This window comes from Streptomyces sp. NPDC056580, assembly GCF_042793175.1.
Taxonomy (GTDB): Bacteria; Actinomycetota; Actinomycetes; order Streptomycetales; family Streptomycetaceae; genus Streptomyces.
In genome coordinates this window covers 55,283-166,831 of sequence record NZ_JBHTVE010000010.1, presented here as the reverse complement: position 1 = coordinate 166,831, position 111,549 = coordinate 55,283, and the positions used below count along the sequence as shown (strand labels likewise).

Annotated in this window: 110 protein-coding genes and 1 riboswitch (2 of these 111 only partly in view); of the genes, 84 read left to right on the top strand and 26 right to left on the bottom strand. The window is 72.1% G+C overall.

Annotated features, from left to right (window positions below; all coding sequences use genetic code 11):
- The 3 genes from fusA to ACFQ9Z_RS23435 all read left to right on the top strand — a co-directional run.
- Positions 1-959: the 3' portion of an elongation factor G gene (gene fusA / locus ACFQ9Z_RS23445; RefSeq protein ID WP_383022021.1), read on the top strand. 1,168 nt of this gene lie to the left of the window's left edge; the window shows 959 of its 2,127 coding nt (coding positions 1,169-2,127); its start codon lies off the left edge, out of view; its stop codon occupies positions 957-959.
- Between the two features lie 156 nt (positions 960-1,115).
- Complete coding sequence (gene tuf / locus ACFQ9Z_RS23440) at positions 1,116-2,309, top strand: elongation factor Tu (protein WP_143627906.1); 1,194 nt, start codon at positions 1,116-1,118, stop codon at positions 2,307-2,309.
- A gap of 126 nt (positions 2,310-2,435) precedes the next feature.
- Positions 2,436-3,236: a hypothetical protein gene (locus ACFQ9Z_RS23435; protein ID WP_383022016.1), complete on the top strand. Its 801-nt coding sequence runs from the start codon at positions 2,436-2,438 to the stop codon at positions 3,234-3,236.
- A 303-nt stretch (positions 3,237-3,539) separates the two neighbouring features.
- Here the strand turns inward: ACFQ9Z_RS23435 and ACFQ9Z_RS23430 are convergent, their stop codons facing one another.
- Both ACFQ9Z_RS23430 and ACFQ9Z_RS23425 read right to left on the bottom strand, forming a co-directional pair.
- Positions 3,540-4,922 carry a carbohydrate-binding protein gene (locus tag ACFQ9Z_RS23430; protein ID WP_383022013.1) on the bottom strand — a complete coding sequence of 461 codons (1,383 nt, stop codon included), beginning with the start codon at positions 4,920-4,922 and terminating at the stop codon, positions 3,540-3,542.
- 120 nt (positions 4,923-5,042) lie between these two features.
- Positions 5,043-6,005 carry a LysR substrate-binding domain-containing protein gene (locus ACFQ9Z_RS23425; RefSeq protein WP_383022008.1) on the bottom strand — a complete coding sequence of 321 codons (963 nt, stop codon included), beginning with the start codon at positions 6,003-6,005 and terminating at the stop codon, positions 5,043-5,045.
- A 181-nt stretch (positions 6,006-6,186) separates the two neighbouring features.
- On the opposite strand from ACFQ9Z_RS23425, the gene ACFQ9Z_RS23420 reads away from it, so the two are divergent.
- From ACFQ9Z_RS23420 to truA, 35 genes are all read left to right on the top strand, one after another.
- Positions 6,187-7,695, top strand: a complete 1,509-nt coding sequence (locus ACFQ9Z_RS23420; RefSeq protein ID WP_383022005.1) for an AraC family transcriptional regulator — start codon at positions 6,187-6,189, stop codon at positions 7,693-7,695.
- 38 nt (positions 7,696-7,733) lie between these two features.
- A complete protein-coding gene (locus ACFQ9Z_RS23415) occupies positions 7,734-8,588 on the top strand; it encodes a carbohydrate-binding protein (RefSeq protein WP_383022002.1) in 855 nt (284 codons plus the stop codon).
- Between the two features lie 128 nt (positions 8,589-8,716).
- Entirely contained in the window at positions 8,717-9,109 is a 393-nt protein-coding gene (locus ACFQ9Z_RS23410; RefSeq protein ID WP_383021996.1) for a hypothetical protein, read from the top strand.
- Between the two features lie 23 nt (positions 9,110-9,132).
- Complete coding sequence (locus tag ACFQ9Z_RS23405) at positions 9,133-11,166, top strand: hypothetical protein (protein ID WP_383021993.1); 2,034 nt, start codon at positions 9,133-9,135, stop codon at positions 11,164-11,166.
- A gap of 986 nt (positions 11,167-12,152) precedes the next feature.
- Complete coding sequence (gene rpsJ, locus ACFQ9Z_RS23400; RefSeq protein WP_003948644.1) at positions 12,153-12,461, top strand: 30S ribosomal protein S10; 309 nt, start codon at positions 12,153-12,155, stop codon at positions 12,459-12,461.
- Positions 12,462-12,478: 17 nt separating this feature from the next.
- A complete protein-coding gene (gene rplC / locus ACFQ9Z_RS23395) occupies positions 12,479-13,123 on the top strand; it encodes a 50S ribosomal protein L3 (RefSeq protein ID WP_383021989.1) in 645 nt (214 codons plus the stop codon).
- Between the two features lie 8 nt (positions 13,124-13,131).
- Positions 13,132-13,785, top strand: a complete 654-nt coding sequence (gene rplD / locus ACFQ9Z_RS23390) for a 50S ribosomal protein L4 (RefSeq protein ID WP_143627894.1) — start codon at positions 13,132-13,134, stop codon at positions 13,783-13,785.
- A complete protein-coding gene (gene rplW / locus ACFQ9Z_RS23385) occupies positions 13,785-14,204 on the top strand; it encodes a 50S ribosomal protein L23 (RefSeq protein WP_158923768.1) in 420 nt (139 codons plus the stop codon). The genes rplD and rplW overlap by 1 nt, the downstream gene beginning before the upstream one ends.
- A 38-nt stretch (positions 14,205-14,242) precedes the next feature.
- Complete coding sequence (rplB, locus tag ACFQ9Z_RS23380) at positions 14,243-15,079, top strand: 50S ribosomal protein L2 (RefSeq protein WP_031167077.1); 837 nt, start codon at positions 14,243-14,245, stop codon at positions 15,077-15,079.
- 12 nt (positions 15,080-15,091) lie between these two features.
- A complete protein-coding gene (gene rpsS, locus ACFQ9Z_RS23375; protein WP_003992359.1) occupies positions 15,092-15,373 on the top strand; it encodes a 30S ribosomal protein S19 in 282 nt (93 codons plus the stop codon).
- A 44-nt stretch (positions 15,374-15,417) separates the two neighbouring features.
- Positions 15,418-15,765 (top strand): 50S ribosomal protein L22, encoded by a 348-nt coding sequence (rplV, locus tag ACFQ9Z_RS23370; protein WP_003974262.1) that lies wholly within the window; start codon positions 15,418-15,420, stop codon positions 15,763-15,765.
- Positions 15,765-16,586, top strand: a complete 822-nt coding sequence (rpsC, locus tag ACFQ9Z_RS23365; RefSeq protein ID WP_014674374.1) for a 30S ribosomal protein S3 — start codon at positions 15,765-15,767, stop codon at positions 16,584-16,586. The genes rplV and rpsC overlap by 1 nt, the downstream gene beginning before the upstream one ends.
- A 5-nt stretch (positions 16,587-16,591) precedes the next feature.
- Positions 16,592-17,011, top strand: coding sequence for a 50S ribosomal protein L16 (rplP, locus tag ACFQ9Z_RS23360; RefSeq protein WP_143627890.1), 420 nt, complete (start codon positions 16,592-16,594; stop codon positions 17,009-17,011).
- Positions 17,011-17,235: a 50S ribosomal protein L29 gene (rpmC, locus tag ACFQ9Z_RS23355; RefSeq protein ID WP_030174543.1), complete on the top strand. Its 225-nt coding sequence runs from the start codon at positions 17,011-17,013 to the stop codon at positions 17,233-17,235. Before rplP ends, rpmC begins: the two co-directional genes overlap by 1 nt.
- Positions 17,235-17,522 (top strand): 30S ribosomal protein S17, encoded by a 288-nt coding sequence (gene rpsQ / locus ACFQ9Z_RS23350; RefSeq protein ID WP_003992363.1) that lies wholly within the window; start codon positions 17,235-17,237, stop codon positions 17,520-17,522. Before rpmC ends, rpsQ begins: the two co-directional genes overlap by 1 nt.
- Positions 17,523-17,650: 128 nt before the next feature.
- Positions 17,651-18,019 (top strand): 50S ribosomal protein L14, encoded by a 369-nt coding sequence (gene rplN, locus ACFQ9Z_RS23345; RefSeq protein WP_003998823.1) that lies wholly within the window; start codon positions 17,651-17,653, stop codon positions 18,017-18,019.
- A 2-nt stretch (positions 18,020-18,021) separates the two neighbouring features.
- Positions 18,022-18,345 (top strand): 50S ribosomal protein L24, encoded by a 324-nt coding sequence (gene rplX / locus ACFQ9Z_RS23340; protein WP_133043289.1) that lies wholly within the window; start codon positions 18,022-18,024, stop codon positions 18,343-18,345.
- Positions 18,345-18,902: a 50S ribosomal protein L5 gene (gene rplE / locus ACFQ9Z_RS23335; RefSeq protein ID WP_061920719.1), complete on the top strand. Its 558-nt coding sequence runs from the start codon at positions 18,345-18,347 to the stop codon at positions 18,900-18,902. Before rplX ends, rplE begins: the two co-directional genes overlap by 1 nt.
- A gap of 5 nt (positions 18,903-18,907) precedes the next feature.
- Positions 18,908-19,093: a type Z 30S ribosomal protein S14 gene (locus tag ACFQ9Z_RS23330; RefSeq protein ID WP_003948630.1), complete on the top strand. Its 186-nt coding sequence runs from the start codon at positions 18,908-18,910 to the stop codon at positions 19,091-19,093.
- A 212-nt stretch (positions 19,094-19,305) separates the two neighbouring features.
- On the top strand, positions 19,306-19,704 hold the full coding sequence (gene rpsH / locus ACFQ9Z_RS23325) for a 30S ribosomal protein S8 (RefSeq protein WP_007384075.1): 399 nt from the start codon (positions 19,306-19,308) through the stop codon (positions 19,702-19,704).
- Positions 19,705-19,728: 24 nt separating this feature from the next.
- Positions 19,729-20,268, top strand: coding sequence for a 50S ribosomal protein L6 (gene rplF, locus ACFQ9Z_RS23320; protein WP_143627888.1), 540 nt, complete (start codon positions 19,729-19,731; stop codon positions 20,266-20,268).
- 3 nt (positions 20,269-20,271) lie between these two features.
- Positions 20,272-20,655, top strand: coding sequence for a 50S ribosomal protein L18 (gene rplR / locus ACFQ9Z_RS23315; protein ID WP_067299854.1), 384 nt, complete (start codon positions 20,272-20,274; stop codon positions 20,653-20,655).
- A gap of 39 nt (positions 20,656-20,694) precedes the next feature.
- Complete coding sequence (rpsE, locus tag ACFQ9Z_RS23310; protein WP_003992370.1) at positions 20,695-21,300, top strand: 30S ribosomal protein S5; 606 nt, start codon at positions 20,695-20,697, stop codon at positions 21,298-21,300.
- Between the two features lie 2 nt (positions 21,301-21,302).
- Positions 21,303-21,485, top strand: a complete 183-nt coding sequence (gene rpmD / locus ACFQ9Z_RS23305) for a 50S ribosomal protein L30 (RefSeq protein WP_003974250.1) — start codon at positions 21,303-21,305, stop codon at positions 21,483-21,485.
- Positions 21,486-21,487: 2 nt separating this feature from the next.
- Positions 21,488-21,943 carry a 50S ribosomal protein L15 gene (gene rplO / locus ACFQ9Z_RS23300; RefSeq protein WP_094215509.1) on the top strand — a complete coding sequence of 152 codons (456 nt, stop codon included), beginning with the start codon at positions 21,488-21,490 and terminating at the stop codon, positions 21,941-21,943.
- Between the two features lie 233 nt (positions 21,944-22,176).
- On the top strand, positions 22,177-23,490 hold the full coding sequence (gene secY / locus ACFQ9Z_RS23295) for a preprotein translocase subunit SecY (RefSeq protein WP_383021969.1): 1,314 nt from the start codon (positions 22,177-22,179) through the stop codon (positions 23,488-23,490).
- Positions 23,490-24,155 carry an adenylate kinase gene (locus ACFQ9Z_RS23290; RefSeq protein WP_383021966.1) on the top strand — a complete coding sequence of 222 codons (666 nt, stop codon included), beginning with the start codon at positions 23,490-23,492 and terminating at the stop codon, positions 24,153-24,155. The genes secY and ACFQ9Z_RS23290 overlap by 1 nt, the downstream gene beginning before the upstream one ends.
- A 99-nt stretch (positions 24,156-24,254) precedes the next feature.
- The gene (gene map, locus ACFQ9Z_RS23285) at positions 24,255-25,091 is read left to right on the top strand and encodes a type I methionyl aminopeptidase (RefSeq protein WP_383021962.1); all 837 of its coding nucleotides are present in this window, start codon (positions 24,255-24,257) and stop codon (positions 25,089-25,091) included.
- A gap of 163 nt (positions 25,092-25,254) precedes the next feature.
- Complete coding sequence (infA, locus tag ACFQ9Z_RS23280; RefSeq protein WP_003948620.1) at positions 25,255-25,476, top strand: translation initiation factor IF-1; 222 nt, start codon at positions 25,255-25,257, stop codon at positions 25,474-25,476.
- A 58-nt stretch (positions 25,477-25,534) separates the two neighbouring features.
- The gene (rpmJ, locus tag ACFQ9Z_RS23275) at positions 25,535-25,648 is read left to right on the top strand and encodes a 50S ribosomal protein L36 (RefSeq protein ID WP_003998809.1); all 114 of its coding nucleotides are present in this window, start codon (positions 25,535-25,537) and stop codon (positions 25,646-25,648) included.
- Between the two features lie 191 nt (positions 25,649-25,839).
- Positions 25,840-26,220 (top strand): 30S ribosomal protein S13, encoded by a 381-nt coding sequence (rpsM, locus tag ACFQ9Z_RS23270; RefSeq protein WP_383021957.1) that lies wholly within the window; start codon positions 25,840-25,842, stop codon positions 26,218-26,220.
- Positions 26,221-26,290: 70 nt separating this feature from the next.
- Positions 26,291-26,695, top strand: a complete 405-nt coding sequence (gene rpsK / locus ACFQ9Z_RS23265) for a 30S ribosomal protein S11 (protein ID WP_003956432.1) — start codon at positions 26,291-26,293, stop codon at positions 26,693-26,695.
- Between the two features lie 145 nt (positions 26,696-26,840).
- Positions 26,841-27,863: a DNA-directed RNA polymerase subunit alpha gene (locus ACFQ9Z_RS23260; RefSeq protein WP_112465430.1), complete on the top strand. Its 1,023-nt coding sequence runs from the start codon at positions 26,841-26,843 to the stop codon at positions 27,861-27,863.
- A gap of 182 nt (positions 27,864-28,045) precedes the next feature.
- Entirely contained in the window at positions 28,046-28,540 is a 495-nt protein-coding gene (rplQ, locus tag ACFQ9Z_RS23255) for a 50S ribosomal protein L17 (protein WP_383021951.1), read from the top strand.
- Between the two features lie 74 nt (positions 28,541-28,614).
- Positions 28,615-29,469, top strand: a complete 855-nt coding sequence (truA, locus tag ACFQ9Z_RS23250) for a tRNA pseudouridine(38-40) synthase TruA (protein ID WP_383021948.1) — start codon at positions 28,615-28,617, stop codon at positions 29,467-29,469.
- A 1-nt stretch (position 29,470) separates the two neighbouring features.
- Here the strand turns inward: truA and ACFQ9Z_RS23245 are convergent, their stop codons facing one another.
- On the bottom strand, positions 29,471-30,346 hold the full coding sequence (locus tag ACFQ9Z_RS23245) for a hypothetical protein (protein ID WP_383021943.1): 876 nt from the start codon (positions 30,344-30,346) through the stop codon (positions 29,471-29,473).
- Between the two features lie 291 nt (positions 30,347-30,637).
- Here ACFQ9Z_RS23245 and rplM point away from each other — a divergent pair, with 291 nt between their 5' ends.
- The 3 genes from rplM to glmM all read left to right on the top strand — a co-directional run bounded on the left by rplM (position 30,638) and on the right by glmM (position 33,173).
- Positions 30,638-31,081: a 50S ribosomal protein L13 gene (rplM, locus tag ACFQ9Z_RS23240; RefSeq protein ID WP_014674395.1), complete on the top strand. Its 444-nt coding sequence runs from the start codon at positions 30,638-30,640 to the stop codon at positions 31,079-31,081.
- 42 nt (positions 31,082-31,123) lie between these two features.
- Positions 31,124-31,636 (top strand): 30S ribosomal protein S9, encoded by a 513-nt coding sequence (gene rpsI, locus ACFQ9Z_RS23235; RefSeq protein ID WP_004927169.1) that lies wholly within the window; start codon positions 31,124-31,126, stop codon positions 31,634-31,636.
- Positions 31,637-31,814: 178 nt separating this feature from the next.
- Positions 31,815-33,173 carry a phosphoglucosamine mutase gene (gene glmM / locus ACFQ9Z_RS23230; RefSeq protein WP_383021933.1) on the top strand — a complete coding sequence of 453 codons (1,359 nt, stop codon included), beginning with the start codon at positions 31,815-31,817 and terminating at the stop codon, positions 33,171-33,173.
- Here the strand turns inward: glmM and ACFQ9Z_RS23225 are convergent.
- Positions 33,170-34,117, bottom strand: coding sequence for a DUF389 domain-containing protein (locus ACFQ9Z_RS23225; protein WP_383021928.1), 948 nt, complete (start codon positions 34,115-34,117; stop codon positions 33,170-33,172). The two genes, glmM and ACFQ9Z_RS23225, sit on opposite strands and share 4 nt — an antisense overlap.
- Before the next feature lie 37 nt (positions 34,118-34,154).
- A complete protein-coding gene (gene coaA / locus ACFQ9Z_RS23220; RefSeq protein WP_383022406.1) occupies positions 34,155-35,123 on the bottom strand; it encodes a type I pantothenate kinase in 969 nt (322 codons plus the stop codon).
- 189 nt (positions 35,124-35,312) lie between these two features.
- On the opposite strand from coaA, the gene glmS reads away from it, so the two are divergent.
- The 6 genes from glmS to tsaE all read left to right on the top strand — a co-directional run bounded on the left by glmS (position 35,313) and on the right by tsaE (position 42,680).
- The gene (glmS, locus tag ACFQ9Z_RS23215) at positions 35,313-37,160 is read left to right on the top strand and encodes a glutamine--fructose-6-phosphate transaminase (isomerizing) (protein WP_383021925.1); all 1,848 of its coding nucleotides are present in this window, start codon (positions 35,313-35,315) and stop codon (positions 37,158-37,160) included.
- A gap of 41 nt (positions 37,161-37,201) precedes the next feature.
- Positions 37,202-37,573, top strand: coding sequence for a holo-ACP synthase (locus ACFQ9Z_RS23210; protein WP_351672021.1), 372 nt, complete (start codon positions 37,202-37,204; stop codon positions 37,571-37,573).
- A gap of 85 nt (positions 37,574-37,658) precedes the next feature.
- Positions 37,659-39,101, top strand: a complete 1,443-nt coding sequence (locus ACFQ9Z_RS23205; protein ID WP_383021922.1) for an NAD(P)H-hydrate dehydratase — start codon at positions 37,659-37,661, stop codon at positions 39,099-39,101.
- Between the two features lie 519 nt (positions 39,102-39,620).
- The gene (gene alr, locus ACFQ9Z_RS23200; protein WP_383021918.1) at positions 39,621-40,787 is read left to right on the top strand and encodes an alanine racemase; all 1,167 of its coding nucleotides are present in this window, start codon (positions 39,621-39,623) and stop codon (positions 40,785-40,787) included.
- A 143-nt stretch (positions 40,788-40,930) separates the two neighbouring features.
- Positions 40,931-42,202, top strand: coding sequence for an alpha/beta fold hydrolase (locus ACFQ9Z_RS23195; RefSeq protein ID WP_383021915.1), 1,272 nt, complete (start codon positions 40,931-40,933; stop codon positions 42,200-42,202).
- The gene (gene tsaE, locus ACFQ9Z_RS23190) at positions 42,159-42,680 is read left to right on the top strand and encodes a tRNA (adenosine(37)-N6)-threonylcarbamoyltransferase complex ATPase subunit type 1 TsaE (RefSeq protein WP_383021911.1); all 522 of its coding nucleotides are present in this window, start codon (positions 42,159-42,161) and stop codon (positions 42,678-42,680) included. The genes ACFQ9Z_RS23195 and tsaE overlap by 44 nt, the downstream gene beginning before the upstream one ends.
- 427 nt (positions 42,681-43,107) lie before the next feature.
- Here the strand turns inward: tsaE and ACFQ9Z_RS23185 are convergent, their stop codons facing one another.
- The gene (locus ACFQ9Z_RS23185) at positions 43,108-43,662 is read right to left on the bottom strand and encodes a hypothetical protein (protein WP_383021904.1); all 555 of its coding nucleotides are present in this window, start codon (positions 43,660-43,662) and stop codon (positions 43,108-43,110) included.
- A gap of 113 nt (positions 43,663-43,775) precedes the next feature.
- Here ACFQ9Z_RS23185 and tsaB point away from each other — a divergent pair, with 113 nt between their 5' ends.
- Genes tsaB through ACFQ9Z_RS23165 form a run of 4 tightly spaced genes read left to right on the top strand, consistent with a single transcriptional unit; the run spans position 43,776 to position 46,321 of the window.
- Complete coding sequence (gene tsaB / locus ACFQ9Z_RS23180) at positions 43,776-44,432, top strand: tRNA (adenosine(37)-N6)-threonylcarbamoyltransferase complex dimerization subunit type 1 TsaB (protein WP_383021901.1); 657 nt, start codon at positions 43,776-43,778, stop codon at positions 44,430-44,432.
- A 20-nt stretch (positions 44,433-44,452) separates the two neighbouring features.
- Entirely contained in the window at positions 44,453-44,974 is a 522-nt protein-coding gene (gene rimI / locus ACFQ9Z_RS23175) for a ribosomal protein S18-alanine N-acetyltransferase (protein WP_383022404.1), read from the top strand.
- Positions 44,967-46,058 (top strand): tRNA (adenosine(37)-N6)-threonylcarbamoyltransferase complex transferase subunit TsaD, encoded by a 1,092-nt coding sequence (gene tsaD, locus ACFQ9Z_RS23170; RefSeq protein WP_383021898.1) that lies wholly within the window; start codon positions 44,967-44,969, stop codon positions 46,056-46,058. The genes rimI and tsaD overlap by 8 nt, the downstream gene beginning before the upstream one ends.
- On the top strand, positions 46,055-46,321 hold the full coding sequence (locus tag ACFQ9Z_RS23165) for a hypothetical protein (protein ID WP_383021895.1): 267 nt from the start codon (positions 46,055-46,057) through the stop codon (positions 46,319-46,321). The genes tsaD and ACFQ9Z_RS23165 overlap by 4 nt, the downstream gene beginning before the upstream one ends.
- 188 nt (positions 46,322-46,509) lie before the next feature.
- On the opposite strand, the gene ACFQ9Z_RS23160 is transcribed toward ACFQ9Z_RS23165, so the two are convergent.
- Positions 46,510-48,819 (bottom strand): glycoside hydrolase family 3 N-terminal domain-containing protein, encoded by a 2,310-nt coding sequence (locus ACFQ9Z_RS23160; RefSeq protein WP_383021892.1) that lies wholly within the window; start codon positions 48,817-48,819, stop codon positions 46,510-46,512.
- A gap of 185 nt (positions 48,820-49,004) precedes the next feature.
- On the opposite strand from ACFQ9Z_RS23160, the gene ACFQ9Z_RS23155 reads away from it, so the two are divergent.
- The 5 genes from ACFQ9Z_RS23155 to ACFQ9Z_RS23135 all read left to right on the top strand — a co-directional run bounded on the left by ACFQ9Z_RS23155 (position 49,005) and on the right by ACFQ9Z_RS23135 (position 53,867).
- Positions 49,005-50,036: a LacI family DNA-binding transcriptional regulator gene (locus tag ACFQ9Z_RS23155; protein ID WP_383021887.1), complete on the top strand. Its 1,032-nt coding sequence runs from the start codon at positions 49,005-49,007 to the stop codon at positions 50,034-50,036.
- 105 nt (positions 50,037-50,141) lie between these two features.
- Positions 50,142-51,500 carry an endo-1,4-beta-xylanase gene (locus tag ACFQ9Z_RS23150; protein ID WP_383021884.1) on the top strand — a complete coding sequence of 453 codons (1,359 nt, stop codon included), beginning with the start codon at positions 50,142-50,144 and terminating at the stop codon, positions 51,498-51,500.
- Between the two features lie 73 nt (positions 51,501-51,573).
- Positions 51,574-51,981 (top strand): hypothetical protein, encoded by a 408-nt coding sequence (locus tag ACFQ9Z_RS23145; RefSeq protein ID WP_383021881.1) that lies wholly within the window; start codon positions 51,574-51,576, stop codon positions 51,979-51,981.
- Positions 51,982-52,214: 233 nt separating this feature from the next.
- On the top strand, positions 52,215-52,571 hold the full coding sequence (locus tag ACFQ9Z_RS23140) for a YciI family protein (protein ID WP_383021876.1): 357 nt from the start codon (positions 52,215-52,217) through the stop codon (positions 52,569-52,571).
- A 42-nt stretch (positions 52,572-52,613) separates the two neighbouring features.
- Positions 52,614-53,867 (top strand): RNA polymerase sigma factor, encoded by a 1,254-nt coding sequence (locus ACFQ9Z_RS23135; protein ID WP_383021873.1) that lies wholly within the window; start codon positions 52,614-52,616, stop codon positions 53,865-53,867.
- Positions 53,868-53,879: 12 nt separating this feature from the next.
- On the opposite strand, the gene ACFQ9Z_RS23130 is transcribed toward ACFQ9Z_RS23135, so the two are convergent.
- Positions 53,880-55,046, bottom strand: coding sequence for a methyltransferase domain-containing protein (locus ACFQ9Z_RS23130; RefSeq protein WP_383021870.1), 1,167 nt, complete (start codon positions 55,044-55,046; stop codon positions 53,880-53,882).
- A gap of 90 nt (positions 55,047-55,136) precedes the next feature.
- Here ACFQ9Z_RS23130 and ACFQ9Z_RS23125 point away from each other — a divergent pair, with 90 nt between their 5' ends.
- From ACFQ9Z_RS23125 to groL, 4 genes are all read left to right on the top strand, one after another.
- On the top strand, positions 55,137-56,081 hold the full coding sequence (locus ACFQ9Z_RS23125; RefSeq protein WP_383021867.1) for a polysaccharide deacetylase family protein: 945 nt from the start codon (positions 55,137-55,139) through the stop codon (positions 56,079-56,081).
- A complete protein-coding gene (locus ACFQ9Z_RS23120) occupies positions 56,078-56,926 on the top strand; it encodes a polysaccharide deacetylase family protein (RefSeq protein ID WP_383021862.1) in 849 nt (282 codons plus the stop codon). Before ACFQ9Z_RS23125 ends, ACFQ9Z_RS23120 begins: the two co-directional genes overlap by 4 nt.
- Positions 56,927-57,157: 231 nt before the next feature.
- On the top strand, positions 57,158-57,466 hold the full coding sequence (gene groES / locus ACFQ9Z_RS23115) for a co-chaperone GroES (RefSeq protein WP_020132158.1): 309 nt from the start codon (positions 57,158-57,160) through the stop codon (positions 57,464-57,466).
- Between the two features lie 121 nt (positions 57,467-57,587).
- Positions 57,588-59,213 (top strand): chaperonin GroEL, encoded by a 1,626-nt coding sequence (groL, locus tag ACFQ9Z_RS23110; protein WP_383021857.1) that lies wholly within the window; start codon positions 57,588-57,590, stop codon positions 59,211-59,213.
- Between the two features lie 304 nt (positions 59,214-59,517).
- Here the strand turns inward: groL and ACFQ9Z_RS23105 are convergent, their stop codons facing one another.
- The 5 genes from ACFQ9Z_RS23105 to ACFQ9Z_RS23085 form a co-directional block, all read right to left on the bottom strand.
- Positions 59,518-59,718, bottom strand: coding sequence for a hypothetical protein (locus ACFQ9Z_RS23105; RefSeq protein WP_383021854.1), 201 nt, complete (start codon positions 59,716-59,718; stop codon positions 59,518-59,520).
- 25 nt (positions 59,719-59,743) lie between these two features.
- Positions 59,744-60,235 (bottom strand): DUF3293 domain-containing protein, encoded by a 492-nt coding sequence (locus ACFQ9Z_RS23100; protein ID WP_383021850.1) that lies wholly within the window; start codon positions 60,233-60,235, stop codon positions 59,744-59,746.
- Positions 60,236-60,487: 252 nt separating this feature from the next.
- Complete coding sequence (locus tag ACFQ9Z_RS23095) at positions 60,488-61,195, bottom strand: ester cyclase (RefSeq protein WP_383021847.1); 708 nt, start codon at positions 61,193-61,195, stop codon at positions 60,488-60,490.
- Between the two features lie 73 nt (positions 61,196-61,268).
- A complete protein-coding gene (locus ACFQ9Z_RS23090) occupies positions 61,269-62,042 on the bottom strand; it encodes an SDR family NAD(P)-dependent oxidoreductase (RefSeq protein WP_383021842.1) in 774 nt (257 codons plus the stop codon).
- Between the two features lie 52 nt (positions 62,043-62,094).
- The gene (locus ACFQ9Z_RS23085; protein WP_383021838.1) at positions 62,095-62,763 is read right to left on the bottom strand and encodes an MOSC domain-containing protein; all 669 of its coding nucleotides are present in this window, start codon (positions 62,761-62,763) and stop codon (positions 62,095-62,097) included.
- Positions 62,764-62,843: 80 nt separating this feature from the next.
- On the opposite strand from ACFQ9Z_RS23085, the gene ACFQ9Z_RS23080 reads away from it, so the two are divergent.
- Positions 62,844-63,743, top strand: coding sequence for a LysR family transcriptional regulator (locus ACFQ9Z_RS23080; RefSeq protein WP_383021835.1), 900 nt, complete (start codon positions 62,844-62,846; stop codon positions 63,741-63,743).
- 155 nt (positions 63,744-63,898) lie between these two features.
- On the opposite strand, the gene ACFQ9Z_RS23075 is transcribed toward ACFQ9Z_RS23080, so the two are convergent.
- Positions 63,899-64,228: a WhiB family transcriptional regulator gene (locus ACFQ9Z_RS23075; RefSeq protein WP_199211640.1), complete on the bottom strand. Its 330-nt coding sequence runs from the start codon at positions 64,226-64,228 to the stop codon at positions 63,899-63,901.
- A gap of 381 nt (positions 64,229-64,609) precedes the next feature.
- Between ACFQ9Z_RS23075 and ACFQ9Z_RS23070 the strand changes: the two genes are divergently transcribed.
- The 4 genes from ACFQ9Z_RS23070 (at position 64,610) to ACFQ9Z_RS23055 (ending at position 69,243) form a co-directional block, all read left to right on the top strand.
- Positions 64,610-65,221 carry a response regulator transcription factor gene (locus tag ACFQ9Z_RS23070; protein ID WP_003948568.1) on the top strand — a complete coding sequence of 204 codons (612 nt, stop codon included), beginning with the start codon at positions 64,610-64,612 and terminating at the stop codon, positions 65,219-65,221.
- 525 nt (positions 65,222-65,746) lie between these two features.
- On the top strand, positions 65,747-66,334 hold the full coding sequence (locus ACFQ9Z_RS23065; RefSeq protein ID WP_143627809.1) for a sigma-70 family RNA polymerase sigma factor: 588 nt from the start codon (positions 65,747-65,749) through the stop codon (positions 66,332-66,334).
- Positions 66,335-66,498: 164 nt separating this feature from the next.
- Positions 66,499-68,004, top strand: a complete 1,506-nt coding sequence (gene guaB, locus ACFQ9Z_RS23060) for an IMP dehydrogenase (RefSeq protein ID WP_383021827.1) — start codon at positions 66,499-66,501, stop codon at positions 68,002-68,004.
- Positions 68,005-68,118: 114 nt separating this feature from the next.
- The gene (locus ACFQ9Z_RS23055) at positions 68,119-69,243 is read left to right on the top strand and encodes a GuaB3 family IMP dehydrogenase-related protein (RefSeq protein WP_383021823.1); all 1,125 of its coding nucleotides are present in this window, start codon (positions 68,119-68,121) and stop codon (positions 69,241-69,243) included.
- Positions 69,244-69,329: 86 nt separating this feature from the next.
- Here ACFQ9Z_RS23055 and ACFQ9Z_RS23050 read toward each other — a convergent pair whose 3' ends face one another.
- Positions 69,330-70,538, bottom strand: coding sequence for a nucleotide sugar dehydrogenase (locus ACFQ9Z_RS23050; protein WP_383021818.1), 1,209 nt, complete (start codon positions 70,536-70,538; stop codon positions 69,330-69,332).
- Between the two features lie 287 nt (positions 70,539-70,825).
- Here ACFQ9Z_RS23050 and ACFQ9Z_RS23045 point away from each other — a divergent pair, with 287 nt between their 5' ends.
- From ACFQ9Z_RS23045 to ACFQ9Z_RS23010, 8 genes are all read left to right on the top strand, one after another.
- The gene (locus ACFQ9Z_RS23045) at positions 70,826-72,532 is read left to right on the top strand and encodes a glycerol-3-phosphate dehydrogenase/oxidase (protein WP_383021815.1); all 1,707 of its coding nucleotides are present in this window, start codon (positions 70,826-70,828) and stop codon (positions 72,530-72,532) included.
- 444 nt (positions 72,533-72,976) lie between these two features.
- A complete protein-coding gene (locus tag ACFQ9Z_RS23040; protein WP_383021810.1) occupies positions 72,977-75,004 on the top strand; it encodes a serine/threonine-protein kinase in 2,028 nt (675 codons plus the stop codon).
- 164 nt (positions 75,005-75,168) lie between these two features.
- A complete protein-coding gene (locus ACFQ9Z_RS23035; protein ID WP_383021805.1) occupies positions 75,169-78,066 on the top strand; it encodes a protein kinase in 2,898 nt (965 codons plus the stop codon).
- A gap of 163 nt (positions 78,067-78,229) precedes the next feature.
- Entirely contained in the window at positions 78,230-79,948 is a 1,719-nt protein-coding gene (locus tag ACFQ9Z_RS23030) for a serine/threonine-protein kinase (RefSeq protein ID WP_383021801.1), read from the top strand.
- Positions 79,949-80,011: 63 nt separating this feature from the next.
- The gene (locus tag ACFQ9Z_RS23025; protein ID WP_383021798.1) at positions 80,012-81,682 is read left to right on the top strand and encodes a serine/threonine-protein kinase; all 1,671 of its coding nucleotides are present in this window, start codon (positions 80,012-80,014) and stop codon (positions 81,680-81,682) included.
- Between the two features lie 261 nt (positions 81,683-81,943).
- Positions 81,944-82,783 carry a serine/threonine-protein kinase gene (locus ACFQ9Z_RS23020; protein WP_383021794.1) on the top strand — a complete coding sequence of 280 codons (840 nt, stop codon included), beginning with the start codon at positions 81,944-81,946 and terminating at the stop codon, positions 82,781-82,783.
- Positions 82,784-82,975: 192 nt separating this feature from the next.
- Positions 82,976-84,589, top strand: coding sequence for a succinic semialdehyde dehydrogenase (locus tag ACFQ9Z_RS23015; RefSeq protein ID WP_383021790.1), 1,614 nt, complete (start codon positions 82,976-82,978; stop codon positions 84,587-84,589).
- 50 nt (positions 84,590-84,639) lie between these two features.
- Positions 84,640-86,445: a GMC oxidoreductase gene (locus ACFQ9Z_RS23010; protein ID WP_383021787.1), complete on the top strand. Its 1,806-nt coding sequence runs from the start codon at positions 84,640-84,642 to the stop codon at positions 86,443-86,445.
- A 695-nt stretch (positions 86,446-87,140) separates the two neighbouring features.
- Here the strand turns inward: ACFQ9Z_RS23010 and ACFQ9Z_RS23005 are convergent.
- Complete coding sequence (locus ACFQ9Z_RS23005) at positions 87,141-87,398, bottom strand: chorismate mutase (protein ID WP_383021783.1); 258 nt, start codon at positions 87,396-87,398, stop codon at positions 87,141-87,143.
- 288 nt (positions 87,399-87,686) lie between these two features.
- Here ACFQ9Z_RS23005 and guaA point away from each other — a divergent pair, with 288 nt between their 5' ends.
- A complete protein-coding gene (guaA, locus tag ACFQ9Z_RS23000; RefSeq protein ID WP_143627779.1) occupies positions 87,687-89,267 on the top strand; it encodes a glutamine-hydrolyzing GMP synthase in 1,581 nt (526 codons plus the stop codon).
- 71 nt (positions 89,268-89,338) lie between these two features.
- Here guaA and ACFQ9Z_RS22995 read toward each other — a convergent pair whose 3' ends face one another.
- Positions 89,339-89,806 carry a pyridoxamine 5'-phosphate oxidase family protein gene (locus tag ACFQ9Z_RS22995; protein ID WP_383021777.1) on the bottom strand — a complete coding sequence of 156 codons (468 nt, stop codon included), beginning with the start codon at positions 89,804-89,806 and terminating at the stop codon, positions 89,339-89,341.
- A 141-nt stretch (positions 89,807-89,947) separates the two neighbouring features.
- Between ACFQ9Z_RS22995 and ACFQ9Z_RS22990 the strand changes: the two genes are divergently transcribed.
- The 3 genes from ACFQ9Z_RS22990 (at position 89,948) to ACFQ9Z_RS22980 (ending at position 92,989) form a co-directional block, all read left to right on the top strand.
- Complete coding sequence (locus tag ACFQ9Z_RS22990; protein WP_383021775.1) at positions 89,948-90,742, top strand: class II aldolase/adducin family protein; 795 nt, start codon at positions 89,948-89,950, stop codon at positions 90,740-90,742.
- 246 nt (positions 90,743-90,988) lie between these two features.
- The gene (locus ACFQ9Z_RS22985) at positions 90,989-92,269 is read left to right on the top strand and encodes a hypothetical protein (RefSeq protein ID WP_383021771.1); all 1,281 of its coding nucleotides are present in this window, start codon (positions 90,989-90,991) and stop codon (positions 92,267-92,269) included.
- A gap of 189 nt (positions 92,270-92,458) precedes the next feature.
- Positions 92,459-92,989: a DoxX family protein gene (locus tag ACFQ9Z_RS22980; protein ID WP_383021768.1), complete on the top strand. Its 531-nt coding sequence runs from the start codon at positions 92,459-92,461 to the stop codon at positions 92,987-92,989.
- Here the strand turns inward: ACFQ9Z_RS22980 and ACFQ9Z_RS22975 are convergent.
- The gene (locus ACFQ9Z_RS22975; RefSeq protein ID WP_383021763.1) at positions 92,980-93,192 is read right to left on the bottom strand and encodes a hypothetical protein; all 213 of its coding nucleotides are present in this window, start codon (positions 93,190-93,192) and stop codon (positions 92,980-92,982) included. The genes ACFQ9Z_RS22980 and ACFQ9Z_RS22975 overlap by 10 nt on opposite strands.
- Positions 93,179-94,663 (bottom strand): PspC domain-containing protein, encoded by a 1,485-nt coding sequence (locus ACFQ9Z_RS22970; protein ID WP_383021760.1) that lies wholly within the window; start codon positions 94,661-94,663, stop codon positions 93,179-93,181. Before ACFQ9Z_RS22970 ends, ACFQ9Z_RS22975 begins: the two co-directional genes overlap by 14 nt.
- 163 nt (positions 94,664-94,826) lie before the next feature.
- Here ACFQ9Z_RS22970 and ACFQ9Z_RS22965 point away from each other — a divergent pair, with 163 nt between their 5' ends.
- Together ACFQ9Z_RS22965 and ACFQ9Z_RS22960 are read left to right on the top strand one after the other, a co-directional pair.
- Entirely contained in the window at positions 94,827-96,152 is a 1,326-nt protein-coding gene (locus tag ACFQ9Z_RS22965) for a PspC domain-containing protein (protein WP_383021755.1), read from the top strand.
- Positions 96,149-96,880, top strand: coding sequence for a LuxR C-terminal-related transcriptional regulator (locus ACFQ9Z_RS22960; protein WP_383021750.1), 732 nt, complete (start codon positions 96,149-96,151; stop codon positions 96,878-96,880). The genes ACFQ9Z_RS22965 and ACFQ9Z_RS22960 overlap by 4 nt, the downstream gene beginning before the upstream one ends.
- 16 nt (positions 96,881-96,896) lie before the next feature.
- On the opposite strand, the gene ACFQ9Z_RS22955 is transcribed toward ACFQ9Z_RS22960, so the two are convergent.
- Positions 96,897-97,958 carry an NlpC/P60 family protein gene (locus ACFQ9Z_RS22955; RefSeq protein WP_383021747.1) on the bottom strand — a complete coding sequence of 354 codons (1,062 nt, stop codon included), beginning with the start codon at positions 97,956-97,958 and terminating at the stop codon, positions 96,897-96,899.
- Between the two features lie 426 nt (positions 97,959-98,384).
- On the opposite strand from ACFQ9Z_RS22955, the gene ACFQ9Z_RS22950 reads away from it, so the two are divergent.
- A complete protein-coding gene (locus ACFQ9Z_RS22950) occupies positions 98,385-98,738 on the top strand; it encodes a hypothetical protein (protein ID WP_383021743.1) in 354 nt (117 codons plus the stop codon).
- A 23-nt stretch (positions 98,739-98,761) separates the two neighbouring features.
- Here ACFQ9Z_RS22950 and ACFQ9Z_RS22945 read toward each other — a convergent pair whose 3' ends face one another.
- Positions 98,762-99,001 (bottom strand): hypothetical protein, encoded by a 240-nt coding sequence (locus tag ACFQ9Z_RS22945; RefSeq protein WP_383021740.1) that lies wholly within the window; start codon positions 98,999-99,001, stop codon positions 98,762-98,764.
- Positions 99,002-99,207: 206 nt separating this feature from the next.
- On the bottom strand, positions 99,208-100,329 hold the full coding sequence (locus ACFQ9Z_RS22940; RefSeq protein WP_383021737.1) for a C40 family peptidase: 1,122 nt from the start codon (positions 100,327-100,329) through the stop codon (positions 99,208-99,210).
- A 7-nt stretch (positions 100,330-100,336) separates the two neighbouring features.
- Positions 100,337-100,509: riboswitch (cyclic di-AMP (ydaO/yuaA leader) on the bottom strand.
- 283 nt (positions 100,510-100,792) lie between these two features.
- Between ACFQ9Z_RS22940 and pcrA the strand changes: the two genes are divergently transcribed.
- Positions 100,793-103,273, top strand: coding sequence for a DNA helicase PcrA (gene pcrA, locus ACFQ9Z_RS22935; protein ID WP_383021734.1), 2,481 nt, complete (start codon positions 100,793-100,795; stop codon positions 103,271-103,273).
- An 80-nt stretch (positions 103,274-103,353) separates the two neighbouring features.
- Here pcrA and ACFQ9Z_RS22930 read toward each other — a convergent pair whose 3' ends face one another.
- The gene (locus tag ACFQ9Z_RS22930; protein ID WP_383021728.1) at positions 103,354-104,934 is read right to left on the bottom strand and encodes a M23 family metallopeptidase; all 1,581 of its coding nucleotides are present in this window, start codon (positions 104,932-104,934) and stop codon (positions 103,354-103,356) included.
- 255 nt (positions 104,935-105,189) lie between these two features.
- Positions 105,190-106,041: an esterase/lipase family protein gene (locus ACFQ9Z_RS22925; RefSeq protein WP_383021724.1), complete on the bottom strand. Its 852-nt coding sequence runs from the start codon at positions 106,039-106,041 to the stop codon at positions 105,190-105,192.
- 224 nt (positions 106,042-106,265) lie between these two features.
- Between ACFQ9Z_RS22925 and ACFQ9Z_RS22920 the strand changes: the two genes are divergently transcribed.
- Positions 106,266-106,688 carry a cobalamin B12-binding domain-containing protein gene (locus tag ACFQ9Z_RS22920; protein WP_360671105.1) on the top strand — a complete coding sequence of 141 codons (423 nt, stop codon included), beginning with the start codon at positions 106,266-106,268 and terminating at the stop codon, positions 106,686-106,688.
- A 78-nt stretch (positions 106,689-106,766) separates the two neighbouring features.
- On the opposite strand, the gene ACFQ9Z_RS22915 is transcribed toward ACFQ9Z_RS22920, so the two are convergent.
- Together ACFQ9Z_RS22915 and ACFQ9Z_RS22910 are read right to left on the bottom strand one after the other, a co-directional pair.
- Positions 106,767-108,404 carry a DUF5691 domain-containing protein gene (locus ACFQ9Z_RS22915; protein WP_383021721.1) on the bottom strand — a complete coding sequence of 546 codons (1,638 nt, stop codon included), beginning with the start codon at positions 108,402-108,404 and terminating at the stop codon, positions 106,767-106,769.
- A gap of 65 nt (positions 108,405-108,469) precedes the next feature.
- The gene (locus tag ACFQ9Z_RS22910) at positions 108,470-109,834 is read right to left on the bottom strand and encodes an SWIM zinc finger domain-containing protein (protein ID WP_383021717.1); all 1,365 of its coding nucleotides are present in this window, start codon (positions 109,832-109,834) and stop codon (positions 108,470-108,472) included.
- A gap of 132 nt (positions 109,835-109,966) precedes the next feature.
- On the opposite strand from ACFQ9Z_RS22910, the gene ACFQ9Z_RS22905 reads away from it, so the two are divergent.
- Together ACFQ9Z_RS22905 and ACFQ9Z_RS22900 are read left to right on the top strand one after the other, a co-directional pair.
- A complete protein-coding gene (locus tag ACFQ9Z_RS22905) occupies positions 109,967-111,097 on the top strand; it encodes an AAA family ATPase (protein ID WP_383021712.1) in 1,131 nt (376 codons plus the stop codon).
- A protein-coding gene (locus ACFQ9Z_RS22900; protein ID WP_383021709.1) for a DUF5682 family protein crosses the window boundary here: on the top strand, positions 111,094-111,549 show its start. It continues 1,923 nt past the right edge of the window; only the first 456 of its 2,379 coding nucleotides appear in the window; the start codon lies at positions 111,094-111,096; the stop codon falls past the right edge of the window. Before ACFQ9Z_RS22905 ends, ACFQ9Z_RS22900 begins: the two co-directional genes overlap by 4 nt.

Below are 111,549 nucleotides of genomic sequence, written 5' to 3'. Positions count from 1 at the left end.
TCATGGGTCTGAAGCAGACCACGACCGGCGAGACGCTGTGCGACGAGAAGAACCCGGTGATCCTGGAGTCCATGGACTTCCCGGCGCCGGTCATCGAGGTCGCGATCGAGCCCAAGTCCAAGGGCGACCAGGAGAAGCTGGGTGTCGCCATCCAGCGTCTCGCGGAGGAGGACCCCTCCTTCCAGGTACACACCAACGAGGAGACCGGCCAGACCGTCATCGGCGGTATGGGCGAGCTGCACCTCGAGGTGCTGGTCGACCGGATGAAGCGCGAGTTCAAGGTCGAGGCCAACGTCGGCAAGCCGCAGGTGGCCTACCGCGAGACGATCCGCAAGGCCGTCGAGCGCGTCGACTACACGCACAAGAAGCAGACCGGTGGTACCGGTCAGTTCGCGAAGGTGCAGATCGGCATCGAGCCGATCGAGAGCGGCGACACCTCGTACGAGTTCGTGAACAAGGTGACCGGCGGTCGCATCCCGAAGGAGTACATCCCTTCGGTCGACGCCGGTGCGCAGGAGGCCATGCAGTTCGGCATCCTCGCCGGTTACGAGATGACCGGCGTGCGCGTCATCCTCCACGACGGCGCGTACCACGAGGTCGACTCCTCCGAGCTCGCCTTCAAGATCGCCGGCTCGCAGGCCTTCAAGGAGGCCGCGCGCAAGGCCAGCCCCGTGCTGCTCGAGCCGATGATGGCCGTCGAGGTCACCACGCCCGAGGACTACATGGGTGAGGTCATCGGCGACATCAACTCCCGCCGTGGCCAGATCCAGGCCATGGAGGAGCGGGCCGGTGCCCGCGTCGTGAAGGGCCTCGTGCCCCTTTCGGAGATGTTCGGCTACGTCGGCGACCTCCGCAGCAAGACGTCGGGTCGCGCGAGCTACTCGATGCAGTTCGACTCCTACGCCGAGGTTCCGCGGAACGTCGCCGAGGAGATCATCGCGAAGGCCAAGGGCGAGTAACGCACCGCGTTCCCACGCTTTAGGCTTGACTCCGGAGCCTCAAGGGGCAAACAACCGCAAACGCGGATGCTTGCCCCGGGTTCCGGGACTTAACAGCAAAGATCACCTGGCGCCGACGAACCAAGGCGTACAGAACCACTCCACAGGAGGACCCCAGTGGCGAAGGCGAAGTTCGAGCGGACTAAGCCGCACGTCAACATCGGCACCATCGGTCACATCGACCACGGTAAGACGACCCTCACGGCCGCCATTACCAAGGTGCTGCACGACGCGTACCCGGAGCTGAACGAGGCCACCCCGTTCGACAACATCGACAAGGCGCCCGAGGAGCGCCAGCGCGGTATCACCATCTCCATCGCGCACGTCGAGTACCAGACCGAGGCGCGTCACTACGCCCACGTCGACTGCCCGGGTCACGCGGACTACATCAAGAACATGATCACCGGTGCCGCGCAGATGGACGGCGCGATCCTCGTGGTCGCCGCCACCGACGGCCCGATGCCGCAGACCAAGGAGCACGTGCTCCTGGCCCGCCAGGTCGGCGTTCCGTACATCGTCGTCGCCCTGAACAAGGCCGACATGGTGGACGACGAGGAGATCATGGAGCTCGTCGAGCTCGAGGTCCGTGAGCTCCTCTCCGAGTACGAGTTCCCGGGCGACGACCTGCCGGTCGTCCGTGTCTCCGCGCTGAAGGCCCTCGAGGGCGACGCGCAGTGGACGCAGTCCGTCCTGGACCTCATGAACGCCGTCGACACCGCGATCCCGGAGCCGGAGCGCGACGTCGACAAGCCGTTCCTGATGCCGATCGAGGACGTCTTCACGATCACCGGTCGCGGTACGGTCGTCACCGGCCGTATCGAGCGTGGTGTCCTCAAGGTCAACGAGACCGTGGACATCATCGGTATCAAGCAGGAGAAGACCACCACCACGGTCACCGGCATCGAGATGTTCCGCAAGCTGCTCGACGAGGGCCAGGCCGGTGAGAACGTCGGTCTGCTCCTCCGCGGCATCAAGCGCGAGGACGTCGAGCGCGGCCAGGTCATCATCAAGCCGGGCTCGGTCACCCCGCACACCGAGTTCGAGGCGCAGGCCTACATCCTCTCCAAGGACGAGGGTGGCCGCCACACGCCGTTCTTCAACAACTACCGTCCGCAGTTCTACTTCCGTACGACGGACGTGACCGGCGTGGTGACCCTCCCCGAGGGCACCGAGATGGTCATGCCGGGTGACAACACCGAGATGAAGGTGGAGCTCATCCAGCCCGTCGCCATGGAAGAGGGCCTGAAGTTCGCCATCCGTGAGGGTGGCCGGACCGTGGGCGCCGGCCAGGTCACCAAGATCAACAAGTGATCTTGAACTGACCCGGCCCGGTCTCTGACCTGGTAGCTGTCGGAGAGGCCCGTACGACTTCGGTCGTGCGGGCCTCTTCGCTGTGTTCCGCCGTACCTCGCTACTGCTTCCAGGTCTCGCGCACCTATGGTCTTCCTGCCCGGCGCCGCCGGGCCCACGACTGTCGCGGAGGTGGATGCCGTGCTGGACAAGGTGCGGGCCGTGGTTCCCTGGCTGGCCGTGGCCGCCGTGGTGATCGCCATGGGCTGCCAGCAGGGACTGTTCTCGCTGGTGGGGCGCCTCGCCCCGGGGCCGGCGCGAGCCGTGGCCCTGCCCGGGGGCGGTGTCTCCGACGGCGGGCGCTGCGGAGCCCAGGGATACCACCGGTTCCGGCTGCCGGCGGACGTGGTCTCCCCGCCGCCCCGGGACACGCCTCCCCCCGGTCCCAGGCTCGTCCTCGGCGCCTACGGGTTCGAGCAGGGCCCCCGCACCCCCGCCCGCTTCACCATCAGTCTCCTCATCGTCCCTGGCGGGAAGCGGCCCCTTGAGCTGTCCCGCACCCTCGGTGACGGCGTCGCGGTGGAGATCGAGGGTCCGCACGGACTGGTCGGCGGCGCCCACGGCCTGCCGGTCACCTGGCGCGAGCCCACCAGGACGGGCCCCGGCCACCGGATGCGCGTCGGCGCCCGCGACGGCGGGATCGCCGAGGTCGCCCTCCCCGTCAGGGCCCTGTGCCCCGGCCAGGAAGGGGCCGAGGTGATGGAGAAGCTGCAGGCGCCGATCGACTCCCACAACACCGTCACCGGGCAGCCGCCCTACACCCTGACCGTCTCCTTCTCCGACCCCGGCGTCGGTGAGCTGCGCGCGTCGCTGCGCTCGCCGGACCGCGGAGACGTGCTCGGCGCCGGCAACCTCATCCCCCCGGACCCGGAGACCGGCCGCCCCTGACCCGCCGCTGCCGCCCGGGCCGGCGAGCGTCGGCAACGAAAAGATGCGGCGTGCCGGACCCGTTGTCCCGCCGGGGCGCTGCCTCCAGCATGTGGCACGCCGGCCCGACGGTGGTCCCGCAGCGGCCGCTGGTCGGCACGGGCGGTCCGACAACCGCCTGTCCGGGACGGCCGCGGAGCCGCGGGATCCGAGCCGGGCCGTCGGCCCACCGGGGCGGGGAGGCCGGTGGGCGTCCGACCGGGGAGGCCCGGGTGCCAGGTGGTGCGCACCCGGGCCTCCCCTCCCCCGGCGGTGGTCGTCGGGTCAGGCGCGCTGCCACAGCGCCGGGACGTTCGGCGGTTCCCAGCCGGGCTGCGCCTGGTGGCCCTGGAGGCAGCGGTAGGCGGCGCCGCCGTAGGTCACGGTGTCACCGGCCTGGTACACGGTGCCCGCCGACCAGGTTCCGCCCGGATCGCCGGGGTTGCCGGGGTCGCCGGGCCCGCTCGTGGTCGTCTTCAGGGTCAGGCCGTAGGCCTGCAGGATCGGGTTGACGGGCTGGAAGTACGTGGTGCCGCCGCTGGTGCAGTCACCCGTGCCGCCCGAGGTGACGCCCTGCGCCTGGCTGCCGGAGATGAACGAACCGCCCGAGTCGCCGGGCTCGGCGCACACCGAGGTGCGGGTGACGCCGCTGACGGTGCCCTCCTGGTAGGTCACGCTGGCGTTGAGCTGCTGCACGGTGCCGCAGTGCCAGCCGGTGGTCGAGCCCGACCGGCACACCGACGCGCCCACCGTGGCCTGCGTGGAGCCGGTGACCTGGGCGCTCGAACCGTTGACGTACGGGGTCGCCGTCCAGTTGCCGTTGGTGGCCACCCACGACATGTCGTTGCCGGGGAACACCGACGTCTGGAAGGTCCCCTGCGCCACCCGGTTGGAGCCGGTGGTGGTGCTGCCCGCCCGCCCGCAGTGACCCGCCGAGGCGAACCCCTGCTGGCTGCCCCGGGTCACCGGGAAGCCGATCGAGCACCGGGTGCTGCCGCCGATGTAGTACGCGTCACCGCCCCGCAGGTCGTACAGCGGCCGCGGGCGTTCGGCGAACTTCGAGGTGCGCACCAGGGCCCGGTCCACCCCGGCCGCGGCCAGCAGGCGCGCCGCCGCCGCGGGGCGCACCGCCTGCACCACGAGGGTGTTCCTGCGCACGTCGACGTACCAGACCGGGGTGTCGGTGCCGGCCTGCCGGTCCGCGGCACGGTGCAGCCGGTCCGCGGCACGGTCCAGCCGGGCCTTGGCCGCGTCCAGCGAGGCCAGGGAGTGCCGCACGACCACCGCCCGGGCGCCGCGCGCCCTGATCGCGGCCACGTCCCGGGCGTCGGTCGTCGCCACGGTCAGGGTGCCCGACTCGGGGCCCCGGACCCAGGCGCCGGCGAAGTGCCGGCCGAGGGCCGCGCGCAGCCGCCCGGCGGTGGCGCCCGCCTCGGCCTCGTTCGCCAGGCGGAGCCGTGCCTGCGGCAGGCTCAGGCCGAGGTCCCGCCGCATCGCGTCCAGCAGGGCGGGCGGGGCGTCGGCGGTGCGCAGGGTCTGCGCCGCGCCGGGGACGGTGGACGGAACCGGACGGACGCCGGCGCTCGCGGAGCCGCTGAGCCCGGCCACGAGCAGGGCGCCCGCCGCCGCTACGGCGGCACAGGCGGCCCGGGCATGTCTGTGGAGCATGAGGGGGTCTCCTCGGTCTCGGTGGGGTGCCGAAACCGTAGGAAGAGCCGCTCGGCCCGCGTAAGACCCAGCCGACCTCCTGCCCCGGTGTTATGGAACGCGCTTGCCGCGAGGGCGGGTTCAGGCTCCGGCGGGCTGGTCGTTGCCCGCGAGCCAGTGCGCGTAGCTGTCGCTGCGCGCCGCCGCCCCGGCGTGCGCGCTGCGCGCCTCGGCGAGGACGGTCGCCGCGGTGTCCGGCGCCTGCGCCGCCGGGTGCCAGCCGAGCACGTGCCGCCAGACCAGCGGGGTGCCGGCCAGCGGCAGCGTGGTGATGCCGGGCGTCGTCGGGAACGTGGCCCGGCACAGCCCCACCGCCCGCCCGACCTGCACCAGGTGCACACAGGAGGCGGTGTCCGTCTCGTACATCCGGCGCGCGGCGAACCCGGCCCGCGCGCAGGCCGCGGTGAAGCAGTCCGCGAAGCAGCCGTCTCCGGGCACCACCGCCCAGTCCTCGCCGGCCAGCGCGGACAGCTCCACCTCGGCGGCCGCGGCCAGCGGATGGCCGGCCGGCAGCATCACGAACACCGGGTCCACCGCGATCTCCCGCCACACCAGGTGCGTGGCGTCGGGCGGGGCCGCCGAGCCGCAGGTGCCGGCCAGCGCGAAGTCCAGCCGTCCCTCCGCCAGCAGCCCGGCCAGCTCCCGCTCGGACCAGGACGCGCGGGTGGTCACGGTGGCCCCCGGCACGGCCTCGGCCAGCCGGTCCACCAGCGCGCCCAGCAACGGGCCGTGCGTGCCGCCCAGCCGCAGCCGCAGCCGCTCCGGCTCCTGCCGGGCCCGGGCGAACCGGACCGCCTCCTGCTGGAGTTCGCTCACCGCGGGCAGCACGATGCGGGTGCGCTCCAGTACCAGTTCGCCCAGCGCGGTGGCCCGCACGCCGTGCCGCCCGCGCTCGAACAGAGCCCCGCCCAGCGCCCGTTCGATCCGCCTGAGCTGCGCGCTCAGCGCGGGCTGCGCGAGCCCGAGCAGCGTCGCCGCCCGCGTCAGACTGCCTGCCTCCGCGATCGTCCGGATGGTCCTGAGATGCCGCAACTCCAGTTCCATGAAGGGAGCTTGCGGTGCGGGCGAGAAGGGGGCAAGGGGTTGGTACGGACCGGTGGCGGGAGCGGTGTGCGACCGGTGGCCCGACCTCGTCCACGCCGACGCGGGACCGATTGTCGCCGGCCCACCGCTGTGGGATCGTGACCCCCGCCTCGATTGGTCTGTACCTGCTCTGGGGAGGATCATGCGCAGCACCACCGTCCCACCCGGCACCCCCTGCCCGGCACCGCGCTCCGGAGAGCCGCCGCTGCACCGGCTGGAGGTCACCGGTCCGGACGCGCCGCCGTTCGCCGCGGGCTCCTTCGACGAGGTGGGCCCGCTGTCCCGGGCCGACCACCCGCACCGCCACACCTTCTACGAGATCGTCCACGTCACCGCCGGCTCCGGCACGCATGTCGTCGACCTCGCCCGGTGGCCGGTGCGACCCCCGCAGCTCGCCGTGATCCTGCCGGGCCAGATCCACTGCTGGCAGGACCAGCGGGGTCTCGACGGCACGCTCGCCCTGTTCACCGAGGACTTCCTGATCGACCACCCCGGCGACCACCGGCTCCTGCGGCGGCTGGGCGGAACCTGCTGGTTCGACCTGGACGCCGAGGACGACCTGCGGACCGCCCGCCTGATGGCCGACCTGGCGTCGGAGCACCGGCAACGGGCCCCCGGGTACGAGACCGTCCTGCGCGCCCTGTTGCACGTCCTCGTCATCCGCACGACACGCACGGCCGCCACCGCGAGCACCGGCGCCCGGTGGGCGGCGGGGGCCGGGGGGCCGGCGGGGGTGGATCGGATCGCCGGTACGGCCAGCGAGGCTGTGACGCGGGCGGCCGCCGGGCCGGGGAGGACCGCGGGGCCGCGGTGGGGCGCCGGGGCCGAGGGAGGTTCCGGGCCGGGGAGAGGTGCCGGGGCCGAGGAAGACGCCGGGCCGGGGAGAGGTGCTGTGGTGGAGCGGGGTGCTGGGCTGGAGGGGGGCGCCGAGGTGGAGCGGGGTGCTGTGGGGGAGCGGGGTGCTGTGGCGGAGCGGGAAGTGGCGCTGGAGGGGGGCGCCGAGGCGGAGCGGGGTGCTGCGGCGAAGCAGGATGCCGGGGTGGAGCGTGGGGCCGGGCCCGGGCGGGTCACCGAGTCCGTGCGCGGGGCCGGGCCCGGGCGGGTCACCGAGTCCGTGCGCGGGGCCGAACCCGAGCCGGTCGGCGGCCGGGATAGGGCGGCCGGGGCGGCCGGTCCGGCTCCGCGGGGCGGCTCGCCCCGGCGGTGCGGCTCGTCTCGGGGGGCCGGCTCGGCCCGGGCGACCGGACCGGGACGGGGAACCGGCCCGGCGGGGGAGGGCGGCTCGGAGAGGGCAGCGGCCCTGGCCGAGGCCTTCGTCCGGCTCACCGTCCGGCGGGAGACGGCGGCCTGGACGGTGCGGGAGTGCGCCGAACGGCTCGGGGTGACACCGGGCCACCTCACCCAGGCCGTGCGCGCGGCCACCGGCCGCAACCCCGGCCGGCTGCTGATCGAGGCCCGGGTGTACCAGGCCCAGCGGCTCCTGGCCCACACCGACCTACCGGTACGACAGGTCGCCGCCCGCGTCGGCATCAGCGACCCCGCGTACTTCTGCCGCTTCTTCCGGCGGGAGACCGGCACCAGTCCCGGCGACTGGCGAAAGCACCACAGTCACCACCACCAGTCCATCGAAGCCCCGGGGACCCGCGCCTAGGTTCGTTGCCGATCCGACGGCCCCCACAAGGAGCAGGCATGGACAGCGAGACGCAGTTCCCCCACCCCGAACGCCCCCACTCGGAAAGCCCCCGCCACGTCGCCCGCAAAACCGTCTTACGCGCCGCGCTCGCGGCCACCGCGGCGATCCCCGCCGCGTTCGCCGGCGGCCCCGCCCTGGCCCGCACCTTCTCCGCCACCGGCACGTCCGCGCCGCTCACCCCGCCCTGCGACGACGGCGACGACCCCACGCCTGAGCAGATCGAGGGCCCGTACTTCAAGCCCAACTCGCCCCAGCGCACCAGCCTGGTGGAACCGGGGATGCCCGGCACCCGGCTCACCGTGACCGGCTATGTCTTCGGCAGGGCCTGCCTCCCGGTCGCCGGCGTCCTGCTGGACTTCTGGCAGGCCGACAACGACGGCGCCTACGACAACACCGGGTTCCGGCTGCGCGGCCACCAGTACACCGACTCGCGCGGCTCGTTCGCCCTGACGACGATCGTCCCCGGCCTCTACCCCGGCCGCACCCGGCACATCCACGTCAAACTGCAGGCCCCGGGCCGTCCGGTCCTGACGACGCAGCTCTACTTCCCGAACGAACCCCGCAACAACACCGACACCATCTTCGACCCACGGCTGCTGATGACCGTCCGCGACGGCAACGGCGGCCGGGAGGCGGCCTTCGACTTCGTGCTGGACGTCCCCCAGGACCCGGGCCCGACCCCCACTCCGACCGGCACTCCGCCGGCCGGCGGCACCTGGTCCGTGGGCACCGCCTACCGGGCCGGCGACCGGGTCACCTACGCGGGCCGCGGCTACGTCTGCCTCCAGGCCCACACGGCCCAGCCCGGCTGGGAGCCCCCGGCGGTGCCGGCGCTGTGGCGGGCCGGCTGAGAGGCCGCGCCACCCCGGACGCCGCCCGGACCACGTCAACGCCCTGCCCGTGAAACCCCCCGTGACGAAGATCGGCGTCCACCGGTTGAAGTACCGGCGGTGGACGTCGATACGGCGAGGGGCGAGCGGTGGACGGTCCGGCAGGAGGCTACGGCTACGGCCACGGCGGCAACGGGCACGGCCCGGGTGCGGGGCGGCTGGCGTCCACCCCCGCCGACAAACGGGCGGCGGCCAGGGCGCTGAACGACCACATCGAGCCGGACACCCGCAGGGCCGGCGAGTGGGCGGACGACGAGACCGCGGCGGCGGTGAAGGCCTTCGGCGCGCGCGACGGGCACGGCTGGCTCACCTCCACGGCCCTGCGCAGGGCCCACGCGGCCTGGGGCGACCAGGTGAAGAACCTGATGGACCGGCTGGGCGCCGAGAAGGACGCGCTGACCAGTACGAACGTGGTCCTGACCAACTCGGACGTGGCAGCCGGGTCGGCGCTGCGGCGCACGTCCGCGCTCGACCTGTACTGACGGACGGGGGGAACGGCCGGGCCATGCCGACGTATCACGAGATCATGAGCACCGACCTCGCCGCCCTCACCGGCGCCGCCGAGCGCTGGGAGGGCATGGCGGGGAAGTTCGCCGAGCAGGAGCGGGCGTACCACCGGGACGTCCACCGCATCACGACGGCTCCCGCCTGGAGCGGGATGAGCGCGGAGGCGGCCCACGGCCGCTTCGGCGTCACGCTCAAGGAACTGCGGTACGCCCAGACGGAGGCGAAGGCGATCGCCTCGCTGCTCCGGGACGCGCACGCCCAGTTCGCCGACCTGAAGGGCCGGCTCACGGCGGCGTGCGAGGAGGCGCGGGCGGCCGGCATGCGGATCTCGGAGCAGGGCCGGGTCGGCACCGACCCCGCCCACGCGAAGGAGCCGGACGAGGCGACCGTACGGTCCTGGCAGGACCGCGTCGACGCGGCGGTGCGGGCCGTGACGGACGCGGACACGGGCGTCGAGACCGCCCTCGCGGCCGTGGTCGTCGACTCCGACCCGCTGGTCGGTGGCCGCGGCTTCAACGGCCGGGCGCTGGGGGACGTCGAGCAGTACGAGGCACTGTCCGCGGAGGAGACGCTCGGCAGACTCGGCCGCGGTGAACACCTGTCACCGCGCGAACTGGCCGAACTGCGGCGGACGTTCCGCGACAACGCCGACGACGAGGCGTTCTCCCGGACCCTGCTGGACGACCTGGGCGCGGCGGGCACGATCACCCTGACGAACGAGCTCAACGACCTGATCCACGTGCGCGGCGGGCCGGGGGCGGGCACGTACTCGACGATCGAGTCGGGCCTCGCGGACACGCTGGCGACGGCGACGAGGGACACGGGCTCGGCCTGGTACAAGCGCTGGAGGTCCTCCATGCGGCACGCGGGCATCGGGCACTACGCCACGGACGCGCAGGGCGAACGCATGGACAAGGCGGTGGGCTACCAGTCGCTCGTCACCCTGATGCACAAGGGCCACGGCTACTCGCCGAAGATGCTCGAGAACCTGACCGACGACATGATCGCGGCGGAGCGCCGGGACCCGGGGATCTGGCAGCTGAAGCACGGGTACAGCGGCAGGCACGGCGGCTGGTTCGCCAACGACCCGGTGGACGGCGCGCTGGACATCATGAGCCGCGACCCGCGTACGGCCGCGGACTACCTCGGGTCGGACGCCCGTATGAAGTACCTGGTCGAGGACCGCGACTGGAACGTGGTCCTGCACGAGCACGGGGGAGACAAGACCAGCACCTACGCGGCCGGCCTCGACGCGGACGACCGCGCGGGCCTCGGCAGGGCCCTGCAGGCGGCGGCCACGGGTGTCGACCCGTCCGACGCACACGGCCACTACGTGCCGCACACCGCGCGGAACGAGGCGGTCTTCCGGTCGGCGATCAGCCATCTGTCCGCCGGCGGCGACGAGTTCCCGCCGTCGCTGCGGCGGCCCGTGGCGTCGATCCTGGTCAACCACGGGGAGACCGTGCACGCCTCGATGAGCGAGATCGACATCTCCGGGTCCCCGCTGCCCCAGGACCAGCTCTTCGAGGTCACCAAGCAGATCTCAAAGGACAAGGACGCCTACGGCACCCTCAACGGCGGCCTGAACCAGGCGATGGTGTCGGGCATCCACGGGGATCACTCCAAGTCCACGGAACCCCTGCTCCGCGCGGGCCGCACCGTCGGCTTCCTCGAAGAGGCCCGCATCCAGGCACAGGGCGACCCCAAAACAGCCACCTTCGAGGCGAAGCCGGTCTTCGACAAGGCGATCAGCTACATCCCGGTCGTCAGCGCCGACGTGCAGCAGGGGTTCGACTACGTCACGGGGAAGTGGTTGGCGGACGAGCAGAAGCGGTTGGACGACCAGCAGACCGAGCACAATTCCGAGGCATACGAGGCAAGGAACGGGCAGCTAATGGCGCTTGCGGACGAGTGGCACAGGTCCCAGTCGGGTCGTGGCCATGCGCGCTTCGCTACCCAGGCAATGGTCACTGAGGCGTCCGAGAGTGGTGCAGCCCATGCACACGGGGTCTCGGGGGAGCAGGCCAAGTGACCAGGCGCCCACAAGTCTCCCGCCTCGGTCTCGTTGCCTTTGTTTTGGTGGCGTTGTCTACGTCCTGCGCTGGTTCCGACAGGACAGTGCCGCCGGTGATCTGCGGAACGCGGGTCGACCCGAGTATCACGCGTCGCCTCGTAGAGCCGGGTAGCTTCCGTGAGCTGAACAGAGTGAGTCGTTCGCAGGCCACTTCCGCTCCATGCACGCTCCTGTCCGGGAAGGACCCGGTCATCAGGTTCCACTTCTGGTGGGCGGATGGTCGGATCGACTTGAAGTACATGACGGAGCAGGCCGGGGGGGTGTCGCGTGTTACGGACGCGCGCAAGATTGACGCCTCATTTGACGCGCTCGTGGGGAATGACGGGGCTGCGGCAGCGACGCGGTGCAGAAGCAGGTCCGGTGATCATTTCGGGCTCTCTGTCCAGTTCCCCGAAGTCGGCTCGACCGACCAATCCCACCGCGCCGACATCGAGAACTTCATGCGTGCCTACTTCCCCGCCACCCTCGCGACGCTCGGGTGTGTGACGTCGGCCACGTGAGGGCGGGAGCCGCGGGCGGGGGCGGTTTGACGTGCATCACTCCGGGGGTAATCTCTTCGGCCCGATTGGCCAGGCCGCCGCACCATATGGCAGACTGTCCGAGTTGCTCGGTCGAGTGTTGATGCTGCGCGCCTCCCGCCGGGAGGACCGGAAGCGAGTCCCACAGTACTCGTCGCCCTAACTGCCTCCGGGCAGCACTGGGGCGGACGTACGGGAATCTTCCGGGAAGTGTGAGCGCGGCACCGGCCAGGCGCCCGGTGGGCCCGAGGTCCCCGGTCCGCGGTTCCGGAAGGGCCGTCGCATTCCCCGCAGGGATGTTCGAACAAGGGACATCTGTGTCAGCGAGAGCGCGACACGCCCGACCGCGTGGGTCGGACGAACGAAGGCAGCAGAAGGAATCCACCGGGTTCCAGAGCGTTAGAGAGACAGGACTACTGAGTAGCCATGGCGGGACAGAAGATCCGCATCCGGCTCAAGGCCTACGACCACGAGGTCATCGACTCTTCGGCGAAGAAGATCGTCGAGACGGTGACCCGCACTGGTGCGTCGGTCGCGGGCCCGGTGCCGCTGCCCACTGAGAAGAACGTGTACTGCGTCATCAAGTCGCCGCACAAGTACAAGGACTCGCGCGAGCACTTCGAGATGCGCACGCACAAGCGCCTGATCGACATTCTCGACCCCACCCCCAAGACCGTTGACTCTCTGATGCGACTCGACCTCCCGGCCGGTGTCGACATCGAGATCAAGCTCTGAGGGTCGGTGAGCTGAGAATGGCTAAGCAGATCAAGGGCATCCTGGGCGAGAAGCTCGGCATGACGCAGGTGTGGGACGAGAACAACCGCGTTGTTCCGGTCACCGTCGTCAAGGCCGGCCCGAACGTCGTCACCCAGGTCCGTACGAACGATGTCGACGGCTACGAGTCCGTCCAGATCGCTTTCGGCGAGATCGACCCGCGCAAGGTGAACAAGCCCCTCAAGGGCCACTTCGCCAAGGCCGACGTCACCCCGCGCCGTCACCTCGTCGAGATCCGCACCGCGGACGCCTCCGAGTACGCGCTCGGCCAGGAGATCACCGCTGAGGTGTTCGAGGCCGGTATCAAGGTCGACGTCACCGGCAAGAGCAAGGGCAAGGGCTTCGCCGGTGTCATGAAGCGTCACAACTTCAAGGGCCTCGGCGCCGGACACGGCACCCAGCGCAAGCACCGCTCGCCCGGTTCCATCGGTGGCTGCGCCACCCCGGGCCGCGTGTTCAAGGGCCTCCGCATGGCGGGTCGCATGGGCAACGAGCGGGTCACCACCCAGAACCTGACCGTCCACGCCGTTGACGCGGAGAAGGGTCTGCTGCTCATCAAGGGCGCGGTTCCCGGTCCGAACGGCGGCCTCGTCCTGGTCCGCACCGCGGCCAAGGGGGCCTGAGGTAACCGATGAGCACTGTTGACATCCTTTCGCCGGCGGGCGACAAGGCCGGTTCCGTCGAGCTCCCCGCGGAGATCTTCGACGCCAAGGTCAGCGTTCCGCTGATCCACCAGGTCGTCGTCGCGCAGCTGGCCGCTGCCCGTCAGGGCACGCACAAGACGAAGACCCGTGGCGAGGTCCGTGGCGGCGGCAAGAAGCCGTACCGCCAGAAGGGCACCGGTCGCGCCCGTCAGGGTTCGACCCGCGCCCCGCAGTTCGCCGGCGGTGGCGTCGTCCACGGTCCGCAGCCGCGTGACTACTCGCAGCGCACCCCGAAGAAGATGAAGGCCGCCGCCCTGCGCGGTGCCCTCACCGACCGGGCGCGTCACAACCGCATCCACGTCGTCTCCGGCGTGGTCGAGGGCGCGAACCCCAGCACCAAGGCCGCCAAGAGCCTGTTCGGCAAGATCAGCGAGCGCAAGAACCTGCTCCTGGTCGTCGACCGCTCCGACGAGGCCGCGTGGCTGTCCGCCCGCAACCTGCCCCAGGTCCACATCCTGGAGCCGGGCCAGCTGAACACGTACGACGTTCTCGTCTCGGACGACGTGGTCTTCACCCAGGCCGCGTTCGAGTCCTTCGTGTCTGGCCCCAAGGCCGCTGACACCGAAGGGAGCGAGGCCTGATGGCTACGCGTCACCCGAGCATCGCCTCGAAGGCCGCCAAGGCCGCCAAGGCCGCGCGCGTCGCCAAGGCGAAGCGCCACGCCACCGAGGGCAAGAACACTGTCGAGACCCCGCTGAGCAAGTCGTACACGGACCCCCGTGACGTCCTGCTGAAGCCGGTCGTCTCCGAGAAGAGCTACGCGCTCCTCGACGAGAACAAGTACACGTTCATCGTCGACCCGAACGCCAACAAGACCCAGATCAAGCAGGCCGTCCAGGCGGTCTTCGACGTCAAGGTCACCGGGGTCAACACGATCAACCGCGCCGGCAAGCGCAAGCGCACCCGCACCGGCTTCGGCCAGCGTGCGGCCACCAAGCGCGCGATCGTGACCCTTGCCGAGGGCGACCGTATCGACATCTTCGGCGGTCCGACCGCGTAAGCGGGTCGGATCGTCCGATATCGGACGAGGACTGAGAAATGGGAATCCGCAAGTACAAGCCGACTACGCCGGGCCGTCGTGGCGCCAGCGTCGCCGACTTCGTCGAGGTCACGCGGTCCACGCCGGAGAAGTCGCTGGTCCGCCCCCTGCACAGCAAGGGCGGCCGTAACAACGCCGGTCGTGTGACCGTTCGCCACCAGGGTGGCGGACACAAGCGCGCCTACCGCGTGATCGACTTCCGTCGTCACGACAAGGACGGCGTGCCGGCGAAGGTCGCGCACATCGAGTACGACCCCAACCGCACCGCGCGCATCGCGCTGCTGCACTACGCCGACGGCGAGAAGCGCTACATCCTCGCCCCGCGCAACCTGCAGCAGGGTGACCGCGTCGAGAACGGTCCCGGGGCCGACATCAAGCCGGGCAACAACCTGGCGCTCCGCAACATCCCGGTCGGTACCACGATCCACGCGATCGAGCTCCGTCCCGGTGGCGGTGCCAAGTTCGCCCGCTCCGCCGGTGCCTCCGTGCAGCTGCTCGCGAAGGAGGGCTCGATGGCCCACCTCCGCATGCCGTCCGGTGAGATCCGCCTGGTCGACGTCCGCTGCCGCGCCACCATCGGTGAGGTCGGCAACGCCGAGCAGAGCAACATCAACTGGGGTAAGGCCGGCCGTAAGCGGTGGCTGGGCGTTCGCCCGACCGTCCGTGGTGTCGTCATGAACCCGGTCGACCACCCGCACGGTGGTGGTGAGGGCCGGACCTCCGGTGGCCGCCACCCCGTGTCCCCGTGGGGCAAGAAGGAAGGCCGTACTCGTTCGCCCAAGAAGGCGTCGAACAAGTACATCGTCCGCCGCCGCAAGACGAACAAGAAGCGCTAAGGACGGGTTGAGATGCCTCGTAGCCTGAAGAAGGGGCCCTTCGTCGACGACCACCTGATCAAGAAGGTGGACGCCCAGAACGAAGCCGGCACCAAGAACGTCATCAAGACCTGGTCCCGTCGCTCCATGATCGTCCCGGCCATGCTCGGCCACACGCTCGCGGTGCACAACGGCAAGACCCACATCCCGGTGTTCGTCACCGAGTCGATGGTCGGTCACAAGCTCGGCGAGTTCTCGCCGACCCGCACCTTCCGGGGCCACGTCAAGGACGACCGGAAGTCGAAGCGCCGCTAGTAGCGGATCGCATTCAGACACGTAAGTAACTGAGAGGGACAACCATGGAAGCCAGGGCCCAGGCGCGGTACATCCGCGTTACGCCCATGAAGGCCCGCCGCGTGGTGGACCTTATCCGTGGCATGGATGCCACGGAGGCTCAGGCTGTTCTGCGATTCGCTCCGCAGGCAGCCTCCGTGCCGGTCGGCAAGGTGCTCGACAGCGCCATCGCCAACGCCGCGCACAACTACGACCACACCGACGCCGACAGCCTCTTCATCTCCGAGGCGTACGTCGACGAGGGCCCGACCCTGAAGCGGTTCCGGCCGCGCGCCCAGGGCCGTGCCTACCGGATCCGCAAGCGGACCAGCCACATCACCGTGGTCGTCAGCAGCAAGGAAGGAACCCGGTAATGGGCCAGAAGGTTAACCCGCATGGGTTCCGGCTCGGTGTCACGACCGACTTCAAGTCGCGTTGGTACGCCGACAAGCTGTACAAGGACTACGTCAAGGAAGACGTCGCCATCCGTCGGATGATGACGTCCGGCATGGAGCGCGCCGGCATCTCGAAGGTTGAGATCGAGCGCACCCGTGACCGCGTGCGTGTGGACATCCACACCGCTCGTCCGGGCATCGTCATCGGCCGCCGTGGCGCCGAGGCCGACCGCATCCGCGGCGACCTCGAGAAGCTCACCGGCAAGCAGGTCCAGCTGAACATCCTCGAGGTCAAGAACCCCGAGACCGACGCTCAGCTGGTTGCGCAGGCCGTTGCCGAGCAGCTCTCCTCCCGCGTCTCCTTCCGCCGCGCCATGCGTAAGAGCATGCAGTCGGCGATGAAGGCCGGCGCCAAGGGCATCAAGATCCAGTGCGGCGGCCGCCTCGGCGGCGCCGAGATGTCCCGCTCGGAGTTCTACCGCGAGGGCCGCGTGCCCCTGCACACGCTCCGTGCGAACGTGGACTACGGCTTCTTCGAGGCCAAGACGACCTTCGGCCGCATCGGCGTGAAGGTCTGGATCTACAAGGGCGACGTCAAGAACATCGCCGAGGTCCGCGCCGAGAACGCTGCGGCCCGTGCGGGTAACCGCCCGGCCCGTGGCGGTGCCGACCGCCCGGCCCGTGGTGGCCGTGGTGGCGAGCGGCGCGGTCGCAAGCCGCAGCAGGCTGCCGGCGCCGAGGCCCCCAAGGCCGAGGCTCCCGCCGCCGCTCCGGCTGAGAGCACCGGAACGGAGGCCTGACCGAAATGCTGATCCCCCGTAGGGTCAAGCACCGCAAGCAGCACCACCCGAAGCGCAGCGGCGCTGCCAAGGGCGGCACGCAGGTTGCGTTCGGCGAGTACGGCATCCAGGCGCTCACCCCGGCGTACGTGACGAACCGCCAGATCGAGGCCGCTCGTATCGCCATGACGCGTCACATCAAGCGTGGTGGCAAGGTCTGGATCAACATCTACCCGGACCGTCCCCTCACCAAGAAGCCTGCCGAGACCCGCATGGGTTCCGGTAAGGGTTCGCCGGAGTGGTGGATCGCCAACGTCAAGCCCGGACGCGTGATGTTCGAGCTGTCGTACCCCAACGAGAAGATCGCCCGTGAGGCGCTGCTTCGTGCGGCCCACAAGCTGCCGATGAAGTGCCGGATCGTCAAGCGCGAGGCAGGTGAAGCGTGATGTCGGCCGGTACCAAGGCGTCCGAGCTGCGCGAGCTGGGCAACGAGGAGCTTCTGGGTAAGCTCCGCGAGGCCAAGGAAGAGCTGTTCAATCTCCGCTTCCAGGCGGCGACCGGCCAGCTCGAGAACCACGGTCGGCTCAAGGCCGTCCGTAAGGACATCGCGCGGATCTACACCCTGATGCGTGAGCGCGAGCTGGGCATCGAGACGGTGGAGAGCGCCTGATGAGTGAGAGCAACGTGACTGAGCAGACTGCAGAGGCCCGCGGCTTCCGCAAGACCCGTGAGGGTCTCGTCGTCAGCGACAAGATGGACAAGACCGTCGTCGTCGCCGTCGAGGACCGCGTCAAGCACGCGCTGTACGGCAAGGTCATCCGCCGTACCAACAAGCTCAAGGCGCACGACGAGCAGAACGCCGCGGGCGTCGGCGACCGCGTCCTCCTCATGGAGACCCGGCCGCTGTCCGCGACGAAGCGCTGGCGCGTCGTCGAGATCCTCGAGAAGGCCAAGTAGGTAGTTCCCGCAAGGGAACTCCCGTAAGTACGCCTGCGGGCAAACCCGCAGGACAGTTCCGCCAGGCTCGGCAGGGGTCCTCTCACTGAGGCCCCTGCCGGGAACCGGCAGACAAACAGGAGATAGACGTGATCCAGCAGGAGTCGCGACTGCGCGTCGCCGACAACACTGGTGCGAAGGAAATCCTTTGCATCCGTGTGCTCGGTGGCTCCGGTCGCCGCTACGCGGGCATCGGTGACGTCATCGTCGCCACCGTCAAGGACGCGATCCCCGGTGGCAACGTGAAGAAGGGTGACGTCGTCAAGGCGGTCATCGTTCGCACCGTCAAGGAGCGCCGCCGTCCGGACGGCTCGTACATCCGCTTCGACGAGAACGCCGCCGTCATTCTGAAGAACGACGGCGACCCTCGCGGCACCCGTATCTTCGGCCCGGTCGGCCGTGAGCTGCGCGAGAAGAAGTTCATGAAGATCATCTCGCTCGCGCCGGAGGTGCTGTAAGCATGAAGATCAAGAAGGGCGACCTGGTCCAGGTCATCACCGGTAAGGACAAGGGCAAGCAGGGCAAGGTCATTGCCGCTTACCCGCGCGACGAGCGCGTCCTGGTCGAGGGTGTCAACCGGGTCAAGAAGCACACCAAGGCCGGTCCGACCGCCAGCGGTTCGCAGGCCGGCGGCATCGTCACGACCGAGGCGCCGATCCACGTCTCCAACGTCCAGCTGGTCGTTGAGAAGGACGGCCAGAAGGTCGTCACGCGTGTCGGTTACCGCTTCGACGACGAGGGCAACAAGATCCGCGTTGCCAAGCGGACGGGTGAGGACATCTGATGGCGACCACCACCACTCCGCGTCTGAAGCAGAAGTACCGCGAGGAGATCGCGGGCAAGCTGCGTGACGAGTTCAAGTACGAGAACGTCATGCAGGTTCCCGGCCTCGTCAAGATCGTGGTCAACATGGGTGTCGGCGACGCCGCCCGTGACTCGAAGCTCATCGAGGGCGCGATCCGCGACCTGACCACCATCACCGGTCAGAAGCCGGCCGTCACCAAGGCCCGCAAGTCCATCGCGCAGTTCAAGCTGCGCGAGGGCCAGCCGATCGGTGCCCACGTCACGCTCCGTGGCGACCGCATGTGGGAGTTCCTGGACCGCACCCTGTCGCTCGCGCTGCCGCGCATCCGCGACTTCCGCGGCCTGTCCCCCAAGCAGTTCGACGGCCGTGGCAACTACACCTTCGGTCTCACGGAGCAGGTCATGTTCCACGAGATCGACCAGGACAAGATCGACCGCACCCGGGGTATGGACATCACCGTGGTGACCACGGCGACCAACGACGCTGAGGGCCGTGCGCTCCTTCGTCACCTCGGCTTCCCGTTCAAGGAGGCGTGAGCGAGATGGCGAAGAAGGCTCTGATCGCTAAGGCTGCTCGCAAGCCCAAGTTCGGTGTGCGTGGCTACACCCGCTGCCAGCGTTGTGGCCGCCCGCACTCCGTGTACCGCAAGTTCGGCCTGTGCCGCGTGTGCCTTCGTGAGATGGCTCACCGTGGCGAGCTGCCGGGCGTGACCAAGAGCTCCTGGTAGTCCCCTCAACAGGGGTCTGCTGAAGCTCTCGGTAAGCATCTGGGTCGGCAGAAGCCCTTCTCCGCATGCCTTAGGCTTGTGGGGTTGGGCGTCTGCCGCGCCCGTACGACTTACTACGCCGTAGGTCCACCGCGCCGCACCCGTCCCGTCTCGGATCGGGGAGAGGGATGGCGCACCAGGAAACCCCGGCGAGAGAGGCCGAAGGCCAATTCATGACCATGACTGATCCGATCGCAGACATGCTTACGCGTCTGCGGAACGCGAACTCGGCATACCACGACTCCGTGACGATGCCGGCATCGAAGATCAAGTCGCACATCGCGGAGATCCTCCAGCAGGAGGGCTTCATCACGGGCTGGAAGGTCGAGGACGCCGAGGTCGGTAAGAACCTCGTTCTCGAGCTGAAGTTCGGCCCGAACCGTGAGCGCTCCATCGCGGGCATCAAGCGGATCTCCAAGCCCGGTCTCCGGGTTTACGCGAAGTCCACCAACCTGCCGAAGGTGCTCGGCGGCCTCGGCGTGGCGATCATCTCCACGTCGCACGGGCTCCTCACCGACAAGCAGGCCGGCAAGAAGGGCGTGGGTGGGGAAGTCCTCGCCTACGTCTGGTAGCGGAAGGGAACGGAGGAAACAGCTATGTCGCGTATTGGCAAGCTCCCCATCACGGTTCCCGCCGGCGTGGACGTCACCATCGACGGCCGTACGGTCAAGGTCAAGGGGCCCAAGGGCGAACTGACCCACACCGTCGTTGCGCCGATCGACATCGCCAAGGGCGAGGACGGCACCCTTCAGGTGACCCGCCCCAACGACGAGCGTCAGAGCAAGGCCCTGCACGGCCTGTCCCGCACGCTGGTGGCGAACATGATCACCGGCGTGACCCAGGGTTACGTGAAGAAGCTCGAGATCAGCGGTGTCGGTTACCGCGTCACGGCCAAGGGTGCGAACCTCGAGTTCGCGCTCGGCTACAGCCACCCGATCACCATCGAGGCGCCCGAGGGAATCACCTTCAAGGTGGAGACCCCGACCCGCTTCCAGGTCGAGGGCATCGACAAGCAGAAGGTCGGCGAGGTTGCGGCCAACATCCGCAAGCTGCGCAAGCCCGACCCGTACAAGGCCAAGGGCGTCAAGTACGAGGGCGAAGTCATCCGCCGCAAGGTCGGAAAGGCGGGTAAGTAAGCCATGGCATACGGGCAGAAGATCCTCAAGGGCGACGCCTACAAGCGCGCCGCGATCAAGCGCCGTCACATCCGGATCCGCAAGCGGATCGCCGGTACGGCGGAGCGCCCCCGTCTGGTCGTGACCCGCTCCAACCGCCACATCGTGGCGCAGGTGATCGACGACCTCAAGGGCCACACCCTGGCGTCCGCGTCCACCCTGGACGCGTCCGTCCGCGGCGGCGAGGGCGACAAGTCCTCGCAGGCCAAGCAGGTCGGCGCCCTGGTCGCCGAGCGCGCCAAGGCCGCCGGTGTCGAGGCTGTCGTGTTCGACCGTGGTGGCAACCAGTACGCCGGGCGCATCGCCGCCCTGGCGGACGCCGCCCGCGAAGCCGGGCTCAAGTTCTGAGCCTGCCGTAGCTAGCGGAAACGAAGAGAGGTAATTCCAATGGCTGGACCCCAGCGCCGCGGTGGCGGTGCCGGTGGCGGCGAGCGGCGGGACCGGAAGGGCCGTGACGGCGGCGCTGCTGCCGCCGAGAAGACCGCGTACGTTGAGCGCGTCGTCGCGATCAACCGCGTCGCCAAGGTTGTGAAGGGTGGTCGTCGCTTCAGCTTCACCGCGCTGGTCGTGGTGGGCGACGGTGACGGCACCGTGGGTGTCGGTTACGGCAAGGCCAAGGAGGTGCCGGCCGCCATCGCCAAGGGTGTTGAGGAGGCCAAGAAGCACTTCTTCAAGGTCCCCCGTATCCAGGGCACCATCCCGCACCCCATCCAGGGTGAGAAGGCTGCCGGCGTCGTGCTGCTCAAGCCCGCGTCCCCCGGTACCGGTGTTATCGCCGGTGGTCCGGTGCGTGCCGTGCTCGAGTGCGCCGGTATCCACGACGTGCTGTCGAAGTCGCTCGGCTCCGACAACGCGATCAACATCGTGCACGCGACCGTGGCGGCCCTGAAGGGCCTGCAGCGTCCCGAGGAGATCGCGGCCCGCCGTGGTCTGCCGCTCGAGGACGTCGCTCCCGCGGCCCTGCTGCGTGCGCGTGCCGGGGCGGGTGCGTAATCATGGCGCAGCTCAAGATCACGCAGGTCAAGTCCTACATCGGCAGCAAGCAGAACCACCGCGACACCCTGCGCTCCCTTGGTCTCAAGGGCATCAACACGCAGGTCGTCAAGGAGGACCGCCCCGAGTTCCGCGGCATGGTGCACACCGTCCGCCACCTCGTGACGGTCGAGGAGGTCGACTGATCATGGCGGAGCAGAACCCGCTCAAGATCCACAACCTCCGTCCCGCCCCGGGCGCCAAGACCGCCAAGACCCGTGTGGGTCGTGGTGAGGCGTCGAAGGGTAAGACGGCCGGTCGTGGTACCAAGGGCACGAAGGCCCGCTACCAGGTTCCGGAGCGCTTCGAGGGTGGCCAGATGCCGCTCCACATGCGCCTCCCGAAGCTGAAGGGCTTCAAGAACCCGTTCAAGACCGAGTACCAGGTCGTGAACCTCGACAAGCTGGCCGCGCTCTACCCCGAGGGTGGCGAGGTCACCGTCGAGGGTCTGGTGGCCAAGGGCGCCGTTCGCAAGAACAGCCTCGTCAAGGTCCTCGGCCAGGGCGAGGTCTCCGTGGCGCTGCAGGTGACGGTCGACGCCGTCTCCGGCTCCGCCAAGGAGAAGATCACCGCCGCCGGCGGTACGGTCACCGAGCTGATCTGAGCCCCTCAGGCGCCTCGATGACGTGAACGATCCCGACCGGGGATACTCCACAAAAGGGGTATCCCCGGTCGGTCGTTCCAAGGGCAGTGGTCTCGCCGGTAAGGTGGCCTGCACTGTCCACTTTCAATGGATGCTCCCATGGGGCACCCTGAGCGGCAGTTGGCCGTTATTCATTCGTCGAACCTCAAGACCGTCACCCTTGACGCAGTTGCGCGGGGGTCGCAGGAGGCACCGTGCTCACCGCGTTCGCCCGGGCGTTCAGGACGCCCGACCTGCGCAAGAAGCTGCTCTTCACGCTGGGCATCATCGTGGTCTACCGGGTCGGTACCCACGTCCCGATCCCCGGCGTCAACTACAAGGCCGTCCAGACGTGTGTGAAAGAGGCGTCCGGCAACCAGGGCCTGTTCGGTCTCGTCAACATGTTCAGCGGCGGCGCGCTGCTCCAGATCACGATCTTCGCGCTCGGCATCATGCCGTACATCACGGCGAGCATCATTCTGCAGCTGCTCACCGTGGTCATCCCCCGTCTGGAGGCCCTGAAGAAGGAGGGTCAGGCGGGTACCGCGAAGATCACGCAGTACACCCGCTACCTGACCGTGGCGCTCGCCATCCTGCAGGGCACCGGTCTCGTCGCCACCGCGCGCAGCGGCGCCCTGTTCGGCAGCTGCTCCGTGGCCAGCCAGATCGTTCCCGACCAGGCCATCTTCAGCACGATCACGATGGTCATCTGCATGACCGCCGGCACCGCCGTCGTCATGTGGCTCGGTGAGCTGATCACCGACCGCGGCATCGGCAACGGCATGTCGATCCTGATGTTCATCTCGATCGCGGCGACCTTCCCGTCCGCGCTGTGGGCCATCAAGAAGCAGGGCACCCTGGCCGGCGGCTGGATCGAGTTCGGCACGGTCATCCTGGTCGGCCTGGTCATGGTCGCGCTGGTGGTCTTCGTCGAGCAGGCCCAGCGCCGCATCCCGGTGCAGTACGCGAAGCGCATGATCGGCCGCCGCTCCTACGGCGGTACGTCCACGTACATCCCGCTCAAGGTGAACCAGGCCGGTGTGATTCCGGTCATCTTCGCCTCGTCGCTGCTCTACATCCCGGCACTGATCGCGCAGTTCGCGGGGGGCAAGTCGGGCTGGAAGACCTGGGTCGAGCAGAACCTGACCAAGGGCGACCACCCGATTTACATCGCTTCGTACTTCTTGCTCATCGTTTTCTTCGCGTTCTTCTACGTGGCGATCTCCTTCAACCCCGAGGAAGTCGCCGACAACATGAAGAAGTATGGTGGCTTCATCCCGGGCATCCGGGCTGGCCGACCGACCGCTGAGTACCTCAGCTACGTGCTCAACCGGATCACCTGGCCGGGTTCGCTGTATCTGGGTCTGATCGCTCTCGTACCGACAATGGCGTTGGTGGGCTTCGGGGCAAGCCAGAACTTCCCGTTCGGCGGGACCAGCATCCTCATCATCGTGGGTGTCGGACTCGAGACGGTGAAGCAGATCGAGAGCCAGCTTCAGCAGCGCAATTACGAAGGGTTCCTCCGCTGATGCGTATCGTCCTCGTCGGGCCGCCGGGTGCCGGTAAGGGAACGCAAGCCGTCCGACTCGCCGAGAAGCTGGGCATCCCGCACATCTCGACGGGCGACCTGTTCCGCGCAAACATCAGCCAGCAGACCGAGCTGGGCAAGCTCGCGAAGTCCTACATGGACGCGGGGAACCTCGTACCCGACGAGGTCACCATCGCGATGGCCAAGGACCGCATGGAGCAGCCCGACGCGGAGAACGGCTTCCTGCTGGACGGCTTCCCGCGGAACGTCTCGCAGGCCGAGGCGCTGGACGAGCTGCTGGAGTCCGAGAACATCAAGCTGGACGCCGTCCTGGACCTGGAGGTCCCGGAGGAGGAGGTCGTCAAGCGGATCGCCGGCCGGCGCATCTGCCGCAACGACTCGTCCCACGTCTTCCACGTGACGTACAGCCCGCCGAAGCAGGAGGGCGTCTGCGACGTCTGCGGCGGTGAGCTGTACCAGCGCGACGACGACTCCGAGGAGACCGTCCGCACGCGGCTGGAGGTCTACCACACGCAGACCGAGCCGATCATCGACTACTACAAGTCGCAGGGCCTGGTCCGCACGATCTCCTCGCTGGGTCCGGTGGAGGAGATCACCGAGCGGGCGCTCGAGGCGCTGAAGCGCGAGAAGGCCGAGAACAAGTAGATCGCGGTCCCTTCCGGCCGCGGCGCCCTCGGGGGCGTCGCGGCCGTACTGTTGTGTACGTAATCCATCCGACGTGAGTGACGGAGAGCGCAGGCCCCCATGGTGCAGATCAAGAGCCCCGAGCAGATCGCCAAGATGCGAGCGGCGGGGCTGGTCGTCGCCGCCATCCACGCGGCGACCCGTGAGGCCGCGGTCCCCGGCGCCAGCACCAGGGATCTGGACGAGGTCGCCCGCAAGGTGCTCGCCGAGCACGGCGCCAAGTCGAACTTCCTCGGCTACGGCGGGTTCCCCGCGACCATCTGCACCTCGGTGAACGACGTGGTCGTCCACGGCATCCCGTCCGAAGACGTCGTCCTCAAGGACGGCGACATCATCTCCATCGACTGCGGCGCGATCGTCGACGGCTGGCACGGTGACGCCGCCTACACGGCCTTCGTGGGCTCAGGTCACTCCCCGGAGCTGGTCGAGCTCTCCCGGGTGACCGAGGAGTCGATGTGGGCCGGCATCGCCGCGATGAAGCAGGGCAACCGGCTGGTCGACGTCTCCCGTGCCATCGAGACCTACATCCGCCGCCAGCCGAAGCCCGGCGGCGGCAAGTACGGGATCATCGAGGACTACGGCGGCCACGGCATCGGCACCGAGATGCACATGGACCCGCACCTGCTGAACTACGTCGACCGCCGCCGCGGCAAGGGTCCCAAGCTGATCCCCGGCTTCTGCCTCGCCATCGAGCCCATGGTCTCCCTCGGCACCCCCCGCACCGAGGTCCTCTCGGACGACTGGACCGTCATCACCACGGACGGCACCTGGTCCTCCCACTGGGAGCACTCGGTCGCCCTGACCGACCAGGGGCCCTTGGTCCTGACGGCCGTCGACGGCGGCAGGGCCAAGCTGGCGGAGCACGGGATCACGGCCGCGCCGGATCCCCTTGCATAGGGATCACCGGCATGGGGCAGACTTCCTCGATTCGTTTTTCCGGGTGCGCTGACGTAGACTGACTCGTCGGCTCTCGTGCACCCGCATGTCCTCATGCGCTCGCCTCTCGCCCTTCGGGGTGAGCGAGAGAGTCGATCAAGGTAGTCGATTCGAAGGGCGAAGCGTGGCCAAGAAGCAAGGTGCCATCGAGATCGAGGGCACTGTCGTCGAGTCTCTTCCGAACGCCATGTTCAAGGTCGAGCTCCAGAACGGCCACCAGGTCCTGGCACACATCAGCGGCAAGATGCGTATGCACTACATCCGCATCCTCCCTGACGACCGGGTCGTGGTGGAGCTGTCTCCGTACGACCTGACGCGTGGCCGGATCGTCTACCGGTACAAGTAGATCTTGCCCGCGCCCCGGGCCTCCCGGAGCGATGGCACTGACCCGGAGAACCTCACCAATGAAGGTCAAGCCGAGCGTCAAGAAGATCTGCGACAAGTGCAGGGTGATCCGCCGTCACGGTCGGGTCATGGTCATCTGCGAGAACCCGCGCCACAAGCAGCGCCAGGGCTGACGCACGACCGATCCCTCTGCATCCATCGCAGAGATTCGCGCGACGCAAGCTGAATTTGTTCATACGCAGAGCCCGAGTCCATGCGGCTCGACACCCCCGGTTCGGAGGCCGGGGACCTGGTCCGTACCTGGTACGGCGGGCCGGGAGCCGGTTCTGTGGAAGACCTCCGAAGATTCACCAGGAGCCATTGAATGGCACGCGTTTCCGGTGTTGACATCCCGCGCGAAAAGCGCGTGGAGGTTGCCCTCACCTACGTGTTCGGCATCGGCCGGACACTCTCCCAGCTGACGCTGGCCGAGACCGGTATCGACCCGAACACCCGCGTTCGCGACCTGACCGAAGAGCAGCTGGTCGCCATCCGCGAGTACGTCGACAACAACTTCAAGACCGAGGGTGACCTCCGTCGCGAGATCCAGGCCGACATCCGCCGCAAGGTCGAGATCGGCTGCTACCAGGGTCTGCGTCACCGCCGTGGCCTGCCCGTCCGCGGTCAGCGCACCAGCACCAACGCCCGCACCCGCAAGGGCCCGCGTCGCGCCATCGCCGGCAAGAAGAAGCCGGGCAAGAAGTAGTCCTCAGCGGACAACGCTTCATCAGCGGTCTTCGCTGTAGGACCGACCACCTCCCCGTAGGAGTTTGTAGATGCCCCCCAAGGGTCGTCAGGGCGCTGCCAAGAAGGTGCGCCGCAAGGAAAAGAAGAACGTCGCTCACGGCCACGCGCACATCAAGAGCACGTTCAACAACACGATCGTCTCCATCACGGACCCGTCCGGCAACGTGATCTCCTGGGCCTCCGCCGGCCACGTCGGCTTCAAGGGCTCCCGGAAGTCCACGCCGTTCGCCGCGCAGATGGCCGCCGAGTCGGCTGCCCGCCGCGCCCAGGAGCACGGCATGCGCAAGGTCGACGTGTTCGTGAAGGGCCCGGGTTCCGGTCGTGAGACCGCGATCCGCTCCCTGCAGGCCACGGGCCTCGAGGTCGGCTCCATCCAGGACGTCACCCCGACCCCGCACAACGGCTGCCGCCCGCCGAAGCGCCGCCGCGTCTGAGGCCAGGCCGCTCTCAGGGTCCGGGCGGTACGGCCCCGTAAGGGGCGTACCGCCCGTACCCTTGCAGTACCCGCACTTTCCACGGGTGCGGTTTCCGTCGGGCGTCAAATAGCGGGCGTCCACGAAAGAAGGATCTGATCCACACATGCTGATCGCTCAGCGTCCCTCGTTGACCGAAGAGGTCGTCGACGAGTTCCGCTCCCGGTTCGTGATCGAGCCGCTGGAGCCGGGCTTCGGCTACACCCTCGGCAACTCGCTCCGCCGCACCCTCCTGTCGTCGATCCCCGGTGCCGCTGTCACCAGCATCCGCATCGACGGCGTCCTGCACGAGTTCACCACCGTGCCGGGCGTCAAGGAGGACGTCACCGACCTGATCCTCAACATCAAGCAGCTCGTGGTCTCCTCGGAGCACGACGAGCCGGTCGTGATGTACCTGCGCAAGCAGGGCCCGGGTCTGGTCACCGCCGCCGACATCGCGCCCCCGGCCGGTGTCGAGGTGCACAACCCCGACCTCGTCCTCGCCGCGCTCAACGGCAAGGGCAAGCTGGAGATGGAGCTGACCGTCGAGCGCGGTCGCGGCTACGTCTCCGCCGTGCAGAACAAGCAGGTGGGCCAGGAGATCGGCCGTATCCCGGTCGACTCCATCTACTCGCCGGTGCTCAAGGTCACGTACAAGGTCGAGGCCACCCGTGTCGAGCAGCGCACCGACTTCGACAAGCTGATCGTCGACGTCGAGACCAAGCAGGCGATGCGTCCCCGTGACGCCATGGCCTCCGCGGGCAAGACCCTGGTCGAGCTGTTCGGTCTCGCCCGCGAGCTGAACATCGACGCCGAGGGCATCGACATGGGCCCGTCCCCGACGGACGCCGCCCTGGCCGCCGACCTGGCGCTGCCGATCGAGGAGCTGGAGCTCACCGTTCGGTCGTACAACTGCCTCAAGCGCGAGGGCATCCACTCCGTGGGTGAGCTCGTCGCCCGCTCCGAGGCCGACCTCCTGGACATCCGCAACTTCGGTGCGAAGTCCATCGACGAGGTCAAGGCGAAGCTGGCGGGTATGGGCCTGGCCCTGAAGGACTCGCCCCCCGGGTTCGACCCCACCGCCGCGGCGGACGCGTTCGGCGCGGACGACGACGCGGACGCGGGCTTCGTGGAGACCGAGCAGTACTGATCGCTCCGCCAGGAGAGGCAGTACCGCGGGTGCGGGTGCGCTGTGGCTTGTCGCGCAGTTCCCCGCGCCCCCTCCGGGAGCGCCCCTGCGGGGCCGCTCCCGGATCTCCGACAGACAACCGTCTGCTCGGATACTGACTCCGGTACCTGATACGGCCGGGGCAGACACACAGGAGAAGAACCATGCCGAAGCCCACCAAGGGTGCCCGTCTGGGCGGCAGCGCCGCGCACGAGAAGCTCCTCCTCGCCAACCTGGCGAAGAGCCTCTTCGAGCACGGCCGCATCACCACCACCGAGGCGAAGGCCCGCCGCCTGCGCCCGTACGCCGAGCGTCTGGTCACCAAGGCGAAGAAGGGCGACCTTCACAACCGCCGTCAGGTGCTCCAGGTGATCACGGACAAGAGCGTCGTCCACACGCTCTTCACCGAGATCGGCCCGCGCTACGAGAACCGTCCGGGTGGCTACACCCGCATCACCAAGATCGGTAACCGCCGTGGCGACAACGCGCCCATGGCCGTCATCGAGCTGGTCGAGGCGCTGACGGTGCAGCAGAAGGCCGTGGGCGAGGCCGAGGCCGCCACCAAGCGTGCGGTCAAGGAGTCGGACGAGGCCAAGGCGCAGGAGACCACCGAGGCTCCGGCCGAGGAGGCCGCCGCCGAGGAGTCCAAGGACGCCTGAGGCCCTGCCTGAAGCGGGAAGCGGGTCCGCCCTCCGGGGCGGGCCCGCTTTCGCGTACTTGAGAGGATTCCTGTGTGAGTGACGAAGTACAGCCCGGACGCGTGCGCATCCGTCTCGACCTCTCCTACGACGGCACCGACTTCCACGGCTGGGCCAAGCAGGCCGGCGGCAGGCGGACCGTGCAGGGGGAGATCGAGGACGCCCTGCGCACCGTGACGCGGTCGAAGGAGACGTACGAGCTGACCGTGGCCGGCCGGACGGACGCCGGAGTGCACGCGCGCGGCCAGGTCGCGCACGTCGACCTGCCCGCCGAACTGTGGGCCGAGCACCGGGAGAAGCTGCTGAAGCGGCTCGCCGGGCGGCTGCCCAAGGACGTCCGGGTGTGGCGGCTCGCCGAGGCCCCGGCCGGATTCAACGCCCGCTTCTCGGCCGTCTGGCGGCGCTACGCCTATCGCGTCACCGACAACCCCGGCGGGGTGGACCCGCTGCTGCGGGGCCACGTCCTCTGGCACGACTGGCCGCTCGACGTGGACGCGATGAACGAGGCCGCGCGGGCGCTCGTCGGCGAGCACGACTTCGCCGCCTACTGCAAGCGGCGCGAGGGCGCGACCACGATCCGCACGCTCCAGGAGCTGAGCCTGGTGCGCGGTGCGGACGGGGTCGTCACGGCCACCGTGCGGGCCGACGCCTTCTGCCACAACATGGTGCGCTCGCTGATCGGCGCGCTGCTGTTCGTCGGGGACGGGCACCGGGGGCCGGAGTGGCCGGGGAAGGTGCTGGCCGCCGGGGTGCGGGACAGCGCCGTGCACGTCGTACGGCCGCACGGGCTGACCCTGGAGGAGGTCGGCTACCCCGCCGACGAGCTGCTCGCCGCCCGGAACAAGGAGGCCCGGAACAAGCGGTCGCTTCCGCCGGCGGGGTGCTGCTGAGCTACCGGTTCGCCGCCGCTGAGGCCTGTGCCTGCCCGCGGCGGTGGATCTGGTTGACGGTGAACTGGGCCAGGTCGTCGCCGGTGCGGAACACCTTGGTGTCCTTGGTGGTGACGTTCTTGCCGTCGGTGAAGCCGCTGATCGTGAAGTAGGCGTAGCGGCCGTAGGAGTTCGTGGTCGTCCGGCAGATCGCGGAGTCGCAGAAGTTCTTGACGCCCTTGCCCGCCAGCGCGCTGACCAGGCTCTTCTTGCTGCCCGCCTGGGACTTGACCTTGGCGGCCAGCGTCTCGTCGTCGAAGACCGCGACACCGACGGTGACGGCGATGCCGCCGTTGAGGTAGCTCACGCGCATCAGCCGGGTGCAGCCGTTGGCGGTGAGGATCTTCGGCAGGTTGCCGCCGGCGGCCGAGGCGCAGTCGGTGGTGTCGGCGGTGGCGCCCTTCTTGTACACCGTCTCGCCCATGGTGAGCCGGGTGCCCGGGAAGAGCGTCTCCGGGCTCAGCGGGGCGGTGTCCTTCTTGGCGCTGGCTATGAAGTCCTTCGGGTCCAGCGGCGGCGGTGCGCTGGTGGGCGCGAAGGACGGAGCCGTGGCGGTGCCGCCGGGCAGCGAGGCGCTGGGTGGCAGGGGCTTGCCGGAGGCGCTGTCGTCGCCGTTCGCGGAGACCACCGCCATGGCGACGGCCGTGCCCACGCCGATCGTGGCTAGGGCGCCGCCGCCGATGAACAGCAGCCGGCGACGCTTGTTCCGCGTCTCGGAGGCCTCGGCGAGCGCGGCCCAGTCGGGGGATCCGTCGTCACCGCCGCTGCTCCATGGCTGCTGGGAATTAGGTTTCCAGGGATCCCACTGAGACTGGGGTCCCCCCTGCCCGTAACTCATGTGGCGCATCTTAGACGTGGGACGGGCGATACTGGAGCGCGAGCGGCGGCATGCCGCCTTTGTCCGTCGGCATGCCTCGTTTTGACCCGTCCGGGGGCGTACAGGTAACCTGCTTCTTCGTTGTGTATTGGCTTGCTCATTCTCACGGGACGGGCCCTTACACCGGTCCACCGGGCCGATGACCAGCGACCCCACGTACGCGGTATGCGTCGCCGCCGTGCGGTCCAGGCTGTCGTGATCGTTTCGGTGACCTTGTTTAGGACCATTCACTCGAAGCGAAGGCTACGAACCGTGCGTACGTACAGCCCCAAGCCCGGCGATGTGACGCGCCAGTGGCACGTCATCGACGCTCAGGACGTTGTCCTGGGCCGTCTCGCCACCACTGCGGCGACCCTCCTCCGGGGTAAGCACAAGCCGATCTACGCCCCGCACGTCGACGCTGGTGACTTCGTCATCATCATCAACGCCGACAAGGTGCACCTCTCCGGCAACAAGCGGACGCAGAAGATGGCGTACCGCCACTCCGGCTACCCGGGTGGTCTGCGGTCCGTCCGCTACGACGAGCTGCTGGACAAGAACCCGGAGAAGGCCATCGAGAAGGCCGTCAAGGGCATGCTCCCCAAGAACTCCCTGGGCCGTCAGATGCTCTCGAAGCTGAAGGTCTACAAGGGTGACCAGCACCCGCACGCTGCCCAGCAGCCGGTGCCGTTCGAGATCACCCAGGTCGCGCAGTAAGTCCGGCCACCCCCTAAGACTGAAGAGAATCTGAGGAGAATCGTGGCCGAGACCACTGCCGAGCAGCCGCTCGAAGAGCTTGACATCGACAGCTACACCACCGAGTCCGAGGTCCCCGTCGAGGGCGAGTACACCTCGGAGTCCATGGCCTCCCGCTTCGGCGAGCCCCAGCCGGCCGCCGGCCTGGGCCGCCGCAAGAACGCCATCGCCCGCGTCCGGATCGTCCCGGGCACCGGCAAGTGGAAGATCAACGGTCGCACCCTCGAGGACTACTTCCCGAACAAGGTGCACCAGCAGGAAGTCAACGAGCCCTTCAAGGTGCTGGAGCTCGAGGGCCGCTACGACGTCATCGCCCGTATCGCGGGTGGCGGCGTCTCCGGTCAGGCCGGTGCGCTCCGTCTCGGTGTCGCCCGTGCGCTGAACGAGGCCGACGTCGACAACAACCGCGGCCCGCTGAAGAAGGCCGGCTTCCTCAAGCGCGACGACCGTGCGGTCGAGCGCAAGAAGGCCGGTCTGAAGAAGGCCCGCAAGGCCCCGCAGTACAGCAAGCGCTAAACACCGCTGCCTGCTCGTACTCCGAACGCCCCGGCGGCACGCCACTGTGCCGTCGGGGCGTTCGTTTATCCCAGCCCAAGGGCGTATAACGACACAAGACGCTCAGAGGCTTGTGTGATCGGATGTCGTGGCGTCTGCCATGATTCCCGGCAGCATGGACGCTTCCTCAGGAGGACAAGTGGGACGACTCTTCGGTACGGACGGCGTGCGCGGTGTCGCCAACGCGGACCTGACGGCCGAGATGGCGCTCGGACTGTCCGTAGCGGCGGCGCACGTGCTGGCCGAGGCGGGCACCTTCGAGGGCCACAGGCCGACGGCGGTGGTCGGGCGGGACCCGCGCGCGTCCGGGGAGTTCCTGGAGGCGGCCGTGGTCGCGGGCCTGGCCAGCGCCGGCGTCGACGTGCTGCGGGTCGGCGTGCTGCCGACCCCGGCGGTGGCGTTCCTGACCGGCGTGCTCGGCGCGGACCTCGGCGTGATGCTGTCCGCCAGCCACAATGCCATGCCGGACAACGGCATCAAGTTCTTCGCGCGCGGCGGCCACAAGCTCGCCGACGAGCTCGAGGACCGGATCGAGTCGGTCTACGAGTCCCACCGGCACGGCGAGCCCTGGGAGCGGCCCACCGGAGCGGGTGTCGGGCGGGCCCGCCCCTACGACGAGGGCTTCGAGCGCTACGTCGGCCACCTCCTCGCCGCCCTGCCGAACCGGCTCGACGGCCTGAAGATCGTCCTGGACGAAGCGCACGGCGCGGCCTCGGGGGTCTCGCCGGAGGCGTTCTCGCAGGCCGGCGCCCAGGTCGTCACGATCGGCGCCGAGCCGGACGGGCTCAACATCAACGACGGCTGCGGCTCCACCCACCTGGACAAGCTGAAGGCCGCCGTCGTCGAGCACGGCGCCGACCTCGGCATCGCGCACGACGGCGACGCCGACCGCTGCCTCGCCGTGGACCACACCGGCGAGGAGGTCGACGGCGACCAGATCCTCTCCGTGCTCGCGCTGGCGATGCGGGAGCGCTCCGAGCTGCGCTCCGACACCGTCGTCGCGACGGTCATGTCGAACCTGGGCTTCAAGCTGGCGATGGAGCGGGAGGGCATCCACCTCGTGCAGACCGCCGTAGGCGACCGGTACGTGCTGGAGGAGATGAAGGAGAAGGGCTACGCCCTCGGCGGCGAGCAGTCCGGGCACGTCATCATCCTCGACCACGCGACGACCGGGGACGGCACGCTGACCGGGCTGCTGCTGGCGGCTCGGGTCGCGCAGACCGGCCGTAGCCTGCGGGACCTGGCGTCGGTGATGCGGCGCCTGCCGCAGGTCCTGATCAACGTCCCGGACGTGGACAAGTCGCGGGTGGGGACGTCCGCCGACCTCGCCGCCGCCGTCACCGAGGCGGAGCGCGAACTGGGCGAGACCGGGCGGGTGCTGCTGCGTCCCTCGGGGACCGAGCCGCTGGTGCGGGTGATGGTCGAGGCGGCCGACATCGACCAGGCCCGGTCCGTCGCCGGACGCCTCGCCGACGCGGTCAAGTCGGCCCTCGGCTAGGCCTTTTCGACGTTCGGCCGGCGCTGCCGCTGCCTGGCCCAGAACCACTTCTGGGTCAGCAGGGTGAGGATGCCGGCCAGGACGATGCCCAGCAGGTTCAGCAGGAGCTGGTTCGTCGATCCGGCCGTCTGGGCGGTGTCTCCGTAGGCGAGGGCCACGGCCGCGTTCGCGGCGGCGGGCACCGTCGTCACCGAGATGGCCACGCCGACCAGCGCGCCCGACTTGGCGGAGGTCAGGGACAGGGTGCCGGCGATCCCGGCCAGCACCGCCACGACGAACGAGAAGGCGTCGGGGGCGTAGACGAACGCCGTGTTGGGGCGCTCGCCCTCCAGCCCGGAGCGGTGGAAGAGCCCGACGGCATCCATGAACAGGCTGAAGCCGACCGTCACCGCCATCGCCGCCGCGAAGCCCACGAGCAACGCGGTCACCGAGCGCAGCGCCAGGCGCGGGCGGCGCTGCACCAGGGCGGTGGAGATGCCCGCCAGCGGTCCGAACTCCGGGCCGACCGCCATCGCGCCCACGATCAGGACCGCGTTGTCCAGCACCACGCCGCAGGCCGCGATCATGGTGGCCAGGGTGAGGAAGGCGACGTAGGTCACCGACAGGGTCGACTCCTCGTGCGTCGCCTCCGTCAGGTGCTCCCAGAGCACCGCGTCGGCGGCCTCCCCGGGCGCCTCGTCCTCGGCCCGTTCGGCCCGCCGGGACAGCGACAGGTCGATGTTCTCCACCGCGATGGAGCCCGTCCGCTCCAGGCCCAGACCCTGCAGGGCGCTGAGGAGTTCGTCGCCCGCCTCGCGTGCCACGTCGCACTGGACGACGTCCCCGGCGGGGTCGCGGGCGGCGCCCGGCAGCACGACGAGGTGGGCCGTGCCGACGGTCGTCCCGATCAGCCGCACCACCTCGTCCGTCTTGTCGGCCGGGGTGATCAGGCGCAGATGCAGCATGGCGCCTTTCTAACAGGCATCCATGCACACGTCACACCTACAGCTTGCGCAGCCGCAGCCGCTGCACCTTGTGGTCGGCGCCCTTGCGGACGACGAGGGTGGCGCGGCCGCGGGTGGGCGCGATGTTCTCGACCAGGTTCGGCTTGTTGATCGTGCGCCACAGGGTGCGGGCGTAGTCGAGGGCCTCCTCCTCGGAGACCTGGGTGTACTTGCGGAAGTACGAGTCCGGGTTCTGGAAGGCGGTCTGGCGCAGCTTGCGGAAGCGGCTGAGGTACCAGCTCTCGATGTCCTCGGCGCTCGCGTCGACGTACACGCTGAAGTCGAAGTAGTCGGCGAGACCCACCCGGGTGCGGCCGTCCTTGCCGGGCAGGGCCGGCTGCAGGACGTTGAGCCCCTCGACGATCAGGATGTCCGGGCGGCGCACGGTGAGCCGGCTGTCCGGGACGATGTCGTAGATCAGGTGGGAGTAGCGGGGGGCCGTCACCTCGTCCTTGCCCGCCTTGATGTCGGCGACGAAGCGGGTCAGCGCCCGGCGGTCGTAGGACTCGGGGAACCCCTTGCGGGACATCAGGCCGCGGGCCTCCAGCTCCCTGGTGGGCAGCAGGAAGCCGTCGGTCGTCACCAGTTCGACGCGCGGGTGCTCGGGCCACCGGGACAGCAGGGCCTGCAGCAGCCGGGCCACGGTGGACTTGCCCACCGCCACCGAGCCGGCGACGCCTATCACGAACGGGGTGCCGGACTGGGAGCCCTGCTCGCCCAGGAAGGTGTTGAGCGCGCCGCGCAGGCCGTCCGTGGCGCCGACGTAGAGGTTGAGCAGGCGGGACAGCGGGAGGTAGATGTCCCGTACCTCGTCGAGGTCGATGACGTCGCCGAGCCCGCGCAGCTTCTCCACCTCCTCGGCGGTGAGCGGCAGCGGCGTCTTGTCCCGCAGCGCGCTCCACTCGGCGCGCGTGAGGTCGACGTAGGGAGTCGCCTCCGGCCTGGGCCGGTGGGCGCTCCTGGGCATCGGGGAGACCGGTGAGATCACAGTCCATTGTTAACGGAGTTTGAACAGGGGTGCGGGTGGGGTGCGTCACGTGCGGATGCGCGGACGGGCGGCCGGGGCCGGGCGCGCCGTTCCCGCCGCGGCGGGAATTTCTGATTTCGGGCACGCGGCGGCCCTTCAGGGGGGCCGCTCGCCCGTAGGCTGCGGCACATGTGCGGAATCGTGGGATACGTAGGGTCGCAGTCGGCGCTCGACGTCGTGATGGCCGGGCTGAAGCGGCTGGAGTACCGGGGCTACGACTCGGCGGGTGTCGCCGTGCTCGCGGACGGCGGGCTGGCCGCGGGGAAGAAGGCCGGGAAACTGGTCAACCTGGAGAAGGAGCTCGTCGACCGGCCGCTGCCGGCGGGCACCACGGGCATCGGCCACACGCGCTGGGCCACCCATGGCGGTCCCACGGACGCGAACGCGCACCCGCACCTGGACAACGCGGGCCGGGTCGCCGTCGTCCACAACGGCATCATCGAGAACTTCGCGGCGCTGCGGGCGGAGCTGGCCGAGCGCGGGCACCAGCTCGCCTCCGAGACGGACACCGAGGTCGTCGCGCACCTGCTGGCGGAGGAGTTCTCGTCCTGCGCGGACCTCGCCGAGGCCATGCGGCTGGTGTGCCGGCGCCTGGAGGGCGCGTTCACGCTGGTCGCGGTGCACGCCGACGCGCCGGACGTGGTGGTGGGCGCCCGCCGCAACTCGCCCCTGGTGGCGGGCGTCGGCGAGGGCGAGGCGTTCCTGGCCTCCGACGTCGCCGCGTTCATCGAGCACACCCGCTCGGCGATCGAGCTGGGCCAGGACCAGGTGGTGGAGCTGCGCCGGGACGGTGTGACGGTGACGGGCTTCGACGGCCGTCCCGCCGAGGTGCGTTCGTACCACGTGGACTGGGACGCGTCGGCCGCGGAGAAGGACGGCTACGACTACTTCATGCTCAAGGAGATCGCCGAGCAGCCGAAGGCGGTCGCCGACACGCTGCTCGGGCGCATCGACGCGGCCGGCTCGCTGACGCTGGACGAGGTCCGGATCACGCCTTCGGAGCTGCGCGAGGTGGACAAGGTCGTCATCGTCGCCTGCGGTACCGCCTTCCACGCGGGCCTGATCGCCAAGTACGCCATCGAGCACTGGACGCGCATCCCGTGCGAGGTGGAGCTGGCCAGCGAGTTCCGCTACCGGGACCCCATCCTCGACGGGCGCTCCCTGGTCATCGCCATCTCGCAGTCCGGCGAGACCATGGACACCCTGATGGCGCTGCGGCACGCCCGTGAGCAGGGTTCCAAGGTGCTGGCCATCTGCAACACCAACGGCTCGACGATCCCGCGCGAGTCGGACGCGGTGCTGTACACGCACGCCGGGCCGGAGGTGGCCGTCGCCTCCACCAAGGCGTTCCTGACCCAGCTCGTCGCGTGCTACCTGGTGGCCCTGTACCTGGGCCAGGTACGCGGCACCAAGTGGGGCGACGAGATCAGCGCCGTCATCAAGGACCTGTCCCGGATCGCCGGCGCGGTCGACCGGGTGCTGGAGACGATGGAGCCGGTGCGGGCGCTCGCGCGGTCGCTGGCCGACAAGGACACGGTGCTGTTCCTGGGCCGGCACGTGGGCTATCCGGTCGCCCTGGAGGGCGCGCTCAAGCTCAAGGAACTCGCCTACATGCACGCCGAGGGCTTCGCGGCGGGCGAGCTGAAGCACGGTCCGATCGCCCTGATCGAGGAGGACCTGCCCGTGGTGGTGGTCGTGCCGTCGCCGCGCGGCCGTTCGGTCCTCTACGACAAGATCGTCTCCAACATCCAGGAGATCCGGGCGCGCGGGGCGCGGACGATCGTGATCGCCGAGGAGGGTGACGAGGCGGTGGTCCCCTACGCCGACCACCTGATCCGCATCCCGGCGACGCCCACCCTGCTGCAGCCGCTGGTGGCCACGGTGCCGCTGCAGGTGTTCGCCTGCGAGCTGGCCACGGCCCGGGGCAACGAGGTCGACCAGCCGCGGAACCTGGCGAAGTCCGTCACGGTGGAGTGATCCGCCGACGGCCGCGCACCCGCGCCCCGTAGGGTCTGCCCATGAGCATCATCGGGGTCGGTATCGACGTCGCCGAGATCGATCGGTTCCGGGCGTCGCTGGATCGGACGCCTGGACTGGCCGGCCGGCTGTTCGTCGACAGCGAGTTGCTGCTGCCCAGCGGGGAGCGGCGCGGCATCGCCTCCCTCGCGGCGCGGTTCGCCGCCAAGGAGGCGCTGGCCAAGGCGCTGGGCGCGCCGCCGGGGCTGCACTGGACCGACGCCGAGGTGTACGTCGAGGACAGCGGGCAGCCGCGGCTGCGGGTGAAGGGGACCGTCGCCGCGAAGGCGGCCGAACTCGGCGTGCGCTCCTGGCACGTGTCGCTCAGCCACGACGCCGGGATCGCCTCGGCCGTGGTCGTCGCCGAGGGCTGAGCGGCCGGAGCGGCCCGGCGCGGTCCCGGGTGCGGCGGGGGAGCCCGGGTGTGGCGGGTGGCCTTTCCGGGGCAGACTCGAAGCCATGCGTACTGCGTACAGCGTGGAGACGGTGAGGGCGGCCGAGCGGGAGCTGATGGCACGGCTTCCGGAGGGCGCGCTGATGCAGCGGGCCGCCGCCGGGCTGGCCGCTGCCTGCGCCGACCTGCTCGGGCGGGTCTACGGCCGGCGGGTGGTGCTGCTCGTGGGCAGCGGGGACAACGGCGGGGACGCGTTGTACGCGGGCGCCCGGCTGGCGCGGCGGGGCGCGGGCGTCACGGCCGTACTGCTGGCGCCGCCCGAGCGCACCCACCCGGGCGGTCTCGCGGCCCTGCGCCGCGCGGGCGGGTCCGTCACGGTGCCCGGCCGCGCCGAGGAGTGGATCGCACGGGCCCACCTCGTGGTGGACGGCATCGTCGGCATCGGCGGGAAGGGCGGGCTGCGCCCGGAGGCCGAGGCACTGGTCCACGCCGTCGAGCGCTCGGGGGCCGCCGTCGTGGCGGTGGACCTGCCGAGCGGGGTCGAGGCCGACACGGGAGAGGTGCGGGGCCCGGCGGTCCGGGCCGACCTCACCGTCACCTTCGGCGCGCACAAGCCCGGGCTGCTGATCGACCCCGCGCGGGAGTACGCCGGGAGCGTGCGGCTGGTCGACATCGGTCTGGTCCTGCCGCCGGCTGCCGAGCTGGAGGCGTTGCAACACGCGGACGTGGCAAGGCTGTTGCCACGGCCGGCGGCGGAGAGCGACAAGTACCGGCGGGGCGTGGTCGGGATCGCCGCGGGGTCGGCGCGGTACCCGGGCGCCGCCGTGCTGGCCGTCTCCGGTGCGCTGCGGGGCGGGGCCGGCGCCGTGCGGTACGTCGGGCCCGCCGCGGACGCGGTGATCGCCCGGTTCCCGGAGACGCTCGTGTCCGACCAGGGCCCGGCGAAGGCCGGGCGGGTGCAGGCATGGGTCGTCGGGCCCGGCGCCGGGGACGACGCGGCGACCGTGGCGGAGGTGCTGGACACCGATGTGCCGGTGCTGCTCGACGCCGACGGGCTGCGGCTGGCGGAGCGGGACGCGGTGCGCGGTCGCACGGCGCCGACGCTGATGACCCCGCACGCGGGGGAGGCGGCGGCGCTGCTCGGGGTGCGCCGGGAGGAGGTCGAGGGGGCCCGGCTGGCCGCGGTGCGGGAACTGGCGGCGGTGTACCGGGCGACGGTGCTGCTGAAGGGGTCGACGACGCTGGTCGCGGACAGCGCGGGCGGCGCGGCGCGGGTGAACGCCACGGGCACGGGATGGCTGGCCACCGCCGGGAGCGGGGACGTGCTGTCCGGGCTCGCCGGCTCGCTGCTGGCGGCGGGCCTTTCCACGCTGGACGCGGGGAGCGTGGCGGCGTACCTGCACGGGCTGGCCGGGCGGTTCGCCGCTTGTGGGGCCCCGGCCGGGGCGCACGACATCGCCGCCCGGCTGCCCGAGGCGTGGCGGGACGTCCGGGACGCCCTGCGCTGAACATCCGACGAGGGGGAGGGGACCCGGCGGGCGCCCGCCACCGGTGGCACGGCACACCGCTGACATCGGTGACTCGGGGGTCGCCGGGGCGGTGACGCCGAGCCGGTGCGTCGCGTCGCCGTGCTGCCCCGGTCCGGTGCGCACCTTCTGGCGGTGTCCCGGCGGGCCGTCCGGTCGTGGTGAGCCCTGCCGCGTGGTCCGTGCGGGCTTGCACCGGTGGTGTGGTGGCCGGGGCCCCACGACCGCGCCCGCACCTGGCGCCGGAACTGGTGACGGTCCGGGGAGGGTGCACGTGTTGGGTCGCCGGGGGGTGTGCGGGGTTGCGCCGGTGGTGTGGTGGCACTGAGGGGGGTGCCTCGTGTCGGCGTGCGGTCTGCCCGGCGTGCGCCCTGGGGCGGGGCCTGGCGGCACGCGCGGTCGTCGTGTGGGTCGCCGTGACGTCCGCGTCGGCGCCCGTCGGCCGTGCTCCGGCCGGTGCGCCCGGGAGCCGCCGTGGTCCTCTGAGAGACTGGGGGCGCCATGAGTGAGACTGTTGCTGAGCCGACCGCGCCTCTGCGGGCCCGGGCCGAGATCGATCTGGCCGCCCTGCGAGCCAATGTGCGGGTCCTGCGGGCCCGGGCCGAGGGCGCGGCCCTGATGGCCGTCGTCAAGTCCGACGCCTACGGCCACGGGGCGGTGCCCTGTGCCCGGGCGGCCGTCGAGGCGGGGGCGGCCTGGCTCGGCACGGCCACGCCGGAGGAGGCGCTCGCGCTGCGCGCCGCCGGTCTGGACACGCGCGTGCTGTGCTGGCTCTGGGTGCCCGGGGGTCCCTGGCGGCAGGCCGTGGAGGCGGACGTCGACGTGTCCCTCAGCGGGATGTGGGCGCTGCGCGAGGTCACGGAGGCCGCCCGGCAGGCGGGCCGGCCCGCGCGCGTGCAGCTGAAGGCCGACACCGGGCTCGGGCGCAACGGCTGCCAGCCCGCCGACTGGCCCGAACTGGTCGGCGAGGCCCTGCGCGCCGAACGCGAGGGCCTGCTCCGGGTCACCGGTCTGTGGTCCCACTTCGCCTGTGCCGACGAGCCCGGCCACCCCTCCATCGCCGCCCAGCTCACCCGGTTCCGGGAGATGGTGGCGTACGCCGAGGAGCAGGGCGTGCGCCCCGAGGTGCGGCACATCGCCAACTCCCCGGCCACGCTGACCCTTCCGGAGACCCACTTCGACCTGGTCCGGCCGGGCATCGCCATGTACGGCATCTCGCCCAGCCCGGAGATCGGCGCCCCGGCGGACTTCGGCCTGCGGCCGGTGATGACGCTGAGCGCGTCACTGGCGCTCGTCAAGCACGTCCCGGCCGGACACGGCGTCAGTTACGGCCACCACTACGTCACCCCGGGCGCGACCACCCTGGGCCTCGTCCCCGTCGGCTACGCGGACGGCATTCCCCGGCACGCCTCCGGCACCGGCCCGGTGCTGGTGGACGGCAAGTGGCGGACCGTCGCGGGGCGGGTGGCCATGGACCAGTTCGTGGTGGACCTCGGCGGGGACGAGCCGGAGACCGGTGCGGAGGCGGTGCTGTTCGGTCCAGGCGACCGCGGCGAGCCCACCGCCGAGGACTGGGCGCAGGCCTGCGGCACGATCGCGTACGAGATCGTCACCCGCATCGGAACGCGTGTTCCCCGCGTCCATGTGAACGGGCACCAGGAGGGGTAACCCCTTCAAGGGGGCGGCCACATCCATGCCCGGTTACAGCTGCCCCCACTGGTAACACGGACAACACCAGCACTACCTGCACCAGTCCGGCACCACCCGTTTCACCCACCCAGCGAACTGCAGTACGGCGAAGAGGAGCGGTAGTGAGCGAGAGCAGTGCGGAGGCCGTGGTGGACGCCGTCGCCTCGGCGGCCGTCGCCGCCTCCGCAGCGGGGGCGGTCGGCAACTGGCGCAGGACGACCGGCATCGCCGGCGCCGCGATAGGCGTGCTGGCCGCGGGTGCGGCCGCCGGGGTGGCCGTCGAGCGGATGACCGTGGGCCGCGGGATGCGCCGCCGGGCCCGGCTCGTGCTCGACTCGGCCGGCCCCTACGGGACGCTGCGCGGCACCCCGGGCAAGGCGTACGCCGACGACGGCACCGAGCTGTACTACGAGGTCGACGACGTCGAGCCCGACTTCGGTCCGAACGTCTCCCCGCGCCGCCGCAGGCTCTTCGGACGCAAGGCGCCCGCTCCCGTCACCGTCGTCTTCTGCCACGGCTACTGCCTCAACCAGGACTCCTGGCACTTCCAGCGCGCCGCTCTGCGCGGGGTCGTGCGCACCGTGCACTGGGACCAGCGCAGCCACGGCCGGTCCGGACGCGGAGTGGGCCAGACCCAGGACGGCGTGCCGCTCACCATCGACCAGCTCGGCCGCGATCTCAAGGCCGTCCTCGACGCGGCGGTGCCGGACGGGCCGATCGTGCTGGTCGGGCACTCCATGGGCGGGATGACCGTCATGGCGCTGGCCGCGCACTTCCCGGAGCTGATCCGCGACCGGGTCGTCGCGACGGCGCTCATCGGGACCTCCTCCGGGCGGCTCGGCGAGGTCAACTTCGGGCTGCCGGTGGCCGGCGTCAACGCGGTGCGCCGGATACTCCCCGGAGTGCTGAGGGCGCTCGGGCAGCAGGCCGAACTGGTGGAGAAGGGGCGCCGGGCCACCGCCGACCTCTTCGCCGGGGTCATCAAGCGGTACTCGTTCGCGTCCCGGGACGTCGATCCCGCCGTCGAGCGCTTCGCCGAACGGATGATCGAGTCCACGCCGATCGACGTGGTCGCCGAGTTCTACCCGGCCTTCACCGAGCACGACAAGACCGAGGCGCTGCTCTGCTTCCGCGACCTCCCGGTGCTGGTGCTCGCCGGGGTGCAGGACCTGGTCACGCCCAGCGAGCACAGCGAGGCCATCGCCGACCTCCTCCCGGACGCCGAACTGGTGCTCGTGCCGGACGCCGGGCACCTGGTGATGCTGGAGCACCCCGAAGTGGTCACCGACCGCCTCGCCGACCTGCTCACGCGGGCGGGAGCCGTGCCGGCAGGGGCTACCGTAAGTGGCTATGGAACAGCCAGCAGCACCAGCAGCACCGCAGGACCCCGCTGAGACCCGGCTGACCATCACCTCTCCCGAGCAGATGCGGGAGCTGGGCCGCCGCCTGGCCAAGCTGCTGCGCGCGGGCGACCTGGTGATGCTCAGCGGCGAGCTGGGCGCGGGGAAGACGACGCTCACCCGCGGCCTCGGCGAGGGGCTCGACGTGCGCGGCGCGGTCACCTCGCCGACGTTCGTGATCGCCCGGGTCCACCCCTCCCTCGGCGGCGGGCCGCCGCTCGTCCACGTGGACGCCTACCGGCTCTCCGGCGGCCTCGACGAGATGGAGGACCTCGACCTCGACGTCTCCCTGCCCGACTCGGTGGTCGTCGTGGAGTGGGGCGAGGGCAAGGTCGAGGAGCTGACCGAGGACCGGCTCCAGGTCGTCATCCACCGGGCCGTCGGCGACACGACCGACGAGGTGCGGCACGTGACCGTGACCGGGCTCGGGGAGCGGTGGGCGAGCGCGGACCTGGGCACGCTCGCGGCCTGATTCCGGACCGCTTTCCGACAAGGCGTCGGTAACATATTGCGCAGGATGTCCCGGCGTGGTCATATGGTGTCCCGCCCGCGGTCAGGCATACCTAAGCGCGTCCGCCCCCGCACCTCAGGAGGCGTCCATGTCCGCTCCACGGCCCACGGAGCCACCCGTGTTCGCCGGCGTGACCATGCGTGAACTGCTGGCGTCCTGCGAGGCCGCACGCGCCGTCTCCCGCCCCCCGCGAGACCCGGCGCCCGCCAGGCCGCGGCATCCCGACGCCCCAGGCCGGCGCCACGCCGCTTAGCACGGCCGCGCGCCTGACGGCCGGCCGTGCCCCGCCACCGCGGGCATGCGTGCCGCACAGGGGCGGCACGGGTGGGCGCCGACGCCGCGCGCCCCGCGCGCAGGTGCCGGCATCCGCCGCGGCACCCCGCGGGCGTCAGCGGATCACGACCACCGGTACACCGATCGTGGCGAACTTCCACATCGCGTCGCCGTCCTCGCGCCGCTCCCGGATGCCCCCCGTCTTCACCCCGTCCCCGGCGTCGGCCTCGCCGCGCAGCGCCGCGCTGAAGCCGATCACCACCCCGTCCACGCTGGTGAACCGCACGACGTGCTCGATGGGCAGCCCGTCCGTCCCGGTGACCACGTTGGAGCGGGAGGTGACCCAGTACCGGCCCACCGGCGGGTCCACCGTGCCGGGGTTCACCGGGAAGCTGCGCTGCACCTGATTGTGGTCGTCGACCAGCCAGACCCGGTCGTCGTCCACCGAGTACACGACCCGTTCACCCGTTCCGGAACCGCTCGGCAGGGCGCCCGGACGGAGCGGGTCGCGCGGTGTCTTCCCGGTCGCCGAGGCGGAGGCCGCGTTGGGCCCCGGCCTGCCGCTCAGGCTCGGCGGAACGGTCGCCTGCGCCTGGTAGGCGAGGTATCCGACGACACCGATGGCCACCGCGGTGAGGCCGGCCACGATGCCCGAGCTGGTCCCTGCCACGCGCACCCACCTCTGTTTCGTGCCATATGTCGCACTTCGTACGAACCGTAGCAGTCGGTGACCGTCGCACCGGGACGGCGATGCGAGCGGCGCGGGAGCCGTAGGCTGTTCGCGTGCTCTTGCTCGCTCTGGATACCGCCACCCCCGCCGTCACCGTCGCGCTGCACGACGGGACGGACGTCATCGCCTCGTCGAGCCAGGTGGACGCCCGCCGGCACGGAGAGCTGCTGCTGCCGGCCGTCGACCGGGTGCTCACCGAGGCCGGGCTCAAGCTGGAGGCCGTCACCGGGATCGTCGTCGGGACCGGGCCCGGTCCCTACACCGGCCTGCGCGTCGGCCTGATGACCGCCGACACCTTCGGCCTCGCGCTCGGCGTCCCGGTGTACGGCGTGTGCACCCTGGACGGCCTCGCCTACGCCGCCGACATCGAGAAGGGCCCCTTCGTCGTGGCGACCGACGCCCGGCGCAAGGAGGTCTACTGGGCGACGTACGCCGACTCCCGCACCCGCCTGACCGGCCCGGCCGTGGACCGCCCCGCCGACATCACCGACCGGGTCGCCGGGCTCCCCGCGGTGGGCCCCGGCGCGCTGCTCTACCCGGACACGTTCCCGAGCGCCCACGAGCCGGAGCACGTGTCCGCCGCCGCCCTCGCCGCGCTGGCCGCCGGGAAGCTGGCCGCGGGCGAGGAACTGCCGGCGCCGCGCCCGCTGTACCTGCGCCGACCCGACGCGCAGGTCCCCAAGAACTACAAGGTGGTCACCCCCAAGTGACAGAGCCTCGACTGCGTGAGATGCGCTGGTGGGACATCGACCCGGTCCTGGGCCTGGAACGGGACCTGTTCCCCGACGACGCCTGGTCGAGGGGCATGTTCTGGTCCGAGCTGTCCCACGCCCGGGGCGCCGAGGCCAACCGGCGGTACCTCGTGGCCGAGGAGGACGACCGGATCGTCGGATACGCGGGTCTCGCCGCCACCGGTGCCACGTCCGACAGCGGCGCCGCCGCGGTCGGCGACGTCCAGACCATCGCCGTCGCGCGCTCCCACCAGGGCACCGGCCTCGGCGGCCGGCTGCTGACCGAGCTGCTGAAGGCGGCCACCGCCTTCGAGTGCGGCGAGGTCATGCTGGAGTGCCGGGTCGACAACGTGCCCGCCCAGAAGCTCTACGAGCGCTTCGGCTTCGTGCCCATCGGCTTCAGACGCGGCTACTACCAGCCGGGGAACGTCGACGCCCTGGTGATGCGCCTGACCACAGCACCCGACAGCGGCTCCGCCGCGGACTCCCCCCCAGTACAAGGAACCGAGATCAATGGCTGACGAACCTCTCGTCCTCGGCATCGAGACCTCCTGCGACGAGACCGGCGTCGGCATCGTCCGCGGCACCACCCTGCTGGCGGACGCCGTCGCGTCCAGCGTCGACGAGCACGCCCGCTTCGGCGGCGTCGTACCCGAGGTGGCCTCCCGGGCCCACCTGGAGGCGATGGTTCCGACCATCGACCGCGCGCTGAAGGAGGCGGGCGTCGCCGCCAGGGACCTGGACGGCGTCGCGGTCACCGCCGGCCCGGGACTCGCCGGCGCCCTGCTCGTCGGCGTCTCGGCGGCCAAGGCCTACGCCTACGCCCTCGGCAAGCCCCTGTACGGCGTGAACCACCTGGCCTCCCACATCTGCGTGGACCAGCTCGAACACGGCCCGCTGCCCGAGCCGACCATGGCCCTGCTGGTCTCCGGCGGCCACTCCTCACTGCTGCTGTCGGAGGACATCACCTCCGACGTCCGCCCGATGGGCGCCACCATCGACGACGCGGCCGGCGAGGCCTTCGACAAGATCGCCCGGGTGCTGAACCTGGGCTTCCCCGGCGGCCCGGTCATCGACCGCTACGCCCGCGAGGGCGACCCGGCGGCGATCGCCTTCCCGCGTGGTCTGACCGGCCCGCGCGACCCGGCGTACGACTTCTCCTTCTCCGGCCTGAAGACCGCCGTGGCCCGCTGGATCGAGGCCAGGCGCGCGGCCGGCGAGGAGGTGCCGGTCCGTGATGTGGCCGCGTCCTTCCAGGAGGCCGTGGTCGACGTGCTGACCCGCAAGGCCGTCCGCGCCTGCAAGGACCAGGGCGTCGACCACCTGATGATCGGCGGCGGCGTCGCCGCCAACTCGCGGCTGCGCGTCCTCGCCCAGGAGCGCTGCGAGGCGGCCGGGATCCGGCTGCGCGTCCCGCGTCCCAAGCTGTGCACGGACAACGGCGCGATGGTCGCGGCCCTCGGCGCCGAGATGGTCTCCCGCAACCGCGCCGCCTCCGACTGGGACCTGTCCGCGGACTCCTCGCTGCCGGTGACCGACCCGCACGTGCCCGGGCGGAACCACGACCACGTGCACGAGACCGGCGAGGAGAACCTGTACTCGTGACGGTCGCGCTGATGTGGGAGGCCCGGGCCGCCGCCGGCCGGGGCGCGGAACTGCTCGACTGGGCACGCGCTCAGGACCTTGTCCGCGAGCCGCTGCGCCGGGAGACCTTCCGGGCCCCGCAGGACCGGGTGCTGGTCATCACCTGGTGGGACGCGCCCTACGGCGCCGAGCTTCCGGAACTGCCCGAACCGGAGGGCGGCCTGGTGACGCGGGCGGTGCACCGGTGGCGGTTCGAGCAGGTGGACGGGGAAGCGGAACGCTGAGGTGGCGCGCGGGGCCGTTCTCGCGCTATGATCATCACACGCGAACGGCCGGAACACCGGCCCGGACGCGATGCGTTGGTGGTCCAAGGAAAGACGCCCCACTTCCTGTGGGGAGATGCAGGTGCAAGGCCTGCCCGGCGCTCCATCCGACACCCCGTCACCGGTCTCCGGTGACGGGGTGTCCGCGTTCACCCCGCCTCGGCCACCTCCACCTCGCAGCGCAGCACCCGCTCGGGCCCGACCACCCGCACCGGCCCGGTCAGCCGCAGCCGCGCGGTGTGCCGCACCTCCGCGCTGGACGGTCCGAGCCGCAGCTCCAGTGCGCCCGGCTCCACCACGCGCGCGCCCGTGCGGCCGGTGAAGGACGACAGGTCGGCGTGGAAGCGGAAGGTCAGCCGGCGGGCCTCGCCGGGGGACAGCTCCAGCCGCCGGTAGCCGGTCAGCCGGACGTCCGGGCGGGTCACCGACGCGACCGGGTCGTGCAGATAGAGCTGGACCACCTCGGCGCCCGCCCGGTCGCCGGTGTTGCGGACGGTCACCGAGAGGTCGTAGCAGCCGTCCGTGCCGATCTCCGTGACATCGTTGCCGGTGAAGTCCTCCCAGGCGAACGTCGTGTACGAGCGGCCGTGGCCGAAGGGGTACAGCGGGGTCGGGTCCAGGCTGCTCACCTCGCCGGCCAGGCCCAGCGGAGGCTGGAGATAGGTCCAGGGCTGGCCGCCGGGCGCGCGCGGGACGCTCACCGGCAGGCGTCCCGAGGGGTTCACCCGGCCCGACAGGACGCCCGCGAGGGCCGGGCCGCCCTCCTCGCCGGGGAAGAAGGCCTGGACGGCCGCGCCCAGCCGGCCGTGCCAGCGGCCCAGCGCGTACGGGCGGCCGGTGAGCAGGACCAGGACGACCGGTACCCCGGTGGCGACCAGCGCGTCCAGCAGTTCGCCCTGGACGCCGGGCAGCCGCAGGTCCGCCACGTCGCAGCCCTCGCCGGAGGTGCCCCGGCCGAACAGGCCCGCCCGGTCGCCGAGGACCGCCACGCACACGTCCGCCTCCGCCGCCCTGGCCACCGCCTCGGCGAAGCCCGCGGTGTCCGGGTCCAGGACGCCGCAGCCCTCGGCGAACGTCACCTTGGCGTCCGGGAGTTCGTCGCGCAGGGCGTCCAGGACCGTCGGGATCTCGATGCCGGCCGGCACCCCGGGGTGGTGGGGGAGCACATGGGAGGGGAAGGAGTAGCAGCCGAGCATCGCCAGCGCGTCCGCCGCGCGCGGGCCCACCACCGCGATCCGGCTGTCGGGGGCCAGCGGGAGCAGCCCGCCGGGGTTGTCGAGCAGCACCACCGACTCCTCCGCCAGCCGGCGGGCCAGGGCCCGGTTGCGGGCCGAGTCGAGGTCGACGGGACCGTCCGGCTCCGGACGCCAGTCCTCGTCCAGCAGTCCCAGCTCGCACTTCTGCAGCAGGACCCGGCGCGCCGCCCGGTCCACCAGCGACTCCGGGACGCGGCCCGCCCGCACCGCGGTGACGAGCGGGGTGCCGTAGCACTTCAGGGTGGGCAGTTCGACGTCGACGCCCGCCGCCAGGGCCAGGTGGGCCGCGCCTGCCTCGTCCTCGGCGACCCGGTGCTGGCTCTGCAGGAAGCCGACGCCGAAGTAGTCGGCGACCACCGTGCCGGTGAACCCCCACTCGCCGCGCAGGAGTTCGTCGAGCAGCCGGGGATCGGCGGAGACCGGTACGCCGTCGGTCTCGGTGTAGGAGGCCATCACCGAGCGGGCGCCGCCCTCGCGCAGCGCCATCTCGAACGGCGGCAGGGTGACGTCCGCGAACTCCCTCACGCCCGCCCGCACGGGCGCGAGGTTGCGGGCGCCCACCGAGGAGGCGTACCCGGCGAAGTGCTTGAGCGTGGCGACGACCCCGGCCGACTCCAGGCCGCGCACATAGGCCGTGCCGACCGTGCCGACCAGGTAGGGGTCCTCGCCGATCGTCTCCTCGACCCGCCCCCAGCGCGGGTCGCGGACCACGTCCAGCACCGGGGCGAGGCCCTGGTGGACGCCGACCGAGCGCAGGTCGCGGCCGATGTGCCGGCCCACTTCGGCGACGAGTTCCGGGTCGAAGGCCGCGCCCCAGGCCAGCGGCACCGGGTAGGCGGTCGCGCCCCAGGCCGTGAAGCCCGCCAGGCACTCCTCGTGGGCGACCGCCGGGATGCCGAAGCGGCTCGCCCCGGCGATGCGGCGCTGGGCGCGGGCCAGCGCCTGCGCGCCCAGCGCCGGGTCCACGGGGGCGGTGCCGAAGGAGCGGGTGAGCTGGCCGAGACCGCGGGTGATCAGCTCGTCCCAGTCGTAGTCGGCGGTCATCTCGCGCTGCAGCGGGGCGACCCCGTCGCCGTCGGTCGCGGCGCCCACCCACACTCCGTAGAGCTGGGCGGTCTTCTCCTCCAGGGTCATGCGGGAGAGCAGGTCGTCGACGCGCGCGGCGGCGGGCAGGGCGGGGTCGCGCCAAGGAGCGGTGGTCATGGAACTCCCGTCGGAAGGGTCGGGACGCCGGGCGGTACCCCGTTCGTCGGCACACTCTCGGGCTCTCGGGCGGTCGGGCTCTCGACTCTGCTCACGAATGTTTCGGGCATTACATCGAATGTTCCGGAAACCTATGGCGCGCGAACACCTTCGTCAAGAGGTCCCGCAGGGATACGATCGCGGGCATGAAGCCTTCGAAGCCCGTAGAAACGCAGACGGCGACCCTCGCCGAAATCGCCCGGGAGGCCGGGGTCTCCGCTCCGACTGTTTCGAAGGTCCTCAACGGCCGGGCCGACGTGGCCCCTGGGACCCGCACCCGCGTCGAGGAGCTGCTGCGCGCCTACGGCTACCGGCGCCGGCGCGCCGAGGCCTCCCGGTCCCCGCTGATCGACCTGGTCTTCCACGAACTGGAGAGCGCCTGGGCGATGGAGGTCATCAGGGGTGTGGAGAACGTGGCCCGGGACGCCGGTCTGAGCGTGGTGCTGTCCGAGTCCGCCGGGCGGCTCACCCCGGGCCGCACCTGGGCCGACCAGGTCGCCGCCCGCCGCCCGCACGGCGTGGTCCTGGTGCTCTCCGGCCTCGACGAGTCCCAGCGCGCGCTGCTGACCAGCCGGTCCATCCCGTTCGTGGTGATGGACCCGGCGGGCGACCCGGGTCCGGACGTGCCCTCGATCGGCGCCACCAACTGGCAGGGCGGCCTCGCCGCCACCCGCCACCTGGTGGAGCTCGGCCACACCCGGATCGGCGCCATCAGCGGACCCTCCCGGATGATGTGCAGCCGGGCCCGCGTCGACGGCTACCGGGCCGCGCTGGAGACGGCCGGACTCCCGGCCGACCCCTCGCTCGTCGTGACCGGCGACTTCCACCACGACGCCGGCTACCGGCTGGGTCTGGAGCTGCTGCGCCGCCCGGACCGTCCCACCGCCGTCTTCGCGGGCAACGACCTGCAGGCGCTCGGTCTGTTCGAGGCCGCACGGGAGCTGGGGCTGCGCATCCCGGAGGACCTCAGCGTGGTGGGGTTCGACGATCTGCCGGTGGCCCGCTGGGTGGGGCCGCCGCTGACGACCGTGCGGCAGCCGCTGACCGAGATGGCCGAGGCCGCGGCCCGGCTGGTGCTGGAGCTGGGCCGCGCGGAGGACGAGCGGGCGGCGACCCGGGTGGAGCTGGCGACCAGTCTGGTGGTGCGCAGCAGCACGGCGGCCCCGGCCGCCGGGTGACGCGAGTGGCCGGAAGTTGACGTATTGACGGGTGGGGCGTGCGCCCCCACACTCCTCCGAAGTCAATCGGTTACACGACCGAAACTTTCGGAGGCCCCCACCGTCATGAGAACCTCCAGAACCCCCTTACGCGCCTGTCTGGCGGCCCTGGTCGCCGCCGCGGCACTGTTCGCGGCCGGCGCCGGCACCGCCCGCGCCGCCGACCCGCCGCTGCGCGACCTCGCCGCGGCGAAGGGCAAGGTCATCGGCACCGCCGTCACCGGCTCCAAGCTCACCGGCGCCTACGCGGACATCACCGGGACGCAGTTCGGCTCGCTGACCCCCGGCAACGCCATGAAGTGGGGCTCGGTCGAGCCCACGCAGGGCAGCTTCGACTGGAGCGAGGCCGACCAGATCGTGGCCTTCGCCCAGGCCCACAACCAGCAGGTGCGCGGCCACACCCTGGTCTGGCACAGCCAGAACCCGAGCTGGCTGACGAACGGGAGCTGGACCCCGGCCCAGCTCGGCACCCTGCTGCAGAACCACATCGGCACCGAGGTCGGCCGCTACAAGGGCAAGGTGCCGGTCTGGGACGTGGTCAACGAGCCCTTCAACGAGGACGGCACCTACCGCTCGACGATCTGGTACGACGGCCTCGGCTCCGGCTACATCGCCAACGCCCTGACCTGGGCGCACGCGGCCGACCCGGACGCAAAGCTGTACATCAACGACTACAACGTCGAGGGCGTGAACGCGAAGTCCACCGCCCTGTACAACCTGGTCAGGTCGCTCAAGCAGCAGGGCGTGCCGATCGACGGCGTCGGCCTCCAGGCGCACCTGATCCTCGGCCAGGTGCCGGCCACGCTGCAGCAGAACATCCAGCGCTTCGCCGACCTCGGCGTGGACGTGGCCATCACCGAGCTGGACGTCCGGATGTCACTGCCGGCCGACAGCGCGAAACTGGCCCAGCAGGCGGCCGACTTCAAGTCCGTCACGGCGGCCTGCGCGGCCGTGACCCGGTGCGTCAACATCACGGTGTGGGGCTTCACCGACTCCGACTCATGGGTGCCGAGCACCTTCCCCGGGTACGGGGCGGCGACGCCGTACGACGAGAACTACCAGCCGAAACCGGCGTACCGGGGCATCGCCGAGGCGCTGGGCGGAGGGGGCGCCGGCGAACCGCCGCCGGCCGGCGCCTGCTCGGCCGCCTACAGCGTCACCAGCCAGTGGAACACCGGCTTCACCGGAGAGGTGAGGATCTCCTGCTCCGGTGCCTCGCTGTCCGCCTGGAAGGTCAACTGGTCGTACGGCGCGGGCCAGAAGGTCACCCAGGCCTGGAACGCCACCTGCACCCAGTCGGGCACGGCGGTGTCGTGCGCGAACGCCTCGTACAACGGCTCGGTGCCGAACGGCGGTTCGGTGACCTTCGGGTTCAACGGCTCCTGGAGCGGCAGCAATCCGGTGCCCACGGTGAGCCTCGGCTGAGAACCTCCCGAGGGGACCGGCTCCGAGGGCTCCCGCGAACAGTCGTCCGATCATCCGGTCCTACCTTCCTGCCGTGACCGGACACGACGAGAACGGCGACGAGGGCGGACGGAGCGGCCGGCGGCCCGGCGTACCGAAGGCCTCCGGTCTGCTCCTCGCGGGCGCCCTGGTGCTCGGCCCGGCCACCGCGGCCTGGGCCTACTGGCACCTGAACCACGACGTCCGCGGCGTCGCCATCGACAGCGCGCTCGGCGACGACCGTCCCGCGCGGGCGGCGGCCACCGCGTCCGCCCCGGCCTCCGCCGGCGCCTCCGCCCGCTGCCCACCGGAGCGTCGAACGTCCTGGTCCTACTCACCGACCCCGCGGCGTTCTTCCGGGTCGCCGACACCGCCGGTCTCACGACGGACACCGGCCTGGACTGCACCGGCCGAGCTGACGCGGTTCGGCCGGAGCCTGCGGCGGACCGCGTGCGGACGGTGACGATGCCGGTCGTCACGGCGCCCTCCGACCCCGACCGAGTGGCGGCGAAGGAGCCGGCGGCGAGCGGGCTGTGGGCGTCACCGCGCCGAGCGGCGGGCCGGTGCCGCCCGTCGCGGGAGCCCGGGAGAAGAATCTCCGAGAAATCTCCGCGCGGCTGTCGATCCGGCCGCCTCCCGTTCGACGCACGGGTGAGTGGCGGAGAACGGCTCCGTCGCCCGGACCGAGGAGTCACCATGCCCCGCTACCTGTCGCTCGTGCGCATCGAAGAGGCCTCCGCCCCCGCCGAGGGCCCCAGCGAGGAACTGATGCGGCGGATGGGCGAGCTGATCGAGGAGATCACCAAGGCCGGCGTCATGCTCGACACCGCCGGGCTCACCCCGTCCGCCCAGGGCACCCGGGTGCACTGGGAGGGCGGGAAGATCTCCGTCACCGACGGGCCCTTCACCGAGTCCAAGGAGGTCGTCGGCGGTTACGCGCTCATGCAGTGCAAGGACATGGCCGAGGCCGTGGAGTGGACGAAGCGGTTCCTGAAGACGCACGAGGACTTCTGGACCGTCACCTGTGAGGTCCGGGAGATCGCCGAGGGCTGACGTGCTTGGCTCCCGGGGCCCGGGGGTGTTGCATGGTGGGCTGTGGAAGCACAGCCCACCGCGGCACACGCCATCGAGATCGTCTTCCGGCTGGAGTCCCCGCGGGTCGTCGCCGGTGTCGCCCGCATCGTGCGGGACGTCGGCATCGCCGAGGAACTGGCGCAGGACGCGCTGGTCGCCGCCCTGGAGCGGTGGCCCCGGGACGGCGTGCCCGACAACCCCGGCGCCTGGCTCATGGCCACCGCCCGGCACCGCGCCGTCGACCTGGTCCGGCGCCGCGAGACCTACGCCCGCAAACTCGCCGAGATCGGCCGGACCCTCCCGGCCACGGCCCCGCCGCTCGAACCCGCCGACCCGGACGACATCGACGACGACCTGCTGCGGCTCGTCTTCACCACCTGCCACCCCGCGCTGTCCCCCGAGGCCCGCATCGCCCTCACCCTGCGCCTGCTCGGCGGCCTCAGCACGGCCGAGATCGCCCGCGCCCACCTGGTCCCGGAGCCGACGGTGGCCCAGCGCATCGTCCGCGCCAAACGCACCCTCGCGACGCGGAACGTCGCCTTCGAGGTTCCCTACGGGCCCGACCGCGAGGCCCGCCTCGGCTCGGTGCTGGACGTCATCTACCTGATCTTCAACGAGGGTTACGCCGCCACCGCCGGCGACGACCTGCTGCGCCCCGGGCTGTGCGAGGACGCCCTGCGGCTGGCCCGGCTGCTGTCCGGGCTGATGCCCAAGGAGCCGGAGGTGCACGGCCTGACCGCGCTGCTGGAGTTCCAGGCCTCGCGCACCGCCGCCCGCACCGCCCCCGACGGCACACCGGTGCTGCTGAAGGACCAGAACCGGCGCCGCTGGAACCGGATGCTCATCGCCCGCGGCATCCGGGCCCTCGCCTGCGCCGACGCCACCGCCACCGGCGCACCCGGCCCCTACGCCCTCCAGGCGGCCATCGCCGCCTGCCACGCGCACGCGTACTCCTATGCGGAGACCGACTGGCGCACCATCGCCACCCTCTACAGCCTGCTCGCCGCCCGCGCCCCGTCCCCGGTCGTCGAACTGAACCGCGCGGTCGCCGTGTCGATGGCCGAGGGACCGGCCGAAGCGCTGGAACTCGTCGACGCCCTGGCCGGCGAACCCGCCCTGCGCGACTACCACTTGCTGCCCAGCGTCCGCGCCCACCTGCTCGCCCGCCTCGGCCGCGCGGCGGAGGCCCGCACCGAGTTCGAACGCGCGGCCTCCCTCACCCGCAACGAACGCGAACGCGCCCTGCTGCTGCGCCGGGCCGCCGAGGCCGGCTGAGCGACTGCGCGCTCAGCGCACCGGCCGGCCGACCAGCATCGTCGGGGCCCCCGCGACCCGGGTGAGGAACACCGTCGCGGAGTTCGGGCCCTGCGGCTTGACCTTTCTGCGCAGTTCCTCGGGTTCGACCGCCGAGCCCCGCTTCTTCACGGTCAGGGTGCCGACCTCCCGCTCGCGCAGCAGGGCCTTCAGCTTCTTGACGTTGAAGGGGAGCTGGTCGGTGATCTCGTAGGCGGTGGCGTACGGGGTCGGGTGCAGCGCGTCGGCGGTGATGTAGGCGATGGTCCCGTCGACCAGGCCGCCGCCGATCTCCTCGGCCACCTCGGCGACCAGGTGGGCGCGGATCACGGCGCCGTCGGGTTCGTACAGGTACCGCCCCACCGGGCGCACCGCGGGGTCGGGCAGGCCGCGGCCGGACAGCGTGCGCGGGCCCGGCAGCAGTGTGGCCCGCACGGCACCCGGCGCCCCGGTCCCGAACCACAGCACCGCCTCCTTCACGTCCCCGCCGTCCGAGATCCACTCGGCCTCGGCCTCGGCCGGGACGGCCTCGTGCGGGACGCCCGGGGCGATCTTCAGTGCGGCCCGGGGCGCCTCGATGGCAGCCGCGACGGCCCACGAAAGCGGCGGTGAGTAGGCCTCGGGGTCGAAGATCCGGCCCCGGCCGCCGCGCCGGGCGGGGTCCACGAAGACGGCGTCGTAGCCGTCGGTGTCCACCTCGGTCACGTCCGCCTCGCGCACCTCGATCAGCGCGGCGAGCCCCAGCGCCTCGGCGTTGGCACGGGCCGCGGCCGCCGTCAGCGGATCGCGGTCCACGGCCAGCACCCGGATGCCGGCCCGCGCCAGCGCGATCGCGTCGCCGCCGATCCCGCAGCACAGATCGGCCACCGAGGTCACCCCCAGCCGTCGCATCCGCTCCGCGCGGTACGCGGCCACGCTCGCCCGCGTCGACTGCTCGACCCCGTTCGGGGTGAAGAACATCCGCCGCGCGTCCTCGGCCCCGAACTTCGCCGCCGCCCGCTGCCGCAGCCGTGCCTGTCCCAGCGCCGCCGACACCAGCTCGGCGGGGTGTTCACGGCGCAGCCGGGTGGCCACGGCCAGCTCGTGCGCGGGGTCGGTGTCGCGCACCTCGTCGAGCAGGGCGCGGCCTTCGGGGCTGAGGAGGAGGGCGAGGTCGTTCACCGGGTCATTGTGGGCCAGTCGGTGGATGGTGCGCCTCCGGCGGCGGTGTCGGGCCGGGTTCGGCACCGGGGCCTGCGAGGATCCGAGGCCATGCGACCAGTAGTACAAAATGACAAAAAGCGGGCACATGGCAGGCGTGCGCGTCTCACGGGGGCCGCCCTCCGCTGCGGGGCGGCCGCCCTGGTCTCGGCCGCCTTCGCCGCCGGCTGCGGTTCCCCTGACCGGGCCCCCGACGGCCATCCGGGCCCCAGCAGGAACGCCGGCCAGGGCGGCGCCCAGGCGCTGAGCCCCGAGGCGCGCCGCGCCGCCGAACAGGCCCGGCTGGCCGCCGCCGCCCAGCGCTGGAAGCTGGCCGCTGTGCCGCTCACGGCCCCGGCGCCGCCCGCCGTCAAGCCGCGGATCACCCCGCGCGACGGCTTCGAGGTGGACGGCCAGGACGAGGAGAACCTGCCCCCGGTCTTCACCACCGTCCCCACCAAGGAGAAGGTCGTCTTCCTCACCATCGACGACGGCGCCGAGAAGGACCCGGCGTTCCTGCGCATGATGAGCGACCTGAAGGTCCCCTACTCGGCCTTCCTCAGCGACTACCTGGTGAAGAACGACTACGGCTACTTCCGCCGGATGCAGTCCCAGGGCCACACCCTCAACAACCACACCCTCACCCACCCCTTCCTGCCCGGCCTGTCCTACGAGGAGCAGCGGCACGAGATCTGCGGCATGCAGGACGTCATGAAGAAGCAGTTCGGCAAGGCGCCCACCGTCTTCCGGCCGCCCTACGGCAACTACAACGGCGACACCCTGCGCGCCGCCAAGTCCTGCGGGATCAAGTACGCGCCGATCTGGGACGAGGAGGTCTTCGTCGACCACTGGGAGTACCGCGACTGGGACCGCAGCCTGCACCCCGGCGACATCGTGCTCACCCACTTCCGCGGCCGCGACGAATGGGACGGCACGATGGTCGACGACATGCGCAGGTTCCTCGACAAGGTCACGCGCGAGGGGTACGCCGTGGCACGCCTGGAGGACTACCTGTGAGGCGCCGGGGGCGGCCGGCGGCCGGGCCCGTACGGGTGCGGGCCGCAGCGGCGGCCGCGCTCGCCGCGGCTCTCCTGCTCGCCGGCTGCGCCCAGTCCGTCGACCCCATCGAGCGGCTGGGCAAGCGGGCGGCCCAGGGCGCGCGGCAGCCCAGCCCGGCCGACGGCGCGGCGTACCGCCGCTGGGGCCTGACCGCCCCGCTCGCCGCCCCGCCGAGCCACCCGGCCCGGCCCCCGGGGACTCGCCGGACGGACGCCGCACCGCCCCCGGTCGTGGACCGCGTCGACACCACCGACCGGGTCGTCTTCCTCACCTACGACGACGGCGCCGAGCGGGACCCGCGGTTCGTCGACATGGTCCGCGAACTCCGGCTGCCGGTCAGCTTCTTCCTCACCGACAGCGTCGTGGGCCCCGGCTACGGCCACTTCGCCCGGCTGCGCGCGGTGGGCGCCGCGATCGAGAACCACACCCTCGACCACCCGGCGCTGCCCGGACTGCCGTACGCCGGCCAGCGCGCCGAGATCTGCGGCCAGCAGGACAGACTCGCATCCCGCTTCGGTGTCCGCCCCCGCCTCTTCCGGCCGCCCTACGGCTCCTACGACGCCAACACCCTGCGCGCCGCCGCCGGCTGCGGCATCTCCAACGTCGTCCTGTGGCGGGCCGCCCTCGACTCCGCCGGCATCGTCTACCGCGGCGGCGCGCACCGCCTGCGCCCCGGTGACATCGTCCTCGTGGGTCCCGACGAGGCCGCCGGTCCCACCCTGACGCAACGCACCATCCGCCTGCTGCGCCACGCCCAGAGCGAGGGCCTGACCGTGGCGCGCCTGGAGGACTATCTGGCCTGACCACGCCCGTCGCCGGCGCGGCGCACCACCCCGGCGGGGCCGACGCGCCGCACCGCCATTGGCACTCCGCTTGACCGAGTGCTAATCGCGGTCATAGTCTCGGCTCTGGCACTCGGCAGACGAGAGTGCCAGACACGCGACGGGCAGGTCCGGCACCCGCGACGACGGATCCACCTGGTCGCCACCTCAGACAGTTAACCCCGTGAGATCTCCGAAGGGGGAGGTCGGACCGTGACGACCACCAGCTCCAAGGTTGCCATCAAGCCGCTCGAGGACCGCATCGTGGTCCAGCCGCTCGACGCCGAGCAGACCACCGCCTCTGGCCTGGTCATCCCGGACACCGCGAAGGAGAAGCCCCAGGAGGGCGCCGTCCTCGCCGTGGGCCCGGGCCGCTTCGAGAACGGCGAGCGCCTGCCGCTCGACGTCAAGGTCGGCGACGTCGTCCTGTACAGCAAGTACGGCGGCACCGAGGTGAAGTACAACGGCGAGGAGTACCTCGTCCTCTCGGCTCGCGACGTCCTCGCGATCATCGAGAAGTAAGTCACCTCGAGCACTTTGATGCTTGACGCTGCGCCCCTGGCCCCCGCGACCACATAAGAGCCGGGCGCCCGGGGCGCAGTGCCTTTTTCACCCACAGATTTCCGAGAGGGCTCCCGCTGTCATGGCGAAGATCCTGAAGTTCGACGAGGACGCCCGTCGCGCCCTCGAGCGCGGCGTCAACAAGCTGGCCGACACGGTGAAGGTGACGATCGGCCCCAAGGGCCGCAACGTCGTCATCGACAAGAAGTTCGGCGCGCCCACCATCACCAACGACGGTGTCACGATCGCCCGTGAGGTCGAGATCGAGGACCCGTACGAGAACCTCGGCGCCCAGCTCGTGAAGGAGGTGGCGACCAAGACCAACGACATCGCTGGTGACGGCACCACCACCGCCACCGTGCTGGCCCAGGCGCTGGTGCGCGAGGGTCTGCGGAACGTGGCCGCCGGCGCCTCCCCTGCGCTGCTCAAGAAGGGCATCGACGCCGCGGTCAAGGCCGTCTCCGACGACCTGCTCGCCTCGGCCCGCCCGATCGACTCGAAGTCCGACATCGCCGCCGTCGCCGCGCTGTCCGCCCAGGACCAGCAGGTCGGCGAGCTGATCGCCGAGGCCATGGACAAGGTCGGCAAGGACGGCGTCATCACCGTCGAGGAGTCCAACACCTTCGGTCTGGAGCTGGACTTCACCGAGGGCATGGCCTTCGACAAGGGCTACCTGTCCCCGTACTTCGTCACCGACCAGGAGCGTATGGAGGCCGTCCTCGACGACCCGTACATCCTGATCAACCAGGGCAAGATCAGCTCCATCCAGGACCTGCTGCCGCTGCTGGAGAAGGTCATCCAGTCGGGTGCCTCCAGGCCGCTGCTGATCATCGCCGAGGACGTCGAGGGCGAGGCCCTGTCGACCCTGGTCGTCAACAAGATCCGCGGCACCTTCAACGCCGTCGCGGTGAAGGCCCCGGGCTTCGGCGACCGCCGCAAGGCCATGCTGCAGGACATCGCCACCCTCACCGGCGGCACCGTGATCTCCGAGGAGGTCGGCCTCAAGCTCGACCAGGTCGGTCTGGACGTGCTGGGCTCCGCCCGCCGCGTGACCGTCACCAAGGACGACACCACGATCGTCGACGGCGGCGGCAACTCCGCCGACGTCGCGGGCCGCGTCGCGCAGATCAAGGCCGAGATCGAGAGCACCGACTCCGACTGGGACCGCGAGAAGCTCCAGGAGCGCCTCGCGAAGCTGGCCGGCGGCGTGTGCGTGATCAAGGTCGGCGCCGCCACCGAGGTGGAGCTGAAGGAGAAGAAGCACCGTCTGGAGGACGCCATCTCCGCGACCCGCGCCGCGGTCGAGGAGGGCATCGTCTCCGGTGGTGGCTCCGCGCTGGTCCACGCCGTCAAGGTCCTCGAGGGCAACCTCGACAAGACCGGCGACGAGGCCACCGGTGTCGCGGTCGTCCGCCGCGCCGCCGTCGAGCCGCTGCGCTGGATCGCCGAGAACGCCGGCCGCGAGGGCTACGTCATCGTCTCCAAGGTGGCCGAGCTCGAGAAGGGCAGCGGCTACAACGCCGCCACCGGCGAGTACGGCGACCTGATCAAGGCCGGCGTCATCGACCCGGTCAAGGTCACCCGCTCCGCCCTGGAGAACGCCGCCTCCATCGCCTCCCTCCTGCTCACGACCGAGACCCTGGTCGTCGAGAAGAAGGAAGAGGAGGAGCCGGCCGCGGCGGGCCACGGCCACGGCCACGCCCACTGAGGCATCTCAGCGATGAGGCCCGGTGCCCTTCGGGGCGCCGGGCCTCCCGCTTTTCCGCCTTCTCCCGGATCTCTCCCCGCCTTCCCCCGGGACCGCCCGCCGGTCAGCCCGACAGCCGGTCGAACATCCCCGGCCCTTACGAGCCGCCCGGGTTGTGCACGATCACGTTCATCCGTCATCGCCCTCCGCCTGGACGCCGGCCGCATCACGGGCCTGTACGCGGTCCGCAATCCGGAGAAGCTGTCACGGACCGGCAGGGAGACGGAGATGAGCCGGTGAGGGGCGTGTCCGCGCAAACGCGCCGTCAGCCGCCCTCCACGTACGGGCGGGCCAGCCGCCGCAGCGGAGACGTTCTGTCCCAGACGTGCCAGCGCGCACCGCACACCGGATCGGTCGCGTACGTCACCTCGGCCGGGAAGCCGTCGACTCCGACCCGCTCGGCCGGTGGACCGGTCAGGCGCCGGCCGCAGCCCGGACAGTGCTCCGGCGTGCGCATCGGGTACATGCCCATCGCTCTCCTCCCGCCTGCCTCAACGCGGACCGGCGCAGCGGCCGTTCTCGGAGCTCGTCCAGCCGCTCACCGCGACCGCGTCGGTGCCGCACGCGAGGACGCGCCAGGCGCCGGGAGTCCAGGCGAAGATCGCGTCCTGGCCGAAGCGGCGGCCCAGGTCACGCGCCGCGGCGTCGCCCAGCCCGACGACGGCCACGCTCTCCTCGCGGTGCGTGCCGCCCGCGTCACCGCCCACCGCGGACCACCAGGCGAGACCACGGCGGCGGACCTCGTCGAGCAGCAGGGTCTGGGCGCGCGCGTTGGCGTCGGCCGGCGCCGTACGGCCGTAGGGGTTCCAGGCGGTGATCACATGGACGGCGCGGCCGCCCGCCGCTTCCGGGAAGAAGCCCCCGGCCGTGCCGGCGGGGCGGGGTTCGACGTGAACGGTCCGGTCAGGAAACCGGACGTCGACGACCGCGGACCGGTAGTGGTCCCAGTTTCCAGGGGTGACGGCTGAGTCGACGGCGTGCACAAGGGCCTCCTGTGGAACGAAGACCCCCTTACATGCGGTGCAGGGAGATCAGTGCCTCACTCCGACCCGGCCGCGCTCGGCTGGATCGTCCGAGCCGCAACATTTCATGATCGCGACCGCGGCGCAAGGGGGCGGCAGGTCGGCGAGGCGGGTTACCGGATGGACGGCGACTGGAATCTCCACTGGTCCCGCTGCTACGTCCTCCTGGCCGACTGACGCCGACGCGCGACGAAAGCGGCGCGACGGCTTCCCCTACTGCTCCAGCTCGTCCAGCGCCCCCAGCTGCTGCATCAGTCCGAGCTGGTCGTGCTGCCACCAGGTCTCGGTGATCTTGCCCTGGGGGTCGAAGCGGAAGAGGGTCATGCCGGTCATGGTGACCTGGCGGCCGGTCGCCGGGATGCCCAGGAAGTCGCCCTTGTGGGTGGCGTGCCAGGTCCAGCGCGCGCACGCCTGGTCGCCCTGGGCCAGCACGTCGTCGACCGTGAAGGCGAAGTCGAAGGCGGCGCGCCACATCCGGTACTCGCTGCGCACGCTGTCCAGCCCGATCGTGTCCTGCGGGTTCACCGGGTCGTGGCTGTGGACGTCCTCGTCCAGCAGGTCGTTGAGCGGCGGGAGATCGCCCTCGCTCTCCAGGGCCGCGAAGAGCCGCCGCACGGACTCCAGGCCCAGCTGCTCGTCCCGGACGACGTCCAGGTCGGTCAACGTCGGCGCCTCGTCGCACAGGGCGGCCATGTCCTCGAAGATCCTGCCGGTCTCCGGGAGGTTCGAGTTCCGCATCGCCTCCTCGTACGACGAGAACTCCACCACCTCGACGATGTGCGACGCGTCCGAGCGGTCCCTCGCGACCACCGCGTGCGTCGCCGTGCGCTTCCCCTTGCTCTGGGTGACCCAGTCGTCCATCAGCCGGTTCACCTCGTCCAGCCGGCTCGTCCTGCACTCGATGAGCTGTACGAAGGTCATGTCACCGCCTCCGGCCCCCCTGGTCGGGTACCGACCCGACCATTTTCCCACCGGAACGGCGGCGCCACCCTCGCTACTGGGGCCCGTACTTGCGGCCCGTCCGCGAGCTGATCCCGCTCAGCAGACCGCGCGGGGTGACCTTGACCAGTCCCATCAGCGCCTTGTAGCGCGGGTCCGGGATGGACAGCGACTTCCCGCGCGCGAGGTCGGCCAGCGCCGCGGCGACCAGCTTGTCCGCGTCCAGCCACATCCAGCCGGGGATGTTGTCCGTGCCCATCCCGGCCCGCTCGTGGAACTCGGTGCGCACGAAGCCGGGGCACAGCGCCATCAACCGGACCCCGCTGCCGGCCAGGTCCTTCGCCGCGCCCTGGGTGAACTGCACGACCCACGCCTTCGAGGCGCCGTAGGTGCCCCGGGGCAGGAATGCGGCCACGGACGCCACGTTGACGACACCGCCCCGGCCCCGTTCCCGCATCGCCGCGGTGGCCGCCGAGGTCAGCCGCAGCACCGCCTCGCAGTGCACCTTGAGCATCTTCAGTTCGTCGGCCATGGGCACGTCGAGGTAGCGGCCCTTGTTGCCGAAACCGGCGTTGTTGATCAGCAGGTCGACCGGGTTGCGCCGGTCGCCGAGCCGGTCGGCCACCGTCTCGATGCCCTTGTCCTCGGCGAGGTCGGCGGTGAGCACCTCCGCCTCGACGCCGTGCCGGTCGTGCAGCTCGGTCGCCTGCTCGCGCAGCCGCTTGGTGTCCCGCGCCACCAGGACGAGGTCGTGGCCGTCAGCCGCCAGGCGCCGCGCGAAGGCGGCACCGATCCCCGCGGTCGATCCCGTAATCAGAGCCGTTGTCATGGCCCAAGCGTAGTGACCCGGAGCGAGCGCGTCCGCCGCCGGTGACGACCGCTCAGCGGGCCTGGGCGGCGACGTACTTGCGGGCCTTGGCCAGGCTCTCCGGGTGCAGCGCCGCGCCGGCCACGAGCAGCCGGGGCAGCAGTTCCCGCTCGGTGGTGACCGCGCGGAACTCCATCGCGGCCGTCACCCCGTGGTCCGGCCGGTGCACGATCTCGATGGAGTCGCCCGCCCGTATCCCACCCGGTTCGATCACCCGGAGGTAGGCGCCGGTCGCGCCCTTCCGGGTGAATCTCCTCACCCATCCCCGTTCGGCCAGATGGCCCTGGAAGGTGCGGCACGGGATGCGGCCGGAGGTCACTTCCAGTACGAGTCCGGAACCGATCCGCCAGCGCTCGCCGATCAGGGCGCCGGAGACGTCGAGACCGTCCGTCGTGAGGTTCTCGCCGAAGCAGCCGTTGGCCAGCGTCCGGCCCAGCTCGTGCTCCCAGTCGTCGAGGTCCTCGCGGGCGAAGGCGTACACCGCCTGGTCGTCACCGCCGTGGTGGCGGGTGTCGCACACCGCGTCCCCTGCCACCCCGCTCGCGCCGGTTCCCTTGGGGCCGGGCGCCGCCACCCGCACCAGCCCGTCGACGGGCAGCTTGTCGATGCCCGTCACACCCTGCGGCTGGTCCGTGTACGGCACCGGCTGCGGGCGGCCGATGTTGACCGAGAGAAGCTTCATGGCCGCACGGTACGGGAACCGGACCCAAAGCGTCGACGCGATTTCCGGCGTCGGGCCCAAGCCCGGCTTATGCTTCAGGGGTGATCGAAGCCCGTCATCTGCGCGTCCTGCGCGCCGTCGCCACCACCGGCTCCTTCTCCGCCGCGGGGCGCGAGCTGGGCTGCACCCAGCCGGCGGTCAGTCAGCAGATGAAGGCGCTGGAAGCCTCGGTCGGCACCCCGCTGCTGGTCCGCAGCGGCCGCGAGATGCGCCTGACCGAGGCGGGTGAGGCCCTGGTCAGACACGCCTCCGGCATCCTCGCCGGACTCACCGCCGCCGAGGAGGAGGTCGCCGCGATCGCGGGCCTGCGCGCCGGCCGGGTGCGGCTCGTCTCCTTCCCCAGCGGCAGCTCCACCCTCGTGCCCACCGCCCTCGCCGCACTCCGCGCCGCCCACCCCGGCACCCGCGTCTCCCTGGAGGAGGCCGAGCCGCCGAGATCCGTGGAGCTGCTGCGCGAGGGCGACTGCGACGTGGCGCTCGCCTTCCGTTACGAGGGCGCGGCCGCCGCCGAGGAGTGGGACGACCTGATCGTGCGGCCCCTGCTGACCGACCGCCTGGTCGCCCTGGTGCCCGAACGGCACCCGCTCGCGCGCGCGGAGTCCGTCGGCATCGGCGAGCTGGCCCGTGAGCCATGGATCGCGGGCTGTCCGCGCTGTCGCGGCCAGCTCGTGGAGGTGTGCGAGGGCGCCGGCTTCACGCCCCGCATCGACTTCGCCACCGACGACTACCCGGCGGTGGCCGGCCTGGTGGGCGCGGGGCTCGGGGTCGCCGTACTGCCCCAGCTCGCGGTGGAGTCGGTACGGCCGAGAGGGGTGCGCACGGTGGAGCTGGAACCGGTGGTCCGGCGGCAGATCGTCGCCCTCACCCTGCCCGACCTGGCACAGGTGCCGGCCGTGGCGGCGACGCTGGAGCAGCTGGCCCGGGCGGCGGCGCGGGCGTAGGGGTTACGGCGGCGCGGACGTAGGGGTTACTGCGGCGCGGGCGTAGGGGTTACGGCGGGGCAGGCGGTCGCGGCGGCAGAGTCACGGGCACGCGCGTGGCGTGCCCGGTGGGGATGGGAAGCACCCGGTGGTCTGTGGGTGCAGAAACGTTTCCTTCAATGATGAGGGGCGGTGTCGCCGCTGGTGGTCGAGGCCGCCACCAGGCGGTTGCGGGCCCGCCCCATCAACTCCTCACGCTCGTCCTCGGTCAGGCCGCCCCAGACTCCGTACGGCTCGCGTACCGCCAACGCGTGCGCGGCGCACTCCGCACGGACCGGGCACCTCATGCAGACCTCCTTGGCCGAGTTCTCTCGAGCGCTCCGAGCCGCCCCGCGCTCGCCCTCAGGGTGAAAGAAGAGCGAGCTGTCCACTCCGCGGCAGGCAGCCAGAAGCTGCCAGTCCCACAGGTCCGCGTTCGGTCCGGGAAGGCGGGAGAAATCTGCCATTACGTGACCCCTTGTAGCCGTTCTGGGCGGATCCGGTGCCAACGACCGTACATCTCCGGTCTAAGGAGATGAAAATATGACTCATTGCGAATCTAGCCCCAGACACCGAGAAACGGGAACAAAAGCGACTAAATGGGGCATGGGATGTGATGAAAAGTTGAGAGTCCGTTGGGCATGTCTGCACCGTGTCGAGACCCTCACGTAGAGTGCCGAAGACGGCAGGCGGCCCCGTAACTCTTTCGAGTGACCGTCGTTGAGAGTGCGGAGGCGGTTGAAAACACAAGCGCTCGGGCAGGCGTCCGAGTCGGTCGACCGCACAGGTGACGATTCCGTACCAGCCTGGAGGCTCAAGGTGACGTGCATCAGCTGCGGAGGGCGGTCATGACATCCGTCCTCGTCTGCGACGACTCCCCGCTTGCCCGAGAGGCGCTCCGTCGCGCGGTGGCCACCGTGCCCGGCGTCGAGCGTGTGACGACGGCGGCCAACGGCGAGGAAGTCCTCCGCCGCTGGGGCGCCGACCGCTCCGACCTGATCCTGATGGACGTACGCATGCCCGGCCTGGGCGGCGTCGAGACCGTGCGCCGGCTGCTGTCCGCCGATCCGGGCGCGCGCATCATCATGCTGACCGTCGCCGAGGACCTCGACGGCGTGGCCCTCGCGGTCGCCGCCGGCGCCCGCGGCTACCTGCACAAGGACGCCTCGCGCGCGGAGCTGCGCGCCACGGTGACGCAGGCCCTCGCCGACCCGACCTGGCGACTGGCCCCGCGCCGCCTGCGCTCGGCGGAGATGGGCGCCGCGCCCACCCTCACCGCGCGCGAGATCCAGGTGCTCGAGGGCATGAGCCACGGCCGCTCCAACGCCGAGATCGGCCGTGAGCTGTTCCTCTCCGAGGACACCGTCAAGACGCATGCCCGCCGCCTGTTCAAGAAGCTCGGCGCCTCGGACCGCGCCCACGCAGTGGCGCTCGGCTTCCGCTGGGGACTGGTCCGGTAGGACGTGCGCCGCGGCGCACGTCCGCGGCCGGCCGGCCCTGGCGGTCCCCGTCCGCCGCGCGGCGGACGGGGCGGGGTGCGACCCGTGGCCGCGCGGCCGACGGGCGTACGGCCGACGGGTGTACGGCTGTTCGAGCGAGGTCGCGGGCCGGGACGCGCGCATGGTGACTGTGAGTGACGGTCGCCCCGAAGCCCCGGCCGGTTTCCTGGCGATCCGCCGCACCGTCCGCCGTTCGCCGGACAGGTTCCGACGCTCGCGCCCGCGCGTCCGCCGGGGTACGAGGCGTGCGGCGCCGGGCCGCCGGCGGGTGTGCGCACGGGTCCGGACGAGGTGGCCGGTGGACGCCCGCTGCTCGTTTCGGCGCGGATGCCGCATCCTTGAGATGTGGAGTCTCTCGGGGACGAGTCGGTCGAGCGGAAGGGGAGGGCGCAGGGGATGAGTGCCGGCGCACCTGCTCATAACGCTTCGGTGCACAACCACGAGCACGATGCGACGGACCGGACGGCCGCAGGGCACCATGGACCGATGCGCGACGACGAGGCGGGCACGGCCCATGGGGCGTTCGGTGCGCTCGTGCATCGCGCCGTCGACGGTGACGCGCAGGCCACGCACGACCTGCTGGCCCACGTCCACCCGCTGGCGCTGCGCTACTGCCGCACCCGGCTGTCCCGGCTCCCGGGCGACGCGCGCCACTTCGTGGAGGACCTCGCGCAGGAGGTCTGCGTGGCGGTGCTGCTCGCCCTGCCCCGCTACCGGGACACCGGCCGCCCCTTCGAGGCCTTCGTCTTCGCCATCGCCTCGCACAAGGTGGCCGACCTCCAGCGCGCCGCGATGCGCCACCCGGGCTCCACGGCCGTCCCCTCGGACGAGATGCCGGAACGCCCCGACGACTCCCTCGGCCCCGAGGAGCGCGCGCTGCTCAGCAGCGACGCCGAGTGGGCCAAGAAACTGCTGGCCAACCTCCCCGAGAACCAGCGGGAACTGCTCCTGCTGCGCATCGCCGTGGGCTTGACCGCGGAGGAGACGGGGCAGATGTTGGGAATGTCACCCGGCGCGGTCCGGGTCGCCCAGCACCGGGCGCTCAGCCGCCTGCGCGCGCTGGCCGAGCAGTAACACCCCTGGACGGAGCGTCCCGGACGCCCTCCGCTGAACGGGCACGCCCCCGTTCCCGTACGAACATACGAAGCCCGAAGCGGCGCCCTGACGTGGAATTTGCTGACGAAGCTTGCCGTTAGCATGGACATCCGCACCGATCAAGGCCATTTGGGGAAGGTGTCATGACTGCGAACGTCGACGGAGTGCCCGGAAAATTCGCGACACTCGGGCTGACCTACGACGACGTGCTGCTGCTGCCGGGCGCATCCGAGGTGCTCCCCAACGCGGTCGACACCTCGTCCCGCATCTCCCGCAACGTGCGGGTGAACATCCCGCTGCTCTCGGCGGCGATGGACAAGGTGACCGAGTCCCGCATGGCGATCGCGATGGCCCGGCTCGGCGGCGTCGGCGTGCTGCACCGCAACCTCTCCGTCGAGGACCAGGTCAACCAGGTCGACCTGGTGAAGCGGTCCGAGTCCGGCATGGTCACCGATCCGATCACGGTGCACCCGGAGGCCACGCTCGCCGAGGCGGACGCGCTGTGCGCCAAGTTCCGCATCAGCGGCGTCCCGGTCACCAGCCCCGCCGGCAAGCTGCTCGGCATCGTGACCAACCGCGACATGGCGTTCGAGAGCGACCGCAGCCGCCGCGTGCACGAGGTCATGACCCCGATGCCGCTGGTCACCGGCAAGGTCGGCATCTCAGGACCCGAGGCCATGGAGCTGCTGCGGAAGCACAAGATCGAGAAGCTCCCGCTGGTGGACGACGAGGGCGTCCTCAAGGGCCTGATCACGGTCAAGGACTTCGTCAAGGCCGAGCAGTACCCCAACGCCGCGAAGGACGCCGAGGGCCGGCTGCTCGTCGGCGCCGCGGTCGGCGCCAGCCCCGAGGCGCTGGAGCGCGCCCAGGCGCTCGCCGGGGCCGGTGTGGACTTCCTGGTCGTCGACACCTCGCACGGCCACAACAGCAACGCCCTGAGCTGGATGTCCAAGATCAAGTCGAGCGTGAACGTCGACGTGGTCGGCGGCAACGTCGCCACGCGAGACGGCGCCCAGGCACTGATCGACGCCGGTGTGGACGGCATCAAGGTGGGCGTCGGCCCGGGCTCCATCTGCACCACCCGCGTCGTCGCCGGCATCGGCGTCCCGCAGGTGACCGCCATCTACGAGGCCTCCCTCGCGGCCCGCTCCGCCGGCGTCCCGCTGATCGGCGACGGCGGCCTGCAGTACTCCGGCGACATCGGCAAGGCGCTCGCCGCCGGCGCCGACACGGTGATGCTCGGCAGCCTCCTCGCCGGCTGCGAGGAGTCCCCGGGCGAGCTGCTCTTCATCAACGGCAAGCAGTTCAAGTCGTACCGCGGCATGGGCTCGCTGGGCGCCATGCAGTCCCGCGGGCAGGGCCGGTCGTACTCCAAGGACCGCTACTTCCAGGGCGACGTCACCGCCGACGAGAAGCTCGTGCCCGAGGGCGTCGAGGGCCAGGTGCCCTACCGCGGCCCGCTCGCCAACGTGCTGCACCAGCTCGTCGGCGGCCTGCGCCAGACCATGGGCTACGTGGGCGCCGCCACCATCGAGGAGATGGAGTCCAAGGGCCGCTTCGTGCGGATCACCTCGGCCGGTCTGAAGGAGAGCCACCCGCACGACATCCAGATGACCGTCGAGGCGCCGAACTACAGCAACAAGAAGTGACGCACGCGCGCGCGTGACGGGCATCCGCGGCGGCCCCGGAACCTCCGGGGCCGCCGTTGCCCTGCCCGTCGGCGATACTGGAAGACGCTGAACGCATCAGGGAAAGGCCAAGACGTGACTGAGATCGAGATCGGGCGCGGCAAGCGCGGCCGCCGGGCGTACGCCTTCGACGACATCGCCGTCGTCCCCAGCCGCCGTACGCGGGACCCGAAGGAGGTCTCGATCGCCTGGCAGATCGACGCCTACCGCTTCGAGCTGCCCTTCCTGGCCGCCCCCATGGACTCGGTCGTCTCCCCGGCCACCGCGATCCGCATCGGCGAGCTCGGCGGCCTGGGCGTGCTGAACCTCGAGGGCCTGTGGACCCGGTACGAGGACCCGCAGCCGCTGCTCGACGAGATCGCCGAGCTGCCCGCCGAGCGGGCGACCCGCCGCATCCAGGAGGTCTATGCGGCCCCCATCAAGGAGGAGCTGATCGGCGCCCGCATCAAGGAGGTGCGCGACTCCGGCGTGGTCACGGCGGCCGCGCTCTCCCCGCAGCGCACCGCCCAGTTCTCCAAGGCGGTCGTGGACGCGGGCGTGGACATCTTCGTCATCCGCGGTACGACGGTCTCCGCGGAGCACGTCTCCTCCTCGCACGAGCCGCTGAACCTCAAGCAGTTCATCTACGAGCTCGACGTGCCGGTGATCGTGGGCGGCTGCGCCACCTACACGGCGGCCCTGCACCTGATGCGCACCGGCGCGGCCGGCGTCCTGGTGGGCTTCGGCGGCGGCGCCGCGCACACCACGCGCAACGTGCTCGGCATCCAGGTCCCGATGGCGACGGCGGTCGCCGACGTGGCCGCGGCCCGCCGGGACTACATGGACGAGTCCGGCGGCCGGTACGTGCACGTGATCGCGGACGGCGGCGTCGGCTGGTCCGGCGACCTGCCCAAGGCGATCGCCTGTGGCGCCGACTCCGTCATGATGGGCTCCCCGCTGGCCCGCGGCACGGACGCGCCCGGCAAGGGCCACCACTGGGGCATGGAGGCCGTCAACGAGGAGCTGCCCCGCGGCCAGAAGGTCGACCTGGGCACGGTCGGCACCATCGAGGAGATCCTCACCGGCCCGTCCCACACCCCCGACGGCTCCATGAACTTCTTCGGCGCCCTGCGCCGCGCCATGGCCACCACCGGCTACAGCGAACTGAAGGAGTTCCAGCGGGTCGAGGTGACGGTCGCGGACAGCCAGCACCGCCGCTGACCCTCCGGCACACGCGCAGAGGGCCGGTCATCCTCGGGGTGACCGGCCCTTTCGTGTGTCCTCCCGGGGCCCGCCCGGAGGCGCTCTCACAACCGGTGCGCCGCCCCCGTGGGGGCCGCGCCCCGGGTGTCCAGCAGGAGCTGGGCCTTCACCGACAGGCCCTGCAGGTCGTACGTGCGGTGGTGCTGGAGCAGGATCGTCAGGTCGGCGTCGGCGACCGCCTCGTACAGCGCGTCGGCCCGGGGAATCGGGCGGTCCAGCACGCTCCACGCGGGCACGTACGGATCGTGGAAGCTCACGGACGCGCCCAGTTCGGTCAGCCGTGTCGCGATCTCGCGCGCGGGCGTGCCCTGGAGGTCGGCGATGTCCGGCTTGTAGGTGACGCCGAGCAGCAGGACGCGGGCCCCGCGCGCGGACTTGCCGTGCTCGTTGAGGAGGGTGGCCGCGCGCCGGACGACGTACTCGGGCATGCGGTCGTTGACCTGCTGGGCGAGTTCCACCATGCGCAGGGTGCGGGTCGCGTGCCCGGTCAGGTCCTGGGGGAGGCCGTGGCCGCCGACGCCCGGCCCCGGCCGGAAGGCCTGGAAGCCGAACGGCTTGGTCTCCGCGCAGCGGACGACGTCCCACAGGTCGACGCCCAGCTCGTGGCAGAGGACGGCCATCTCGTTGACCAGCGCGATGTTCACGTGCCGGTAGTTGGTCTCCAGCAACTGCACCGTCTCCGCCTCGCGCAGCCCCCGCGCGCGGACCACCTTGTCGGTCAGCCGTCCGTAGAAGGCGGCGGCCGACTCGGTGCAGGCCGGGGTGAGGCCCCCGATGACCTTGGGCGTGTTGGCGGGGTTGCGGTCGCGGTTCCCGTGGTCCACCCGGCTGGGTGAATAGGCGAGGTGGAAGTCGCGCCCGGCACGGAGTCCGGAGCCCTCCTCCAGCAGGGGACGCAGGAACCCTTCGGTGGTCCCGGGCAGCACGGGTGACTCCAGGATGACCGTGGTGTGCGGGCGGAGCCGTCCGGCGAGCGTGCGGGCGGCCCCCTCGACCTGGCCGAGGTCGATCCCGCCGTCGGCGCCGCGCGGGGTCGGCGCGCAGATCACCGCGGTGCGCACGCGGCCGAGCTGGGCCGGGTCGGTGCCGGGCCGGAAGCCGGTGGAGCGCATCCGGCGCAGCTCGGCGGGGCTGAGCGAGCCGGCCTCGGGGCCGGTGGCGTACCCGATGGTCGGGATGCCTGCGGCGACGGCGGCCTGGGCGAGCGGCAGGCCGTACGGACCGAGTCCGATAACGGCGAGGTCTGCGGGCATGGGGCGTGGGCCGTCCTTCCCAGTAGCCGAAGCGGAACAGGTGCGCAACCGCTGTGAGCAGCATGTACGAGCGCACTGTCACACTAGGAGTAAATATGACCGTGATGTGGGATTGTGTTCGTGTGTCTCCCGGGTGGTTGCGCGCACGTTGTCCACAGGCCGCGGGCGCGTGGTGGCCGGCGCAGGGCGTGCCGGTCAGAATTTGGGCATGAGGAGGGGATGAACCGGCTCCGCTCCGCCGCGGGTGCGGCCGACGTGGGCGAGACGTTCGACAGCGGGAGGCAGCGGTGAGGACAGCGACTCTGGGCCCGGCGCAGCGCGCCGAGGCACTGGCGGCGATGGCGGAACGCGAGCTGGACGTGCTGGTGGTCGGCGGCGGAGTGGTGGGCGCCGGCACCGCACTGGATGCCGTCACCCGCGGCCTGTGTACCGGCCTGGTCGAGGCCCGTGACTGGGCGTCCGGCACCTCCAGCAGGTCCAGCAAGCTCGTCCACGGCGGCCTGCGCTACCTGGAGATGCTCGACTTCGCCCTCGTCCGCGAGGCCCTGAAGGAACGCGGTCTGCTGCTGGAGCGGCTCGCCCCGCACCTGGTCAAACCGGTGCCCTTCCTCTATCCGTTGCAGCACAAGGGCTGGGAGCGGCTGTACGCCGGGTCGGGCGTCGCGCTCTACGACGCGATGTCGATGGCCCGCGGGCACGGCCGCGGCCTGCCCCTGCACCGGCATCTGACCCGCCGTCACGCCCTGCGCGTCGCGCCCTGTCTGAAGAAGGACGCCCTGGTCGGCGCCCTGCAGTATTACGACGCCCAGATGGACGACGCCCGCTTCGTCACCAACCTGGTGCGCACGGCGGTGTCCTACGGCGCGCGGGCCGCCAACCGGGCGCGCGTGACCGGGTTCCTGCGCGAGGGCGAGCGGGTCGTCGGCGCCCGGGTGCGGGACGTGGAGGGCGGCGGCGAGTACGAGATCCGCGCCAAGCAGGTCGTCAACGCCACCGGGGTGTGGACGGACGACACCCAGGCCATGGTGGGGGAGCGGGGCCAGTTCCACGTCCGCGCCTCCAAGGGCGTCCACCTGGTCGTGCCCAAGGACCGCATCCACTCCACCACCGGCCTGATCCTGCGCACCGAGAAGTCGGTGCTGTTCGTCATCCCCTGGGGCCGGCACTGGATCATCGGCACCACCGACACCGACTGGGACCTCGACAAGGCACACCCGGCCGCCTCCAGCGCAGACATCGACTACCTGCTGGAGCACGTCAACTCGGTGCTCGCCGTGCCGCTCGGCCGCGAGGACGTGCAGGGCGTGTACGCCGGCCTGCGCCCGCTGCTGGCCGGCGAGTCCGACGCCACCAGCAAGCTGTCCCGCGAGCACACCGTGGCGCATCCGGCGCCCGGTCTCGTGGTCGTGGCGGGCGGCAAGTACACGACGTACCGGGTGATGGCGAAGGACGCCGTCGACGAGGCGGTGCACGGGCTCGACACGCGCGTCGCCGACTGCGTCACCGAGGAGATCCCGCTGCTCGGCGCCGAGGGCTACCGGGCGATGTGGAACGCCCGGGCGCGCATAGCCGCCCGCACCGGCCTGCACGTGGTGCGGGTCGAGCACCTGCTCAACCGGTACGGTTCCATGGCCGAGGAGATCCTGGACCTCATCGCGGCCGACCCGGCCCTGGGCGAGCCGCTGCAGGCCGCCGACGACTACCTGCGCGCCGAGGTCGTCTACGCCGCCTCGCACGAGGGCGCCCGGCACCTGGACGACGTGCTCACCCGCCGCACCCGCATCTCCATAGAGACCTTCGACCGGGGCACTCGCAGTGCCCGTGAGGCCGCCGAGCTGATGGCGCCCGTCCTCGGCTGGGACGAGGGCCAGATCGAGCGCGAGGTGGAGCACTACGAGAAGCGGGTGGAGGCGGAGCGGGAGTCCCAGCGCCAGCCCGACGACCTGACGGCCGACGCGGCCCGGCTGGGGGCGCCGGACATCGTGCCGCTGTAGCCGGAACCACCCGGACGGGTGACCCGGGGCCGGGATCCGCCCAGCTGGCCTGGCCGTTGTACCGGCTGAGAGGGCGAATCGGGCGCCGGGCGGCAGGGGGTGTGGCCGGGAGGGGTTCTGGCCGGGACGCCGGGGTCACGGTCGTGTTCGCGCGTGGCACCGCCCGCGCGTCCGGCAGCCGGGCCGGCGGGGGCCGTGCGGACCGTGCGGAAAAAAAGGGGCGCCGGCGTGCATGGGTCGCGTCCGGCAGGTGTACTCGGACAGGCACCCGACCGGGCCCGGAGGGGAAGTGAGGCGCATGGCTGACGTGGACTCAAGGTGCCGGTGCGGCGGGTGTTCCGGTGTGCGCGGCCCCCGGCGCGGCAGCGGGCACCCTGGGCGTCGGCCACTTGTCGGGTGAGAGACAATGGAGGCTCTGTCAGGGCGGGTTGCATGAGGGGACGCATGTCGAAGGCGGAGCGGTCGGGGACATCCCGTCAGGAGACTCGTCAGGACAAGAACGAGCGGCGTCTCCTCGCCGGGCGGTACCGGCTGGGAGACGTGCTGGGCCGCGGCGGCATGGGGACGGTGTGGCGCGCGGAGGACGAGACCCTCGGCCGGACGGTCGCCGTCAAGGAGCTGCGGTTCCCGTCGAACATCGACGAGGAGGAGAAGCGGCGCCTGATCACGCGCACCCTGCGCGAGGCCAAGGCGATCGCCCGGATCCGCAACAACAGCGCGGTGACGGTCTTCGACGTGGTCGACGAGGACGACCGGCCCTGGATCGTCATGGAGTTGGTCGAAGGCAAGTCGCTGGCCGAGGTCATCCGTGAGGACGGCCTGCTGGAGCCCAGGCGCGCCGCCGAGGTGGGCCTCGCCGTTCTGGACGTGCTGCGCTCTGCGCACCGAGAGGGCATCCTGCACCGGGACGTGAAGCCGTCCAACGTGCTCATCGCCGAGGACGGCCGGGTCGTGCTCACCGACTTCGGCATCGCGCAGGTGGAGGGCGACCCGTCCATCACCTCCACCGGCATGCTGGTCGGCGCCCCCTCCTACATCTCCCCGGAGCGTGCCCGCGGGCACAAGCCGGGACCCGCGGCCGATCTGTGGTCCCTGGGCGGCCTGCTGTACGCGTCGGTCGAGGGCCTGCCGCCGTACGACAGGGGCTCGGCGATCGCCACGCTGACCGCGGTGATGACCGAACCGCTCGAGGAGCCCAAGAACGCGGGCCCGCTCCGGGACGTCATCTACGGACTGCTCAACAAGGACCCGGCGCAGCGGCTCGACGACGCCGGCGCCCGGGCCATGCTCAACGCGGTGATCCACGCGCCCGAGCCGGAGTCGATGGACGCCACCCGTGTCGTCCCGCTGCCGGTGCAGCCCGGGGGGCCGGAGGGCAAGCGGGGCGAGGAGGCCGGGGAGAAGCTGCGCGGGGCGCTGCGCTCGGTCCGCAAGGCGGCCGGGGCGGCCACCGCGGCGGCGGCCGCCCGGACGAAGACCGACGGCGGCACGGCAGCTCCGGGCGCCGGCGGCACGGGCGACGCCGGCACCGCGGAGCACGGCCAGGCCGCCGGTGCCGCAGCCGGCGCCGGTTCACGGGGAAGGCAGGCCGGTGCCGCGCAGGGCTCAGCGGCCGTGCCGAACTCCGGGGCCGAGAAGCCGAGTTCCGGGTGGCCCGTGGTGCCGCCCCCGGACCTGCCGCCACGGCCGGTGCCCAGGGCGCCGCTCACCGACGTGGTGCCCAGGCGGACTCTGGTGATCATCGCCGCCGTGGTCGCGCTGGCGGTGCTCGGCACCGTGCTGGGCCTCGTCCTCGGCGGCGGCGACGGCGGGAGCGACGACCGCGGCAGCGGCGCCAAGGCGGCGCCGAGCGCGAGTGCCTCCACCAAGGAGGACAAGAACACGGGCGGCGAGAGCAGCCCCGGCGACGGCGCCCGGACCGACGGGAACGCCTCGGCCTCCGCGTCGTCGGGCTCGTCGTCGGGCGACTCGGCCGGCGCGAGCCCCACCGGCGACAGTGGGGACTCCGGCTCGCCCGGCTCGAAGGGCGGCGGCAGCGCACCCGTCGAGTCGACCCACAAAGGCGGCCAGGGATACTCGATAGGGCTGCCCAAGGGCTGGAAGTACGAGTCCACCGGACGGGCTGGAGACCGCTACACCGGTCCCGACGGGCAGAAGCTGCTCGTGGCCTGGACCGACGCACCCAAGAGCGACCCGGTGGCGGACTGGAAGAACCAGGAGCGCTACATGGTGCGTTCCCAGTACCAGAAGATCCGTATAGAGAAGGTCGGCTACCGCGGCTGGAACACCGCCGACTGGGAGTTCACCTACTCCGACGGCGGCACCCGGTACCGCACGATCGACCGGGGGTTCGTGGTGAACGACCACCTCGGCTACGGGCTGATGTACACCGCCAAGGCCGCGAACTGGGACGGCGACCTGCGCAAGGACACCTGGCGGACGCTGACGAAGTCATTCGAGCCCAAGTCGTGACATGACCGAGCCCGGTTCGGTTCCGTGAGAATCCGGCATCCCCTCAATGCGGGTTGCCTCCGGCACGTATCGTGAATGGTTGCGGACCGTACGGAGCCGGATGTGGATGCGGAACGGACCGTCGGGGAACGGAACTGAACGACCAGGCGGCCGGGGGAGGCAACGTGGACGACTACGCGGGCCGGGTGCTCGCCGACCGGTACCGCCTGCCGCTGCCGCCGTCCGACGAGTACGAGCTGACCGAGACCCTGGCGTTCGACACCTACAGCGGCCAGGAGGTGCTGGTCCGTCAGGTGCCCCTGCCCGAGGTCGTCGAGGCCGAGGTGCTGGACTCGGAGGGGCTGCCCGAGGGCTTCACCGCCCGGGAGCGCGGCGCCCGCCGTTCCCCCGCCGCCCGTACCGCCACCCGCCGCCCCTCTGACCCGGCGGTGCGGCGCGCCGTCGAGGCCGCGCAGGCGGCGGCCCGCATCCCCGACCATCCGCGTCTCGACCAGGTCTTCGACGTGTTCGCCGAGGGCGGCTCGCTGTGGATCGTCAGCGAATCGGTGGCCGCCCGGCCGCTGTCCGCGTTGCTGGCCGAGGAGCCGCTGACGCCGTACCGTGCGGCCGAGGTCGCCTCCGACGTCCTCATGGCGCTGCGCGTGCTGCACGCCCACGGCTGGACGCACCGCAACGTCACCGCCCGCACGGTCCTCGTCTGCGACGACGGCCGGGTGATGCTGACCGGACTCGCGGTCGGCGCGGCGGAGGAGGCGCTGTGCGGCTACGACCCGGTACCGGCCCAGGACGATTCGGCCGGTGATGGCGGCGCCCCGGACGCCCGGCCCACCGGAGGACAGCTCCCCGGCGCTCCCGGCCCCGACGGCGGTCCAGGTGCTCCCGGCGGGCACGAGGGCCCGGGTGCTGCCGGGGCCCCCGGCAGCCCGGGGAGCCAGGGCTTCGGCGGTGCGCTCCGGACCGCGGACGCGGTCCCGTACCCCGACGCCGATCCCGAGGCCGCGCGACGGGCCGCGATCCAGGCGCGGGCGGCCGGCGGGCTGCCGGTGCCGGGCGCGGCTTCCGCCGAGGGCGTTCCGGTGCCGCCGTCCGGGCGGCGGGCCCTGGAGAGCGGGGACGACGTCCGAGCCGCCCGGGCCGGCGCCATAGCCGCCTACCGTGCGGGCACCCGGGCCGCGGCCCGGGTGCAGGAAACCCAGCAGAACGGCCGCGCCGCCCTGCCCGGCGCCCGCCCGCCCGCCGAGGGCGACGCCGGGGCCGCCGGTGCGGCACAGCCGCCGCACTCCTCCGGCCTGCCCGCCGCGCCGCCCGGCCGGACGGCCGACCCCCACGGCGTGAGCGGCGCCGGCTGGCACGGCGCCGCGCCCCGCACCGGCCCGGCCGGCGACCCCGCCCGACCGGAACGGCCGCCGGGCGACGACACGGCCTCCGGCCCCGGCCACCCGCCCACGCCCGGCTACGGCGCCGCGGGCGCCGGTCAGTCACCCCCGTCCGGCTACGGCCCTCCCGGCCACGGCCGCAGTGCGGTGGTTCCGGGGCAGGCGCCGGCTCCCGGTCAGTCGCCCGGGCCCGGACAGTCGCGCGCGTCCGGCTATGGCGCCGCAGTCCCCGGTCAGGCGCCCGCGTCCGGCTACGGCGCTCCCGGCACCGATCAGTCGCCCGCGTCCGGGCAGGGAGGCGCCCGTGCCGGGCACGGTGCCGTGGTGCCGCGGCAGGCGCCCGCCCCCGCCCTCGGCGCCGCTCCGGCGGTGCCCGTGGGCGCGTCCGGCTCGGGCTCGCGCTGGGACGATCCCGGTGCGGGGAATGGCGCCGTGCGGCGCAGTCCTGGTACCGCGCTCGCCGCCGAGCGGGCCCGGCAGGTGCGGATGACCGTGGTCGGGCCGGTCACCGAGCGCTGGGCCCCGGAGCAGGCGGGCCCCGTGCACGAGAACTGGCAGCTCGCCGCGCCGATCGGGCCCGCCACCGACCTCTGGGCGCTCGGCGCGCTGCTCTTCCGTGCCGTCCAGGGACACGCCCCCTACCCCGAGGAGTCCACGGCCGAGCTGGTGCAACTGGTGTGCGCGGAGCCGCCCGCCTTCGCCGAGGAGTGCGGCCCGCTGCGCCCCGTCGTGGAGTCGCTGCTGCGTCAGGATCCCACCGACCGGCCCGACTTCGAAGAGCTGAGCGGCTGGCTGCGCTCCCTGGTGCGCTCGGCGCCCGAGCCGGACGCCGGTACCCATGTGGTGCCCGTTCCGCCCGCCGACCCCAAGCGGCTGCCGATCGTCCGGCGGCGCGGCGAGCTGGTGCGGCGACGGCGCGCCAGGGTGCCCGCCACGCATCCGCACGCGCGGCACAAGCGGGCCCGGGAACAGGGCCGTTCGCCCCGCAGCCTGGGCCGGCTGCTGCTCCTGCTGATCATGCTTCTGCTGGCCGGCGCGGTGGCGTACGCGATGCTGTTCATGCCCAAGCAGGGCGGGGGCGGCGCCGCGGGCGGCGGTGACCGCACCGGCAGCGCCGGCGAGGCGAGCACCGCGCCCTCGCCGACCGAGCGGCCGTCCTCCGGGCCGTCCGGTACGGGGCCCTCCGCGTCGGCGCCCGCCGCCGAGACCCAGACCGGCGGAGACCCGTCCGTCGCCGACGGATTCACCCTGCGCAAGGACCCGGACGGCTTCCGCATCGCCGTCGCCAAGGGCTGGGACCGCACGCCGAAGAACGGCAGCGGCCAAGTCGTCTACGCTCACGGGAACTTCGAGCTGCTCGTCGTGCCGGGCAGGGACGGCACGGGGACCTACGGCGGCGACCCGATGGTCTATCAGCGGGACAAGGAGCGCGAACTCCAGCCGTACCGGGACTCGAGCTGGGCCACGGCCACCGGCCTGCGGACCATCGAGGTGGGCGGACGGACCATGGCCGAGGGCCAGTTCACCTGGACCGACGGACAGGGCCGCGACCGGTACGTGCGCAACATGGCGATCCTGCTGAACGGCCGCTACCACATCGTCCAGGTCCGGGGCCCGGAAGCCGAGCGCGACGAGGTGACACGGCTGTACGAGCAAGCCACGGCGACGTACCGCTACACAGGCTGAACGCCCCGTACACCCCCCGTGCGCAACGGGGTTGGGACCTGTCGGCGCGCCGGAAACGGCAACCGTCACAGGACTGTCACCTTGGTACCCCTCGTGTTCCCAGGGGGAGGACCGGTCCTTAGTCTGACCCTGTCAATAGCATTGCGGGGCAACGTTGAATCAGATGCAGGGCCTGCTCATAGCGGGCCGCTACCGGCTCGCCGACTCCATCGGCAGCGGCGGCATGGGCCGGGTGTGGCGCGCCCACGACGAGGTGCTGCACCGGCAGGTCGCCGTCAAGGAGTTGACCGCGGCGCTCTACGTCTCCGAGAGCGACCGGGCGGTCCTGCTGGCCCGCACCAGGGCCGAGGCGCGGGCCGCCGCACGCATCAACCACTCCGCCGTCGTCACCGTCCACGACGTGCTGGAGCACGACGGCCGTCCGTGGATCGTCATGGAGCTGGTCGAGGGCCACTCGCTGGCCGACGCGGTCAAGGAGCGCGGCCGCATCGAGCCCTCCGAGGCCGCGCGGATCGGCCTGTGGGTGCTGCGGGCCCTGCGCGCCGCGCACTCGGCCGGCGTACTGCACCGGGACGTCAAGCCGGGCAACGTCCTCCTCGGCCGGGACGGCCGGGTCCTGCTCACCGATTTCGGCATAGCCCAGATAGAGGGCGACTCCACCATCACCCGTACCGGTGAGGTCGTCGGCTCGGTCGACTACCTCGCCCCCGAGCGGGTGCGCGGCCACGACCCCGGCCCGTCCTCGGACCTGTGGGCGCTCGGGGCCACGCTGTACACGGCGGTCGAGGGACGCTCGCCGTTCCGCCGCACCTCGCCGCTGAGCACCATGCAGGCGGTCGTCGAGGAGGAGGCGGAGGAGCCCCGCAACGCCGGTCCGCTCGGCCCCGTCATCGCCGCCCTGCTGCACAAGGAACCGGCCCTGCGGCCGGGCGCGGCCGACGCGGAGCACATGCTCGCCGAGGCCGCGCAGGGCCGCCGGCCGCACACCACGCAGGCCTTCGTACCGGCGCAGGGTTCCGGCGGGCACACCGGCGGGACGGGCAGCACGGACTACGGTCCCGCCGGTTACCCGTCCGGCGGGACCACGCGCGGCCACGTCCCCGGCGCACCGACGGCCGGGGGCCGTTCCATGACCCGGGCGACGGCCGTGGCCCCCGTCCCGGCGGGCCCGCCGGGACGGCCCCGGCGCACGCTGCGCACCCTGGCGCTCGTCGTCGCGGTTGCGGCCGTGCTCGGCGGCGGAGCGGCGGTCGCCTTCCAGCAGTGGGGCGGCACCGAGCGGAACACCGGCACGAGCGGGGGGACGGACCAGGTCACGCCGTCGTCATCCGCCACCGTCAGCCCCGGCGGCAGTGCGACGCCGGGTCCGGAGGGAGGCTTGCCCGCCTCCTGGCGGGCGTACCACGACCCGTGGGGCTTCACCGTCTACCTGCCCAAGGGCTGGTCGCGCAGGGTCGTCGAGGCGCCGGGCCGCGATGCCGGGGTCGAGCCCGACCCCGACCTCCGGCAGGTCGACTACACCCCCGACGGCGGCAAGCACTTCGTGCGCATCGCCACGGACACCAGCTCGGACTTCGCCAACGCCCTCGAGCATCAAAGGGACCTGGAACAGCAGCTCCAGGGGCTGGTCAACTACAACCGGGTGACCATGAGGGCGAACACCTACCGCGACCGCGAGGGCGCGCTGTGGGAGTACACCTGGGACGCGCTGGCGAAGGACCCGCCCTATGTGGCCGGGCCCCGGCACGCCATCGAGGAGACGTACTTCTCGCGTGAGGGCACCGAGTACGCGATCTACATGTCGACGCCCGAGGCCGACTGGCCGCGGACCAGCAAGCAGTTCCAGTGGGTGCTGCGCAGCTGGCGGCCGAACGGCGGCTGACCGGCCAAGGCTTGGCCGATCACCGACCCGAACGGGTGCGTCCGGTGCGGCATGATGGGCCTCATGGGATCCGACGGGGACGACTTCCGCGTGATCGCGGGCCGTTACCGCCTCCAGGAGCGGATCGGGCGCGGCGGAATGGGCGTCGTGTGGCGGGCGAGCGACCAGGTGCTGGGCCGGCTGGTGGCGGTCAAGGAACTGGCCGCCGCCGACTCCCTCCCGGACGACGACGCCCGGCGCCGCCGCGACCGCACCTTCCGTGAGGCGCGTGCGGTCGCGCAGTTGAGGCACCCGCACATCATCGTCGTGCACGACGTCATAGAGCAGGACGAGCGCCCGTACCTCGTCATGGAGCTGATCGACGGAGGCTCCCTCGCCGACCGCATCGCCAGGCAGGGGCCGGTCGACGCCGCCGAGGCCGCCCGGATCGGCGCCGATCTGCTGAGCGCGCTGCGCGTCGCGCACGCGGCCGGCGTCCTGCACCGCGACATCAAGCCCGCGAACGTGCTGCTGGAGTCCGGCACCGGCCGGGTGGTGCTCACCGACTTCGGCATCGCGCAGGTCGCGGGCGCCACCACGCTCACCGAGACCGGTTCCTTCGTCGGCTCGCCCGAGTACACCGCCCCGGAGCGGATGTCCGGCACGCGCACCGGGCCGGAGTCCGACCTGTGGTCGCTCGGCGCGCTGCTGTGCACGGTGCTCAGCGGCGAGTCGCCGTTCCGGCGGGACTCGCTCGGCGGCATCCTGCACGCCGTGGTCGCCGCCGAGATCCGGCCACCCGCCGAGGCCGAGCCGCTGCTGCCCGTCGTGCGGGGCCTGCTGGAACGCGACCCGGACCGGCGGCTGGACGCGGCGGACGCCGAGCGGATGCTGCGGACGTTCCTGGAGACGGGCCGCACCCCGGCGGCCCCGGAACCGCCGGCGTCGGGCCGCACACCGAGGATCGCCGCCCGCGCGGCCCGGGCGGCCGCGGCCGCTCACCCGCCGGCCGAGCCCGATCCGCCGCGGGCCCCTGCCGACCCGCCCGCCGCCGAACAGCCCCCGCCCGCACGCCAGTCCTCGCGCGGGGTGCTGATCGCCGCCCTGCTCGTCGCCGCGGTGGCCGGGGCGGGCGTCTCGGCGGCGGCGCTGCTGGTGCACCAGGGCGAGGGCGGCGGCAGGCCCGGCGGAACGACGAGCAGCCCCGCCGCCCCGACGAGCCGGTCCGCGTCCCCGCAGGACGGCAGCGCCTCGCCGTCCTCCGCGGTCACCGCGAGCAGCGCGCCCGCGGCCTCCCGACCCCGCACCGCCCCTTCCGGTTACCGCACCGCCCGTGACCCGGACGGCTTCTCGCTCGCCGTGCCGCGGGACTTCACCCGCGAACGGCAGGGCGAGCGCGTCTTCTACCTCTCGCCGGGACAGACCTTCCGCCTCGGCGTCAAGATCTCCCCGCCCGACGCCGGCGGCCCCGCCGCGGTGATGAGCCGGGCGGCGGCAGGAGGCGCCAGCACCAATCCCGGATACCACGACGGCCGGGTCGTCGGCACCACGCACGCCGGACACCCGGCCGCGCTCTGGGAGTTCACCTGGGACGGCTTCAGCGCGGCCGAGGGCCCGCGGCACACCTACGACCTGTGCTGGGAGGAGGGCGGCCGGATGTACGACGTGTGGGTGTCGGCGCCGGTCGGACAGGTGCGGGAGGCGCGGGAGTACTTCGACGTGGCCGTGGACACCTTCTCGGCCGCGGCACGTTGATCCCCGCCCGGTCACGGCTTCGTGACCGGTTCGTGCTCGCTGTGGTGACGGACGCCGGTACTGCCGCACCGGCTCCGGCGACCTGTACCGCCTCACCGTCGGCTACCCGGGCAGGGGCGACTTCAGCGCCCGGGGCCGGGAGGTCGCCACGGCCGCGATCGCGAACCTGGAGATCAATGAGCCCTGAGGGAACGGGAGTCGGGGCGGGCCGGCGCCCGGCCTCCTTCGACAAGGGTGTGGTGCGCAGGGTACTCATGTGACATGAGTGGAGACGGCGAACACCCGCCCGACGCACGGTTGATCGGTGGACGCTACCGGCTCCTGGAGCGCCTGGGCGCCGGGCCGGCCGGAACGGTCTGGCGGGCCCGGGACGAGCGGGAGCGGCGGGACGTCGCGGTCAAGGAGCCCGTACTGCCCGGGCGTCCGGCCGAAGACGAGGAGAGCGGGCGGATCGCGCACCGGCTCCACCGGGAGGCCCGGACCGCGGCCCGGGTACGGCATCCCTCCGCCGTCGCCCTGCACGACGTCGTCCTGGAAGACGAACTGCCGTGGATCGTCATGGAGCTGGTGGAGGGCGAGTCGCTCCGCGAGGCCGTACGGCGCGGGCCGCTGCCGCCCGCCGAGGCCGCCCGTGTCGGGCTCGCCGTGCTGGGGGCGCTCAGGGCCGCGCACGCCGTGGGGATCGTGCACCGGGACCTCAAGCCCGCCAACGTCCTGATCGAGTCCGGCACCGGGCGGGTCGTCGTCACCGACTTCGGGATCGGGGACGGGCCCGCCGCCGACGTCCCCGCCGGATTCGCCGCCCCGGAGCGGGCCTCCGGCCGCGGCGCCGGTCCCGCCTCCGACCTGTGGTCCCTCGGCGCGCTGCTCGCCACCGCCGTGGAGGGCGGCGACGCCGGCCCGCTGCGACCGCTCCTGGACCGCCTGCACGCCCCGGACCCGGACGCGAGGCCGACCGCGGAGGAGGTCGCGGCGGCCCTGGAGAAGGTGGCGGCCGCCCTGGAGGGGGTGGCGGCGGCGCCGGAGGGGGTGGCGGCGGCGCCGGAGGCCCGCGCGGCCACGCCCGCCGCCCGGCCGGCCCCGAGTCACAGCGGACCCTGACGACAGGACCGCAGCCCTGACCCGAGCGGCGCCCGCCACCCGGTGGAAAAACCCGAGCCATGATGATCGTCTCCCGACAACGCGCTGATCAGCGCATTCGCTGCCAGTGATCACTGGCGTCGTGTGAGTACTCGGTGAATCCCCGTTACCGACGGGTACCCAAAGCCTCCGCCGCGGCATACCCTGCGCGTCATGACGGACTCGCAGGCCTCGGACCTCACCGGCACCAATCCGCTCGCGCCCGCCCCCGAGGGCGTGCGCACCGCCGCCGACGTGGTCACCCCCACGCTGGTGGCCCAGCTCACCAAGGGTGTCGTCGGCTCCGGCCGCACCGCCAACCACACTCCCTTCACCGGCGAGAAGCTGGCCGACCTGCCCGAGTCCACACCCGAGGACGTGCTCAAGGCCTTCGACGCCGCCCGCGCCGCCCAGGCCGTGTGGGAGAGGACCCCGGTGAGCCGGCGCGCCGCCGTGCTGCTCCGCTTCCACGACCTGGTGCTCGAGCGCCAGGCCGAGGTGCTCGACCTGATCCAGCTCGAGACCGGCAAGGCCCGGCTGCACGCGCACGAGGAGGTGCAGGCCGTCGCCGTCGCGGCCCGCCACTACGGCCGCAAGGCCCCCGGCTACCTGCGGCCCAAGCGGCACGCCGGCGCCGTGCCGACCCTGACGAAGGTCACCGAACTGCGCCACCCGCGCGGGGTCGTCGGCCAGATCGCCCCCTGGAACTATCCGCTGGAACTGTCCGTGGGCGACGCGCTGCCCGCCTTCGCGGCCGGCAACGCCGTCGTCATGAAGCCGGACACCGAGACCTGCCTCACCGCGCTCTGGGCCCGTGACCTGCTCATCGAGGCCGGACTGCCCGAAGGCGTCTTCCAGGTCGTGCTCGGCGAGGGCCCGGTCGTCGGCCCCGAGCTGGTCAAGCACGCCGACTACGTCTCCTTCACCGGCTCCACCCGCACCGGCCGCGAGGTCGCCCAGGGCGCCGCCGCCCGTCTGGTCGGGGTCTCCCTCGAACTCGGCGGCAAGAACGCCATGCTGGTCCTGGAGGACGCCGACGTCGAGAAGGCCGCCGCGGGCGCGGTACGGGCCTGTTTCTCCTCGGCCGGCCAGCTCTGCATCTCCATCGAGCGGCTGTTCGTGCACGAGTCCGTCGCCGACGCCTTCCTGGAGCGCTTCGCCGCCCGCACCCGGGCCATGCGGCTCGGCAACTCCCTCGCCTACGGCGCCGACATGGGCTCGCTGGTCGGCGAGCGGCAGTTCAAGACCGTCGAACGGCATGTGCAGGAGGCCGTCGCCAAGGGCGCCCGGGTGGTCGCGGGCGGGGTGGCCCGTCCGGACATCGGCCCGTACTTCTTCGAGCCGACCATCCTCGACGGCGTCGAGGACTCCATGGCCGTCTGCGAGGAGGAGACCTTCGGGCCCGTCGTCTCGCTGTACCGCTTCAAGACCGAGGACGAGGCGGTGGAACGCGCCAACTCCACGCCGTACGGCCTCAATGCGTCCGTGTGGACGAAGTCGGCCCGGCGCGGCCTGGACGTCGCCTTCCGGCTGCGCACCGGCACGGTCAACGTCAACGAGGGCTACGCGCCCGCCTACGGCAGCGTCCAGTCGCCGATGGGCGGCATGAAGGACTCCGGCCTGGGCCGCCGCCACGGCTCCGAGGGCATCCTCAAGTACACCGAGGCCCAGACGGTGGCCCGGCAGCGGCTGCTGCCCATGGCGCCGTCGCTGGGGATGGACGACGCGCAGTACGCCCGGTTCATGAGCCGCAGCCTCCGCCTGATGAAGGCCTTCCGCTTCCGCTAGTCACCCCCGACCCCGCAACCGCCAACCGCCGTTCTCGACGAGGAGAGCACGTGTCGCAGGAGAAGTCTGTCCAGACCCGGGACGAGGACGGGTACGACTACGACGTCATCGTGATCGGTTCGGGGTTCGGCGGCTCGGTCTCCGCGCTGCGCCTCACCGAGAAGGGCTACCGGGTGGGCGTGCTGGAGGCCGGCCGCCGCTTCACCCGCGAGACCCTGCCCAGGAACTCCTGGGACCTGAAGAACTACCTCTGGGCCCCCCGGCTCGGCATGTACGGCATCCAGCGCATCCATCTGCTGGGCAACGTGATGGTGCTGGCCGGCGCGGGCGTGGGCGGCGGCTCGCTCAACTACGCCAACACCCTCTACGTACCGCCGAAGGCCTTCTTCGAGGACCCGCAGTGGCGGGACATCACCGACTGGCAGCAGGAGCTGAAGCCGTACTACGACCAGGCCCAGCGCATGCTCGGCGTGCGGCTCAACCCGACCATGACCCCCTCCGACGTGCACCTGAAGGCAGCGGCGCAGCGGATGGGCGTCGGGGACACCTTCCACCTGGCGCCGGTCGGCGTGTTCTTCGGCGACGGCGAGGACGCCGACGGCAAGGCGCAGGCCAGGCCCGGCGAGCGGGTGGACGACCCGTACTTCGGCGGCGCCGGGCCGTCCCGCAACGCCTGCACCGAGTGCGGCGAGTGCATGACCGGCTGCCGGCACGGCGCGAAGAACACCCTCAACGAGAACTACCTGTACCTCGCCGAGAAGGCCGGTGCGGTGGTCCACCCGATGACCACGGTGGTGTCCGTCACGGACGACTCGCGCGGCGGGTACGCGATCGCGACCCTGCCGACGGACGAGAGGAAGAAGGGCGCGGGACGGCTGTTCACCGCGCGGAAGGTCGTCGTCGCGGCCGGCACGTACGGCACCCAGACGCTGCTGCACCGGATGAAGGCCAGCGGTCAGCTTCCCCGCCTCTCCGCCCGGCTGGGCGAGCTGACCCGCACCAACTCCGAGGCGCTGGTCGGCGCGCAGACCGACAACCGCCGCTACCGCAGGGCGACCGGGGAGCGGAGGGCCGACTTCACGCGCGGGGTCGCCATCACGTCCTCGATCCACCCCGACGACAGCACCCACATCGAACCCGTGCGCTACGGCAAGGGCTCCAACTCGATGGGCGGCCTGTCCATCCTCCAGGTCCCCTACGCCGAGGGCTCCTCGCGCGTACTGGCCTGGCTGGCCAACGCCGCCCGCCACCCCCTGCTCGTCGCCCGCTCGCTCTCCAACCGGCGCTGGTCGGAGCGGACGATCATCGGGCTGGTGATGCAGTCGCTGGACAACTCGCTGACGACCCATCTGAAGCCCGGCGGGGTCGGCAAGGGCCTGCTCACCGCACGGCAGGGGCACGGCGCTCCCAACCCCAAGCAGATCAAGGCCGCGTCCGAGGCCGCCACCGCGCTCGCCGAGGAGATCAACGGCTTCCCGGGCAGCAACGTCGGCGAGCTGATGGGCACCCCGCTGACCGCGCACTTCCTCGGCGGCTGCCCCATCGGCGGCTCCCCGGAGACCGGGGTGATCGACCCGTACCACCGGCTCTACGGCCACCCCGGCATCTCGGTGGTGGACGGCGCCGCCGTCTCGGCCAACCTGGGCGTCAACCCCTCCCTGACGATCACCGCGCAGGCCGAGCGGGCCATGTCGTACTGGCCCAACAAGGGCGAGGAGGACCCGCGCCCGGCGCAGGGGGCGGCGTACGAGCGCCTGAAGCCGGTGGAGCCGCGCGAGCCTGCGGTCCCGGCGGACGCGTTCGGCGCGCTCCGGCTGCCGTTCCTGGGCATCCCCGCGGTGCCACCGAAGAAGTAGCCGGACCGGAAGACGCCGAGGGACCTGCATCCCCCTCCGAACGCAGGTCCCTCGCCTCTTACCGTCGTCTTGATCCGGCAGCAGGTTTGATCCGCGAGGGCGGTGAAGGGTTGCTTCCGGATGCCCCGGAAATTTTGTGGCGTGAGTCACATGCGGGTGGGGATGTGCTCAGGTGCAGGGGTGGGTGCGGGCCCGGGTCTGATCGAATACGGGCCGGGACCTGACGGACGCCGGCCCGGGGTCTGACGGACGCCGGCCTGAGGCCCGACGGACGCCGGCCTGAGGCCCGACGGACGCCGCCCTGGGGGCGGGCGCGGCGAAGGGCCCCGCGGGCTCGAGCCGCGGGGCCCTCTTCCCGTCGGCACCGGCTTCGAGGCGCGCCGGTGCCCGGGAGCGGCGCCGGGGGGCGCGCCGCCTGCTCTGTGGGACTCAGGATCTGGTCCCGGGATCCGCCGGCCGGCCCCGGGCGTCCCCGGAGCCGGCCGTTCTCTTGGGTGACCGGGCTGCTGTCCCCTGCCGTCCGGTCACTTCTCCGGAGCGAGGTCCCACGGCGCACGGCACGACCCGTACGCCTCATCGCTCCGGTGAGCCACGCGTGGTTCTGTCGGGCCCGCCCCTGGCTGGCACGGACACCCGTCTCAACGAGCCGGCGCGCCGGCCGGTCACGCGCCGTACGGGTGAGACCAGGGCCGAACTCAGATGCGACCCCGGCACAGCTCCAGCATGGTCATCGCCAGCGCGGTGCCGGGCTTGCCGAGCGCCTCGCGGTAGCGGCCGAGGATCTCCATCTCGCGGGAGAGGTTCACCCGCCGGCCGCCGGAGGAGATACGGGTCTCCTGGACGACGGTGGACACGGCCATCCGTTCCTGGATGAGCCCGATGATCCGGTCGTCCAGCGCGTCGATGCGGGCCCGGGCGTCGTCGATGGTCTGTTCCGCGGTGAGAGTGGTCATGGCGGGGGCTCCTGGTGAAGGTGGCTGGTGGAGGCCCCGGAACGGCAGAACCCGGAGATACGACAGGCGCCCCGGGCCTTGTCGGCCCGGGGCGCCTGGTAAGTCGCTTGGCGGTTCGCTCAAGCAGCACGACCATGGCAGCCGGCGGGCCGGGTGCCATAGGTAAAGAGGAAGGTCGAGTGCGCGAGCATGTGGCCAGTATGCCACGGCTGCGTCCGGGGAAGGCGAGTCCGCCCGCACCGTTAGACTCGATAGCGCAGACCCCGCCCGACCACCAGAAGGCACCCCGTGTCATCAGCGACTCCCTCTGCCGCCTCCCCCGACACCGTCCTGGTCGTCGATTTCGGCGCCCAGTACGCCCAGCTCATCGCCCGTCGCGTCCGCGAGGCGCGGGTCTACAGCGAGATCGTGCCGAGCACCATGCCGGTCGAGGAGATGCTCGCCAAGAACCCCGCGGCGATCATCCTCTCCGGCGGCCCCTCCTCCGTGTACGAGGAGGGCGCCCCCCGGCTCGACAGGGCGCTCTTCGAGGCCGGCGTCCCCGTCTTCGGCATGTGCTACGGCTTCCAGCTCATGGCGCAGCTCCTGGGCGGCACCGTCGACAACACCGGCGCCCGTGAGTACGGCCGCACCGACCTGCACGTCTCCAAGTCGGGCTCCACCCTCTTCGAGGGCACCCCCGACGAGCAGCACGTGTGGATGTCGCACGGCGACGCCTGCTCCGCCGCCCCCGAGGGCTTCACCGTCACCGCGTCCACGGACGTCGTGCCGGTCGCCGCCTTCGAGAACGACGAGAAGAAGCTGTACGGCGTCCAGTACCACCCCGAGGTCATGCACTCCACGCACGGCCAGCTGGTGCTGGAGCACTTCCTGTACCGGGGCGCGGGTCTCACCCCGTCCTGGACCACCGGCAACGTGATCGAGGAGCAGGTCGCCGCGATCCGCGAGCAGGTCGGCGACAAACGCGCCATCTGCGGTCTGTCCGGCGGTGTGGACTCCGCCGTCGCCGCCGCGCTCGTCGCACGGGCCGTCGGTGACCAGCTCACCTGCGTCTACGTCGACCACGGCCTGATGCGCAAGGGCGAGACCGAGCAGGTCGAGAAGGACTTCGTGGCCGCGACCGGCGTCAAGCTGGTCGTCGTGGACGCCGAGGAGCGCTTCCTGACCGCTCTCAAGGGCGTCTCCGACCCGGAGGAGAAGCGCAAGATCATCGGCCGGGAGTTCATCCGCGTCTTCGAGCAGGCGCAGGCCGAGATCATCGCCGACGAGGGCCCGGCCGTGGAGTTCCTGGTCCAGGGCACCCTCTACCCGGACGTGGTCGAGTCCGGCGGCGGCACCGGCACCGCGAACATCAAGTCGCACCACAACGTCGGCGGCCTGCCCGAGGACCTCGAGTTCAAGCTGATCGAGCCGCTGCGCAAGCTGTTCAAGGACGAGGTCCGGATGGTCGGCCAGGAGCTGGGCCTGCCGGAGGAGATCGTGCAGCGCCAGCCCTTCCCGGGCCCCGGCCTCGGCATCCGCATCGTCGGCGAGGTCACCAAGGAGCGCCTCGACCTGCTCCGGGACGCCGACGCCATCGCCCGCGAGGAGCTGACCGCGGCCGGCCTCGACCGGGACATCTGGCAGTGCCCGGTGGTCCTGCTCGCCGACGTCCGCAGCGTGGGCGTCCAGGGCGACGGCCGCACCTACGGTCACCCGATCGTGCTGCGCCCGGTCTCCTCCGAGGACGCCATGACCGCCGACTGGTCGCGGCTGCCCTACGACGTCCTCGCCCGCATCTCGACCCGGATCACCAACGAGGTCCGGGACGTCAACCGCGTCGTCCTCGACGTGACCTCCAAGCCCCCGGGCACCATCGAGTGGGAGTGATCCCCGCCCGGTGAGCAGCGGGTCCCGGACGGCGGGGCCCGGGGCCTCGCGTGTGATCCGGACGAGATGCCCTAGGTCCGCCTGAGCGTGCGCACCGGCGCGTCGGGCCGCCAGACCTGGACGACCAGATACCTGTCGTCCTCGACGTAGGTCCGCACGACCTCCGTCAACTCGGTGCGGAAGAGGTGGAACGGCTGCGGCGGTTCCACCTCTTCCACGTACGCGGCCTTGGTCCCGTCCTCCCCGACCTCGTACGCGCGCCCGGCGATCCGCACGTCCCCGCCGGCCGTGCCGGTGCCCTCGCCCGGGTTGGCCTGCAGCGTGAAGCGCGGATCGCGCCGCAGATCCAGAGCCTTCAGCGAACCCGCCATCATGCCCAGCCACAGCTCGCCGCCCCGGAAGTCGGCCTCCAGGCCGGAGGTGCGCGGGGAGCCGTCCCGGCGCAGGGTGGCGAGGACGTGGTGCCGGAAAGCGCCGAAGCGCCGTTCGGTGACCGCCGCCAGATCGGGTGCGGCGGTGGTGAAGGCTGCCCAGTTCATGCCGGCCAGTCTCACCGGCAAAGCGGACACCTTCTGTCGTGTATTCGTCGCGCACGTCATCTTTACCAACCAGCGCTGCCCTTTTGCGCCGACCGGCGGTAACTTCCCGCCCGTACCGCAAACCCCCACGCTGGAGGACCCATGCACGGGCCCACGCCGCCCCCTCCGCTGCCCACCGACCAGCTCCGGTTCGCCATGCCGCCGATGCACGACTCGGTCGAGGACGAACGCCGGCACCGCAAGGAGCGGCTCGCGGGCGCCCTGCGGATCTTCGGGCGCGCCGGACTCGAGGACGGGGTGTCCGGGCACATCACCGCGCGCGACCCGGAGTACAGCGACTGCTTCTGGGTCAACCCGTTCGGCATGCCGTTCCAGCACGTCACCGTCGGCGACCTGGTGCTGGCCAACCGGGACGGGCAGGTCGTCGAGGGCCGCTACCACGTCAACCAGGCCGCGTTCACGGTCCACGCCCAGGTGCACGCCGCCCGTCCCGACGTCGTGGCCGTCGCGCACTGCCACTCCGTGCACGGCCGGGCCGTCGCCGCGCTCGGCGACCTCATCGACCCCATCACCCAGGAGAGCTGCGCCTTCTACGAGGACCTGGCGCTGTACGACGCCTACACCGGCGTCAACGTCGACGCCGGGGAGGGCCGCCGCATCGCCGGCGTGCTGGGGTCGCGCAAGGCGCTGGTGCTGCGCAACCACGGCCTGCTGACCGTGGGGAACTCGGTGGACGCGGCGGCCTGGTGGTTCCTGTCGCTGGAACGGTCCTGCCAGGTGCAGCTACTGGCCAAGGCGGCCGGCCGGCCGGTCCTCATCGACCACAAGCTGGCCGTGGCCACCCGGGAACAGCTCGGCGGGGACCTGGTGGCCTGGATCAACTACCAGCCCCTGTGGCAGGACATCAGCCGCAGCGAACCCGATCTGCTCGGCTAGCCACCGGCACCGGCCGCCGGATCCCGGCTGCCGGATCCGTGTCGGATCCCCCTCGCGCGGGGTGCCGGGAGGCGCGTCAACACGGCGGTACGCAGTTCACCCGCCGTGGCCCGGACCGGCCGGCCCGGACCGCCGCCGGGGTAGGGCACAATTCGCTTTCGTCGCAGGGGGGTTGCGCGACCGGAAACGCGCACTGCGCGCGGCTCCGACCGGGACGGGAAGTCGTGGGGAAGGCGGGCGTCGGCGGTGGCGGTACAGGAGGCCAGACAGGGCACGGGGGCCGACGGCACCCATGAGGGCGGCTGCGCGTGCGGTGACTGCCCGCACGGGGCCCGGCAGGGGCACCGGCGGGCCGTCGCCGCGTTCCTGCGCGTCCGCGACGAGTTCGCGGCCGGGCAGGGCCTGCCGCAGGCCGTGGCCCACTCGGCCTCCGCCTCCCGCCAGTGGGTCTCCGAGGAGCTGACCCAGCGGGCCGAGGAGGTGGCCGGACGAGGCCGCGCCGAGGGCGAGGCCTGGCTCGCGCGGTTGTGGCTGCGCACCGTGTACGCGATGGCGGGCGCCGTCCTCACCCTGCTGCTCGCCGAGTCGCTGACCGCGATCGGTGCGGGCTGGAGCAGTGCCCGCACCGCCGCCCTGCTCGCCGGCCTCGCCGTCGGGGGCGTCCTGGCCGCCGCCTCCTGGCGGCACCGGGCGCGCGGAGGGGTGCTGGCCCCGCTCATCGGCGAGGACAACCGCATGTCCACCTCCCGCGCGGTGGCCGCGAGCTGGATTCTCCTCGTGACCTACGCCGTCCTGCTGCTCGCGGGCCGGCTGGCCGCCGCCTCCGGTCACGGCGAGCGGGACGCGCTGCTCGCCGGCCTCGACCTCGCGCGCGGCGCGGGCCTGGCGACCGTCCTCGCCGTGCTGTGCGGCATCGCCGTACTGGTCCGCCGGGTGGTCGGCCTGCGCATCCTCGCCCAGCGGCTGCAGAAGGTGCCGGCCCACCGGCCGCGCGCGGCCGACCTGCTGACCGACGACTCCGGCCGGGGCGCCTTCGCCGACATCCAGTACGTCGTCGTCAACGCCGTCGCCCTGCTGTTCGCCGCCGTCCGGCTGGCCCGCCGCCCCGACCAGCTCCCCGACCTGCCCTGGGGACTCGCGGTGCTGGTGCTGGTCTCCGCCGCGACCTACCTGGCCGGCAAGTACGCGGAGGGCGGCCGCCCGGTGATCCTCTCCGTGGTGCGCACCCGCGAGCCCGGGGACCTGGACGGTCCGATCCGTACCGGCGACGACATCGAGATCCGCGGCGCCGGCTTCGTCCCGCCCGGCGCTCACGGCGCCGACCGCCTCTCCCGCACGGTCGTCCGCATCGGCGCCGTCGACGTCCACGTCCCCCTGGTCCCCGTCACCGGCGGCTTCCGCAACCCCACGGACACCGTCCTGACCGTCCCGGTGCCGGCCGAGGTGGAGCCCGGCGCGGTCGAGGTGCAGGTGATCACCGCGAGCGGCGCGGCGACCAACCGGTGCGTCGTCCAGATCACGGAGTGAGGGCAGAACGGAGCGATGGCGAGGAGGCCGGCCTGCGGGCCGCCGGCTTCCTCCGGTTCGGCTCTCCGAATACACCCGAAGGTCGGAAAACAGTACAAGCGTCCCGTAGGGAATTGAACCGTTCTCGCCTGCCGTACGTATCGTCGGTCGAGGGGTACCGGCACGGTGGGTGAGAGGCGGCTGGCAGTGATGACTCAGAGTACTCGGATGGACACGTACGTCTCCGATCTGAACGGTGGGCGAGGCTGGCGTGACTCGGCCACCCGGTACGCTCTCCTTCCGCTTCGCATCTTCCTCGGCGTGACCTTCGTGTACGCCGGGCTGAGCAAGATCACCGACAGTGCCTTCCTCAAGTCCGGTGGTGCCGGCTCCATCGGCGACACCATGCGCGCGGCCCGCGGCTCCGCCGCTATCCCGGCCCTGATCGACCTGGCCCTGAAGAACCCCGTCGGCTTCGGCTTCACCATCGCCCTCGGCGAACTGGCCGTCGGCATCGGCACCCTGCTCGGGCTGTTCGGTCGGCTGGCCGCCCTGGGCGGCGCGCTGATCTCGCTCAGCCTGTGGCTGACCGTGAGCTGGGCCTCGCAGCCGTACTACTACGGCAACGACCTCGCGTACCTGATGGCCTGGCTGCCCCTCGTCCTCGCCGGAACGCCCTACCTCTCCGTCGACGCGGCCCTGAGGTCCCGGCGACGAGCCCGCGCGGGCGGCTACCGCTGACCGCCGCGCGCGGCGTGTCTGCGTATGCCGCGCGCCGCCGCCGTACTGACGCCGGCCAGGCACAGGCCGCCCACCACCAGCGGGATGATCACGAACCACGGGGTGTCCCACAGCCCCGCCGCGTCACCCGCGTAGACCGCGCCGGCGGCGGTGAGGAAGAGGCCGGCGACCAGCTTCCCCGGCCGGAACTCATGACGCAGCACGGCTGACCTCCACCTGTCCGACGCCCACCCTGAGGTCCAGCCTGAGCGTGCCGGTCCTCTTCGCGGACCCGACGGGTGACAGGGTCACCTTCTGGTGCCTGCCCGGCTTCACGTCCACGTCCTCCCTGCTCTCACCGGGCAACCGGATGTCGCCCACGCCCACGTCGATGTTCATCCGCACCGTCGCGTCCCGCGGCACGATCACCTTCAACTGCCCCGCGCCCACCCCGGCGCCGGTGGTCACCGTCCGCCCCCTGCCGGGGTGCACCCGAGTCAGGTCCAGGGTGCCCACACCGGTGCCCACGGAGTAGGCGGGCCGCACCTCCGCCGTCGCGGCCGGTCTCCAGGACGTCCGGCTCCAGTGGGTCGCTATGTCCTTCGGCAGGGCCGCGGCGCCCGCCAGCAGCGCGGCCGTAACGATCGCGAGGAACACCGAACCGGCTCCCGTCCGGCCCAGGAACGCGCTGAGCGCGATGCCGAGGCCGAGGACCACGAGCGCCCAGGCCAGGCCGGTCTGCAGGCTGGCGCCCAGCGGGTGCGTGTCCCAGGTCAGCCCGGTGCCCAGGCCGCCGGCCAGCAGGGCGAGCAGGAACACCCAGCCACCGATCCAGCGCGGGCCACGCAGTCTCGGCGGTGCCGCCGGCCGGGCCGCCTGCGCGGAGCCCGGGTGGGTCCAGGGCAGGTCCATCCTGACGTCGACGGCCGGGGCGAGGTCCCGGTCGCGGGTGTCGGGCGGACCCCACAGATACCCGGTGCCCCCGACGTGGGTGCCGTCCTTGACGATCGGGTCCCGCCACCAGGACGGGGGGTAGATGTCGATGATCGGCGGCGCCTTGGCCTCCGGCGGGGCGTCGGCGGCGGCCTGTGCGGCGAGCGGATCGGGGTCCGGGGCCCCGCGGTGCCGTGACCAGTACCCCGCGCCGGCCAGCAGCAGGGAGAGCACCACGGCGAAGGCGAGCACCCCGCCGTTCTTCAGCATGGTCAGGAAGATGCCGCAGCCGACGAGGGAGAACAGCACGGCGGCCAGCGCCTGCCCGTCGACCCGCCCGGTCAGCAGCTTGCGGACCTCGTTCTCCTCTTCCTCCCCGTACGGCACGAGCAGCCAGGCGAAGCCGTAGAAGATCAGACCGATGCCACCGGTCGCGGCCAGCACCGCCAGGGTGATCCGGAAGATCACCGGATCCATGTCGGTCTGCCGCCCGAGCCCCGCGCACACGCCCCCGATCATCTTGTGCCGGCGGTCGCGCCGGAAGCGGCCGGGGGTTTCGGCTCCGTCCTGCTCCCGCGGGCCCTGCTCCCGCTGTGCCGTCGTCGTCCGTCCCGCGGCGCCGGTGCCGGCGGCCTTCTCCACGCCGGGCGCTCCGGTCCCTCCCGTCGCGGCGGGCCCGGCATCCGTCGGTCCGGGGCCCGGGTCCGGGCGCGGGCCGGGGCCGGGTCCCGGACCCGTCGCGGCGTGCTCGTGATCCGTCATGCGTCCATGGTGACGGTCCGTCCGCCGCGAGGGCAGTCGGGATGACCCTGGGCGAACCCTGAGATCGGCCCGGAGGCACGACCGGAAGGCGCTCCGGTCCGGGCCGCCCGGCCGCCGCGGACCGCCGGCACCGGGATCAGGGGAGATTAGGGGGCGGACCCTGATGCTCCGCCCCCGCGGCCGTGTGAACATCGATGCCATGCCGGAAGCCGCAGCACTGCCCCTCGACGACCCGCGGCCACCGCGCAAGCTCTACCGCAGCAGCGACGGCCGCTGGCTCGGCGGAGTGGCGCGGGGCCTCGCCGGGCACCTCGGCCTGCCCGTCATCTGGGTCCGGCTCGTCTTCATCGGCCTGTTCATGGCCAACGGCCTCGGTGCGCTGCTGTACGCCGCGTTCTGGTTCTTCGTCCCGCTCGGCGTCGGCGGCGTCGGCGGTCACAAGCCGCCGCTCGTCGGCACCGAGACCTCCCCGGAGGGCCGGCGCAGACTGGTGGCCCGCAAGCCGGACAAGGGACAGATCGTCGCCCTGCTCCTCATGGTCATCGTGTCCATGGTCTTCGTGGGCAGCGTCAACCTGACGAACGGGGCCAAGGCCTATCTGCTGCCCGCCGTGCTGGTCGCGGCCGGTGTCGCCCTGGTGTGGCGCCAGGCGGACAACGCCCGCCGTGCCCGCTGGGTGGAGGTCGGCAGCCGTCGCCGCACGCTCAGCCTGCTGCGCGCGGCCGTCGGGGTCCTGCTGGTCACGGCCGGCGTCTCCGCCATCTTCGTCATGCAGGGCTCCGCCGCCCACCTCGGCGCGGTCCTCCAGGCCGCGCTCGCCGTCCTCGTCGGCATCACCCTGCTCGCCGGGCCCTACCTGGTCCGGATGACCCAGGACCTCTCCGAGGAACGCCTGATGCGCATCCGGGCCCAGGAGCGCGCCGAGGTCGCCGCCCACGTGCACGACTCCGTGCTGCACACCCTCACCCTGATCCAGCGCAACGCCGACAACGCCGGCGAGGTGCGCCGCCTGGCCCGCGCCCAGGAGCGGGACCTGCGCACCTGGCTGTACAAGCCCGAGGGCACGGGCAAGGACGAGGCGGACGAGCCGGACACGGTCGCCGAGGCGGTGCGGCGCAGCGCGGCTGAGGTCGAGGACAAGCACGGTGTGCCCATAGAGGTGGTCGTGGTCGGCGACTGCCCGCTCGACGAACGGACCGGGGCGCAGATGCAGGCCGCGCGCGAGGCGATGGTCAACGCCGCCAAGTACGGTGGCGAGGGCGGCGCCGTACAGGTCTACGCCGAGGTCGAGGGGAGGACGGTGTTCGTGTCGGTCCGTGACCGCGGTCCGGGCTTCGACCTCGACTCGATACCCGCCGACCGGATGGGTGTCAGAGAATCGATCATCGGCCGCATGGAGCGCAACGGCGGCACGGCCCGGCTGCGGGCGGTGCCGGGCGGCGGCACGGAGGTCGAACTGGAGATGGAGAGGGCGGAGAAGACGTCATGAGCGACGCGACCGAGGCGAGCGGTACGGCGGGAGCGGCGGAGCAGGCCGGGTCCGGCCCGGCCGGTGAACGGCACGTGCGCGTGGTGCTCGTGGACGACCACCGTATGTTCCGTACCGGTGTCCAGGCCGAGATCGGGCGGACCGCCGAGACCGGGGTCGAGGTGGTCGGCGAGGCCGCGGACGTCGACCAGGCGGTCTCCGTCATCACCGCGACCCGGCCCGAGGTGGTCCTGCTCGATGTCCACCTGCCCGGCGGCGGTGGGGTCGAAGTACTGCGCCGGTGCGCCGCGCTGATGGCCGACGCCGAGCGGCCCGTCCGCTTCCTGGCGCTGTCCGTCTCCGACGCCGCCGAGGACGTGATCGGCGTGATCCGCGGCGGTGCCCGTGGCTACGTCACCAAGACCATCACCGGCACCGACCTGGTCGACTCGGTCTTCCGGGTCCAGGAGGGCGACGCCGTCTTCTCGCCGCGCCTGGCCGGCTTCGTCCTGGACGCCTTCGCCTCCACCGACGCCCCGCCCGTCGACGAGGACCTGGACCGCCTCACCCAGCGCGAACGGGAGGTGCTGCGTCTGATCGCCCGCGGCTACGCCTACAAGGAGATCGCCAAGCAGCTCTTCATCTCGGTCAAGACGGTCGAGTCCCACGTCTCGGCGGTCCTGCGCAAGCTCCAGCTCTCCAACCGCCACGAGCTGACCCGCTGGGCCACGGCACGCCGGCTGGTCTGACCCGCCCGGCCGCCGCTCACGCCACCCGCGTCGCCCCCGCGAAGGGCATCTCGTCGACGGGGGCCACCCGGACCGGCGCCGACGGGTTGGGGGCGTGGATCATCCGGCCGGCGCCGATGTAGATGCCGACATGGCTGATGCCGGAGTAGAAGAAGACCAGGTCGCCGGGCTGGAGCTGGGAGCGGGGCACACGCCGGCCCGCGTTGATCTGGGCGTAGGTGGTGCGGGGCAGGGAGATGCCGGCGGAGCGGTAGGCGGCCTGCACCAGTCCGGAGCAGTCGAAGGCGTTGGGTCCGGTCGCGCCCCACACATAGGGGCTGCCGAGCTTCTGGTAGGCGTAGGCGACGGCCGCCGCCGCACGGGAGCCGGAGGGAACGGGCCCCGCCTGCTCCAGGGCCGCCCGGGCGTCGGAGGCCGAGCGCGAGGCGTGGTCGGCGGCGGCGCCGTCGCCGGTGATCTGCGTGCGCTCCGGGGGAGTGAGCCGTGCCAGCAGCCTGCGCGCCTCCGCGAGTTTCGCGGTGACCGTCTGCTTGTGCCGCCGCACCTCCGCCTGCCGCGACCGCAGCGACTTCAGCTCGACGCGAGCGGCGCCGCGTAACTGCTCGATCTCACGGAGCTGTTCGCGCACCCGCGCCACCGCCCCGGCCTGCCGGTCGCCCACCCGTTCCGCGAGCGCGGCCCCGTCCAGGTACCGGTCGGGGTCGCTGGACAGCGCCAGCTGCCAGGAAGGGTCGATCGCGCCGTCGCGGTACTGCGCGGCCGCCACCGAACCCAGCGCGTCGCGCGCCGTGTTGAGCCGCTGCTGTCTGCGGGCGGCCTCGTCCCGCAGAGAGTTCAGCCGCCGCTGGGTCGCGTCCGTCCTCTCCTTCGCCCCGTCGTACCGCTGGGTGGCGGTCTCCGCCTCCTGGTACAGCTTGTCGACCTTGGCCTTCACCTGGGCCGGAGTCAGCTGCGGTTCGGCGTTGCCCGTGCCCTCGAAGGCCGTCGCGGTGGCCGCGCCCGCCAGGGCGAGGGTCACGGCCGTACGGGCCGTGTTGCCGCCGAGTGAGCGCTGTCGGGGCTTTCGGTGCGCTGCCACCTGGACCGTCACGTCCTTCCATGGACCTCTGCGGCCGAGAGGTCGGTGTGTCCGGCGGCGGCCCGCACAGGGGAACGGGCCGCCGCCGGACCTTTCTCGGCGGAGGCGGCCGGCGGCCGCCCCTGGCCCGGACGGCGGTGGGAAGCCGGTCACCTGGGGGAGGACGTTAGGCCGCATTGTGACAGCCCGGTAACGCACTGTACGGAACTGACCGAGACGGACCGGGCTGAGCGAGTCCGTGATCGCCTCGCCGAGCTATGGCTGCCGCCTTGACGCTCCGTAGTGACCGAAGCGCGCGTCACGGGGCCCGCGGGAACCCTGTGGTGCTATGCGGCGCATATATGCAAGATCATCCGCGCCGGTTCCGGGTCGTGGGACGGGCCCGGTGGCCGGCCGCCTGGGACCCCCTCATTAGGCTCCGGGGTCATGGACGTACTCATCCATCTCTTCGTCGGCCTGCACATCATCGGCATCGCCGCGCTGCTCGGCGGTTTCCTCACCCAGATGAAGGCGATGGGCCAGGGCACGGCCCGGTTCGTCCCGGGAATGCTGCACGGCGCGTTCACCATGCTGGTCACCGGCGTGGCCCTGGTCGGGCTCAACGAGGCCGACGGCCACCACGTCAACACCGTCAAGATCGGCGTGAAGCTGGCCCTGCTGATCGTGATCCTCGCGCTGGTCTACGTCCAGCGCGACGAGGAGAAGGTGGACAAGCGCGTTTTCGGGCTCGTGGGTCTGCTGACCGTGGTGAACATCTTCATCGCCGTGCTGTGGACATGATGCCCGTGCTGTGGCCGTGAGGCTCAGCCCGCCCTGAGGAGGCCGGTGCGGGCCGCGTGCACCGCGCCTGCCGCGACCACCAGGCACAGCGCCACCGCCAGCCACACCGGCGCCTGGCCGGGCTGCTTCAGCCACCCGAGGGCCGGGGCCGTCCCGGCCGACAGGGTCGACGTGGCCGTCCTGCCCACCGGGAACACCGTCGACCACCGCCGCACGTCGTAACGCAGCCGCGGCCTGGCCGCCTCGGCGACCAGCAGGGCCACGCCTGGGAAACCGCCTCGGAACCGGTCAGATGCAGGCCCACCGACACGATGCCGCTCGCCATGACGGCGGCTCCCGCCGCCGTCGGACGCCCCTGCCACCACGTGCGCCGACCGGAGAAGCCGGGCACGGGCATGCGCCCGATGCCAGGCGGCGGCAGCGCGGTCGCCCGTGGGGCACGCGCGCGTGGGGCCCGAAAAGAGCACCGTCAGGCCGGGCGCACCACCCGGTGGGCGACCGGCTCGCCGTACAGGTGGACCGGCTCCTCGCGGACGTACGCACCGGGCCGCGGGGCGTGGATCATCGTCCCGTCGCCGGTGAGGAGGCCCGCATGGCTGCTGTCGTCGCCGAAGAAGACCAGGTCACCCGGGCGGGCTTCGGCGAGCGGGACGGTGGTGCCCATGGCGGCCTGGTCACGTGCGGCACGCGGCAGGGTGACGCCGGCGGCCTTCCAGGCGGCCTGGGTGAGCCCGGAGCAGTCGTAGGAGCCGGGTCCGCTGGCACCGGCGACGTACGGCTTGCCGATCTGCGCGCGGGCGAAGGCGATGGCCTTCTCGGCCTTGGTGACGGGCGCCGGCGGGACGACGGGCGGCACGCTCACCGGCGGCGCGGCGGAGCGCGCCTGTTCCGTGACGGGGGCGGAAGCCGGCGTCGGGGCCGAGGATCCGGCCGGAGTCAGAGCCCGAGCCCGCGCCCGCGCCGGAGCGGAAACCGCAGCCGGAACCGGTGCGGGGTCCGGTGCCGTGACCGGTGCCGTGAGGTGGGTCAGGAGCGCGCGCGCCGTCGCGAGCTTGTGCTGGACGGCCGCCTTGGCCGTCTTCACGTCGTACGACGCCGCGGCCGGCGCCTCGGACGCCTCAGGGGCGTCGGCGGCCGCGGGGGCGGGGGGCTTCCCGCGCTCGGAGGCACCCTTCACCCGGGAGGCCAGCCGGTTCATCAGCCGGCTCTGGGCGAAGTGGTCCTCCGGGAAATCGGCGAGCAGCGAGGTGGCCGTCTCAGGTGCCGCGGTGAACGGAACCAGTCCCTCGCGGGCCTTGCTGAACAGTCCCGGACGCCGTACGGCCTCCGGGCGCGGGGTCTCGGCGCGTCCCCGCTGCACGGCCGCCGGCTCCTCCTCCGGATCCGCCCTGCGGTACAGCTCGTCGATCTTCTTCTCGATCTCCTCCGCGCTCGGCCTGGCGTCGCCCGCGGGGGCGGACGCGGAGGCCGGTGCGGCCCCGGCCGTCTGGGACAGGACGGCCACGGAGGTGAGCGCGGCGGTGGCCAGGACAGGGGTGCGGATGCCCGTCCCACGGGCCCCCGGGGGACCCGGCTTGCGGTGCGACGCCAAGGGAGGCGACTCCTTCCAACGTGCCGCCTACCGGGTTAGCTGTCGGGTTCGGGCGGGTGGTTCGGAAGGGTTGCCCTACGGCGTCGTCCCGGGCGGGAGTCGGCCGATTCACCCCAGGATCGGTGGGTCCCCGGCTCCGGCCGCCGCGAAGGGGCGCACCGGACTCGGCGGAGGCCGCGCGGCCCGGCGAGGTTCGCCGGTAGGGGTCGTGCGGCCTGACGGCAACCTAGCCAACTCGTGTGACTCCTGTGAAGGTTGCCGTGCCATATGTCCGATACATTTCCGTGCCCCCGGGCAAGTCTCACACCGGCGTGACAAGGCGCTTCCGCAGGGTGAGCGGCCCGGCCGCGCCCGTGGCGAGGTTGCCGGCGTGCCGCTGCCGTGTCCTGTCGCGCACCTCACGGGCGCCGACTTTCCGCTGTCGGGACCGGTTGTCGGTGCGGGCCCCTAGACTCGTAGAGCGATGAGCAGCCTCTTTGACGACAGCTTCCTGGCGGACCTCCAGGCCCCTCGCGGGCACGCGGAGGAGCCCCCGCCGCCGCCCGAGGACGATCACGCCCCGGAGCCCCTTCCGGACGATCTGTTCGGCGGGAAGTTCGACGTGCCGCCGGACCGGGACGCCCACTACCGCGACGGCGCCCCGCGTCCCGTGATCGACGCGGACGCGCTGCTGGCGGGGCTCAACGACAACCAGCGCGCCGCGGTCGTCCACGCCGGCTCGCCGCTGCTCATCGTGGCCGGCGCCGGCTCCGGCAAGACGCGCGTCCTCACCCACCGCATCGCCCACCTGCTCGCCGCGCGCGACGTGCACCCGGGGCAGATCCTCGCGATCACCTTCACCAACAAGGCCGCGGGCGAGATGAAGGAGCGGGTCGAGCAGCTCGTCGGCCCGCGCGCCAACGCGATGTGGGTGATGACCTTCCACAGCGCGTGCGTGCGCATCCTGCGCCGCGAGTCGAAGAAGCTCGGCTTCACGTCGTCCTTCTCGATCTACGACGCCGCCGACTCCAAGCGCCTGATGGCCCTGGTCTGCCGCGACCTCGACCTCGATCCCAAGCGCTTCCCGCCGAAGTCCTTCAGCGCCAAGATCAGCAACCTGAAGAACGAGCTGATCGACGAGGAGGACTTCGCCGCCCAGGCCACCGACGGCTTCGAGAAGACCCTCGCCCAGGCCTACGCGCTCTACCAGTCGAGACTGCGCGAGGCCAACGCGCTGGACTTCGACGACCTGATCATGACCACGGTCAACCTGCTGCGCGCCTTCCCGGACGTGGCCGAGCACTACCGCCGCCGCTTCCGGCACGTCCTGGTCGACGAGTACCAGGACACCAACCACGCGCAGTACGCCCTGGTCCGCGAGCTGGTGGGCACCGGGCAGCACGACGAGGACGCACCGCCCGGCGAGTACGACCTGCCGCCCGCCGAGCTGTGCGTGGTGGGTGACGCGGACCAGTCGATCTACGCCTTCCGGGGCGCGACGATCCGCAACATCCTCCAATTCGAGGAGGACTACCCGGACGCGACGACGATCCTGCTGGAGCAGAACTACCGCTCCACGCAGACCATCCTGTCCGCCGCCAACGCGGTCATCGAGCGCAACGAGTCCCGCCGCCCGAAGAACCTGTGGACCAACGCCGGCCAGGGCGCGCGGATCACCGGCTACGTCGCCGACACCGAGCACGACGAGGCCCAGTTCGTCGCCGACGAGATAGACCGCCTCACCGACGCGGGCGACGCGAAGGCGGGGGACGTCGCCGTCTTCTACCGCACGAACGCCCAGTCCCGTGTCTTCGAAGAGGTCTTCATCCGAGTCGGCCTGCCCTACAAGGTCGTCGGCGGCGTCCGCTTCTACGAGCGCAAGGAGGTCCGGGACGTCCTGGCCTACCTGCGCGTCCTCGCCAACCCCGAGGACTCCGTGCCGCTGCGCCGCATCCTCAACGTGCCCAAGCGCGGCATCGGAGAGCGCGCCGAAGCGATGATCGACGCCCTCGCCCAGCGCGAGAAGATCAGCTTCCCGCAGGCGCTCAAGCGTGTGGACGAGGCCTACGGCATGGCCGCGCGCTCCACCAACGCGGTCAAGCGGTTCAACACGCTGATGGAGGACCTGCGGACCATCGTGGAGTCCGGCGCCGGACCGGCGACCGTGCTGGAGGCCATACTCGAACGGACCGGCTACCTCGCCGAGCTGCAGAACTCCACCGACCCGCAGGACGAGACCCGCATCGAGAACCTGCAGGAACTCGCCGCGGTGGCCCTGGAGTTCGAGCAGGAACGCGCGGAGGGGGAGGCGGGCACGCTGGCCGACTTCCTGGAACAGGTCGCGCTGGTCGCCGACTCCGACCAGATCCCGGACGAGGAGGACGGCGACGGCGTCATCACCCTGATGACCTTGCACACCGCCAAGGGCCTGGAGTTCCCGGTGGTCTTCCTGACCGGCATGGAGGACGGCGTCTTCCCGCACATGCGCGCCCTCGGCCAGACCAAGGAACTGGAGGAGGAACGGCGCCTGGCGTACGTGGGCATCACGCGCGCGCGGGAGCGGCTGTACCTCACCCGGTCGGCGATGCGCAGCGCCTGGGGCCAGCCGTCGTACAACCCGCCCTCCCGCTTCCTGGAGGAGATCCCGGCCGCCCACCTGGAGTGGAAGCGGACCGGAGCCGCGGCGCCGGTGTCCTCCGGGCCCGCCGCCGGGATCGCGGCGTCGCTGTCCTCCTCCCGCTCCCGCTCCGCGGCGTCGGGCGCGTCCGGGTTCGCCACCCGGCGCACGGCCGAGAAGCCGGTGGTCGCCTTGGCCGTCGGGGACCGGGTCACGCACGACCAGTTCGGCCTCGGCACGGTCGTCGCGGTCAAGGGCACCGGCGGCAACGCCGAGGCGACGATCGACTTCGGGGACGCCAAGCCGAAGCGGCTGCTGCTGCGGTACGCGCCCGTCGAGAAGCTCTAGCCGGCCCGCCGAGCGGCTTCGCGAACGATGTGAGCCCCGCCGGACCGGCAGGGCTCACATCGTTCGCGTGCGTCCGGGGCTCAGCTCGGGTCCAGTCCGTGGCTGCGCAGCCACGGCAGCGGGTCTATGGCCGCCCCGCCGGCCGGGCGGACCTCGAAGTGCAGGTGCGGGCCGGTGGAGTTGCCCGAGTTGCCGGAGTAGGCGATCGGCTGGCCGGCCTTGACGGCGGTACCGGCGGCCACCCGGTAGCTGGAGAGGTGGCAGTACCAGGTCTCCGTGCCGTCCTTCGCCGTCACGATCATCATGTTGCCGTAGGCGCTGTTCCACTTGGTGGAGACGACGCCGTCGGTCGCGGCCATCACCGTGGTGCCGTACGAGACCGGGAAGTCGATGCCCGTGTGCACGGACATCCAGTTCACACCGGCCTGGCCGAAGTAGGCGCTGAGCCCCTTCTGCAGGACCGGGATGGCGAACTTGGGCCGCAGCCGCTCCTTGAGCGCGGCCTCGGCGGCGGCCTTCTTCTTCTGCAGCTCCTGCTGCGTCTTGAGATCGATGCGTTCCTGCGTCCGGCTGGCCCGGTCGGCGAAGTCGTCGGCGCCGGCGGAGAGCGTCCTGAGCTGGGTGTCCAGCTTGCTGTTGGCGACGGACGGCTTCACCGACTGCGCGTCCGAGGCAGTGACGGAGGAGTCGCCTCCGTCGTCGGTCAGACCGCCGACGGAGGCGGCGGCGATGCCGGCGACACCCATCACACAGGCCGAGGGCACGGCGATGGTCAGCAGTGCGGAGCGCTTGGGGGGCGTACGGCGCCGGGAACGCGCCGCGCCGCGGGAGCCCGCGCGGGGCGCGGGCACCGGAGCGGGCTCCTCCTGGTCGTCGAGCAGATCCGGCACCGCGGGCAGCTCGCCCGTGTCGCCCGGCTCGCCGTCCCCGGTGCCCGCATCCGGGAACTCACCGGTCTCGGCGTACTCGCCGAACTCGGCGGCGCCGGTGTACTCGCCGGTGCCCGCATACTCGCCGGCCTCGGGGTACTCGCCGCCCTCGGCATACTCGGCGAACTCGCCCGTCCCGGCGGCCTGGGCGAACCGCTCGGCGTGCTGGTCGTGCGGCGTACCGGGCTGGTCGTGCGGCGCCGCGAGGTGCTCGTGCGGCACGGGCGTGCCGTCGGAGTTCCACTGCGTGGCGTCGTACGCGGCGGTGTCGTAGGCCTGGGTGCCCCACTGCCACTGCTGGGTCTGGTCGGCGCCCGCGGACTGGTCTTGCTGCAGCCAGGCGTTCGCGTCCCACTGGCCGCTGAAGTCGTCGCCCGTGGCCTGCGCGGGGATCGTCCACGCGGTGGTGTCGTACGCGCCCGTGTCGTAGGCCGCGTGCTGCTGGGCCGCGTACGGGTCGTGCTGCGTGAACTGGCCCGTACCGGTCTGCCACTGCGTGCTGTCGTAGACGCCGGTGTGCTGGTCGTCGCCCGGCAGGCTGCCGAAGAGCGGGTCGGTGGCGAAGGCGCCGGTCCCGCTGGTGGTGGCCGTGAAACCGGTGGCGTCGTAGCCGCCGTACGTGGTGAGGTCGTCGTAGTGGGCTTCCTGCGTTCCGTAGGCGTAGTGCCCGGTGGAGGCGTCGGAAGCCGGGGCCGGGGTGGTCATGGTCCCCGACGGGTGACGGTCGTTCACCTACTTCTCTTTCGCCTCGACAACAGTGGCTGCCAGAGCAGTGCGGCGACTGTACCCGGCGGTACGCGGGCGCGACAATCGTCGGCCGGTTTCGCGTGGGCCGGAAACGGGCATTCGGCCGTGATTCGGGGGTCGTGAACCCGACTTTGGCGTTGTGTTCGAGGTCTGTTCGATGCAGGGTGACTCTGGGTAACCGATGGGGCGGCTCTGTCCTGGCCCGCTCGGCCCGGTTCGCCCCCCGCCGGCCGGCTTCGCTCAGGCCACCGTCGCGCCGTCGGTGAGCCGGGTCTCGGTGGGCGCTGCCTCGAGGGCCTCCCGTATGCCGACCGCGACGGCCGGGTGCACCGGCAGCGCGAGGTGCCCGATGCCCGTCACGCGGATGTTGCGCACATCCAGGTCGGGGTGGTCGATGCAGGCCGATTCCAGGGGGACCATCACGGAGTCCAGGTCGCTCCAGAAGCTGACGAAGCGCGTACGACAGCCGGGCGCCGGCCTGGCCAACGCCTCGATCACCTCGGAGCCGGGCCGCATCTGCCGCACGATGGGGTGCGCGCTCGCCAGGGGCAGGGCCCGGGTTCCGGAGTGCGGCGTGCCGAGGGTGACGAGCGTGCGCACCCTGGCGTCGCCGCCCAGGCACTGTGTGTAGTAGCGCGCGATGAGGCCGCCGAGGCTGTGTCCCACGATGTCCACCTGGCTGCTGCCGGTGCGCTCGCAGATCTCCTCGACGTGCCGGCCCAGCAGTTCGGCCGCGATGCGTATGTCGCACGTCAACGGAGAGTAGTTGAGCGATTCCACGCGCTGGCGGCCGCTGCGTGCGAGGCTGCGGCGCAGCAGGACGAAGACGGAGCGGTTGTCGATGAAGCCGTGCAGCAGGACGACCGGCGGGCCGGGCCTGCCCGGAAGCCGGGTGGTGCCGTCCTGGGCGGACGGGGCGGGACCGCGGCGCTCCTGGGTTAAACCGGTCGGGTACAGCAGCAGGTGCCCGGCCAGGATCGCCGCCTCCAGCGCGGTCGCCTTGAGCAGGGCCATGGAGAGATCGACCAGTCTGCCGGGCCACAGGCGCCGGTAGATCGGGAGGACGAGCGGCAGTACCCCGGTGACCTTCATTGGCCGACCTCCAGTCGGCACGCGGGGGGCGGCTCCGTCCCCCGCGTGCCCTCATGTCCCACTATGTGATTTCCCCCTCCCCGCGCACCGTAAAACTGCCGGTTGCGGGATGCTGGGGATAACGTTCGTTCACTTCGCGACGGGTGGCGGGACGCGCCAAAAGTGCGGTACTTGTCGTTACGGACGGAAGCGATCGCTTCCGTGATCCTCTGATGGAGGCAGTGATGGGTGTGGCAGCCGGTCCGATCCGCGTGGTTGTGGCCAAGCCGGGGCTCGACGGCCACGATCGCGGGGCCAAGGTCATCGCGCGGGCGCTGCGCGACGCCGGCATGGAGGTCATCTACACCGGGCTCCACCAGACGCCCGAGCAGATCGTCGACACCGCGATCCAGGAGGACGCCGACGCGATCGGCCTGTCGATCCTCTCGGGCGCCCACAACACCCTCTTCGCCGCCGTCATCGATCTGCTCAAGGAGCGCGAGGCCGAGGACATCGTCGTCTTCGGCGGCGGCATCATCCCGGAGGAGGACATCGCGCCGCTGAAGGAGAAGGGCGTCGCGGGCATCTTCACGCCGGGAGCGACCACCACGGCGATCGTGGAGTGGGTGCGGGAGAACGTGCGCCAGCCGGCCGCGTCCGGCGGCTGAGCCGCCGGACGCGGTGCCGTGCGGCAGGCTACGGGGGCGCCGCTCCCGGAGCCCTTCGCGTCCGAAACGGCCCCCTTCTCAGTCCCCGGACCTGCGGGGCGTTCCGCCCGGTGCCAGCTCCACGGCCATCGCCGCCCGCAGCCGCAGGGTGGTGACGAGCCGCTGGAACGCCTCCGCCCAGTAGCCCCCGGCGCCCGGCGAGGCGTCCTCCCGCTCGTCGGGTATCGCGAGCAGAGCGTCGAGGCGAGTGGCCTCCGCCGGGTCGAGGCACCGCTCGGCCAGTCCCATCACCCCGCTGAAGCTCCAGGGGTAACTGCCCCCGTCCCGCGCGATCTCGAGGGCGTCCACCACGGCCCGGCCGAGCGGGGCGGACCAGGGGACCGCGCACACCCCGAGGAGCTGGAACGCCTCGGACAGGCCGTGGGTCGCGATGAAACCCGCCACCCACTCGGCCCGTGCGCCGGCGTCGAGCGCGGCCAGCAGCTTCGCCCGCTCCGCCAGGGACACCGCGCCCGGCCCGCCGGCCTCGGGCGCCGACGGTGAGCCGAGCAGCACCCTCGACCACTCGGCGTCCCGCTGCCGCACCGCCGCCCGGCACCAGGCGGCGTGCAGCTCGCCCTGCCAGCCGTCGGACACCGGCAGCGCCACGATCTGCGCCGGGGTGCGCCCGCCGAGCCGCCCGGGCCAGATCCCCAGTGGCGCCGCCTCCACCAACTGGGCCAGCCACCAGGAGCGTTCGCCTCTGCCGGCGGGGGGCTTGGCCGTCACACCGTCGCGCTCCATGCCCGGGTCGCACTCGTGCGGCGCCTCCACCACGAGTGCGGGCGAGTCCGCGGTGCGGTCCACGGCCACACACGCCGCGGCCCGTCGCGCCATGCGGGTGGCGAGCGCCGAACCGGGCAGCGACGACAGCAGTTCCGCCGCGGTCGCCCGGACGTTGCGGCTGCGGTCGCTCAACGCCCGCTCGAGGAAGGCCTCGTCCTCGGCCGACAGGCCCGCGCGCAGCGAGTCGAGGAACATCAGACGGTCCTCCGCCCGCTCGGTGGGCCAGGTGCCCTCCAGCAGTTCCCGTGCGACCGCGGGGGTGGTGGCCCGCAGTGCGCCCAGCAGCGCGACCCGCTCGGCGAACAGCCCCTCCTGCCACAGCAGGCGCACCGCCTCGCCGTCCCCGGCGCCGGGCAGTGCCGCGCCGCCGCCCGGCGCCGCGCGCAGGGCGAACCGCCAGTCGGGGTTCAGCCGGGCCAGCCACAGCGCCCGCGGCCCGGCGAACGCCAGCGCCGCCGGCCGCAGGTCCGTGCGGCCCCGGGCGGCGTCCAGCAGCGCGGGCAGCGCCGGGGCAGGGGCGGCGTAGCCGTGCGCGTTGGCCGCCGCCAGCCACTGCGGGAGCAGTTCCATGAGGTCGGGCGAGCTGCCCCGACGGCCGCCGCCCGCGCCGCCCGAGCGGTCGGCCAGCAGCGTCGCGAGCCTGCGGGCCGCGGCCGCGGGCAGCGCCGGACGCGGATCCTCCGGGGCGGGCTCCGGCCGCCGCGCGGCCCGCCCGGGCCGCAGGCCCGCCCGTCGCCGCACGGTCGCCACGGCGGCGGCGTCCAGCAGGGCCACCGGGGCCTCCCGCCCGGCGGACGCCGCCGGCGGGCGCCGGTCGGTGCCCAGCAGAGCGGTGGCGACCAGCTCCTCCCAGGAGGCCTCGCCGTCCCGCGTGGCCGGCGTTCCGTCCATGCCGTCCCCTTCCCTTTCCGTCCTCGAGTGCGCTGCGCCGGACTCCGGCCGGCGGTCCCCTCCGGTCAACACAGCGTCACCGGGTCGCCCGGGCCCTCGGGCCACGCCGTCAGCGGGGTGAAGCCGCGGTGGCCGCACTCGCCGAAGACCCGCACGGGCGCGCCGCCGGACAGGGCGACCAGGCGCCACAGGCCGGGGCGGGCGCGGAACGCCTCGGTGAGCGGCAGCGCCGAGTCCGCCTGCGCGTCGGCCAGTTGCCAGCCCCCGCCCGCCTCCGTGTCCTGGACCGGCACGACCCCGTCCAGCGTGACCGGGACCGAGTCCAGCCAGGGGTCCTCGCGGAGCGCCTCGCCGTAGCGCGCCGCCGCCTGGGCGGTGGTCGCGCCGGGTGGCCGCAGCGCGGCGGGCACGGGCGGCGCGTACTGCTCGCCCAGGGCCGCCCGCGTCTGACCGGCGCCGGGGAACACGGACAGGTCCGCGTCCAGGACCAGCCCGACCGGCAGCGAAAGCTCCGGTGCCCGGCCGGCCGCGCCGTAGGAGAGGAGCAGCCGGGTCAGACCCGAGTCGGCGCCGTGCAGCCACAACCGGCGCGTCGTCAGCTTCGCGTCCGCCGTGTCGTACTGCGCCAGCACCAGCCAGCGGTCGCGCAGCGGCGGGCCGTCCGGCTGGGCCGGCAGGCCGAGCCGGGAGCGGACCGTGGCCGCGAGGGCGTCCGGCAGCCGGTCGTGGCGCAGCCAGCCCTGGTCCAGGAGGTGCAGCAGGGCGCTCTCCTCCAGCAGCCGCGCCGGCCAGCCCGGGCCGGAGGCCGGTATCGCACCCAACTCCCGCACTCGCGCGGCGAGTCCGGGCGCCTGCGCGTCGACCATGCGCGCCGCCGTCTCCTCCCAGAGGGCGTACCCGGCCTGCTCGGCCGTGGCCAGACCGCCGCGCAGCAGGTCCGCCAGGCGCTGCTCCAGTTCCGTCGCGCCCGCGGTGACCCGCTCGGCGCGGCGCGCCGCCCGTCGCCGCGCCGCCCCGGGATCGGCGGACCCGGAAGCCGAACCGCCGCCGCCCCCCGCCTCCTTCTTCTCCGCGCGCTCGCGCCGGCCCGAGAGCCACTGCGCGGCCCAGTCCGGCGGCTCGGCCGGCTGCGGTACCGAGCCGTCCCCCTCCGCCCACAGCAGGAGCAGCCCGAGGGCGTGCTTGCACGGGAACTTACGGCTCGGACAACTGCACTTGTAGGCCGGGCCCGTGACGTCCGCGAGGTCCGCCACCGTCTGGTACGGCCTGCTGCCGCTGCCCTTGCACAGCCCCCACACCGTCCCCTCTCCGCTGCCCGTGCCGGACCACGGCCCGGCCGTGCCCAGCCTGCTTCCCGCCTTGCGTGACGCGGCGTCAGGCGCCAGAGCCAGCACCTGGTCCGCGGTCCAGCGCACCCCCTGCTCAGTCATGGAAACGACGGTAGGTCCCCCCACTGACAATCGGCCTCGCGAGCCCGTTCCTGCAGGTCAGGGCGATTGTCAGTGGGGTGGTGCACGGTTGGTGCCAGATCCGAACCGGCCGAGCTGGAGGGGGCCTCAGCCATGTCTGTGTCCGTGGAACCGATGTCCGTCGACGCGAGCGGGAACCAGGACGCGCAGGCGTTGCGACCGCACGCCGAGCACGCGTTCGCGGCCGAACTCGCCGCGCTCGCCGCCCAGGACGACCGTCCGCGCCCGGCCCGCTGGAAGCTGTCGCCGTGGGCGGTGGCGACCTACCTGCTCGGCGGCACCCTGCCGGACGGCACCGTGATCACACCGAAGTACGTGGGCCCGCGCCGCATCGTCGAGGTCGCCGTCACCACCCTCGCCACCGACCGCGCCCTGCTCCTGCTCGGCGTCCCCGGCACGGCCAAGACCTGGGTGTCGGAGCATCTGGCGGCGGCCGTGAGCGGCGACTCGACCCTGCTCGTACAGGGCACGGCCGGCACACCGGAGGAAGCGATCCGCTACGGCTGGAACTACGCGCAGCTCCTCGCGCACGGCCCCAGCCGGGACGCCCTCGTGCCCGGCCCCGTTATGCGGGCCATGTCCGAGGGGATGACGGCCCGGGTGGAGGAGCTGACCCGCATCCCGGCCGACGTCCAGGACACCCTGATCACGATCCTGTCCGAGAAGACGCTGCCGATCCCGGAGCTGGGCCAGGAGGTGCAGGCGGTCCGCGGCTTCAACCTCATCGCCACCGCCAACGACCGCGACCGCGGCGTCAACGACCTTTCCAGCGCCCTGCGCCGCCGCTTCAACACCGTGGTGCTGCCGCTGCCGGAGAGCCCCGACGCCGAGGTCGACATCGTCACCCGGCGCGTGGAGCAGATCGGCCGCTCCCTCGACCTGCCCGCCGTGCCGGACGGCGTCGACGAGATCCGCCGGGTGGTGACCGTCTTCCGCGAGCTGCGCGACGGCGTGACCGCCGACGGCCGCACCAAGCTGAAGTCGCCGAGCGGCACGCTGTCCACGGCGGAGGCGATCTCCGTGGTGACCAACGGCCTGGCCCTGGCCGCCCACTTCGGCGACGGTGTACTGCGCGCGGGTGACGTCGCCGCCGGCATCCTCGGCGCCGTCGTCCGCGACCCGGCGGCCGACCGCGTGATCTGGCAGGAGTACCTGGAGACGGTGGTGCGTGAGCGCGACGGCTGGAAGGACTTCTACCGGGCCTGCCGGGAGGTGAGCGCGTGAGCGGCACCGCCGCCCGGGACGGCGCGTACGGCTCCGGGCCGCTGCTGCTGGGCGTACGGCACCACGGACCGGGCTCGGCGCGCGCGGTGCGGGCCGCCCTGGACGCGGCCCGGCCCGGCGCCGTGCTCGTCGAGGGGCCGCCCGAGGCCGACCCGCTGGTCCCGCTGGCCGCCGACCCGGACATGCGCCCCCCTGTCGCCCTGCTCGCGCACGCCGTGGACGAGCCCGGACGCTCGGCGTTCTGGCCCATGGCCGAGTTCAGCCCCGAGTGGGTGGCGATCCGCTGGGCCCTCGGGCACGACGTCCCGGTCCGCTTCATCGACTTGCCGGCCGCGCACACGCTGGCCTGGGACACCGGGACGGAGACCCCGTCCGGGGCCGGCCCGCAGGACGAGGAGGGGCCGGAGCGGGACCTGCGCCTCGACCCGCTGGCCGTGCTCGCCGGGACCGCC

Excerpts from the sequence above, each read along its gene's own strand:
- rplF (WP_143627888.1), top strand. The coding sequence starts at position 19,729 with ATGTCGCGTATTGGCAAGCTCCCCATCACGGTTCCCGCCGGCGTGGAC.
- ACFQ9Z_RS23160 (WP_383021892.1), bottom strand. The coding sequence starts at position 48,819 with ATGACCACCGCTCCTTGGCGCGACCCCGCCCTGCCCGCCGCCGCGCGC.
- rplR (WP_067299854.1), top strand. The coding sequence starts at position 20,272 with ATGGCATACGGGCAGAAGATCCTCAAGGGCGACGCCTACAAGCGCGCC.
- tsaE (WP_383021911.1), top strand. The coding sequence starts at position 42,159 with ATGGAACAGCCAGCAGCACCAGCAGCACCGCAGGACCCCGCTGAGACC.
- rpmJ (WP_003998809.1), top strand. The coding sequence starts at position 25,535 with ATGAAGGTCAAGCCGAGCGTCAAGAAGATCTGCGACAAGTGCAGGGTG.
- tsaD (WP_383021898.1), top strand. The coding sequence starts at position 44,967 with ATGGCTGACGAACCTCTCGTCCTCGGCATCGAGACCTCCTGCGACGAG.
- ACFQ9Z_RS22990 (WP_383021775.1), top strand. The coding sequence starts at position 89,948 with ATGCACGGGCCCACGCCGCCCCCTCCGCTGCCCACCGACCAGCTCCGG.
- ACFQ9Z_RS23065 (WP_143627809.1), top strand. The coding sequence starts at position 65,747 with ATGCGCGACGACGAGGCGGGCACGGCCCATGGGGCGTTCGGTGCGCTC.
- ACFQ9Z_RS23435 (WP_383022016.1), top strand. The coding sequence starts at position 2,436 with ATGGTCTTCCTGCCCGGCGCCGCCGGGCCCACGACTGTCGCGGAGGTG.
- ACFQ9Z_RS23125 (WP_383021867.1), top strand. The coding sequence starts at position 55,137 with ATGCGACCAGTAGTACAAAATGACAAAAAGCGGGCACATGGCAGGCGT.
- rplQ (WP_383021951.1), top strand. The coding sequence starts at position 28,046 with ATGCCGAAGCCCACCAAGGGTGCCCGTCTGGGCGGCAGCGCCGCGCAC.
- guaB (WP_383021827.1), top strand. The coding sequence starts at position 66,499 with ATGACTGCGAACGTCGACGGAGTGCCCGGAAAATTCGCGACACTCGGG.
- rpsK (WP_003956432.1), top strand. The coding sequence starts at position 26,291 with ATGCCCCCCAAGGGTCGTCAGGGCGCTGCCAAGAAGGTGCGCCGCAAG.
- rplB (WP_031167077.1), top strand. The coding sequence starts at position 14,243 with ATGGGAATCCGCAAGTACAAGCCGACTACGCCGGGCCGTCGTGGCGCC.
- rpsJ (WP_003948644.1), top strand. The coding sequence starts at position 12,153 with ATGGCGGGACAGAAGATCCGCATCCGGCTCAAGGCCTACGACCACGAG.
- ACFQ9Z_RS22995 (WP_383021777.1), bottom strand. The coding sequence starts at position 89,806 with ATGAACTGGGCAGCCTTCACCACCGCCGCACCCGATCTGGCGGCGGTC.
- ACFQ9Z_RS22920 (WP_360671105.1), top strand. The coding sequence starts at position 106,266 with ATGGGTGTGGCAGCCGGTCCGATCCGCGTGGTTGTGGCCAAGCCGGGG.
- ACFQ9Z_RS23070 (WP_003948568.1), top strand. The coding sequence starts at position 64,610 with ATGACATCCGTCCTCGTCTGCGACGACTCCCCGCTTGCCCGAGAGGCG.
- ACFQ9Z_RS23015 (WP_383021790.1), top strand. The coding sequence starts at position 82,976 with ATGACGGACTCGCAGGCCTCGGACCTCACCGGCACCAATCCGCTCGCG.
- ACFQ9Z_RS23040 (WP_383021810.1), top strand. The coding sequence starts at position 72,977 with ATGTCGAAGGCGGAGCGGTCGGGGACATCCCGTCAGGAGACTCGTCAG.
- ACFQ9Z_RS23330 (WP_003948630.1), top strand. The coding sequence starts at position 18,908 with ATGGCGAAGAAGGCTCTGATCGCTAAGGCTGCTCGCAAGCCCAAGTTC.
- ACFQ9Z_RS23405 (WP_383021993.1), top strand. The coding sequence starts at position 9,133 with ATGCCGACGTATCACGAGATCATGAGCACCGACCTCGCCGCCCTCACC.
- ACFQ9Z_RS22980 (WP_383021768.1), top strand. The coding sequence starts at position 92,459 with ATGACTCAGAGTACTCGGATGGACACGTACGTCTCCGATCTGAACGGT.
- map (WP_383021962.1), top strand. The coding sequence starts at position 24,255 with ATGGTGCAGATCAAGAGCCCCGAGCAGATCGCCAAGATGCGAGCGGCG.
- ACFQ9Z_RS23090 (WP_383021842.1), bottom strand. The coding sequence starts at position 62,042 with ATGACAACGGCTCTGATTACGGGATCGACCGCGGGGATCGGTGCCGCC.
- ACFQ9Z_RS22910 (WP_383021717.1), bottom strand. The coding sequence starts at position 109,834 with ATGACTGAGCAGGGGGTGCGCTGGACCGCGGACCAGGTGCTGGCTCTG.
- ACFQ9Z_RS23290 (WP_383021966.1), top strand. The coding sequence starts at position 23,490 with ATGCGTATCGTCCTCGTCGGGCCGCCGGGTGCCGGTAAGGGAACGCAA.
- ACFQ9Z_RS23425 (WP_383022008.1), bottom strand. The coding sequence starts at position 6,005 with ATGGAACTGGAGTTGCGGCATCTCAGGACCATCCGGACGATCGCGGAG.
- ACFQ9Z_RS22965 (WP_383021755.1), top strand. The coding sequence starts at position 94,827 with ATGCTCCGCCCCCGCGGCCGTGTGAACATCGATGCCATGCCGGAAGCC.
- ACFQ9Z_RS22960 (WP_383021750.1), top strand. The coding sequence starts at position 96,149 with ATGAGCGACGCGACCGAGGCGAGCGGTACGGCGGGAGCGGCGGAGCAG.
- ACFQ9Z_RS23075 (WP_199211640.1), bottom strand. The coding sequence starts at position 64,228 with ATGGCAGATTTCTCCCGCCTTCCCGGACCGAACGCGGACCTGTGGGAC.
- rpmC (WP_030174543.1), top strand. The coding sequence starts at position 17,011 with ATGTCGGCCGGTACCAAGGCGTCCGAGCTGCGCGAGCTGGGCAACGAG.
- ACFQ9Z_RS23260 (WP_112465430.1), top strand. The coding sequence starts at position 26,841 with ATGCTGATCGCTCAGCGTCCCTCGTTGACCGAAGAGGTCGTCGACGAG.
- ACFQ9Z_RS23150 (WP_383021884.1), top strand. The coding sequence starts at position 50,142 with ATGAGAACCTCCAGAACCCCCTTACGCGCCTGTCTGGCGGCCCTGGTC.
- rpsE (WP_003992370.1), top strand. The coding sequence starts at position 20,695 with ATGGCTGGACCCCAGCGCCGCGGTGGCGGTGCCGGTGGCGGCGAGCGG.
- rpsQ (WP_003992363.1), top strand. The coding sequence starts at position 17,235 with ATGAGTGAGAGCAACGTGACTGAGCAGACTGCAGAGGCCCGCGGCTTC.
- rpsC (WP_014674374.1), top strand. The coding sequence starts at position 15,765 with ATGGGCCAGAAGGTTAACCCGCATGGGTTCCGGCTCGGTGTCACGACC.
- ACFQ9Z_RS23210 (WP_351672021.1), top strand. The coding sequence starts at position 37,202 with ATGAGCATCATCGGGGTCGGTATCGACGTCGCCGAGATCGATCGGTTC.
- ACFQ9Z_RS22905 (WP_383021712.1), top strand. The coding sequence starts at position 109,967 with ATGTCTGTGTCCGTGGAACCGATGTCCGTCGACGCGAGCGGGAACCAG.
- rplO (WP_094215509.1), top strand. The coding sequence starts at position 21,488 with ATGGCGGAGCAGAACCCGCTCAAGATCCACAACCTCCGTCCCGCCCCG.
- ACFQ9Z_RS23030 (WP_383021801.1), top strand. The coding sequence starts at position 78,230 with ATGCAGGGCCTGCTCATAGCGGGCCGCTACCGGCTCGCCGACTCCATC.
- ACFQ9Z_RS23155 (WP_383021887.1), top strand. The coding sequence starts at position 49,005 with ATGAAGCCTTCGAAGCCCGTAGAAACGCAGACGGCGACCCTCGCCGAA.
- ACFQ9Z_RS23050 (WP_383021818.1), bottom strand. The coding sequence starts at position 70,538 with ATGCCCGCAGACCTCGCCGTTATCGGACTCGGTCCGTACGGCCTGCCG.
- ACFQ9Z_RS22925 (WP_383021724.1), bottom strand. The coding sequence starts at position 106,041 with ATGAAGGTCACCGGGGTACTGCCGCTCGTCCTCCCGATCTACCGGCGC.
- ACFQ9Z_RS23430 (WP_383022013.1), bottom strand. The coding sequence starts at position 4,922 with ATGCTCCACAGACATGCCCGGGCCGCCTGTGCCGCCGTAGCGGCGGCG.
- ACFQ9Z_RS23140 (WP_383021876.1), top strand. The coding sequence starts at position 52,215 with ATGCCCCGCTACCTGTCGCTCGTGCGCATCGAAGAGGCCTCCGCCCCC.
- ACFQ9Z_RS22970 (WP_383021760.1), bottom strand. The coding sequence starts at position 94,663 with ATGACGGATCACGAGCACGCCGCGACGGGTCCGGGACCCGGCCCCGGC.
- ACFQ9Z_RS23095 (WP_383021847.1), bottom strand. The coding sequence starts at position 61,195 with ATGACCTTCGTACAGCTCATCGAGTGCAGGACGAGCCGGCTGGACGAG.
- rplD (WP_143627894.1), top strand. The coding sequence starts at position 13,132 with ATGAGCACTGTTGACATCCTTTCGCCGGCGGGCGACAAGGCCGGTTCC.
- rplW (WP_158923768.1), top strand. The coding sequence starts at position 13,785 with ATGGCTACGCGTCACCCGAGCATCGCCTCGAAGGCCGCCAAGGCCGCC.
- ACFQ9Z_RS23420 (WP_383022005.1), top strand. The coding sequence starts at position 6,187 with ATGCGCAGCACCACCGTCCCACCCGGCACCCCCTGCCCGGCACCGCGC.
- rplP (WP_143627890.1), top strand. The coding sequence starts at position 16,592 with ATGCTGATCCCCCGTAGGGTCAAGCACCGCAAGCAGCACCACCCGAAG.
- coaA (WP_383022406.1), bottom strand. The coding sequence starts at position 35,123 with ATGCCCAGGAGCGCCCACCGGCCCAGGCCGGAGGCGACTCCCTACGTC.
- rplX (WP_133043289.1), top strand. The coding sequence starts at position 18,022 with ATGAAGATCAAGAAGGGCGACCTGGTCCAGGTCATCACCGGTAAGGAC.
- rpsM (WP_383021957.1), top strand. The coding sequence starts at position 25,840 with ATGGCACGCGTTTCCGGTGTTGACATCCCGCGCGAAAAGCGCGTGGAG.
- ACFQ9Z_RS23415 (WP_383022002.1), top strand. The coding sequence starts at position 7,734 with ATGGACAGCGAGACGCAGTTCCCCCACCCCGAACGCCCCCACTCGGAA.
- rpmD (WP_003974250.1), top strand. The coding sequence starts at position 21,303 with ATGGCGCAGCTCAAGATCACGCAGGTCAAGTCCTACATCGGCAGCAAG.
- ACFQ9Z_RS23105 (WP_383021854.1), bottom strand. The coding sequence starts at position 59,718 with ATGTACCCGATGCGCACGCCGGAGCACTGTCCGGGCTGCGGCCGGCGC.
- ACFQ9Z_RS22950 (WP_383021743.1), top strand. The coding sequence starts at position 98,385 with ATGGACGTACTCATCCATCTCTTCGTCGGCCTGCACATCATCGGCATC.
- ACFQ9Z_RS22915 (WP_383021721.1), bottom strand. The coding sequence starts at position 108,404 with ATGGACGGAACGCCGGCCACGCGGGACGGCGAGGCCTCCTGGGAGGAG.
- ACFQ9Z_RS23225 (WP_383021928.1), bottom strand. The coding sequence starts at position 34,117 with ATGCTGCATCTGCGCCTGATCACCCCGGCCGACAAGACGGACGAGGTG.
- ACFQ9Z_RS23205 (WP_383021922.1), top strand. The coding sequence starts at position 37,659 with ATGCGTACTGCGTACAGCGTGGAGACGGTGAGGGCGGCCGAGCGGGAG.
- rimI (WP_383022404.1), top strand. The coding sequence starts at position 44,453 with ATGCGCTGGTGGGACATCGACCCGGTCCTGGGCCTGGAACGGGACCTG.
- glmS (WP_383021925.1), top strand. The coding sequence starts at position 35,313 with ATGTGCGGAATCGTGGGATACGTAGGGTCGCAGTCGGCGCTCGACGTC.
- ACFQ9Z_RS23085 (WP_383021838.1), bottom strand. The coding sequence starts at position 62,763 with ATGAAGCTTCTCTCGGTCAACATCGGCCGCCCGCAGCCGGTGCCGTAC.
- ACFQ9Z_RS23020 (WP_383021794.1), top strand. The coding sequence starts at position 81,944 with ATGAGTGGAGACGGCGAACACCCGCCCGACGCACGGTTGATCGGTGGA.
- rpsH (WP_007384075.1), top strand. The coding sequence starts at position 19,306 with ATGACCATGACTGATCCGATCGCAGACATGCTTACGCGTCTGCGGAAC.
- rpsS (WP_003992359.1), top strand. The coding sequence starts at position 15,092 with ATGCCTCGTAGCCTGAAGAAGGGGCCCTTCGTCGACGACCACCTGATC.
- rplE (WP_061920719.1), top strand. The coding sequence starts at position 18,345 with ATGGCGACCACCACCACTCCGCGTCTGAAGCAGAAGTACCGCGAGGAG.
- groL (WP_383021857.1), top strand. The coding sequence starts at position 57,588 with ATGGCGAAGATCCTGAAGTTCGACGAGGACGCCCGTCGCGCCCTCGAG.
- rplV (WP_003974262.1), top strand. The coding sequence starts at position 15,418 with ATGGAAGCCAGGGCCCAGGCGCGGTACATCCGCGTTACGCCCATGAAG.
- alr (WP_383021918.1), top strand. The coding sequence starts at position 39,621 with ATGAGTGAGACTGTTGCTGAGCCGACCGCGCCTCTGCGGGCCCGGGCC.
- pcrA (WP_383021734.1), top strand. The coding sequence starts at position 100,793 with ATGAGCAGCCTCTTTGACGACAGCTTCCTGGCGGACCTCCAGGCCCCT.
- ACFQ9Z_RS23245 (WP_383021943.1), bottom strand. The coding sequence starts at position 30,346 with ATGAGTTACGGGCAGGGGGGACCCCAGTCTCAGTGGGATCCCTGGAAA.
- rplC (WP_383021989.1), top strand. The coding sequence starts at position 12,479 with ATGGCTAAGCAGATCAAGGGCATCCTGGGCGAGAAGCTCGGCATGACG.
- ACFQ9Z_RS23005 (WP_383021783.1), bottom strand. The coding sequence starts at position 87,398 with ATGACCACTCTCACCGCGGAACAGACCATCGACGACGCCCGGGCCCGC.
- ACFQ9Z_RS23025 (WP_383021798.1), top strand. The coding sequence starts at position 80,012 with ATGGGATCCGACGGGGACGACTTCCGCGTGATCGCGGGCCGTTACCGC.